This is a genomic window from Nocardia sp. NPDC050713 (assembly GCF_040654315.1).
GTDB lineage: Bacteria > Actinomycetota > Actinomycetes > Mycobacteriales > Mycobacteriaceae > Nocardia.
In genome coordinates this window covers 56,538-171,880 of record NZ_JBFAHS010000016.1, presented here as the reverse complement: position 1 = coordinate 171,880, position 115,343 = coordinate 56,538, and the positions used below count along the sequence as shown (strand labels likewise).

The 115,343-nt window shown below is 68.6% G+C and carries 93 protein-coding genes (2 of these 93 cut by a window edge); 42 read left to right on the top strand and 51 right to left on the bottom strand.

All coding sequences use genetic code 11. The features are described from left to right. Together AB0H49_RS26995 and AB0H49_RS26990 are read right to left on the bottom strand one after the other, a co-directional pair. Positions 1 to 300, bottom strand: partial view of an alpha/beta hydrolase family protein gene (locus tag AB0H49_RS26995; RefSeq protein ID WP_357255457.1) — the 5' end (the start) only. 603 nt of this gene lie to the left of the window's left edge; the window shows 300 of its 903 coding nt (coding positions 1-300); its start codon is at positions 298 to 300; the stop codon falls past the left edge of the window. Positions 301 to 448: 148 nt separating this feature from the next. Next, positions 449 to 1,420, bottom strand: coding sequence for a YihY/virulence factor BrkB family protein (locus tag AB0H49_RS26990; protein WP_357255455.1), 972 nt, complete (start codon positions 1,418 to 1,420; stop codon positions 449 to 451). A 233-nt stretch (positions 1,421 to 1,653) separates the two neighbouring features. Here AB0H49_RS26990 and AB0H49_RS26985 point away from each other — a divergent pair, with 233 nt between their 5' ends. Continuing rightward, on the top strand, positions 1,654 to 3,204 hold the full coding sequence (locus AB0H49_RS26985; protein WP_357255453.1) for a phosphatase PAP2 family protein: 1,551 nt from the start codon (positions 1,654 to 1,656) through the stop codon (positions 3,202 to 3,204). A gap of 318 nt (positions 3,205 to 3,522) precedes the next feature. Here the strand turns inward: AB0H49_RS26985 and AB0H49_RS26980 are convergent, their stop codons facing one another. Further along, entirely contained in the window at positions 3,523 to 3,750 is a 228-nt protein-coding gene (locus AB0H49_RS26980) for a hypothetical protein (protein WP_357255451.1), read from the bottom strand. An 803-nt stretch (positions 3,751 to 4,553) separates the two neighbouring features. Between AB0H49_RS26980 and AB0H49_RS26975 the strand changes: the two genes are divergently transcribed. Continuing rightward, the gene (locus AB0H49_RS26975) at positions 4,554 to 5,135 is read left to right on the top strand and encodes a recombinase family protein (protein ID WP_357255449.1); all 582 of its coding nucleotides are present in this window, start codon (positions 4,554 to 4,556) and stop codon (positions 5,133 to 5,135) included. A 198-nt stretch (positions 5,136 to 5,333) separates the two neighbouring features. On the opposite strand, the gene AB0H49_RS26970 is transcribed toward AB0H49_RS26975, so the two are convergent. The 5 genes from AB0H49_RS26970 to AB0H49_RS26950 all read right to left on the bottom strand — a co-directional run bounded on the left by AB0H49_RS26970 (position 5,334) and on the right by AB0H49_RS26950 (position 9,230). Then, on the bottom strand, positions 5,334 to 5,711 hold the full coding sequence (locus tag AB0H49_RS26970; protein WP_357255446.1) for a hypothetical protein: 378 nt from the start codon (positions 5,709 to 5,711) through the stop codon (positions 5,334 to 5,336). Positions 5,712 to 5,747: 36 nt separating this feature from the next. Beyond that, positions 5,748 to 6,668 (bottom strand): hypothetical protein, encoded by a 921-nt coding sequence (locus AB0H49_RS26965; protein WP_357255443.1) that lies wholly within the window; start codon positions 6,666 to 6,668, stop codon positions 5,748 to 5,750. Next, the gene (locus tag AB0H49_RS26960) at positions 6,658 to 6,975 is read right to left on the bottom strand and encodes a hypothetical protein (protein ID WP_357255440.1); all 318 of its coding nucleotides are present in this window, start codon (positions 6,973 to 6,975) and stop codon (positions 6,658 to 6,660) included. The genes AB0H49_RS26965 and AB0H49_RS26960 overlap by 11 nt, the downstream gene beginning before the upstream one ends. A 301-nt stretch (positions 6,976 to 7,276) precedes the next feature. After that, complete coding sequence (locus tag AB0H49_RS26955) at positions 7,277 to 8,566, bottom strand: pentapeptide repeat-containing protein (protein ID WP_357255437.1); 1,290 nt, start codon at positions 8,564 to 8,566, stop codon at positions 7,277 to 7,279. Positions 8,567 to 8,741: 175 nt separating this feature from the next. Next, on the bottom strand, positions 8,742 to 9,230 hold the full coding sequence (locus AB0H49_RS26950; RefSeq protein WP_357255434.1) for a pentapeptide repeat-containing protein: 489 nt from the start codon (positions 9,228 to 9,230) through the stop codon (positions 8,742 to 8,744). Between the two features lie 787 nt (positions 9,231 to 10,017). Between AB0H49_RS26950 and AB0H49_RS26945 the strand changes: the two genes are divergently transcribed. Then, positions 10,018 to 10,419, top strand: a complete 402-nt coding sequence (locus tag AB0H49_RS26945; protein ID WP_357255432.1) for a hypothetical protein — start codon at positions 10,018 to 10,020, stop codon at positions 10,417 to 10,419. Positions 10,420 to 10,430: 11 nt separating this feature from the next. Here the strand turns inward: AB0H49_RS26945 and AB0H49_RS26940 are convergent, their stop codons facing one another. The 7 genes from AB0H49_RS26940 to AB0H49_RS26910 form a co-directional block, all read right to left on the bottom strand. Beyond that, on the bottom strand, positions 10,431 to 11,561 hold the full coding sequence (locus AB0H49_RS26940) for an amidohydrolase family protein (protein ID WP_357255429.1): 1,131 nt from the start codon (positions 11,559 to 11,561) through the stop codon (positions 10,431 to 10,433). A gap of 82 nt (positions 11,562 to 11,643) precedes the next feature. Then, positions 11,644 to 12,651 (bottom strand): 4-hydroxy-2-oxovalerate aldolase, encoded by a 1,008-nt coding sequence (gene dmpG / locus AB0H49_RS26935; protein WP_357255426.1) that lies wholly within the window; start codon positions 12,649 to 12,651, stop codon positions 11,644 to 11,646. Then, positions 12,648 to 13,592: an acetaldehyde dehydrogenase (acetylating) gene (locus tag AB0H49_RS26930; protein ID WP_357255423.1), complete on the bottom strand. Its 945-nt coding sequence runs from the start codon at positions 13,590 to 13,592 to the stop codon at positions 12,648 to 12,650. The genes dmpG and AB0H49_RS26930 overlap by 4 nt, the downstream gene beginning before the upstream one ends. After that, entirely contained in the window at positions 13,589 to 14,404 is an 816-nt protein-coding gene (locus tag AB0H49_RS26925) for a fumarylacetoacetate hydrolase family protein (RefSeq protein ID WP_357255420.1), read from the bottom strand. Before AB0H49_RS26925 ends, AB0H49_RS26930 begins: the two co-directional genes overlap by 4 nt. After that, complete coding sequence (locus tag AB0H49_RS26920) at positions 14,401 to 16,146, bottom strand: bifunctional 3-(3-hydroxy-phenyl)propionate/3-hydroxycinnamic acid hydroxylase (RefSeq protein ID WP_357255417.1); 1,746 nt, start codon at positions 16,144 to 16,146, stop codon at positions 14,401 to 14,403. The genes AB0H49_RS26925 and AB0H49_RS26920 overlap by 4 nt, the downstream gene beginning before the upstream one ends. Further along, entirely contained in the window at positions 16,143 to 17,171 is a 1,029-nt protein-coding gene (locus AB0H49_RS26915; RefSeq protein ID WP_357255414.1) for a VOC family protein, read from the bottom strand. Before AB0H49_RS26915 ends, AB0H49_RS26920 begins: the two co-directional genes overlap by 4 nt. Continuing rightward, a complete protein-coding gene (locus AB0H49_RS26910) occupies positions 17,168 to 18,028 on the bottom strand; it encodes an alpha/beta fold hydrolase (RefSeq protein ID WP_357255412.1) in 861 nt (286 codons plus the stop codon). Before AB0H49_RS26910 ends, AB0H49_RS26915 begins: the two co-directional genes overlap by 4 nt. 204 nt (positions 18,029 to 18,232) lie before the next feature. Between AB0H49_RS26910 and AB0H49_RS26905 the strand changes: the two genes are divergently transcribed. Further along, positions 18,233 to 18,871: a helix-turn-helix domain-containing protein gene (locus AB0H49_RS26905; RefSeq protein WP_355003156.1), complete on the top strand. Its 639-nt coding sequence runs from the start codon at positions 18,233 to 18,235 to the stop codon at positions 18,869 to 18,871. Between the two features lie 3 nt (positions 18,872 to 18,874). Here AB0H49_RS26905 and AB0H49_RS26900 read toward each other — a convergent pair whose 3' ends face one another. After that, positions 18,875 to 19,474: a TetR/AcrR family transcriptional regulator gene (locus tag AB0H49_RS26900; RefSeq protein WP_357255409.1), complete on the bottom strand. Its 600-nt coding sequence runs from the start codon at positions 19,472 to 19,474 to the stop codon at positions 18,875 to 18,877. A 116-nt stretch (positions 19,475 to 19,590) separates the two neighbouring features. On the opposite strand from AB0H49_RS26900, the gene AB0H49_RS26895 reads away from it, so the two are divergent. Continuing rightward, positions 19,591 to 20,412 (top strand): SDR family NAD(P)-dependent oxidoreductase, encoded by an 822-nt coding sequence (locus AB0H49_RS26895; protein ID WP_357255406.1) that lies wholly within the window; start codon positions 19,591 to 19,593, stop codon positions 20,410 to 20,412. Here AB0H49_RS26895 and AB0H49_RS26890 read toward each other — a convergent pair. The 3 genes from AB0H49_RS26890 to AB0H49_RS26880 all read right to left on the bottom strand — a co-directional run bounded on the left by AB0H49_RS26890 (position 20,390) and on the right by AB0H49_RS26880 (position 23,059). Continuing rightward, positions 20,390 to 21,133 (bottom strand): TetR/AcrR family transcriptional regulator, encoded by a 744-nt coding sequence (locus tag AB0H49_RS26890; protein WP_357255403.1) that lies wholly within the window; start codon positions 21,131 to 21,133, stop codon positions 20,390 to 20,392. The two genes, AB0H49_RS26895 and AB0H49_RS26890, sit on opposite strands and share 23 nt — an antisense overlap. Next, positions 21,130 to 22,356, bottom strand: coding sequence for a cytochrome P450 (locus AB0H49_RS26885; RefSeq protein WP_357255401.1), 1,227 nt, complete (start codon positions 22,354 to 22,356; stop codon positions 21,130 to 21,132). Before AB0H49_RS26885 ends, AB0H49_RS26890 begins: the two co-directional genes overlap by 4 nt. A gap of 94 nt (positions 22,357 to 22,450) precedes the next feature. Then, on the bottom strand, positions 22,451 to 23,059 hold the full coding sequence (locus AB0H49_RS26880) for a TetR/AcrR family transcriptional regulator (RefSeq protein WP_355003460.1): 609 nt from the start codon (positions 23,057 to 23,059) through the stop codon (positions 22,451 to 22,453). A gap of 134 nt (positions 23,060 to 23,193) precedes the next feature. Between AB0H49_RS26880 and AB0H49_RS26875 the strand changes: the two genes are divergently transcribed. Next, the gene (locus AB0H49_RS26875) at positions 23,194 to 24,744 is read left to right on the top strand and encodes a succinic semialdehyde dehydrogenase (RefSeq protein WP_357255399.1); all 1,551 of its coding nucleotides are present in this window, start codon (positions 23,194 to 23,196) and stop codon (positions 24,742 to 24,744) included. Between the two features lie 42 nt (positions 24,745 to 24,786). On the opposite strand, the gene fadD8 is transcribed toward AB0H49_RS26875, so the two are convergent. From fadD8 to AB0H49_RS26840, 7 genes are all read right to left on the bottom strand, one after another. Then, positions 24,787 to 26,391, bottom strand: coding sequence for a fatty-acid--CoA ligase FadD8 (gene fadD8 / locus AB0H49_RS26870; protein WP_357255396.1), 1,605 nt, complete (start codon positions 26,389 to 26,391; stop codon positions 24,787 to 24,789). Positions 26,392 to 26,592: 201 nt separating this feature from the next. Further along, complete coding sequence (locus tag AB0H49_RS26865) at positions 26,593 to 27,783, bottom strand: beta-ketoacyl synthase N-terminal-like domain-containing protein (protein ID WP_357255394.1); 1,191 nt, start codon at positions 27,781 to 27,783, stop codon at positions 26,593 to 26,595. Between the two features lie 106 nt (positions 27,784 to 27,889). Then, the gene (locus tag AB0H49_RS26860) at positions 27,890 to 29,050 is read right to left on the bottom strand and encodes a thiolase domain-containing protein (RefSeq protein WP_357255391.1); all 1,161 of its coding nucleotides are present in this window, start codon (positions 29,048 to 29,050) and stop codon (positions 27,890 to 27,892) included. After that, positions 29,047 to 30,123, bottom strand: coding sequence for a lipid-transfer protein (locus tag AB0H49_RS26855; RefSeq protein WP_357255388.1), 1,077 nt, complete (start codon positions 30,121 to 30,123; stop codon positions 29,047 to 29,049). The genes AB0H49_RS26860 and AB0H49_RS26855 overlap by 4 nt, the downstream gene beginning before the upstream one ends. Then, positions 30,116 to 30,598, bottom strand: a complete 483-nt coding sequence (locus AB0H49_RS26850; RefSeq protein ID WP_357255385.1) for a Zn-ribbon domain-containing OB-fold protein — start codon at positions 30,596 to 30,598, stop codon at positions 30,116 to 30,118. The genes AB0H49_RS26855 and AB0H49_RS26850 overlap by 8 nt, the downstream gene beginning before the upstream one ends. Then, positions 30,591 to 31,049 (bottom strand): OB-fold domain-containing protein, encoded by a 459-nt coding sequence (locus AB0H49_RS26845; protein ID WP_357255382.1) that lies wholly within the window; start codon positions 31,047 to 31,049, stop codon positions 30,591 to 30,593. The genes AB0H49_RS26850 and AB0H49_RS26845 overlap by 8 nt, the downstream gene beginning before the upstream one ends. A gap of 84 nt (positions 31,050 to 31,133) precedes the next feature. After that, positions 31,134 to 32,060, bottom strand: a complete 927-nt coding sequence (locus tag AB0H49_RS26840; RefSeq protein ID WP_357255379.1) for a nitronate monooxygenase — start codon at positions 32,058 to 32,060, stop codon at positions 31,134 to 31,136. Positions 32,061 to 32,208: 148 nt separating this feature from the next. On the opposite strand from AB0H49_RS26840, the gene AB0H49_RS26835 reads away from it, so the two are divergent. After that, positions 32,209 to 32,367: a hypothetical protein gene (locus tag AB0H49_RS26835; protein WP_357255376.1), complete on the top strand. Its 159-nt coding sequence runs from the start codon at positions 32,209 to 32,211 to the stop codon at positions 32,365 to 32,367. 12 nt (positions 32,368 to 32,379) lie between these two features. On the opposite strand, the gene AB0H49_RS26830 is transcribed toward AB0H49_RS26835, so the two are convergent. After that, the gene (locus tag AB0H49_RS26830) at positions 32,380 to 33,108 is read right to left on the bottom strand and encodes a TetR family transcriptional regulator (RefSeq protein ID WP_357255373.1); all 729 of its coding nucleotides are present in this window, start codon (positions 33,106 to 33,108) and stop codon (positions 32,380 to 32,382) included. A 60-nt stretch (positions 33,109 to 33,168) separates the two neighbouring features. Here AB0H49_RS26830 and AB0H49_RS26825 point away from each other — a divergent pair, with 60 nt between their 5' ends. Beyond that, positions 33,169 to 34,941, top strand: a complete 1,773-nt coding sequence (locus AB0H49_RS26825; RefSeq protein WP_357255371.1) for an ABC transporter ATP-binding protein — start codon at positions 33,169 to 33,171, stop codon at positions 34,939 to 34,941. Beyond that, on the top strand, positions 34,938 to 36,659 hold the full coding sequence (locus AB0H49_RS26820) for an ABC transporter ATP-binding protein (RefSeq protein ID WP_357255367.1): 1,722 nt from the start codon (positions 34,938 to 34,940) through the stop codon (positions 36,657 to 36,659). Before AB0H49_RS26825 ends, AB0H49_RS26820 begins: the two co-directional genes overlap by 4 nt. 15 nt (positions 36,660 to 36,674) lie before the next feature. Here AB0H49_RS26820 and AB0H49_RS26815 read toward each other — a convergent pair whose 3' ends face one another. Continuing rightward, positions 36,675 to 37,445, bottom strand: coding sequence for a hypothetical protein (locus AB0H49_RS26815; protein WP_357255364.1), 771 nt, complete (start codon positions 37,443 to 37,445; stop codon positions 36,675 to 36,677). A 660-nt stretch (positions 37,446 to 38,105) separates the two neighbouring features. Between AB0H49_RS26815 and AB0H49_RS26810 the strand changes: the two genes are divergently transcribed. Further along, entirely contained in the window at positions 38,106 to 38,441 is a 336-nt protein-coding gene (locus AB0H49_RS26810) for a hypothetical protein (RefSeq protein ID WP_355003173.1), read from the top strand. Between the two features lie 149 nt (positions 38,442 to 38,590). Beyond that, entirely contained in the window at positions 38,591 to 38,797 is a 207-nt protein-coding gene (locus tag AB0H49_RS26805; protein ID WP_355003174.1) for an EF-hand domain-containing protein, read from the top strand. A 153-nt stretch (positions 38,798 to 38,950) separates the two neighbouring features. Here the strand turns inward: AB0H49_RS26805 and AB0H49_RS26800 are convergent, their stop codons facing one another. Beyond that, positions 38,951 to 39,520 carry a TetR family transcriptional regulator C-terminal domain-containing protein gene (locus AB0H49_RS26800; protein WP_357255361.1) on the bottom strand — a complete coding sequence of 190 codons (570 nt, stop codon included), beginning with the start codon at positions 39,518 to 39,520 and terminating at the stop codon, positions 38,951 to 38,953. Positions 39,521 to 39,583: 63 nt separating this feature from the next. On the opposite strand from AB0H49_RS26800, the gene AB0H49_RS26795 reads away from it, so the two are divergent. The 3 genes from AB0H49_RS26795 to AB0H49_RS26785 all read left to right on the top strand — a co-directional run bounded on the left by AB0H49_RS26795 (position 39,584) and on the right by AB0H49_RS26785 (position 42,371). Then, the gene (locus AB0H49_RS26795) at positions 39,584 to 40,906 is read left to right on the top strand and encodes an FAD-dependent oxidoreductase (RefSeq protein ID WP_357255358.1); all 1,323 of its coding nucleotides are present in this window, start codon (positions 39,584 to 39,586) and stop codon (positions 40,904 to 40,906) included. A 42-nt stretch (positions 40,907 to 40,948) separates the two neighbouring features. Next, positions 40,949 to 41,824, top strand: coding sequence for an LLM class F420-dependent oxidoreductase (locus tag AB0H49_RS26790; protein WP_357255356.1), 876 nt, complete (start codon positions 40,949 to 40,951; stop codon positions 41,822 to 41,824). Between the two features lie 157 nt (positions 41,825 to 41,981). Then, the gene (locus AB0H49_RS26785; protein ID WP_357255353.1) at positions 41,982 to 42,371 is read left to right on the top strand and encodes a hypothetical protein; all 390 of its coding nucleotides are present in this window, start codon (positions 41,982 to 41,984) and stop codon (positions 42,369 to 42,371) included. 176 nt (positions 42,372 to 42,547) lie between these two features. Here the strand turns inward: AB0H49_RS26785 and AB0H49_RS26780 are convergent, their stop codons facing one another. The 6 genes from AB0H49_RS26780 to AB0H49_RS26755 all read right to left on the bottom strand — a co-directional run bounded on the left by AB0H49_RS26780 (position 42,548) and on the right by AB0H49_RS26755 (position 47,545). Beyond that, positions 42,548 to 42,928: a VOC family protein gene (locus AB0H49_RS26780; RefSeq protein ID WP_355003179.1), complete on the bottom strand. Its 381-nt coding sequence runs from the start codon at positions 42,926 to 42,928 to the stop codon at positions 42,548 to 42,550. Positions 42,929 to 43,020: 92 nt separating this feature from the next. Then, positions 43,021 to 43,722 carry a YafY family protein gene (locus AB0H49_RS26775; protein ID WP_355003180.1) on the bottom strand — a complete coding sequence of 234 codons (702 nt, stop codon included), beginning with the start codon at positions 43,720 to 43,722 and terminating at the stop codon, positions 43,021 to 43,023. Between the two features lie 76 nt (positions 43,723 to 43,798). Continuing rightward, positions 43,799 to 44,608, bottom strand: a complete 810-nt coding sequence (locus tag AB0H49_RS26770) for a MerR family transcriptional regulator (RefSeq protein ID WP_357255349.1) — start codon at positions 44,606 to 44,608, stop codon at positions 43,799 to 43,801. 28 nt (positions 44,609 to 44,636) lie between these two features. Further along, positions 44,637 to 45,143, bottom strand: coding sequence for a VOC family protein (locus AB0H49_RS26765; protein ID WP_355003182.1), 507 nt, complete (start codon positions 45,141 to 45,143; stop codon positions 44,637 to 44,639). An 87-nt stretch (positions 45,144 to 45,230) separates the two neighbouring features. Then, positions 45,231 to 46,856, bottom strand: coding sequence for an ABC transporter substrate-binding protein (locus AB0H49_RS26760; RefSeq protein ID WP_357255346.1), 1,626 nt, complete (start codon positions 46,854 to 46,856; stop codon positions 45,231 to 45,233). A 140-nt stretch (positions 46,857 to 46,996) separates the two neighbouring features. Beyond that, positions 46,997 to 47,545, bottom strand: coding sequence for a hypothetical protein (locus tag AB0H49_RS26755; RefSeq protein WP_357255343.1), 549 nt, complete (start codon positions 47,543 to 47,545; stop codon positions 46,997 to 46,999). Positions 47,546 to 47,788: 243 nt separating this feature from the next. Here AB0H49_RS26755 and AB0H49_RS26750 point away from each other — a divergent pair, with 243 nt between their 5' ends. The 3 genes from AB0H49_RS26750 to AB0H49_RS26740 are packed head-to-tail and all read left to right on the top strand — an operon-like array spanning position 47,789 to position 51,389. After that, entirely contained in the window at positions 47,789 to 48,310 is a 522-nt protein-coding gene (locus AB0H49_RS26750; RefSeq protein WP_355003185.1) for a 2Fe-2S iron-sulfur cluster-binding protein, read from the top strand. Next, positions 48,307 to 49,299 carry a xanthine dehydrogenase family protein subunit M gene (locus tag AB0H49_RS26745; protein ID WP_357255340.1) on the top strand — a complete coding sequence of 331 codons (993 nt, stop codon included), beginning with the start codon at positions 48,307 to 48,309 and terminating at the stop codon, positions 49,297 to 49,299. The genes AB0H49_RS26750 and AB0H49_RS26745 overlap by 4 nt, the downstream gene beginning before the upstream one ends. Further along, a complete protein-coding gene (locus AB0H49_RS26740; RefSeq protein ID WP_357255337.1) occupies positions 49,296 to 51,389 on the top strand; it encodes a xanthine dehydrogenase family protein molybdopterin-binding subunit in 2,094 nt (697 codons plus the stop codon). The genes AB0H49_RS26745 and AB0H49_RS26740 overlap by 4 nt, the downstream gene beginning before the upstream one ends. A gap of 84 nt (positions 51,390 to 51,473) precedes the next feature. On the opposite strand, the gene AB0H49_RS26735 is transcribed toward AB0H49_RS26740, so the two are convergent. Both AB0H49_RS26735 and AB0H49_RS26730 read right to left on the bottom strand, forming a co-directional pair. After that, positions 51,474 to 52,328, bottom strand: a complete 855-nt coding sequence (locus tag AB0H49_RS26735; RefSeq protein WP_355003188.1) for a class II glutamine amidotransferase — start codon at positions 52,326 to 52,328, stop codon at positions 51,474 to 51,476. 234 nt (positions 52,329 to 52,562) lie between these two features. After that, a complete protein-coding gene (locus tag AB0H49_RS26730) occupies positions 52,563 to 53,474 on the bottom strand; it encodes a cutinase family protein (RefSeq protein ID WP_355003189.1) in 912 nt (303 codons plus the stop codon). A 320-nt stretch (positions 53,475 to 53,794) separates the two neighbouring features. Here AB0H49_RS26730 and AB0H49_RS26725 point away from each other — a divergent pair, with 320 nt between their 5' ends. The 7 genes from AB0H49_RS26725 to AB0H49_RS26695 all read left to right on the top strand — a co-directional run bounded on the left by AB0H49_RS26725 (position 53,795) and on the right by AB0H49_RS26695 (position 62,589). Beyond that, positions 53,795 to 55,669: a hypothetical protein gene (locus AB0H49_RS26725; protein WP_357255333.1), complete on the top strand. Its 1,875-nt coding sequence runs from the start codon at positions 53,795 to 53,797 to the stop codon at positions 55,667 to 55,669. Between the two features lie 435 nt (positions 55,670 to 56,104). Continuing rightward, the gene (locus AB0H49_RS26720) at positions 56,105 to 58,456 is read left to right on the top strand and encodes an arylsulfatase (RefSeq protein ID WP_357255331.1); all 2,352 of its coding nucleotides are present in this window, start codon (positions 56,105 to 56,107) and stop codon (positions 58,454 to 58,456) included. A 101-nt stretch (positions 58,457 to 58,557) separates the two neighbouring features. Next, on the top strand, positions 58,558 to 58,857 hold the full coding sequence (locus AB0H49_RS26715; protein ID WP_355003192.1) for a hypothetical protein: 300 nt from the start codon (positions 58,558 to 58,560) through the stop codon (positions 58,855 to 58,857). Positions 58,858 to 58,916: 59 nt separating this feature from the next. Continuing rightward, the gene (gene ilvD / locus AB0H49_RS26710; protein WP_355003193.1) at positions 58,917 to 60,623 is read left to right on the top strand and encodes a dihydroxy-acid dehydratase; all 1,707 of its coding nucleotides are present in this window, start codon (positions 58,917 to 58,919) and stop codon (positions 60,621 to 60,623) included. Next, positions 60,562 to 60,843 carry a DUF664 domain-containing protein gene (locus tag AB0H49_RS26705; RefSeq protein WP_357255327.1) on the top strand — a complete coding sequence of 94 codons (282 nt, stop codon included), beginning with the start codon at positions 60,562 to 60,564 and terminating at the stop codon, positions 60,841 to 60,843. Before ilvD ends, AB0H49_RS26705 begins: the two co-directional genes overlap by 62 nt. Before the next feature lie 188 nt (positions 60,844 to 61,031). Beyond that, on the top strand, positions 61,032 to 62,060 hold the full coding sequence (locus tag AB0H49_RS26700; RefSeq protein ID WP_357255325.1) for a methyltransferase: 1,029 nt from the start codon (positions 61,032 to 61,034) through the stop codon (positions 62,058 to 62,060). Between the two features lie 121 nt (positions 62,061 to 62,181). Then, entirely contained in the window at positions 62,182 to 62,589 is a 408-nt protein-coding gene (locus tag AB0H49_RS26695; protein ID WP_357255322.1) for a heme-binding protein, read from the top strand. Between the two features lie 102 nt (positions 62,590 to 62,691). On the opposite strand, the gene AB0H49_RS26690 is transcribed toward AB0H49_RS26695, so the two are convergent. Further along, positions 62,692 to 63,846, bottom strand: coding sequence for an FAD-dependent monooxygenase (locus AB0H49_RS26690; RefSeq protein ID WP_357255319.1), 1,155 nt, complete (start codon positions 63,844 to 63,846; stop codon positions 62,692 to 62,694). Positions 63,847 to 64,136: 290 nt separating this feature from the next. Then, positions 64,137 to 66,287, bottom strand: coding sequence for a type VI immunity family protein (locus AB0H49_RS26685; RefSeq protein ID WP_357255316.1), 2,151 nt, complete (start codon positions 66,285 to 66,287; stop codon positions 64,137 to 64,139). Here AB0H49_RS26685 and AB0H49_RS26680 point away from each other — a divergent pair. Next, the gene (locus tag AB0H49_RS26680; RefSeq protein WP_357255313.1) at positions 66,262 to 66,657 is read left to right on the top strand and encodes a hypothetical protein; all 396 of its coding nucleotides are present in this window, start codon (positions 66,262 to 66,264) and stop codon (positions 66,655 to 66,657) included. The genes AB0H49_RS26685 and AB0H49_RS26680 overlap by 26 nt on opposite strands. A gap of 82 nt (positions 66,658 to 66,739) precedes the next feature. Here the strand turns inward: AB0H49_RS26680 and AB0H49_RS26675 are convergent, their stop codons facing one another. Together AB0H49_RS26675 and AB0H49_RS26670 are read right to left on the bottom strand one after the other, a co-directional pair. Next, positions 66,740 to 67,474: a GTP pyrophosphokinase family protein gene (locus AB0H49_RS26675; RefSeq protein WP_355003200.1), complete on the bottom strand. Its 735-nt coding sequence runs from the start codon at positions 67,472 to 67,474 to the stop codon at positions 66,740 to 66,742. Between the two features lie 77 nt (positions 67,475 to 67,551). Beyond that, on the bottom strand, positions 67,552 to 68,205 hold the full coding sequence (locus AB0H49_RS26670; protein ID WP_357255310.1) for a TetR/AcrR family transcriptional regulator: 654 nt from the start codon (positions 68,203 to 68,205) through the stop codon (positions 67,552 to 67,554). Between the two features lie 135 nt (positions 68,206 to 68,340). Here AB0H49_RS26670 and AB0H49_RS26665 point away from each other — a divergent pair, with 135 nt between their 5' ends. The 5 genes from AB0H49_RS26665 to AB0H49_RS26645 all read left to right on the top strand — a co-directional run bounded on the left by AB0H49_RS26665 (position 68,341) and on the right by AB0H49_RS26645 (position 76,297). Then, positions 68,341 to 69,474: a VOC family protein gene (locus tag AB0H49_RS26665; protein ID WP_357255307.1), complete on the top strand. Its 1,134-nt coding sequence runs from the start codon at positions 68,341 to 68,343 to the stop codon at positions 69,472 to 69,474. Further along, positions 69,471 to 70,409 (top strand): fumarylacetoacetate hydrolase family protein, encoded by a 939-nt coding sequence (locus AB0H49_RS26660; protein WP_355003203.1) that lies wholly within the window; start codon positions 69,471 to 69,473, stop codon positions 70,407 to 70,409. The genes AB0H49_RS26665 and AB0H49_RS26660 overlap by 4 nt, the downstream gene beginning before the upstream one ends. Next, positions 70,406 to 72,319: an acyl-CoA synthetase gene (locus tag AB0H49_RS26655; protein ID WP_357255304.1), complete on the top strand. Its 1,914-nt coding sequence runs from the start codon at positions 70,406 to 70,408 to the stop codon at positions 72,317 to 72,319. The genes AB0H49_RS26660 and AB0H49_RS26655 overlap by 4 nt, the downstream gene beginning before the upstream one ends. A 91-nt stretch (positions 72,320 to 72,410) precedes the next feature. Then, positions 72,411 to 73,949, top strand: a complete 1,539-nt coding sequence (locus tag AB0H49_RS26650) for a bifunctional 3-(3-hydroxy-phenyl)propionate/3-hydroxycinnamic acid hydroxylase (protein WP_357255302.1) — start codon at positions 72,411 to 72,413, stop codon at positions 73,947 to 73,949. Positions 73,950 to 74,062: 113 nt separating this feature from the next. Next, on the top strand, positions 74,063 to 76,297 hold the full coding sequence (locus AB0H49_RS26645; protein ID WP_357255299.1) for an MMPL family transporter: 2,235 nt from the start codon (positions 74,063 to 74,065) through the stop codon (positions 76,295 to 76,297). A 17-nt stretch (positions 76,298 to 76,314) separates the two neighbouring features. Here the strand turns inward: AB0H49_RS26645 and AB0H49_RS26640 are convergent, their stop codons facing one another. Next, positions 76,315 to 76,854 (bottom strand): LLM class flavin-dependent oxidoreductase, encoded by a 540-nt coding sequence (locus AB0H49_RS26640; protein ID WP_357255296.1) that lies wholly within the window; start codon positions 76,852 to 76,854, stop codon positions 76,315 to 76,317. Positions 76,855 to 77,177: 323 nt separating this feature from the next. Between AB0H49_RS26640 and AB0H49_RS26635 the strand changes: the two genes are divergently transcribed. Next, complete coding sequence (locus tag AB0H49_RS26635) at positions 77,178 to 79,385, top strand: serine/threonine-protein kinase (protein WP_357255293.1); 2,208 nt, start codon at positions 77,178 to 77,180, stop codon at positions 79,383 to 79,385. 31 nt (positions 79,386 to 79,416) lie between these two features. Here the strand turns inward: AB0H49_RS26635 and AB0H49_RS26630 are convergent, their stop codons facing one another. Beyond that, positions 79,417 to 80,085: a hypothetical protein gene (locus AB0H49_RS26630; protein ID WP_357255290.1), complete on the bottom strand. Its 669-nt coding sequence runs from the start codon at positions 80,083 to 80,085 to the stop codon at positions 79,417 to 79,419. A 63-nt stretch (positions 80,086 to 80,148) separates the two neighbouring features. Beyond that, positions 80,149 to 81,474 carry a cytochrome P450 gene (locus AB0H49_RS26625; protein ID WP_357255287.1) on the bottom strand — a complete coding sequence of 442 codons (1,326 nt, stop codon included), beginning with the start codon at positions 81,472 to 81,474 and terminating at the stop codon, positions 80,149 to 80,151. Between the two features lie 242 nt (positions 81,475 to 81,716). Here AB0H49_RS26625 and AB0H49_RS26620 point away from each other — a divergent pair, with 242 nt between their 5' ends. The 3 genes from AB0H49_RS26620 to AB0H49_RS26610 all read left to right on the top strand — a co-directional run bounded on the left by AB0H49_RS26620 (position 81,717) and on the right by AB0H49_RS26610 (position 95,316). Then, positions 81,717 to 91,817, top strand: a complete 10,101-nt coding sequence (locus AB0H49_RS26620; RefSeq protein WP_357255284.1) for an HAD-IIIC family phosphatase — start codon at positions 81,717 to 81,719, stop codon at positions 91,815 to 91,817. 380 nt (positions 91,818 to 92,197) lie between these two features. Next, positions 92,198 to 94,246 (top strand): thioester reductase domain-containing protein, encoded by a 2,049-nt coding sequence (locus tag AB0H49_RS26615; protein ID WP_357255280.1) that lies wholly within the window; start codon positions 92,198 to 92,200, stop codon positions 94,244 to 94,246. Next, positions 94,243 to 95,316, top strand: coding sequence for an alpha/beta fold hydrolase (locus AB0H49_RS26610; protein ID WP_357255278.1), 1,074 nt, complete (start codon positions 94,243 to 94,245; stop codon positions 95,314 to 95,316). The genes AB0H49_RS26615 and AB0H49_RS26610 overlap by 4 nt, the downstream gene beginning before the upstream one ends. Here the strand turns inward: AB0H49_RS26610 and AB0H49_RS26605 are convergent. Beyond that, a complete protein-coding gene (locus AB0H49_RS26605) occupies positions 95,299 to 96,294 on the bottom strand; it encodes a Gfo/Idh/MocA family oxidoreductase (RefSeq protein WP_357255275.1) in 996 nt (331 codons plus the stop codon). The genes AB0H49_RS26610 and AB0H49_RS26605 overlap by 18 nt on opposite strands. A gap of 113 nt (positions 96,295 to 96,407) precedes the next feature. Between AB0H49_RS26605 and AB0H49_RS26600 the strand changes: the two genes are divergently transcribed. Genes AB0H49_RS26600 through AB0H49_RS26590 form a run of 3 tightly spaced genes read left to right on the top strand, consistent with a single transcriptional unit; the run spans position 96,408 to position 99,388 of the window. Further along, positions 96,408 to 97,697, top strand: a complete 1,290-nt coding sequence (locus tag AB0H49_RS26600) for a glycosyltransferase (RefSeq protein ID WP_357255273.1) — start codon at positions 96,408 to 96,410, stop codon at positions 97,695 to 97,697. A 3-nt stretch (positions 97,698 to 97,700) separates the two neighbouring features. Beyond that, on the top strand, positions 97,701 to 98,936 hold the full coding sequence (locus tag AB0H49_RS26595) for a glycosyltransferase (protein WP_357255271.1): 1,236 nt from the start codon (positions 97,701 to 97,703) through the stop codon (positions 98,934 to 98,936). A gap of 44 nt (positions 98,937 to 98,980) precedes the next feature. Further along, positions 98,981 to 99,388, top strand: a complete 408-nt coding sequence (locus AB0H49_RS26590; protein WP_357255269.1) for a transcriptional regulator — start codon at positions 98,981 to 98,983, stop codon at positions 99,386 to 99,388. Positions 99,389 to 99,420: 32 nt separating this feature from the next. Here the strand turns inward: AB0H49_RS26590 and AB0H49_RS26585 are convergent, their stop codons facing one another. Further along, positions 99,421 to 100,050 (bottom strand): TetR/AcrR family transcriptional regulator, encoded by a 630-nt coding sequence (locus AB0H49_RS26585; RefSeq protein ID WP_357255267.1) that lies wholly within the window; start codon positions 100,048 to 100,050, stop codon positions 99,421 to 99,423. A 322-nt stretch (positions 100,051 to 100,372) separates the two neighbouring features. Here AB0H49_RS26585 and AB0H49_RS26580 point away from each other — a divergent pair, with 322 nt between their 5' ends. Next, positions 100,373 to 101,623 (top strand): helix-turn-helix domain-containing protein, encoded by a 1,251-nt coding sequence (locus AB0H49_RS26580; RefSeq protein WP_357255264.1) that lies wholly within the window; start codon positions 100,373 to 100,375, stop codon positions 101,621 to 101,623. Between the two features lie 2 nt (positions 101,624 to 101,625). Here the strand turns inward: AB0H49_RS26580 and AB0H49_RS26575 are convergent, their stop codons facing one another. From AB0H49_RS26575 to AB0H49_RS26555, 5 genes are all read right to left on the bottom strand, one after another. Then, positions 101,626 to 103,011 carry an AarF/ABC1/UbiB kinase family protein gene (locus AB0H49_RS26575; protein WP_357255262.1) on the bottom strand — a complete coding sequence of 462 codons (1,386 nt, stop codon included), beginning with the start codon at positions 103,009 to 103,011 and terminating at the stop codon, positions 101,626 to 101,628. A gap of 112 nt (positions 103,012 to 103,123) precedes the next feature. Further along, complete coding sequence (locus tag AB0H49_RS26570; RefSeq protein ID WP_357255260.1) at positions 103,124 to 103,420, bottom strand: hypothetical protein; 297 nt, start codon at positions 103,418 to 103,420, stop codon at positions 103,124 to 103,126. Between the two features lie 76 nt (positions 103,421 to 103,496). Next, the gene (locus AB0H49_RS26565; protein WP_355003222.1) at positions 103,497 to 103,649 is read right to left on the bottom strand and encodes a hypothetical protein; all 153 of its coding nucleotides are present in this window, start codon (positions 103,647 to 103,649) and stop codon (positions 103,497 to 103,499) included. Positions 103,650 to 103,858: 209 nt separating this feature from the next. Next, positions 103,859 to 104,116, bottom strand: coding sequence for a DUF2798 domain-containing protein (locus AB0H49_RS26560; RefSeq protein ID WP_357255257.1), 258 nt, complete (start codon positions 104,114 to 104,116; stop codon positions 103,859 to 103,861). A 268-nt stretch (positions 104,117 to 104,384) separates the two neighbouring features. Beyond that, on the bottom strand, positions 104,385 to 105,089 hold the full coding sequence (locus AB0H49_RS26555; RefSeq protein ID WP_357255255.1) for a hypothetical protein: 705 nt from the start codon (positions 105,087 to 105,089) through the stop codon (positions 104,385 to 104,387). 343 nt (positions 105,090 to 105,432) lie between these two features. On the opposite strand from AB0H49_RS26555, the gene AB0H49_RS26550 reads away from it, so the two are divergent. The 4 genes from AB0H49_RS26550 to AB0H49_RS26535 all read left to right on the top strand — a co-directional run. Next, positions 105,433 to 106,392, top strand: coding sequence for an iron chelate uptake ABC transporter family permease subunit (locus AB0H49_RS26550; RefSeq protein ID WP_357255252.1), 960 nt, complete (start codon positions 105,433 to 105,435; stop codon positions 106,390 to 106,392). Next, a complete protein-coding gene (locus AB0H49_RS26545; protein WP_357255250.1) occupies positions 106,389 to 107,441 on the top strand; it encodes an iron chelate uptake ABC transporter family permease subunit in 1,053 nt (350 codons plus the stop codon). The genes AB0H49_RS26550 and AB0H49_RS26545 overlap by 4 nt, the downstream gene beginning before the upstream one ends. 8 nt (positions 107,442 to 107,449) lie before the next feature. After that, on the top strand, positions 107,450 to 108,286 hold the full coding sequence (locus tag AB0H49_RS26540) for an ABC transporter ATP-binding protein (protein WP_355003227.1): 837 nt from the start codon (positions 107,450 to 107,452) through the stop codon (positions 108,284 to 108,286). Between the two features lie 148 nt (positions 108,287 to 108,434). Continuing rightward, positions 108,435 to 115,343, top strand: the 5' portion of a protein-coding gene (locus tag AB0H49_RS26535; RefSeq protein WP_357255247.1) for an amino acid adenylation domain-containing protein. Its footprint extends 1,647 nt past the window's final position; 6,909 of the gene's 8,556 nt are visible here — the first part of the coding sequence; its start codon is at positions 108,435 to 108,437; its stop codon lies beyond the right edge, outside the window.

Here is a 115,343-nt window from a genome sequence, read left to right as displayed (position 1 = left end):
CGCGCCGCCGACCGGCATCACCACGTTGACGTGCTTGTCGGCGAAGAAGCGCACCACGTCGGTGTCGTCCCACCAGGAGATGCCGTCCTGTCCGCCGCCGATGCCGGTCAGCAGGTACAACGTCGGCGCGGGACCGCCGCCCGCGGCGCGGATCACGCGGTTGGTCACCATGGCGTCCATGGACGGCGAATACACGTCCATCCGCACCGCCGCCTCGCCGAGCGGCGCCTCGCCGACCACGTGCGCCGCGGGCGCCGCGGAAACCGGCCGGACCGACGCGAACGACAGGCCGACGCCCACCGCGACAACACCTACAAGCGCGAAGAGATTCTTACGAGCCATCACCCTGAAGGGCTACCCCGGCAAGATCGCTTCTACCGCAAGGAGTTTCGTCGACACCAACATTGGGGTCTTGCGCTCCCGTAGCCGGATCGAGATGCTCGGCGAGCTAGTCCTCGTCCTTCCGATCGGGTTCGTCCCGCGGCGGCAGGATGGGTTCGCTGTTGGCGGGCTGCCCCTCTTCGATGCGGCGCCCGCGCGCGAGCTCGGCGTCGAACTCCGCCCCGAGCAAGATCGCGACGTTAGACAGCCACAACCACACCAGGAAGACGATCGCCCCGGCCAACGAGCCGTACACCTTGTTGTAAGAGCCGAAATTGGTCGCGTAGAAGGCGAATCCGGCCGACGCCACGATCCACAGCACCACCGCGAGCAGGCTGCCCGGCGTGAGCCAGCGGAAGCCGAGCTGACGAGCATTGGGCGCGGCCCAGTACAGCAGGGCGAACACCAGACTGGCCAGCACCGCCAGCACCGGCCATTTCACGATGCTCCACACCGTCACCCCGGCCGACCCGAGCCCGAGCCACTGGCCGACGGTGTCGGCGATGCGGCCGCTCACCAGGACGCCGATCGCGCACAGTGCGACGAGCAGCACGGTCACGGCCGTGAGTCCGAGGCGCAGCGGCAATGTCTTCCAGAGCGGCCGCCCCTCCTCGGTGTCGTAGACCGCGTTGGCGGCGCGCACGAACGCGCCGAGATATCCGGACGCCGTCCAGAGCGCCGTCGCCACACCGATGATCGCCAGCGGCCCGGCCAGTGAACGCGACCGCTGTAGCTCCTCGACGGCCTGCACCACGACCGTGTTGCCACCACCGGGCCCGATGTCGTCGATGGTGTCGATCAGCGAACGGGTGGCATCGGGTCCGGCCAGGCTCAGCAGTGAGGAGAGCACGATGACGCCAGGAAACAGCGATATCACGCTGTAGTAGGTCAGCGCGGCGGCCCAGTCCGTCAGATTGTCCGACCGGAACTCCGTAACGGTACGACGCAACACGCCCCACCACGATCGCCACGGCAGCGCCAGTGGCCCGCCGATATGGGCGCGCGCTCGCACCCGCCGCGCCGTCGTCGCTTCCGCCATCACACCAACCTCCGTCCTTCTGGCGCGTACCCGGCGAGCAGTAGGTGAAACGGGCCGCCATCCCCCGCGGACGCCTTGCGTGGCAACAAGCTTCGCTCCCGCTGGTTCTCGGTCAGGCGGGCGGCGGTCTGGAAGGCGGCGCGCGAGGTCTTTTCGTCGAATTCTCGTGGCCTCGGCCGAGCGTGCGCACGGTGTGCTGCGCGGCGCGTTGCGGGGGCTGTACTTTCGACGGGGTGAGCGCGTGGTTGGGCCGGACGTTTCGCCGGGTGGAGCAGATGGATCGGGCGGTTACCGGTGCGGTGGCACGGATTCCGACGACGGCGGTCGATCGCGGCATGGTGCGGTTGACCCGGGCGGCGGACCATGGCGTGCTGTGGACGGTCCTCGCGGCGGTGCTGGCCACCCGCCAGGGTGCGACGCGCCGGGCGGCGCTGCGCGGCGTCGTCTCGGTGGCCGGGGCCAGCCTGACCGTCAACCTGATACTCAAATCGCTGATCGCGCGCCGCAGACCGGCCGCGCAACTGCTGCCGCCGCATCGGCGCCTCGTCCGGGTGCCGACCTCCTCGTCGTTCCCCTCCGGGCACAGCGCGAGCGCCATCGCGTTCGCCACAGCGGTGGCGCTGGAGAGCCCGCGCACCGCGGTGGTGGTGGCGCCGCTGGCCGCCACGGTCGCCTACTCCCGGGTGCACACCGGAGTGCACTGGACCTCCGACGTGGTCGTCGGCGCGGCCGTCGGGGCCGGTGTCGCGATGGCCTCGCGCCGCTGGTGGCCGGTCCGTGAATCCGACGAGGCCGCGGCGCGCGCGGTGCGCGAGGTGCCGATGCTTGTCGAGGGCAAAGGCCTTGTCCTGCTGGTGAATCCGGTGTCCGGCGCTCCCGGCTACGACCCGACCGATGACATCGCCGCCGCGCTGCCCGCGGCCACCGTGCTGCGCACCGAGCCCGGCCGCGATTGCGTCGAGCAGCTGGAGGAGGCGCTGGCGGCGCGCACCGAGCGGGCGTTCGCGGTGGGCGCGGCGGGCGGTGACGGGACGATCGGCGCGGCGGCGGCCGTGGCGTTGCGCCACGAACTGCCGCTGGTCGTCGTTCCCACCGGAACCCTGAACCATTTCGCGCGCGATCTCGGGGTCTACGACCTGCGCGAGGTGGTCGACGCCACCGGCGCGGGCGAGGCGGTCGCGGTCGACATCGCGAGCGTGGAACTCGACACCGAGGACGGCGCGCGCACCCACTATCTGATCAACACCGCCAGCTTGGGCGCGTACCCGGATCTCGTTCGGCTGCGCGACAAATGGCAGCCGAGGTGGGGCAAATGGCCCGCCTTCGCGGCCGCCCTCGTGGTCGTCCTGCGGGACGCGCAGCCGGTCCGGATCCGCCTGAACGAGACCTGGCACGACGTGTGGTTCCTGTTCATCGGCAACGGCGCGTATCACCCGCACGGCGCGGTGCCCGCGTTCCGCGCCCGGCTCGACGACGGCATGCTCGACGTCCGCTGGCTGCGCGCCGACCTACGGTTCTCCCGCACCCGCGCGGTGCTGGCCCTGCTGCTGGCCGCCATCGGCCGCAGCAAGGTCTACAACGAACTGCAAGTGCCCGAGCTGATCGTGCAGGTGCGCGAACCGGAAGCGGTGGCGGCCGACGGCGAAGTACTCGGCGAAGCGCGCCGACTCCGCTTCTCGGTGGCGGGCCAGGTCGCCGCCTACCGCCGCGACGAAGACAACCCCCGCTGGGCCGCCCGCCCCCGCCCCCACCACCGCCGACCTTTCTTCCGCCGCTGGATGTGATGCGCAGCCTGGAGCAAGCGGCGACCATCGATCCCGACCGGAGCCCGAGATCACCGCCCCCGATTGGGAACTCGGCTCGATCATCCCCGAGTCCGACCGCGCGGGTTGCGACGTGCACGACGTCCTTCTGAGTATTCGACGGCGGGGAGTTCCACGAGATTCGTTCCCCCGCCGCGTCCAACGCGATCACCGGCTTCAGCACAGAACCCAACACTCGCGAATACCCTTCCGAGTGCCGAAACGAGGATCTACAACTACCACTGAGAAGGAAGAAGCCCCGGAGCGCAATGGCTCCGGGGCGTTCCATACTCGAGTGACTCAGCCGACGTTGCCGAAGTTGGTCTGTACCCACTCGGCGCCGCAAAGCTTGTGGGCCCAGCCCACCGTCGCGTAATCCCGGAGCCCGGGGTTGTAGTCCTGGACCTCCCAGACCCAGACGTAGCGGATCTCGTAGCCCATGTTGTCGTAGTAGCGCCGGTAGTTGTACTCGTGGTGGAAGGTGTAGGCGCCGTAGTACACCCGGCCGCTGGCGTACTGTTTGTGCACTTGGACACCTTCCCGGAAGCAGGTGGGAGGTGCATCCCAGTTCCCGCCTTCGGACCGATCTCCCGCCGACGCCGTTGCTGGCGAGAGCAGAGTCATCATCGCGGCGAGGGGGACCGCAGCCGCGGCAAAAGCCTTCAATCGTCCTCGGAATCCACGTCTTCCACTGGCGGCAGTCATCGCTCCACCCTTCTCGTTCGTCAGAATCACCGATCGAAGACCGCTCACCCCGAACGAGAAGCCCTCTGCCACGATCTTATTCGGATCAGCTATTGCCTCGCACCCGAATTCGGTTTGGCCAGCGCGGGTGCGCCGCGACGACTCCGTACCGGGGGTCCGGCTTTCCACGCCAACGCCGCGTCGCCGCCTGACGGCCGATGATCAGGTCACTGAGTTGGGGGAGCGGTGCAGCCAGGACTGACCGGGGTTGTGATTCCCGGACCTGTTCCTGTTCGGCCTGGGTGCCCGTGCTGTCCCTGATCTGGACCTGGTACGTCGCGCAGTAGTGTCGTCTGACAAAAGCCGGAAGAACCCGCGTCTCCGGCACGGGGTAGTCCAGGCACGTCGAGACCTCTTCGCGTTCGGCGTTCTTCCCCGATTTCTTGTCGGTGAAGATTCCGCTGGCATCCGGCTACCTGTCAGCGCGTGCATCTGGCGAGCGTTTGGAGAACGTTCGTCTACCGAACACCCACCGCGCCACTGGCGGGCGTGACACGCAGGGGCGAATGTTCGGCAACCCGTTCGTTTTCCGGTAGAGCCGCACCCGGTTGTCGAACACGTTTACCGAACGTTCGGAGGGGGTTTGGATGGCATTGGTCGGTCTCGTTCGCGTCAGCACGAGCAAGCAGGAGACGCTGCGCCAGCACGACGACCTCGATCCGATCTGCGTGAAGGTGTTCGAGGAGAAGATCAGCGGCAAGCTCAAGGTCGCCGACCGGCCGGGACTGCAGGCCGCGCTCGACTACATGCGCCCGGGCGACATGCTCACCGTCCAGGAAGCCGACCGCCTCGGCCGCAACCTGCTCGAGGGCCTGATCGTGCTCAACGACCTGTTCCAGCAAGGGATCTCGGTGAAGATCCTGCACGGCATCGCCGCCGGCGAGCACACCGAACGCAGCCTGATCCTGGACCTGGCGCTCGCCCTGGCCGAAGACCGCCGCCGCGACATCGCCCGCAAAACCCGCGACGGCCTGCAAGCCGCGGCGCGCCGCGGCCGCAAGGGCGGGCGGCCGCGCGTTGTCGATGCCGACAAACGCCGCGCGATTTTGGCACGCCACGCCGAAGGGCAGTCCCTGCGCGAAATCTCGCGCGGCGTCGGCGTCAGCCTCGCCGTCGTGCACGGCGAAGTGAAAGCCGCCCAGCTAGGAACGGCGCCCGCAGCGGAGTGACCAGGACGGCGGCGGCCTCTCGCCGAAGTTGTCCGATAACCAGGAAACGAACCGTGCGCGCCGCACGGCGTCCGGCCAGATCGCCCAGCCGTCCCCAGGCGATGTTGCCCGATAACCGTGGTTATCAGGCAATAAGTGTTCCATGGCCAAGTCGGACGCGGCACTGCCAGCGTCCGCGCGGGTGCCGCCGCTTGGGACTTACTCGGGTGCGTACAGCTCGGGCGCGAACAGCGCCTTGGCTCCGGCGCGGGTGAAAAGCTTCCGTTGCAGCGAACGCAGGATGGTGACTGCTTCTGCGTCACGCATCGGGCTGACCAGCTGGAACTCCACACCCGCGCCGAACAGGTCGCTGCCGAAAGCCAGTTCGCTGAGAAAAAGCACTCTCGCGGTCTCGACCTCGGTCAGCGTCGCGCGCTCGCGGACCGCACGCCGAAGCCTTTCGGCCTCATCGTCGAACCGGTCACGGTTGGGAAAACCCAATGCCCGCACTGGGATCGGTGCGTTGGTCGATACTCCGGTCCAGCTGGCCAGTGCGGCGTCCACGAAGTCGTGTTCCCTGGGCGTCAGCGTCGACATATCAAATTCCAACGGTGCCTTCTCCTGATGTCGTAGTCATCGACTACCACCAGGTTTCCCTGGTGGGGTTCCCCCGGTCCCGCCAGTACCCCGGGGAGGACCCAGTGAGGGATCAGTGGTCTGGCCGGTGAGGCGGATGAACTCACCCAGTGGGTCCTTCGGTCGGTAGACGGTGCCATGATCGTCGGTGCTGGGATCGATGATGACGATGAACCCGTCGTAGCTCATCATGACCGGATCACCTTTGTAGTCCTTGCCCAGCCGCTCCATATCCGGGCCTTGGATGATCCGATAGACCTTGTCTGCAAGTTGGTCCTGGGTCATCCCCTTGAAGTCGTCGTAGTGCTTTTCCCAGGCGTGACCGTAGGCGATTTCCTGGGCCATTCTCTTGACGGGGTCGTCGCTCCATCCGTCAGGTGGTTGAGGCAGACCCTTGTTGGGAGCTTGGAAGAGGATGTCGCTCGACTCGGGCAGCTGAAGCTGTTCGTTGGCCTCGGCGATCTTCGCGCCCCACTGGGCGTCGGCTGTCGCGAGCGTCGAGACGAGCCCGGCCAGGCGCGAGAGCTGTGTGCCTGCTTCGGAATTCCAGTTTTCGACCCCGGTGATGCTCCAATCGTCGGCGACGGTGACCGGGGCTGCGACGTAGTGCTGGAAGATCGTCTTGATCTCGGTCAGCGGGTATTCCATGTCGCGGGCGGCGCCCGCGCAGGCCGTACCGAGGTCGTAGAACGCGGTGGCGATGGTGCGCATCTGGGTTTGCTCGCGGTCGGCCTTGTCCCCGGCCGCCTGACGCGCTTCACCCTGCCATGCGAGATCGTCGTGGATCACCGAATGCATCGAGTTCGACGCCTTCACGATCGCATCCGCGATCTGGGTGGACCTCTCGCCGATGCCCGCCAGCGCAGAGATATCCCAGCCCAGCACCTCACCCGGGGTGGGCGTCGCTCTAGTGACCATCCGCGCCACCCGCCGGGAGCAAGTCGGTGACCGCCGCGAGCTGTGAGGCGACCGCCATGTCGTTGTCGTCGAAGGTATTCGCCGCATGGGCGAGTAGCTGCGAGAAGTGACTGAACCTCGCCTTCACTGCGTCCCGGGCCTGCGTCGCCAACGGGGTCGTTTGCCCGAGACTGTGCCCGATCGCGGAGCCCTTCAGCTTTCCCTCGACTTGGTCTGCGCCCAGCGAAGGAGAACCATCGATATCGGCCGGCAGACGAGCCAGCGCATCCGCGGCTGCCCGCAAGCTCTCCGGATTGACCTCGAACACCGCTCGCCCCCTCATTCCGGCCTCAAGCCTTCGTTGGGCCAGCCTAGATCAGCCGCGCCAACCACTCATCGCGAACCTCCGGTGTTGAAAGACACACTCTCGGCACGCATTTCGGGGTTACGACGGGCAGCGTGCTTGCCTGAATCAGTCCTGAGAACGTGACTGGACCGCTACGTCGCGGCTGTCCTACCCAAGTTCTCGACACGTTTGGCGACACGCGGTCGCTGGGGGCGACCTCGGCCAACCGACACGTGCCCCGGGTGTCCAAGAAGCGAACGATTCTCAACACCCCGCAGTATGACTACGAGGCCGCCGCTACAACGGGTGGCCAATGCTGCGGTTCGACATTGGCAGGCTTCTGGCTGACGTCCCGGTCCCAGTCGAATACCGGTGCTGGAGGACCCCACTGGTTCGGGCCGACGAAAGAGATGGTTTCAGTACCGAAATTCACCTCCACGAACCGGGTGTCGCTGGTGAAGGTCGCGCGGTCGAACCGGGCGGTGCCGGAGAAGCTCGCGCGGTCGAACCGGGCGGTGCCGGAGAAGCGCGCGTCGTCGAACCGGGCGTAGAGGGAGAAGGTCGCGCGGTCGAACCGGGCGTCGCCGGAGAAGGTTGCGCGGTCGAACCGGGGGGTCTCGGGGAAGTGCGCGTCGTCGAACCGGGCGTAGAGGGAGAAGGTCGCGCCCTCGAACCAGGCGTGGCTGGAGAAGTGCGCGACGTCGAACCGGGCGTCGCCGGAGAAGGTCGCGCCCTCGAACCGGGCGTCGCCGGAGAAGCGCGTGAGGTAGAACCGGGCGTCGCCGGAGAAGGTCGCGCCGTCGAACCAGGCGGCGCCGGAGAACTCTACATCGCTGAGGTCGACGTCCTCGAGATGAGCTGTGCGAAAGTCGAAGTGGCTTGCTGTCCAGCTGTATTCGGCCGGGGGCCGCAAGTGCTCGGCGATAACCCGGACGATGGTGGCACGGACTTCGCGGTCGTTCTGCCGGTACTCGAAGTGTTGTTCGCTCTCCGGACCAGCGAGATCAACTGCCCGGTGCTTGCGGATGTCCTTGGTCTGATGGTTGCCGCCGAGTTCGGGACTGTAGGGCAGCCGCAGGTAGCCGCACAGCACATCGATGCACTGCTGGCGGCGTAGCCCGTCGGATTCGTCGGCGACACCAGCCATGGCGTAGACCCCGGCGATGCGGACCGCGACATCGGTCGCGCCGAGCTGGGCGGCCGCGGCACCGAAGCGTTCGACGAACCGACTCTGTTCGAGGTCGCGTTGTCGCCGGTAGGCGATCACCAGTGCGACGACGCCGCCCACGCCAGCGACGACGGTCAATGCGATGCGAGTGACGTCAATCTCGGCGGCCTTCTTACTCGCGTCGACCGGGGTGATCCAGTGCAGGAACCCGTACGCGGCGAACGCAACCCCCAGCCCGGCCAGCAGCGCGACCGCGACCGCGGGGAACAGTCGGATACGTCCGGCGAAGCGGCTGATTGCCTTGTTGCGCTTAGCCACCCACTCGAGCACCGCTCGATTCTGCGCGATATCCGGCCCCACCACCCAGTAGTCGGTACGAAAGATGCCCAGTCGTACCACGATCACTGTCGAAAAATCGATCGTTTCTCCGACACCTCGATGTGTGGGTTACGAGGCTGGCGCTGGAGCAGGTGGCCAATCCTGTGGCTCGACATTGGCGGGCTTCTGGCTGACATCCTGGTCCCAGTCGAACACCGGTACTGGCGGACCCCACTGCTTCGGGTTGACGAACGAGATGGTCTCAGTACCGAAATTCACCTTCACGAACGAAGCGCCGCCGGAGAAGGTCGCCGCGTCGAACCGGGCGTCGCCGGAGAAGGTCGCCCCGCCGAACCAACCGGGCGTTGCCGGAGAAGATCGCCCCCCCGAACACGGCGTAGCCGGAGAAGATCGCCCCGCCGAACCGGGCGTTGCCGAAGAAGGTCGCCCTGCTGAACAAGACGTTGCCGGAGAAGATCGTCCCGCCGAACCCGGCGTCGCCGGAGAAGGTCGCCTCATCGAACCGGGCGTCGCCGGAGAAGGTCGCCTCATCGAACCGGGCTGAACCCGAGAACGTCGCTTTGCTGAGGTTGACGTCTTCGAGATGTGCTGTGCGGAAGTCGAAGTCGCTTGTCGACCAGCTGTACTCTGCTGAGGGGCGCAGATGGTCAGCGATGACACGGACGATGGTGGCGCGGACTTCCCGGTCGTTTTGCCGGTACTCGATGTGTTCTTCGGTCTCTCCACGCACCCGCCCGCGTTCAACGCGGGGGCTTTGACCACGAGCTTGGTCCGTCCGCTAGCACCATGCTCGGCGTCGTAGGGCAGGCGGAGGTACCCGCACAACACGTCGATGCACTGCTGGCGGCGCAGACCCTCGGATTCGTCGGCGACACCGGCCATCGCGTAGACCCCGGCGATGCGGACCGCGACATCGGTCGCGCCGAGTTGGGCGGCCGCGGCGCCGAAACGTTCGACGAACCGGGACTGCTCCAGATCGCGTTGGCGGCGGTAGGCGATCACCAAGGCGACGACACCACCGACTCCGGCGACGACGGTCAACGCGACTCGGGTGATGTCGATCTCGGCGGCAGCCTTGCTCGCGTCGACCGGAGTGATCCACCGCAGGAACCCATAGGCGACGAACGCCACGCCGAGCCCGGCGGCGAGAGCGAGCAGGACCGCGGGAAGCAACCGGATCCGGCCCGCACGGCGCCCGATCGCCGCGCGGGAATCCTTGCTCAGTCGCGCGCAGAGCGGCTGATTTCGTACGTGCCTGTGCGCGAACCGCGCTCACCCTCCCGGCCATCGCACGATTCTGCGCGATACGGGTGCCTACCACCCAGTAGTTCGCCCGATCGCCGTGCGGCCATAATATCGACTGTCGAAGAATCGATCGTTTCCGACGCGTGGCTGTCGAGATGGCAGCCGGTTTCCTTACCTGGAGCACTCAGCCTCCGGCGCTGCGAATGCCATACGTCGGACCGCAGGGTTCGCGGACACGATGGCCGCGCTGGTCGGCGTGCAGGCGGGGCTCCGTGGTGGACGATGCGCCTACGCCGGAAGAATTGGCCGATTTCGAAGGCGCAGTAGCAGCACTGCTCCAAGAGAGCCAGTCCGCGCTCTCGCTCTACATCGGCGAAACCCTCACGGAAACGTTCCGCGTTCGCAGCGGCGGTTGGTTCGAACCCAGCCTTCGGCGATCGGCGCTCCAGTTGCTATGCGACCAATACCCGGACGTGGCAAACCGGCTCAGCGAAGACAACCGGGAAGATCTTGCCGAGATCGACCAGACGCTTCGCGAGGTTGCCCCGGATATCGAACCTATGACGGAAGAAGACATTCCAACCGGACTGCCCGGAGGCCACTGGCGGTGGTGGCTTCCCAGTGGAAAGCCCGCCGACACCGAAGAATGGGAAATGTGGGATGAACTCGAATAGCACTTCCCGAGTTACGTGTTCACCGCTTCGGCGAGGCGGGGAAGTTGGCGGAGGGGATTGTGGCGTTCGACTTCCATGCGTTGGTCGGCGTCGAAGATTTCGCTGAGAGCGGGGGCGGGATCGTGGTCGCCGGTTTGGGGGAGGGTGGCGGCGCTGAAGGGCCAGTCGGAGCCGAAGACGATGTGGTCGCGGTTGGTCACGGCGAGCACGCTGGCCATGGCCGCGGGGAAGCCGCTCAGCGCGGTGTCGAAGTAGAAGCGCGAGATCAAGTTCTGGATGTCGAGGATGGAGGGCTTGGGCAGGTCCTGCGGCCACAGGTCCCCGAGTACCGTCTGCGACGCCACGCCGATGCGGTGCGACAGGAACGGCAGGGTGCCGCCCGCGTGCGAGAGCTGGAACCGGATGTCCGGGTAGCGCTGGGTCATGCCGGTGACCATCATCATGGTCGCGGCGCGCGTGGTGTCGAAGGTGAACTCCTCCATGAAATCAGGAAGGGGGAGTTCGGGTTTCGCGTCGGCGGGGATGGCCGCGGGATGCACGAAGACGAACGCGCGGCGCTGGTTCAACGCGATCATCAGCGGTTCGTAGCGCGGGTCGCCGAGGTAGACGCCGTCATAGGCCGAGAGCAGCACCACACCGTCGAGGCGCAGGGTCTCCAGCGCGTAGATCGCCTCCTCGATGGACGCGGCGATATCCGGCATCGGCAGTACCGCGAACGCGCCGAAGCGGGTGCGGTGGGTCTTGATCAACTGGGCGGCGTAATCGTTGCAGTAGCGGGCCAGATCGTTGGCCTCCTTGCCGTGCAGGAACGACACACCGGGATCGGAGACCGAAAGTGCCTGCGCCTGAATGCCGTAGTAGTCCATGAAGGCGAGGGCGTCCTCCGGTGACCATGTGGGCGTCGGGTAGCCGCCGATGGTGAAGTGGCCGTGCGCGAGCAGCGCCGCGCGGTAGTCCGGCGGCAGGAAATGCGCGTGCAGGTCGATGCGGTAGGTGCCGCTCGGGGCGGGCTGCCTGCGGATGGGTGCGGCTTGCGCACGCGCGGTGGAGAATTCCGGCGCGGCCCCGAGCGCGGCGACACCAAGGGTGCCCGCGGCGACGCCACCGAGCATGCGCCGACGAGACAGGGTGGACTCGGTCATGAGACTCGCTTTCTGGAGGATTGGTCAGGCGGGCGCTCGGTCATGGCGGCGCTCGAGGCCCACGGTGCGATGAAGCAGGCCGCTAGCCGCGGCCGGTGAGATCGAGGGCGATATCGATGATCATGTCTTCCTGCCCCCCGACCAGTCCGCGCCGTCCCGCCTCGGTGAGCAGGGTGCGAACGTCGATTCCATAAGCGGCGGACGCCGTTTCGGCGTGCCGCAGGAAGCTGGAGTACACCCCGGCGTAGCCGAGGGCCAGCGTTTCCCTATCGACCTGCACGGGCCGGTCCATGAGCGGACGGACGAGATCGTCGGCGGCATCGGTGAGGGCGTCGAGATCGGCGCCGTGGTTCCATCCGGTCAGGTCGGCGACCGCGACGAACGCCTCCAACGGCGTGTTGCCCGCGCCGGCGCCGAGTCCGGCCAGCGAGGCGTCGACCCGGGTGACGCCTTCCTCTACGGCGATGACGCTGTTGGCGACGGCCAGCGACAGATTCTGGTGCGCGTGGATGCCGATCTCGGTGCTCGGATCGAGCACGGCGCGGTAGGCCCGCACCCGTTGGCGCACACCGCTCATGGTGAGTCGCCCGCCGGAATCGGTGACATACACGCAGTGCGCGCCGTAGGACTCCATCAGCCGCGCCTGCTCGGCCAGCCCCGCCGGGCTGTTCATGTGGCTCATCATCAGGAATCCGGAGACGTCCATGCCGAGCTCGCGGGCGTAGCCGATGTGCTGCGCGGCGATGTCGGCCTCGGTGCAGTGGGTCGCCACCCGCACCGAGCGCACGCCGAGCTCGTAGGCGCGGCGCAGGTCTTTTATGGTGCCGATGCCGGGCAGCAGCAGCGTGGTCAGCCGAGCGGTGGTCAGCACTTCGGCCGTCGCGGCGAGCCATTCCCAGTCGGTGTTGCTGCCCGGCCCGTAGGTGAGGCTGCCGCCGGACAGGCCGTCGCCGTGCGCGACCTCGATCGCGTCGACGCCCGCCGCGTCGAGAGCGGCGGCGATGTCGGCGACGATCTGCGGGGTGATGCGGTGGCGCAGCGCGTGCATGCCGTCCCGCAAAGTGACGTCCTGGAGGAAAACCTCGGTCATCGCACTGCCTCCCTGGCTCCTCGGGCGATCTGTTCGGCGACGCGCAGCGCCGCGGAGGTCATGATGTCGAGATTCCCGGTATATGCCGGCAGATAGTGCGCGGCGCCTTCGACTTCCAGGAACACCGACACCTGATGCGTCACTGGTCGGTCGCCGACGAGCGTGCGCACCGGGGCGTCCCGCGGCACCGGCGTGATCTGGATGTCCTGCTTGAGCCGATAGCCGGGAACGTACGCCGCGACGGATTCGATCATGGCCCGGATGGATTCGCGCACCGCATCCCCGGCGCGCCGCGCCGGATCGTCGATGAGCGCGAGCACCGTGTCGCGCATGATCAGCGGTGGTTCGGCGGGGTTGAGCACGATGATGGCACGACCCCGCTCGGCGCCGCCGACGGCGGTGATCGCCGCGCCGGTGGTCTCGGTGAACTCGTCGATGTTGGCGCGGGTGCCGGGACCCGCCGATTTCGAGGCGATCGACGCGACGATCTCGGCGTACGGAACCGGCGTGACGCGCGAGATGGCCGCGACGATCGGAATGGTGGCCTGCCCGCCGCAGGTGACCATGTTGACGTTGTCCGCGTCCAGATGCGCGTCGAGGTTGACGGCGGGGACCACGAACGGACCGATCGCGGCCGGTGTCAGGTCGACGAGCCGCTTCCCGTGCGGGGCAAGGGCTTCGGCATTGGCCAGGTGCGCGCGGGCCGAGGTGGCGTCGAACACGATATCGATCTCGGCGAAATCGGGCATGGCGATGAGGCCCCGCACGCCGTCGGCGGTGGTGGGCACCCCGAGCCGCGCCGCCCGCGCCAAGCCGTCGGAAGCGGGATCGATGCCGACCATCGCGGCCATTTCCAGGGTGTCCGAGAGGCGGAGCACCTTGATCATCAAGTCGGTGCCGATATTGCCCGAGCCGATCACAGCGACCTTGGTGCGGGTCATGCGGTTTCCTCCATGCTGAAGCCGACGGTTGCGAGCGTCGCTACGCCGTAACGGATTTCGGAGTGCACGCGCGCGCCGGGCCGCAGCGGCGCCATCGGGCCGAGCGCGCCGGAGAGCACGATCTCGCCCGCACGCAGCGGGTCGCCGAGGTCGCGGGCGGTGCGCGCGAGCCAAGCCAGCGCGTTGAGCGGATCGCCGAGGCAGGCGGAACCGGTTCCGGTGGAGACGATCTCGCCGTCCAGCCGCATACTCATGCTGACTTCGCGCGGCTCGAAATCCGCCAGCGACAGCCGCTGCTCCCCGAGCGCGAACCACCCGCTGGATGCGTTGTCGGCGACGGTATCGCCGAAAGTGATGTCCCAGTCCGCGATTCGGCTGTCGACGATCTCCAGCGCCGCGACGGCGTAGTCCACCGCGTGCCGCACGCTGCGGGCGTCGATCTCTTCGGTGTCGAGATCGGCGGACAGCACGAAGGCCAGTTCCGCCTCGATCTTCGGTTGCAGCAGTCGTGGCCGGTCGGCCAGTGGGATGCGAATGTCCATGTCGGCGAACAGGACTCCGAAGTCCGGCTGGTCGACGCCCAGCTGCTGCTGCACGGCGGGCGAGGTGAGGCCGATCTTGCGGCCGACCACCCGCGCGCCGGATTCGACGCGCGCGCGGACACCGAGCCGCTGCACAGCGTAGGCGACGGCGACGTCGTCGCTGCCGATGAGGTCGCGCACGGGCGCGGCGGGCACGCCGGTGTCCGCGGCCTCGGCGAGCCGTTGCGCGGCGGCCAGGACCGCCGGGCTCTCGGTGACGGTCGAGGTCATCGGGACTCCTCGTAGTCGGAGGTGATCAGGTGCTCGGTGATGCGCTCGGGGAGCGGCGCGTGGCCGGTGGGCAGGCGAAGCTGCCGCGTCAATTCCGCGACGAGCGGCGCGGTTTCGCCGCGCGGCGCGACGCCGAACACGAACCGGTCGGGACGCAGCACCACCACTCCGCCGCGGCGGACTCCGGCCTTGCCGAACCAGCGCACCAGCGCGCCGGTGTGGTCTTCGATGTCGGCCACCGCGTCGCCGCCGCCCCGACCGTCGCCGGGCTTGCCCTGGGGGCGGCTGCCGAGGGGATAGACCGTGACGAAGTGACTGCCGAGCCCGTCCAGCACGGCCAGATCCTCGGCGGAGCACGCCGTGCGCGGGTCGACGCCGTAGCCGAGCACGGCGAAGCCGAGGCCGAGCACGTCGTCGAGGCGGCGATGCCTGCCGTCGTAGGTGCGCACCTCCGGTTGCGGAGCGAGGGTGCCCTCGACCCCGCGCAGCCCGCGCCGGGGCAGACCCAGGTAGGCGTCGCGGCGGAACCGGGGCTCCGGCTTCATTTTCGCCCCGCGGATCCAGCCGCCGAGCCCCGGCACCCGCAGCGCGGTGGTCAGCGCGACGTCACGGAATCGTGCAGCCACCGGGTTGTCCACCGAGACAAGGTTCTTCATCCACACCGACATGGTGATGATGGCTTTGGCGTGCGGGCGGCGCTCGGACTCGTAGCTGTCCAAGATCGCCGGGTCGGCGCCGTGGCGCAGGATCGCGGTCAGCTTCCAGGACAGGTTGTCGGCGTCGCGCACACCGGAGTTCATGCCCTGGCCGATGAACTGGGGCGTCATGTGCGCGGCGTCGCCCGCCAGCAGGATGCGCCCATCGCGCCAGCTGTCCGCGACGACGGCGTTGAAGGTGTAGACGAGCTTGCGCAGCACCTCGACCTCGTCCGGGTCGACGAACCGGGAGATGTGGGCGCGGACGTTGTCGGGGTCCTCCATCTCCTCCTTGGTCTGAGACTCGCGCAGCATGAACTCGAAACGGTGATGTCCGCCCGGCTGCGGACAGGACACGATCGGCAGCTCGGGCTCGCAGACGAAGTTGAAGTACGGCAGGTGCCGGAACGCGTCCACGCCGTCTTTGGCCTTCAGGTCCACCACGAGCCAGCGCTCCGGGAAGCTGGTGCCGGTCATGTCGATGCCCAGCTGGGTGCGCACCACGCTGCGGCCGCCGTCGCAGCCGACCAGGAACTGCGCTCGCACCCGTTCGGAGGTCCGGAGATCGGTCTCGGGTTCCCGTTTGCCGTAGCCGGTGCCCACGCAGGCGGCGTGCTCGACCCCGACACTCGTGGCGTCCTGATCGAAGCCGACGACCTCGCGGCCGCGCCGCACGGTGACGTGCGGGTAGCTGTCCAGCGCCCGCTCGAGGGAGTTCTCCAGATACGGCTGGTAGAGGAAGTTGACCACCGGCCAGCCGAGGGGACGCTCGATCTGGTTGAACTGCGCGAGCAGCGACCCGTCGGCGCGGACCCACTGGACGGTGGAGTCGATGTTCATGTCCGCGGCCAATTCGTCTGCCGCACCGGCTGTTTGGAAGATCCGCATGCCTTCGTCGTCGGTGTAGACGGCGCGGGCCAGACCGTAGTACTCCGGTTCGCGCTCCAGCACGAGCACCCGCACGCCGCGGCGGCCGAGCAGGTTGGCCAGGGTGAGCCCGGTCGGTCCGAGCCCGACGACCACGACGTCGTAGTCGAATTCGCTCATCGAGAAAGTCCTCCCGACAGTTCCGGCACCGTGATCTCCGGCGTGCGTACGGTTTCCAGGGCGCGGCGGAATTGGGCGAATTTGTCCAGCACCGTCTGCCCGACGGTGGTGTGGCCCCAGATGCTGATGCCCTGATAGGTGCTCGGTTCCCAGGTCGCCTCGCGTTCCGGCGTGATGACGATCGGGTTCCAGCCGACCTCGAGTTCGAAGCCGGACGGTGTCACGCAGTAGTAGGACAGCTCACGGTCGTTGGTGTGCTGGCCGACCGACCACGCCATCCGGAACCCGAGGTCGGTGACGCGCTGGAACGACGCGAGCATGTCGTCCAACGTCGCGGACTGAATGTTGATGTGCTGCACCCGGGTTCGGATCGGGTCGATCTTCACCCCGCGCACGTTGGCGATCGCGATCGAGTGGTGGCGCTCGTTGACCCGCAGGAAGCGGATCTTCATCATCAGCCCGGAGACGTTCTCGTCGATGTAATCCGACAGGCGGGAATCGAATACGGTGTGGTAGTAGCCGCGCAGCGACTCCGGCTCCCTGGACACGATCGCGACGTGGCCCATGCCCGCCTCGCCGGTGACCCAGCCCGAGCTGAGCATTCGCAACGGTTCGGGTGTGGTCACCGCGGCCGTGAAGATCTCGGTGGCAACACCTTTGGGCCCGGGGAAACGCCAGAGCCGCTCCACGCCGCGCAGGGCGGCTTCGTCGGCTGTGCCCTCCTCGATCGGAACCCCACGATCGGCGACCCTGGCGATGATCCGGTCGAACGTCTCGTGATCGTCGATCTGCCAGCCGAGGGCGGTCACGTCCTCGGCCGGGCCGCGCTCGATCAGGAATCGGCACGACCGGTCGTCGAGCCGGAAACGCAGGGCGTTGGCGTCGAGCCGGTCGACGTGCATGCCGATCGCCAAGGCGCCGAAGCGATCCCAGTCGGTCAGTCGCTGGGACTGCACCGCGATGTAGCCCAGATGTACCGCTCCGAACACCGAACCGTCGGTGTTCGGGCGCAGGAAATAGTTCACGACTTCGCCTCCAGAAACGCGGTCGCGAGTGCGTTGAACAGGTCCGCGCGCTCCCACTGCACCCAGTGGCCGGTCTTGGCGGCCAGGAACAGGTCGCAGTTGGGCATGCGGTCGGCCAGCATGCGGCCGCCCTCGGGCCGGTTGACCCCATCTTCGGCGCCCCAGATCACCAGCGTGCGATGGTTCACCTTGCCGAGCCGGGGGTCACGGGTGAAGTCCATCCGCCACACCGTCCGCAGCCCAGACGGCCTGCGCAGCGGCGGATTCGCGACCACGTCGGGATCCAGGCTGGCCCGATACCGTTCGTCGATCAGCTCCTCGGTGATCGCGCTCGCGTCGTAGACCAGGTGGTCGCGCACGAACGTGGCGAGTTTCTCCCGGCTCGGGCCGTCGCCGCCGTAGTACGCGAGCAGGGACTGCAAGCCTTTCGTCGGCAGCGCACGGGTGGTGCCGACGCCGCCCGGACCCATCAGGATCAGCCTGCCGACCTTCTCGGGGCGGTCCATCGCCAACCGCAGCGCCGCGGCGCCGCCGTAGGAGTTGCCGACCAGGTGCGCGCTCGGCAGGTCCAGCGCGTCGAGCAGTCCGCCGACCGAAGCGGCGAGATCGCCGAACGGGTCGGACTGATCGATCCGCTTGGTCGAGCGGCCGTAGCCGGGCATGTCCGGGACGATGACCCGGAAGCGCCGCGCCAGCGCCTCGATGTTGCGCGAGTAGTTCGAGAGCCCGGACGCGCCGGGGCCACCGCCGTGCAACAGCACCACCGCCGGGCCCGAGCCGAACTCGGTCAAGAAGATGTCGCGGTCGCCGACTCGAACCGTCCGCCCGGCGTCGACCCCCTTGTCGATGCTTGTCACAAGCCACCTCCACAGTTCAGATGATGAAATCATCAGTTACGAGGAAACTCTTTGTCAAGAGAAAATGATGAGAACATCAGAAAAGATGGTCGAATCAACGGGATGGCTCGATGTCGCGCGCACGGCTGCGCGGCGGGCTGAGAATCGTCTCTGATCGTTTCCTCAGTTACGATTCTCGGGACGATTCCGAGTGGGAGAGGGCCGATGACCACCGAACCCGTAGTGCGCAACCGCGTCGATCGGCGACGTGAGCGCACCCGCAACGCACTGCTCGGCGCGGCGCGCAAGTTCCTCTCGGAGGGGCGTTCGGCCGTCAGCATCCAGGAGATCACCGACGCCGCCGACGTCGGATTCGGTTCCTTCTACAACCATTTCGAATCCAAGGAGCAGCTGTTCGACGAGGCGGTGCGCTCGGCGCTGCAGGTCTACAGCGAGATGCGCGACGCGATCGTGGCGCTCTACGACGACCCGGCCGAGGTGTTCGCGGTCAGCTTCCGCCTGACCGGTCGGTTGCAACGGCAGATTCCCGAGATGGTGAAGGTCGTGCTGAACTCGGGTATGTCGATCATGCTGCGGGACGAGGGTCTTGCGCCGCGCGCCCGTCGCGACATCATCGCCGCACAGGAGGCGGGCCGCTTCGAACCGATGGACCCCGACCTGGCCGTGATGGCCGCGGGCGGTTCGCTGCTCGGCCTGCTGCAACTGCTCGACGCAAAGCCGGACGCCGACGCCGACGCGCTGTCGGACGAGATGGCCTTCCAAATGCTGCGCATGTTCGGCATGAACAAGCGCGCCGCGCAGAAACTCACCTCCACCGAGCTGCCGCCGCTGCCGCAGCTCTGATCGTCAGGGCCGGAAGGCGCGCAGGGCGAGGTCGACGAGCGAGTCGGCGTATTCGGGAGTGAGCGGGCCCGAGCGGTGCAGCCATCGCTGGAACAGCGGGCCGTAGAGCACCTCCAGCACCAGGTCGAGGTCGGCGTCCGCGGCTAGCTGACCGGCTTGCTGCGCGCTGCGCAGGCGGGCCTTCTTGGCGTCGTCCATCGGGCCCGCCAGCTTCTCGCGGTATTGGGCGGCGAGCTCGGGATCGTTGGCGATCTCGGTGTTCAGGGCGCGGATCGGCCGCTCGAAGTCCGGATCGGCGAACTCGGCGACTGTTGCCCGCATGACCAGCTTCAGATCTGCCTCCAGGTCGCCGGTGTCGGGAAGATTCAAGCCCTGCCCGTCCGCGTCCTCGCTGAGCGCGAGGAAGGAGTCGAAGATGACGGCGCCCTTCGACGGCCACCACCGGTAGATCGTCTGCTTGCCGACGCCCGCCCGCGCCGCGATGGCCTCGATCGAGACCTTCCCGTACCCGACCTCGGAGATCAGCTCGCGGGTCGCCGCGAGGATCGCCTGGCGTGAGCGTTCGCTGCGCCGGGAACGGTCCGGCTGGGGGGCATTCGACATGCGTCGAGACTAGCAGGCCAACGAGACGGAACGGTTCGTGTTGACAGAAGGGACCCGAGCGTGCAGGCTATGAGCGAACCGAGACGTATCGTCTCGACAAGAGGAGGTGGCTTTCCATGACGACCGCCAAAGTGTGGTTCATCACCGGCGCTTCGCGTGGCCTCGGCCGGGCGTTCACCGAGGCGGCGCTCGCGGCGGGGGATCGCGTGGTGGCCGCCGCGCGTAATGTCGCGCCGCTCGACGATCTGGTCGCCGAATATCCGGACCACTTGGCTCCGCTCGTGCTGGACGTCTCCGATCGCCGAGCCGTGTTCGACGGCGTCGAGCGTGCGGTGGCGGCGTTCGGCAGGCTCGACGTGGTGGTCAACAACGCGGGCGGACTGCTGTACGGCATGGTCGAGGAGGCCACCGAGGAGCAGATCCGCGCGCACCTCGACGTGAACTTCTTCGGCGCGGTGTGGGTGGTTCAGGCTGTGCTTCCGCACCTGCGCGCGCAGGGATCCGGGCGGATCTTGCAGATCACCTCGATGGGCAGCAGCGGCGGCATGGCGTCCGTCGGCTTCTACGGCGCGGGCAAGGTGGCGCTGGACTCGCTCAGCGAGGCGCTGGCGATGGAGGTCGAGCGGTTCGGCATCCAGGTCGTCATCGTGGAGATGGGCGGCTACTCGACCGGGCTCTTCACCGCGGGGACCACGGCGACCGAACCCCTCCCGCACTACCAGACGTTGCGCGCCGAACTCGCCGAGATGTGGGGCGACGAATCCGGACCCGACCCGAGCAACGCCGCCCCGGTGATCATGGAACTGGCCGCCCTGTCGAATCCGCCCCGGCGACTCATCGTCGGCAGCCAGTCCTACGACCAGGTTCTGGAACTCGACCGCGCCCGCGCCGAGTTGTACCGGGAATGGGAACAGCTCAGCCGGAAGGCCGCGGGGTGAGCCCGGCGAGCCCGATACTGCCCGCGAGGTCGGCGAGGGTGGCGTCGAACAGCGCGTCGGGGTCGCTGACGGGCATCGGGTAGTTGCCGAACACCTCGAGGGTGACGTGTCCGTACAGCCGCGCCCAGAGCGTCATCATCAGATAGGCCACGCCCAAGTCGAGCTTCTCGGCGGGGAACTTCTGACTCGATTCGGCGAGCATCGCGAGCAATTCGGTCTGGAAACCGATCAGATCCTCGCGCAACGCGTCGGGAATCGTGTCGGTCGGCGGGGTCACCAGGTCGTAGGTGGTGAGCAACCGGCCCGCCGCGCCCAGGAAGACGCGGCCGAACGGTTCGTCGAATTGCCTTATCCCGCCGGGGTTCTCGCCATTCGGCGAGGCGAACACGAGGGTGAACTCGTGCGGGTGGGCGAGGGCCCAGCGCCGAAAGCCCTTGCAGATGGCGAACAGTTGCACGACGCCGTCGTCGGGCAACTCGGCGACCTGCCCCGCGAGCTCGTCCGCCAGGTCCACGCAGATGTCGCGGCGCAGCGCGGCGACCAAGTCCTCGCGCGAGGCGTAATGGCGATACAGCGCGGGCGCGGTGATGCCGAGATCGCGCGCGATGGCGCGCAGGGTCAGCGCCTCGGGCCCCTGGTCGGCCAGCACCGTCCTGGCCACCCGCCGGATGTCCGCGTCGTGTATCGCGGGCATCCGGCCCCGTCGTGCGGGTTGTGTCATTCGTATGCGACCTGCCAGCTCTTGATGCCGTTCAACCAGCCCGAGCGTAGCCGGACCGGCTCGGAGACCTCACGCAGGTTCGGCATCACATCCGCGATGGCGTTGAAGATCAGGTCGAGTTGCAGCCGCGCCAGGTTCGCGCCGACGCAGAAGTGCGTGCCGGTGCCGCCGAAACCCACGTGCGGGTTGGGGTTGCGGGTGACATCGAATTCGAAGGGCTTCTCGAAGCGCTCCTCGTCGAAGTTGGCCGAGGCGTAGAACAGTCCGACGCGCTGGCCCTTGCTGATGGCCTGGCCGCCGATCTCGGTGTCCTGCAACGCCGTACGCTGGAAGGCGATCACCGGCGTCGCCCACCGGACGATCTCGTCGGGCGCGGTGCGCGGCCGCTCCGCCTTGTACAGCTCCCACTGCTCGGGGAAGTCGATGAACGCCTTCATACCGTGCGTGGTGGCGTTGCGGGTGGTCTCGTTGCCCGCGACCGCCAAAAGGATGACGAACCAGGCGAATTCGTCCGATCCGAGCGCCTCGCCGTCGAGGTCGGCGGTGACGAGCTGGCTGACGATGTCGTCGGCCGGGCACTTGCGGCGCTCCTCGGCGAGGTTCCACGAGTAGCCCATGATCTCGGCGGTGGCCAGCTTGTGGTTGCCGTCGAAGTCCGGATCGTCGTAGCCCATCATCTGATTCGACCAGTCGAACAGCTTGCCGCGGTCGGACTGCGGCACGCCGAGCAGCTCGGCGATGGCCTGCAACGGCAGCTCGCACGCCACCTGCTGGACGAAGTCGCCGCCGCCGGTCTTCTTGGCCTCGTGGACGATTCGCTCGGCGCGTTCGTGCAGCGCGTCGCGCAGGCTTTGCACGGCGCGCGGGGTGAAGCCGCGGGAGATGATCCGCCGCAGCTTGTCGTGGATGGGCGGATCGGTGTTGACCAGCATGGCGCGCTGGATGTCGATCTCGTCGCGGGTGATGTCGCCGTTGAAGCGGATCACCGCGGTGTTGGCGTTGGTGGAGAACACCTCGGAGTTCTTGGAGATCTCCTTGATGTGGTCGAGCTTGCTGACCACCCAGTACCCGCCGTCGTCGAAGCCGCTGACGCCGTTGGGCTGGGCGACCCACCAGACCGGGGCGGTCCGGCGCAGCTCGGCCCACTCCTCGACGGGCAGACGGCTGGCGAGCAGGTCGGGATCGGTGAAATCGAAATCGTGCGAGATGGATGGCGCGGACACGGTACCTCCTTTGGAACACGTTCCACAGGAGTGAACCACACCACACTCTATTTGTGAACACCATTTAGTAAATCGGGTTCACTTGATCTTCGGATCAGTCCGACGGTGGTCCGGCGAGGATGGCGGTGACGACGTCGACGAGTTCGCTCATCACCTGCTCGGGGCTGAGCTGGACGCCGGAGATGGCGAGCAGGTCTTGGGTCTGATGGACGTCGCCGAGGACTTGGAAGGTCAAGGTCATGGCCTGCGCCAAGCGGAACCGGATGGTGTGGCGGGGGAGGTCGGGGAAGGCGCGGCTCAGCAGGGTCATGAAACGGCGAGCTTGGTCGGCGAATCCCTCGGCGACGGTCGACAGCGCGGGATGGCCGCTGCCGAGAACGCTCGCGATGAACTTGACCCAGGAGCCGCCCTCGCCGGTCGCCATCTCCCACACCGGCAGCACGAACGCCTCCGCCAAGCCGCGGGCGCCGACGACGCCCGACTGCTCCACCTCGTCGAGCAGGGCGGCCCGCCGGGTCGCGACCGCGTCGCTGCGCTGCCGGATCAGCGCCTCGATCAAGGCTTCCTTGGACCCGAAGTGGTAGTGCACCGCGGCGACATTCGCGCCCGCGGCCGACATCACGGCGCGCAGCGACACCGCGTCGATACCGCGTTCGGCGAACAGTCGCTCGGCCGCGAGAATCAGGCGCCGGTCGGTCGGCATGGCTAGTTCTTCTTCGCTGATTCGAAGCTCGGCACGGTCCGCTGCGCTGGTCACCTGCTGCATTGTAGTGACCGTTCGCCCAGCGCAGACGTTATCTCTATCAACTGATGCAATCACTTGATAGAGTGCCGTTCGTGAGTACGATCACCGTTCCTGCCCACGACTTCTCGGGACTGACCGCTCTGGTGGCGGGCGATCCGTCCGACACCGTTCCGGTCGTGGAGGTCTACACCGGAACGGTCGTCGCGCGACTGCCGCAGTCCTCGCCCGCCGATGTCGCCGCGGCGTTCGACCGCGCCCGCGCCGCCCAGGCCGAATGGGCGCGCTGGCCGGTGCGCCGCAGGCTGGCCGTCTTCGAGCGCTTCCACCGCCTGGTCCTGGAGAACCACCGGACGATCACCGATCTGATCCAGATCGAGACGGGCAAGGCGCGCCGCATGGCCTTCGAGGAGCTGTGCGACATCCCGATGGTCATCGGCCACTATCTGAAGCGCGCGCCGCGACTGTTGCGTCCCGTTCGGCATCCCGGCGCGATACCACTGGTCAGCACCTCCACCGAGATCCGCAAGCCGCGCGGGGTCGTCGGCGTGATCGCTCCGTGGAACTTCCCGTTCGCGATCGGCTACTGCGACGCGATCCCCGCGCTGATGGCCGGAAACGGAATCGTGCTCAAGCCGGACAACCGGACTCCGCTCAGTCCGGCGTTCGGTTTGCGGCTGCTGCTCGAGGCTGGGCTTCCGGAGGGACTCGTTCAGATCGTCTGCGGCGACGGGCCGGTGGTGGGCCCCGCGGTCGTGGACGGCGCGGACTTCGTGATGTTCACCGGATCGGAGGCGACCGGTCGGCTGGTGGCCAAGCAGGCGGGGGAGCGCCTCGTCGAATCGTGCCTGGAATTGGGCGGCAAGAACCCGATGATCGTCTTGGCCGACGCGGATCTACCCGCGGCGGTGCACAGCGCGATCTCCGGGGTCTTCGACAACACCGGTCAGCTGTGTTTGCACATCGAGCGGATCTACGTGCACGAATCGGTGTATGCGGCTTTCCGCGACGAGTTCACCGCGCGCGTCGCGGCGCTGCGGGTCGGGCCCGGCTACGACTTCGACATCGAGATGGGCGCTTTGGTCTCGGCCGATCAGTGCGCCCGCGTGGCGGAGCAGGTCGAGCAGGCGAAAGCCGGTGGCGCGCGGGCGCTCACCGGCGGTCACGTCATGCCGGAGCTCGGGCCGACGTTCTACGCGCCCACGGTGCTCGAGGGCGTCACCGCGGAGATGGACGTCTTCGGGGCGGAGACCTTCGGTCCTGTCGTCGCGCTGTACCCGTTCTCGACCGTCGACGAGGCGGTCGAGCTCGCGAACGACACACGGTACGGGTTGAGCGCGAGCGTCTGGGGGCGCGATCTGTCGGCGGCGCGCGCGGTCGGTGCGCGGCTGGCGGCCGGACACGTGAATGTCAACGACTCCGCCGCGCTCGCCTACGCCGGAAAGAGCGCGCCCTCAGGCGGATTCAAGGCGTCGGGGATGGGAGTCCGCAACGGCGACGCCGGTCTGCTGAAATTCACCGAGTCGACGAACGTGGCGACGCTGAAGCGGCAGGTGCTCGGCCCGCGACCGGATCAGTCGTACGACGCCTACCTCGACCGCACCCTCACGACGCTGTCGCTGCTGCGCCGCTACCGCATCCGCTGACAGGCGAAACCGGCTGTCCACCAGCCGGTTTCGCCTTGTTCGTCAGCGGTCGAGCCGCTCCGCGGCCAGGGCGCGCACGGCCTTCTTGTCGGGCTTGCCGAGACCGGTGAGCGGCAGCTCGTCGATGACGAGGACGTGCTTGGGCACCTGGACCGAACCCTTGCGCTGCCGGACGGTCTCCTGAATCTCCGCGATCATCGTCTCCACGGCGGTCGCGTCGTTCGGTGCGGCGGGATCGAGCACGACGACCGCGGTGACCGCCTCACCCCAGCGCGGATCGGGCACCCCGACGACCGCGACGTGCGAGACCGACGGATGCTCGGCGACGACGTCTTCGACCTCGCGAGGAAAGACGTTGAAACCGCCGGTGACCACCATGTCCTTGCTGCGGCCGACGATGTGCAGGAACCCGTCCTCGTCCTGGCGGGCCAGATCGCCGGTGCGCAGCCAGCCGTCGCGGAAGGTCTCCGCGGTGGCCTCCGGCTTGTTCAGGTAACCCGCCGCGACCAGCGGTCCGGAGACGCAGATCTCGCCGACCTCGCCGGGCGCGGCGACCTTGTCGTCGGTATCCAGCAGCGCGACGCGCAGCGCCGCCGAGGGACGACCGCACGAGGTGAGCCGCGCCGAATCGTGTTCGCGCTTACCGAGATAGCTGATGGCCATCGGCGCCTCCGACTGCCCGAAGTACTGCGCGAAGATCGGCCCGAAACGCTCGATCGCCTGGGTCAACCGGGTCGGGTCGATGGCCGAGGCGCCGTAGTACACCGTCTCCAGCGACGACACGTCGCGGATCGCGAGATCCGGGTGGTCGAGCAGGGCGTAGAGCATCGACGGCACCAGCATGGTCGCGGTGATCTTGTGCTCCTCGATGGCGCGCAGCACCTCGCCCGGTTCGAAGCGGGGCAGCACCACGCACTGACCGCCGAGCAGGACGACCGGGAGGAAGAAGGCCGCGCCCGCGTGCGAGAGCGGCGTGCAGATCAGGAATCTCGGCCGCTGCGGCCATTCCCATTCCGACAGCTGGATCTGGGTCATCGTCGCCATGGTGCTCGCGGTTCCGATGACGCCCTTGGGTTTTCCCGTGGTGCCGCCGGTGTAGCTGATCGAGATGACGGCGTCGGGCGGCAGGTCGGTGGCCTCGATCGGCTCCGCGTCGAACGCCGCAGCGGCGGCCGTCAGATCGACGCCGACATCGGCCAGTTCCGGCGGAACGGCGCCGAGCACGAGGACCCGCTTCAGCTCCGGCACCCGGTCGACCAGTTCGCGGGCTCGCTGCACGAAGGCGGGCACCGGGTCGAGCACCAGGGTGGTGATGCCCGCGTCGGCGAGCACGTAGGCGTGATCGTCCAGCCCGCCCATCGGGTGCAGCGCGGTGCGCCGATGACCGCGCACCTGCCCGGCGCCGATGGTGAACAGCACCTCGGGCCGGTTGAGCGCGAGGACGCCGACCGGCGTGCCGGTGTCGACTCCGTTGGCCGCGAACGCGGCGACGTAGCGGCTGATCGCCTCCAGCACATCGGCGCCGGTGAGGACCGTGTCACCGAGGGTGAGCACCGGATCGTGGCGGTGCCTGCGTAGCCCGGCGAGCAGGCTGTGACCGTTGTGCACCGGCAGGCGCAGGTGGGCGTCGAGATCGATTGTCGTCATAGGTGTTTCAGCTCCGAGCACTCGTCGTTGACCGTCGTTGGGCACGTGGGTGCCTGCGCCTCGCTGACGCTCGGCTTCGGCATGCGCGAAGCGCGCCGCAACACGATTCGCTCACTCCGTTCGCTCATGCCTGCGCCTCGCTGACGCTCGGCTCCGGCATGCGCGAAGCGCGCCGCAACATGATTCGCTCACTCCGTTCGCTCATGACGGCCCCGCGTACAGTGTGACGACGCAAGCGCCGCCGAGGCCGAGATTGTGCGCCAAAGCGATTCGCGCGTCCGGCACTTGCCGATCCGCGGCGAGCCCGCGCAGCTGCCAGCAGAGTTCGGCCGTCTGCGCGAGTCCGGTGGCGCCGAGCGGGTGACCCTTCGAGATCAGTCCGCCGGATGGGTTGACCACCCAGGCGCCGCCGTAGGTGGTGGCGCCGGACTCCACCAGCGCACCCGATTCGCCCTCCCCGCACAGGCCGAGCGCCTCGTAGGTGATGAGTTCGTTGATCGAGAAGCAGTCGTGCAGTTCGATCACGTCGACCTGGTCGATGGTGATCCCCGCGGCCTCGAGGGCGCGACCGGACGCGGCGCGGGTCATCGGCGCTCCGACGACATCGATCATCGACCCCGTGGCGAACGCGGACTCGCCGTCGGTGACCAGCTCCTGGGCCAGGATCTCCACGGCCTGCCCCTCCAGACCGAGTTCGCGCACCACGTCCTCGCTCACCAGCACGGCGGCCGCGGCGCCGTCCGACATGGGCGAGCACTGCGAGCGGGTCAGCGGACCGTGCACCGGCACATCGGCGAGCACCTGCTCCAGCGTGTAGGCATTCTGGAACTGCGCCAAGGGATTACGCGTCGAGTTTTCGTGGTTCTTCACCGCGACGGCGGCCAGTTGTTCGGGCGTCGTGCCATAGCGCTTGCCGTGCTCGAGCGCGGCGTTGCCGAAGAACTGGGTGGTCATCGGCGCGGCGCCGAAGTCGTAGTGCGCGGACATGACTCGCAGGTGCCCGTCGACGGTGGTCGTCTTCGGCGGTGTCGCGGGGCCTGCCATGGCTTGCTTGGTCATCTGCTCGAACCCGACCGCCAGCGCCACGTCCGCGAGACCGGCGCCGATCCACTCGCGCGCCAGCACGAGCGCGGTGGAGCCGGTGGCGCAGTTGTTGTTGACGTTGACCACCGGAATGCCGGTCATGCCGACGTCGTACAGCGCGCGTTGCCCGGCCGCCGAGGGCTGGAAGACATAGCCGACCGCGGCACGCTGGACCCGGTCGTAGCCGATCCCCGCGTCGCCCAGCGCGCCGCGCACCGCCTCGCCGACCATCTCCGGGTAGGTCCACGGCTTGGACCCGATCTTGACGAACGGCGTCATCCCGACACCGACGACGTAAACCCGCCGCATCTTCGAACTCCTGTCTCGGTTCATCCCCGCCCTCGCATCGGCTCCGCGCGCCTCGCAGTGGTGGTGTCCCGTGCGAGGCGGGCGGAAGATCCGCGTGGAGCTGGCCTCACGTGTTCGGCCGTTCGTCGCCGACGACCCAGAGGGCGTGGAATTGGGATGCGCCGCCCATGGCGTGGCCGATGGCTCGGCGCGCGCCGGGGACTTGGTGCTCGCCCGCCATGCCGCGGACCTGTAGGGCGGCCTCGAGGAAGCGGACCAGGCCGGTCGCTCCGGTCGGGTTGCCGGACAGCACGCCGCCGGACGGGTTGATCGGCAGCGACCCGCCGAATCGCGTCGTCCCGTCGTCGACCAGTTTCCAGCCTTGGTGCAGCGGAGCGAGGCCGATGTTCTCCAACCACATCGGTTCGTACCAGCTGTACGGGATGTACAGCTCCGCCACGTCGACTTCCCTTGCCGGATCGACGATTCCGGCCTGCCGGTAGGCATCGGCGGCGCACTCCGCGCCCGCGCGCGGGTTGACCTCGTCGCGTCCGGCGAAGTGGCCGGTCTCGGTGCGGAACGACATGCCGTGGATCCAGGCGGGCGGGCGCGCTGTCTTCCCGACCTGCGCGGCCGCCGACAACACGATCGCGGCGGCGCCGTCGGAGGACGGGCACGATTCGAGGTAGCGGATCGGGTCCCACAGCATGCGGGACTCCTTGACCTTCTCGACGGTGATGTCGGGCATGTGCACGTGCGCGTACGGATTGCGCAGCGCGTTGAGCCGGTGATTGACCGCCACCTGCCAGCCGATGTGTTCCGGTGCGCCGGAGCGGCGGATGTACTCGCGGATGACCGGCGCGAAATGGCCGCCCGCGCCCGCGCCGAGTTTGGCGCTGAAGGGCAGTCCGCGGGAGAGCGCCCAGGTGAAATTGCCCTCGGACTCTTTGGAATACGCCGCGACGAGCACGCGCCGCGCCAACCCCGCCACGATGAGGTGCGCGCCGTAGATGGCCGCGTGCCCGCCGACGCTGCCGCCGGTGAAGACCCGCGTCACCGGAAGCCCGCGGGCGCCGAGCGCGTCGGCGAGGTAGAGCTCCGGGTTCATCACCCCGTCGAACAGGTCCGGGGTCTTCGACAGCACGATCGCGTCGACCTCGCCCAGCTCCAGCTCGGCGTCGGCCATCGCGGCCGCGACCGCTTCGCGCACCATCGCGCCGATGGTCGTCTCGCGGCGCTTGGCCTGCTTGCCCTGACCGATGCCGATGACGGCGACGGGTTCAGTCATGCCGGGTCTCCTTCCAGCAGGCAGACCAGATTCTGTTGCAGCGCTTGGCCGTTGGTGGCGTGCGCGAGCGCTCGGCGGGCTCGGCCCGACCGAATGCCCTTGGCCGCCTCGGCGATACGGATCAGACCGGTCGCGGTGGTCGGCCTACCCGCCAGCGGTCCGCCCGAGGGATTGATCGCCGTCGCCGCGCCGAGCCCGAGTTCGCGAACCAGAAGCGGTTCCTGCGCGGAGTATTCGACGTGCAGTTCGGCGATGTCGACCTCGCTCGCGGCGAAGCCCGCGGTCGCGGACGCCCGTGCGGCGGCGAGGTTCGCGGAGGGCGCCCTGGTCAGATCGCGCGACCCCGGGTAGTGCCCGTCCATCCGGTGGTCGATGCCGCGGACCCAGGCGGGACGTTCGCACAGCGATCTGGCCACGTCACCGGCCGCGAGCACGACGACGCTCGCGGCATCGCCGACCGGCGACACGTCGTGGCCACGCAAGGGCGCGGCCACATAGGGCGCGGCGAGCAGTTCGTCGACCTCGTATTCGCCCGCCACCTGCGCGTGCGGGTTGGCCTTGGCGTCCGCCAGGCTGCGCGCGACGATCCGCGCCATCTCGCGCTCCGTGGTCACCTCGGACTGGAGCAGCGCGCAGGCCTGGACGCCCGCGATCGCGTCGCGATGCGGGCGCAGCGGCGTGAGGTAGTAGGGGTCCAGCTGGGTGGGCACGACCTGGTCGAGGTCACGCGGCAGCGAACCGCGGCCGATCCCGTACACCAGCGCGATGTCGCCGTGCCCCAATTGCAGCCACGACCAGGCCTCGTAGAACGCCCAGGCGGCGTCCATCTCCACGTGCGACTCCGCGATCGGCGGCCAGGCGCCGACGGCGTCGAGCGAGTCGATGTAGGCGAAGGTGCGTCCCTCGTGGAAGTCGTGACTGCCCGAACACACGAAATCGACTCGGTCGCGGTCGAGTTGGATGCTGGAGAGCGCTTCCCGGATCACCGGGAGCAGGATGCCCGCCATGTCGTCGCGGCGGTTCGCGGCGAGGCAGGCGGACTGTGCGGAGCCGACGACGGCGATCTCACGCATGCCGAACCTCCTCGGTCGCGACGGGGCGGTAGTGGCGGATGCTCATCCACGACGGCTCGAGCTCGGCGCCCTCCTGCCAGACCGGCTCGACCTCCATGCCGATGTGCACCTCGGCGATGTCGACCTCGCGGATCAGGTGCATCAGCCGGGTGTCCGCGCCGTGCGGCTGGATGTAGGCCACCACGTACGGCGGCTCGATCTCCTGACCGGGGAACGGGAAGCTGACGACGCAGAAGGTGGAAACGATTCCGCGCCCGTCGAGTTCGGTGGGCTCGTCGAGTTCGACGAGGCAGCGTGCGCAGAACTCCGGTGCGGGCAGATACACGTGGCGGCACGACGGGCAGGTGCTCGCCAGCAGGCGGCGCTCGGACAGGCCGCGCAGGAATCGCGAGCGACCGACACCGGCGACGAACGTGAACTCCATCCGCAGCGGCGTCGGCATCAGCGAAACCGGTTCCGGCAGTGGCTTATTCATCGTCGCCCTCCGGCTCGAAACAGCGGAGGTCGGACATCTCGCCGCGGCGTTCTTCCGCCCAGCGCGCCCGCACCCGCAGGCCTCGCCGAATCCGCGCCGGGTCGCCGCCGACGTCGAGGGCGTGGAAGAAGGTGCCCTCCGTACCGTCGACGGCGATGAGCGCCCACGCGAAATCGCCGTCGACCGGATCGCCCGGGCGGTGCCGAACCCAGGTCCAGGACTCGACGGCGCCGACCGGCTTCAGCTCGACGAGCTCGCTCAGCTCCTTGCCGGTCACCGGATCGAACTCGGGCGGCGGGCACACCACGGTGCCGCGCTCGGTCCGCGCGCCGAACAGCCGCTTCTCGCGCAGCCCGGCGAGGAACGTCCCGACGACCGGTCCCACCGTGCGCTCGAACGGGAACTCGATCTCATAGGGGGCCTGTAGGCCCTCGTCGACATCAGCGGACATCGGCAGCTCCTTTCACGGTCGGAGTCTGCCTCAATCACTTGATTGAATCAAGTGCTTGAGCCCGCGTGCGCGGGTCTCGTGCTGTCAGCGTCCGCGCGCGAGCAGCTCCGCCGCGTCGGAGCAGAGCTCGTCGATCACCTGCGCCACCGGGGTGACCGCGGTGATCATGCCGACCCCTTGCCCCGCGTCCACCGGCGCGGTTCGCGGATCGTCGGCGGCGATCGCGGCGGTCAACGCGGCCTGCGCCGCCTCGTCCGTGCGCAGCGCGTCCTCGTGACCCGTCCACCGGGCCGCGAAGTCGTTGCGCAGCACCCGCGCGGGAAACCTTGTCGGCCAAGGCAATCGCATCGCCACGTCGAACGCCGTGGTGGCGATGGTTTCGGTGCCGTCGGCCGCGATCATCGCGCGGCGGCTCGCCTCCGACAGCGAGGACTCCGCGCAGGCGGCGAGGTGCGTGCCGAGCCACGCCCCGCTGGCGCCCGCGGCGAGAACGGCCGCGAGACTCGCGGGTGACCCAATGCCGCCCGCGGCGAGCACCGGCACCGTCACGGCGTCGAGCACCGCGTCCAGCAGCGGCAGCGTCCCCATCTCCACCGCGCCGTGGCCGCCGCCCTCCGCGCCCCGCGCGACCAGGAGATCGATACCGGCGTCCTCGGCCCGGCGCGCCTCGGTCGCGTTGTATACCTGTGTGGCCGTGCGTATTCCGTTGGATCGGACGCGCTCGATCCAGGACGGATCCGTCCCGAAGCTCACCGCGATCAGCGTCGGCGCCGCGGCGATGGCCACGTCGAGCAGTTCCGGTTCGGCGGCGACGACCCAGTCCACGACACCGATGCCGAACCGCCCGCCGAGGGACGTCGTGTGCGGAAGTTCCCGGCGCAGCGCGGCCGCGGATCCGGCGCTGCCCATGCCGATCATCCCCAGCCCACCCGCCGCGGTGACCGCCGCGGCCATCCGCCCGCCCGCGACGCCACCCATCGGCGCGTTCACCACCGGCACGCGCAGGCCCATCGCCCGCGACCACTCCGTGGTCAGGAGCGGTCGATCTTCCGAAGAATGCGGTTCCCGTTGCGACACAGCCATCCCTCCATGCCAGCACAGCGGCGGGATTGAAGCGCGGCGGGGTGGGTAGACCGAAGCGACGACGAAGGAGGCCCCCATGCCACGCGCGAAAGACACCGACGACGAGAACAACGACAAGTCCAAGAGCGACAAGCCACCAGGCCCGACCGACCAAGGCCGCGACGCCGGAATGGCGACCAGGGAGGTCGCCCCGGAAATGGCCGCCACCGAGAACGCCCAGGAACCGCCGGACTGATCCCTCAGCGGATCACCGCGCCGGGAGCTGACCCGCAGCGCCGGTCAGCTCCCGCAACCTGACTTCCAATCCGTCGAGGACACGCTCGAGCGCGTAGCGGCAGTACTCCCGATGCGCGGTCTCGCGCGCCGCGTCGTCATCGATCGCGGCGGCGGAGGCAAGATCGCGCATCTGGTCCAGTCCGTCCGACGGTCGCGATTCGAGCATCCGCGCCAAGCCCGCCATGCCGGATTCCGCTGCGGCACCCTGTCTTTCATCGCCGATGGCAGGCTTCTGGTCCCCGAGGGCGATCAGGCCGAGGCAGGTGTTGAACGCGACCGAATAGGCGTGCGCGGCTTCGTCCCCGAAGCCCGCGTCGACCATCCGGCGCATTCCCGCCTCCATGGTCGGCAGCAGTCGCTCGGTCTGCGGGCCGTTGCGCAACAGCCAGGCCGCGACGCCGGGATAGCGCACCAGATGGTCGATCATCGCGGACAAGATGTCGTACAGCCAACGCCGCCAATCGCTTTCGTCGAGCGACAACGACATCTCGGCGAAGATCTCGTCGATCACCGCGGCGTGCACACGGCCGCGATCGCCGACGTGGTGGTAGATCACCGACAGCGAGGTGTCGAGCCGCGCGGTGAGTTCGCGCATGCTCCACCCGTCGAGCCCACGCTCGGCGGTCAGTGCGACGGCCGCCTCGGTGATCGCCTGCCGTGAGAGCCCGGTGTGATACTCCCGCCTCGAACCTCTGGACACCGTGCCGACCCTACCGGTAGCCTCCGAAATTAGAACACTGATCTAAAATTGGGGTTGGTTATGACGGCATCCGTTCTGGACCCTGTGCTTCCCGAGGTCGCGCCGCCGGTTCCGAAGAAATCGGGATTGGGTGTCTTGCTGTCGCCCGTGCGCGGTCGGCTGGTGGCAGCGGGCGCGCTCCAGCTGCTCGGGGCGCTGGCCGCGCTCGCCCCGTATGTCGCCGTGGTCGAGATCGGCCGCGAACTCCTCGGCGGCGGCCCGGCCGACCGTGGCGCGGTCTGGCTGTGGGTCGCGCTCTGCGGCGTCGGATTCGCCTCGCGCACAGCGTGTTCGGCGGCCGCGTACACGCTGAGCCACATCGCGGACGCCGATGTCGGCCTGTTGATTCGGCGCCGGATGGCAGACCGGTTGGGGCGGGTGCCACTGGGTTGGTTCACCGAGCGCAGCTCCGGACGGGTGAAGCGGGTGCTGTCCGACGACGTCGCGGCGGTCCATCACGCGGTCGCGCACGCGATCAACGATCTGGTGGCGGCGGTCGTCGTGCCCGTGGTGGCGCTGGGCTATCTGTTCGTCCTCGACTGGCGGCTGACGCTGATCTGTCTGGCGCCGATCGTCCTGTGGTTCGCCGCGGTGGCATGGATGATGCGCGACGGGTCCGCACGGATGACGCAGTGGAGCGCCGAACTGGACCGTGTCAACGCTGCCGTCGTCGAATTCGTCGACGGCATCGCGGTCGTGAAGGCTTTCGGGCAGGCGGGGCGCGCACGGGATCGCTACCGCCGCGCGGCCGACGATCTGGCGCGGTTCCTGAGCGAGTGGGCGGGTCCGATGCGGCGCATGGAAGCGCTGTCCACCGCCCTCGTCTCGCCGCCGGTCCTGCTGCTCGTGGCGCTCGGTGGTGGCGTCCTGCTCGCTGTGGAACCCGCCGAGCTCATCGCGTTCGCGATGCTGGCGGTCGGGCTCGGCGCGCCGATTCTGGCGCTCGGTTTCGGCGCGCAGGCGATGCAGGTGGCGACCGAGGCGGCGGGCCGCATCGCCGATCTGCTCGCCACTTCCGAGCTGGGCCGCGCCGCCGACCCGGTGGCGCCTGTCGACGGGCGGGTCGAATTCGACAGTGTGCGTTTCTCTTACGACGGGCAGACGACCGTGCTCGACGGCGTGGACATCGTGATGGCGCCGGGCACGGTCACCGCCCTGGTCGGCGCCTCCGGTTCCGGCAAGTCCACGCTGGCGCGGCTGCTCCCGCGCTTCTGGGACGTCGAGGGCGGCGCCGTGCGGATCGGCGGCGTCGACGTCCGCCGCATGTCCGAGCGCGAGCTGTACCGCCGTGTCGGCTTCGTCTTCCAAGAAACGGCGTTGCTGCGCACCAGCATTCGCGACAACATCGCCCTCGGCCGCCCCGACGCAAACGCGGCGGAGGTGGCTGCCGCGGCGCGGGCCGCCCAGATCCACGAACGCGTCGAGGCGCTGCCGCGCGGCTACGACAGCGTCGTCGGCGCGGACGCGCACCTGTCCGGTGGTGAGGCGCAGCGTATTTCGATCGCCCGCGCACTGCTGAGCGATACGCCCGTCCTAGTGCTCGATGAGGCGACGGCGTTCGCCGATCCCGAATCCGAGGCGGCGGTGCAGGACGCGTTGTCGCGGTTGGTGGCGGGGCGGACGCTGCTGGTGATCGCCCACCGCCTGCACACCATCCGGCACGCCGACCGCATCGTGGTCCTCTCTCGCGGCCGGGTCGTCGAGGCGGGCAAGCACGAGGAACTGGTCGCCGCCGACGGCGAGTACGCGCGAATGTGGCGGTCGCAGGTTGTCGTTCGGAAGGAAGCACGATGATACGCAAGCTTTTGCGCATCGTGGACCCGGCGCATCGGACCAGGTTCACGCGGTGGATCGGGTTGATCGTCGCCTTCTCGGTGCTACAGGGCATCTGTGTGCTGCTGGTGGTTCCCGTGCTGCGCCCGCTGCTGGACGGCGATCGGGACGCCGCGATGCCCTGGCTCGCCGCACTCGCGATCGTCACGGCCGCGACTTCGGTGGTCTACTACGCGCAGGCGATGCACGGTCAGCAGATCGCCGACGACCTGTTGCTCGGCATGCACCATCGAGTCGGGGACCATCTTGCCCGGGTGCCGCTCGGCTGGTTCGGCGCCGATCGCACCGGCAGGCTGACGCATTCGATGTCGCAGGGCACGACGAACATCGTCAGCGTGCCCGCGCACCTGATGCAGCCGGTGATCAGTGGCGCGGTGACGCCCGCCGTCGTGGCCGCGGGCATGTTCTTGTTCGATCCGCGGCTCGGGGCGGCGCTGTTGATCGCGGGAGCGATGCTCCTCGCGACGCACCGCTGGGCTCAGGACGCCATCGCGCGCAGCTTCGGCGCGATCGATCGCGCCGCCGTCGAATCGGCGAGCCGGGTGGTGGAATTCGCGCAGCGCCAGCAGGTGCTGCGCGCGTTCGGCCGCATCGGCGAAGGCAACCGGCTGCTCGACGACGCCCTCGTGAGGCAGCGGCGCGCCTACGGCGAGATGAACCGGAACGCCGTTGCTGCGCTGGTCGCGTTCTCGGCCGCCGTGCAGGCCACGTTCGTCGCGCTGATCGCGATCGGTGTCGCGCTGGCGCTCGGCGGTTCACTCGACGCCGCCGAGTTGATCGCGCTGCTGGTGCTGGTCACGCGCTTCGCGGGACCGCTGATCGAGCTGGTGGACCACGCGGCCGGGTTGCGCATGGCCGCCGAGGACATCGACCGGATCGACGAGGTTCTCGCCGTTCGTCCGCTTCCCGAGGGCGACAAGCCCGTCACCTCGCCGGGCGCGGTGTCTTTCGAGAAGGTCGCCTTCGGCTACGGCGGAGCGCCGATCCTGCGGGACATCGGGTTCGACGCCCGGCCCGGCACCCTCACCGCGATCGTCGGACCGTCCGGGTCCGGGAAGACGACGCTGCTGCGCCTGATCGCGCGGTTCTGGGACGTGGATGCGGGCGCGGTGCGAGTCGGCGGCGTCGACGTGCGCGACCAGTCCACCGACACATTGATGAGCCAGGTGGCCATGGTGTTCCAGGACGTGTACCTGTTCGATGACACCATCGAAGCCAACATCCGGCTCGGCCGCCCCGACGCCACCGCCGAAGAGGTCCGTGCGGCTGCCCGATCGGCGCGCGTCGACGAGATCGTCGACCGGTTGCCCGACGGCTGGTACACGCGGGTAGGCGAAGGGGGAGTGAGCCTGTCCGGTGGTGAGCGCCAACGGGTCTCGATCGCGCGGGCGTTGCTGAAGCAGGCGCCGATCGTGCTCTTGGACGAAGCGACAGCCGCACTCGACCCGGACAACGAATCGGCGATCGCCGCGGCGCTGCGGGCGCTCGCGCGGCAGCGGACGGTGATCGTCGTCGCTCATCGGCTGCACACCGTCGCGTCCGCCGACCAGATTCTGGTGCTCGACGGCGGGCGCATCGCGCAGCGCGGCACGCACGAGGAACTGATCGACCAGCCGGGGAGATACCAGGACTTCTGGCGGGAGCGTGAGCGGGCGCGGGGCTGGCGGTTGACGGTCTGAGTTCAGCGGAGATGTCTACAGGTCGAGGTCCAAGGCGGGGTCGAGGTCGAGGGCGTGGCGGGTGCGCCAGGGTGGGGGAGTGAGCATGGCGGTGAGTTGGGGGCGGGTGAGTTGGGTGCGGAGGGCGGGGTTGGTGCGCAGGTGAGTCATGGTGGAGTACAGGGAGTTCGGGCGGACTCCCCACATGATCGGGGCGATTTTCCACGGGCCGTCCGGGCTGTCGGCGGGTGGGCGCAGGTGGGTTGGGGTCTTCCTCGGGGTCCGGCGGGTGGTCACCGCGTGGCGGGGACATCGGATCTCGATCGTCTCGGCGCCCTTGGGGTCGAAGCCCGCCGCGAAGTGCGCCGCGTCCCAGGGGAATTCCCAGTCGAAGTTGCGCGTGGTGATCCGGATGGCGTCCGGGGAGAAGGAAAGTCGTGCGATGCGTCGGTAGGAGAGGGTCAAACCCGCCAAGAGGAGGAGCGCGACGAGGAGCGCGATCCCGCACAGCGTCGGCTCGAGCTCGCCTGTGACGATGCCGAGCCACAGCGCCGCCACCGCCACCGCGGTGAGCCCGGCGAGCACGGGAGCCAGGCGAACCGGAAGATAGCGCAGCACGAAGGTGTTCTCCGCATCGCCCGCGCGCACCTTGGGGCGATCCTCGATGCCCATGACGAAATAGGTGATCGCGGCGATCCCGCCGAGCAATAGCAGAAGCCCGCCGATCCCCACGACAGACCGGTCGCCGAACACCATTCCCACGACCGAACCCGCCGCCCCGCCGACCAGCGCGGCCAAGGACGCCACCGACCACCCGATGGCCCGAGACTCGGGCCACACGCACCGCCACGTATACCCGGGCGGCGCGCCGGGATGGCCGGGAACTGTAGGTATGCTCATCGCTTTCCGTTCAGGGATCGTCGTCGCACCGAACCCCGTCGTCCGGCACCGCCCTGAAAGTAGCCGGAGTCGCCGACCAACCCGAACACCAACACGGCCCGCGTCGGTCCGACATCGGTCGCGCCGGACATGAGCCCGGTCAGCGGCCACGCGTCGGCGCCGGAAGTTGTGCGCCGCTGTCGCAACAGCTCTCGGTGATGGAAGTCGCGGGTATATCCACCGGCAATACATCCGGGCCATCGATCTTGAATTCGAGCGGGTTATATCGCTGGTGCGGCGCGTCCGCGGTGCATTACAGTTCCCCGAGGTCGGCAATCCGGATGAGCGGGCCGGAGTCGATCGGTTCTCGCCGCAGCGGGTACGCAGATTCGTTTCTGCCGCAGGTTCGAATCCTGCCGAGAATTTCTTCTCGTGGTCGAGCGGCCGAAGACGCCCGTAACAGCGCCGGTCGGCACTTCACGACCGCTCACCCGGATGCCGGCCCGCCGTAAGCGTTTTCTCGGCATTCTGAAAACACGCGCGCGAAGCTACAGGTAGACCGGTCGGTATCTGGCAAAGTGCCTGTGTATGAGTGATCAGGACACCGAACTGATCTACCTCGTAGAGATATCGCGACCCGGCCGGACGGAGGAGCTGTGGTGGCGGGTCGGCAACGTGGGCACACCGGCGCAGACGTCGGCGGCGCTCGCCGAACTCGCCAGGCGCGTCTGCCGGGATCTGCTCTCGCCCGAGCCGCGGCGATGCGATCGTGCGCGCCGCTGCTGGTATCACTGCCGAGTTTCCTGGCCGGACGGGGTGGTTCTGGATGAAGTCGAGGGACGCGTGCAGGCATTCTTGCTCGCCGTCGAGTTGTGGCGAGCCTCGGCGATAGCGGGATCCGCGATCAAAGACGTGGACACCTAGATTCCGAGCGTCCGATACGACTTTTCGATTTTCGCGCACGCGCTACCGCGCACCCCTATCCTTGATGGGTCAGTTTCTCCAACACGGCTCGAAACCTGTCCTGTCGGAGCGGCAGCCGCCGCCCCGCCTAGAAGCTGGGAGAGAACCGAATGGATATTCAGGACATTCACGAGAAGTTCGACATGCTGGACATCGACGGCGACGGCTACATCGACCGCGAGGAATTCATCCAGCACTACGAGCGCCGGGGCCAGGACATCGACATCCTGATGACCCGCTTCGACGAAGTCGACATCGACGGCGACGGCCGGATCAGCAGGGAAGAATTCCTGTCCGCCGCTCGCGCGCCGCTCTGAATCGGCCTCGCTGGAGCGTCTTCGCTCCGAGCCGAAGAAGAGCGTTGCCGATCCATCGTTCCACCGGAACGAGCGAGGGCCCCTCCGCCGAGGGGCCCTCGTGTTCCCTTCCACCGCCGCCGGTTTCGTAGCGGCGGCGCATTCGCCGAGCGTTCACTCGGCGACTCCGAGGGCGCGCCATGTCGCGGCAAGAACCTGCCGACGGCGGGCGGGCGGCCACGGCGCGCCCTCGTCGAACCCGCCGACGACGAGGCCGTCCACGACGACGTTCAGCAGATCCGCGGCGCGCTCCAGCTCCGTGATTCCCGCCTGCGCCAACAGGTTTTCGAGCGCGGCGTCCCACCATTCGTTGAACGCGTCGAGCTCCGCGCGCAGGACCGGCTCGGTGGGCGCGCCGAGTACCAGCGCGAGCCAGAACCGGTGGGTCGCTTCGTCGGCGGTCAGCACGGCCCATTCGATCAGCGCGCGCAACCCGACCGCGCCACGGCGGCTTGCCATGGCGTCCTCGGCTTGCGCGCGCCGCGCGTCGACCTCGCGTCGAACCGCCATGCGCAGCATCTCGTCTCGGCTGCCGACGTAGTGCGTCACCACCGAGGTCGACGCGCCGACGCGTTCGGCTACCGAACGGATGGTCACGGCGGCGAAACCGGTCTCCGTGGCGAGGCCGACGACGGCGTCGCTGACGGCCGTGAGGCGGGCGGTGCGATCGACGGTGCGCGGCATGGCCACAGCCTAGCATTTATGCAACACTTGTTTTACAACAAGCGTTGCATAAAGGAGCTGGCGATGGAACGAACGACGGTCGCGGTCATCGGCGCGGGATTCGCGGGACTCACCGCGGCCCGTGCCCTACGCGCGCACGGCATCGACGTACTCGTCCTGGAAGCGGCCGACCGCGTCGGCGGCCGCACCAGGACCGAGCGCTCGGCCGCGGACACCCCGGTGGATCTCGGCGGCCAGTGGATCGGCCACGACCACGCCCGGATGACCGCGCTCGCAGGCGAATTCGGCATGACCCTGTTCCCGACGCCCAGCGTGGGCAAAGGCCTCGTGCTCGACGGCGGGCGACGCGTGTGGATCGGCCCGCTCACCGCCGCGGCAGCCGGATCGGCGCTGCTGCGGCTGGAGTTGCTGGCGCGCATGGGTGCGCGCCGCCGGTGGGACGAGGTGACGGTGTCGAACTGGGTCGGCCGGATCCCCGGGTCGCGAGCACGCCGGTTGGTCGAGGTGGTCCTGTCGGAAGCGCTGGCTTGCGATCTCGACGGTGTCTCCGTCGCGGCGCTCGCCGTGGGCATTCGCTCGGCGGGCGGTCTGCGCGTCATGCTCGGCACCGCGGGCGGTGCGCAGGAATCGCTGCTCTCGGGCGGAGCCGGTGCGCTGGCCGAAGCGCTCGCCGCCGAACTGGGCGACGCGGTGCATCTCACGCGGCCGGTCACCGCGATCACGCGATCGGCCGAGGGTGTCACCCTCACCACCCCCGCCGGTTCGGTGCACGCCGCGCGCGTGATCGTCACCGTCCCCGCGCCCGTCGCGGCGGAGATCCGGCACGATCCGCGCCTGCCCGCCGAACGCCGACGCCTCCAGGACAACCTCCGCATGGGCACGATCTACAAGGCGATCGCCGTCTACGACAGGCCGTTCTGGCGTGAGCGCGGACTCAGCGGCGAGATCGTCGCCTTGGACGGTCCGGTGCCCGCCTCGTTCGACATCTCACCGCCGACCGGCCCCGGCCACCTCTGTGTGCTCGTCCCGGGACGGGATGCCAGGGAACTGGATCGGCTCACCCCCGCCGACCGTCGGGACACCGTGCTGTCCGCCTTGGCCGATCATCTCGGTCCGGCCGTGCGGAACCCGCTCAGCTGGCACGAGAAGTCCTGGCACCACGATCCGTTCGTCGGCGGCGGGTACTCCGGGGTCCCGCTTCCCGGCACGCTCGATGTCTTCACCGACGCCGCGAAGCCGACCGGCCCGATCCACTGGGCGGGTACGGAGACCGCGCCGCGCTGGACCGGTTACCTCGAAGGCGCGGTCGTCTCCGGTGAGCGCGCCGCCGATGAGGTCGTGGCGTCGTTGCGCTCGACTTGCCTTGGAGCGCACTCCAAGTCGTAGCGTTGTGGTCACGGGCTTGCCGATACACGAGGAGACCACACCATGGAACTCGGCTTTCACATTCCGATCTTCGACATCGACGGTGGACCCACCGCCATCGCGGGCGAACTGGCCAGGGTCGGCGCCGCGGCCGAAGCATCGGGTGCGACCTGGTTGTCCTTCATGGATCACTACTTCCAGATCGAGCCGACCGGCCTTCCCGCGGAAGCCAACATGCTGGAGGGCTACACCACGCTCGGCTTCCTCGCCGCGCACACCTCGACGATCGAGCTCGGCTTGCTCGTCACCGGCGTGACGTACCGGCATCCGGGCCTGCTCGCGAAGATCGTCACCACGCTCGACATCCTGTCGGGCGGGCGGGCCGCGCTCGGCATCGGCGCCGCGTGGTTCGAGCGCGAGCACCGGGGGCTCGGCGTGGAGTACCCCTCGGTCGCCGAACGCTTCGAGCGACTCGAAGAGGCCTTGCGAATCTGCGAGCAGATGTGGGACCCGCAGAACAACGGACCGTTCGAGGGAAAGCACTACCAGTTGGCCGAGACGCTGTGTTCACCGCAGCCGATCCACCGCCCCAAGGTGCTGATCGGTGGCGGCGGGGAACGCAAGACGCTGCGGTTGGTCGCGCAGTACGGCGACGCGTGCAACCTGTTCGGCACCTCGCCGCAGGACGTCGAACACAAGCTCGACGTCCTGCGCAGGCACTGCGACGATCTCGGCCGCGACTACGACCGGATTCGCAAGACGATCATGGCGAACAACCCGCGCCCGACGCCGGACACCCGCGACGAATTCGTCCGTGAGATGGCCGATTACGCGAAGCTCGGCGTGCACACCGTCATCGTCGTGCCGACCACCGGTTCGCCTGCCGCGTGGATCGACGGGCTCGCACCGGCCGTCCCGCAGCTCGCCGACCTCGGTTGACGACCGCCCCCGTTCTGATGGGGCGGGTCGAGGGCGGCTGCGTCGTTGACAACCCCACATCCCACTGTGGAATATGGTGGAACCAATCGGCGGTCCGCCGCCACCCCTCTGATCGAAAGAGCGGTCTATGCCCACGCTTCCGTGGACGACAGTCGGCATGTCAACCAAGCCCGAGGTCCAATGTATGGCCTCGCGCCTCGAGGTCGAGTCGCTGCGCAGCGCACCCGGCTTCCTGATCGCCTCGCTGGCGCTGTGGTGGCAGGCCCGCCGCTCGCCGGGAGTGCTGGGCGTGGCTTTGAAGGCAGAGATGCTGAAGGGCACATTCTGGACCTATTCGGCTTGGGAGGACAAGGCAGCCATCTACGCCTACGCGGGCTCCGAGCCGCACAAGTCGACTGTCGAGCGCAAGCGAAAGGTCATGCGAGACGCCACCTTCGTGTTCTTCAGCGCACCGGTGGACGAGTTGCCTTTGTCGTGGGGCGAGATCCGCCGCCGGATCGCCGAGCAACGCGACTCGACGCAATCAGGCCACCGGGCCGCCCAGTGACCGATTTCGACGTACCTCAGCTCGATCGGCGGAGGCGACGCCGGCGCTGAGCGGTGCGTCTGGAATCCGAACACCCGTCCCCGCCAATCCGATCGGAGGCCGATGGGCTCCGATCATGGCGCCTCGCGCTTCCGGCGCATCCAACACCGATGCGCCGGAAGCTGCTCACCGTGGCATCACGACGTCGGCGCGGGGCTGAACACGCAGAAGAAGTTGCCGGAGGTGTCGAGCAGGTCGGCCGACACCAGTCCGTCGTTGCTGGTGACCGGCGGCGTCACCACCTTGGCTCCCAATGCTTCGGCCGCCGCCAGCGTGGCCGCGACGTCCTCGACGACCACCAGGAAGGTGGCGTGGTTCGCCGAGGCCTCCGCGGTGTGCGCGATCCCGCCGCTCGGGCCCTCGCTGCCGGGGTAGTGGATCAGTTCGTAGCCCTGGTCACCGCTCGGGTACGGGCTGAAGGTCCAGCCGAACAGCTCGCCGTAGAACTTCTTCACCAGTTCGGGCTTGTCGCTGCCGACCTGGAACCAGGCGACGGTGTTGTAGGCGGGAGTGGTCATTCGATTTCGCTCCGGAATCTCGGGGTCGTTGACTTGCCGGATCACGATCTCCCGCCGTGGCGACAACCCCCTGTCGGTGTTTTCGAATCCGTTCAGAGCGCGACGATTCGGAGCCGATCGTCGGGGATGTCGAACGCGGGACCGTCGAACGCGCGGTGCGGCGCGGGCTGTTCGGTCGCGGCCGCCGAGGCGATCCGATCCAACCGGAAGCAGCGCGGATTGCCGCGTAGCCTGCACCATGCCGCCAGGTACCAGCCGTTCGTCCCGCTCACCAACGCGAACGGTTCGACGTAGCGTTCGGTACGCGCGCCGAACCGGTCGAGATAGCCGATCCGCAACACCCGCCCGACCTCGATGGCCCGTTCGATCACCGCGGGAATCTCGTTGATCTGTTGCGCGTCGAGCGGATCCATCACACGGATGCGCCCGGCGAGCTCGCGCGCGGCGGCCGCGTTGCGTTCCGGCAGCACCGCCAAGATCTTGCGCAGCGCGCTGTGACCCGCCTGCTCGAACGGGCCGCCGCGATGGCGGGCCAGCGCGACCGCCAGCGCGACGGTCTCCGCGGGCGTGAAGTTCAACGGCGGCAGGGACATGCTCTTCTCCAGCGCGTACCCCCCGCGCCTGCCCACGTCGGCGTAGATCGGGATACCGGCCTGCTGCAGCGCGGCGATGTCGCGTTCGATGGTCCGGACGCTCACCTCGTACCGCTGCGCCAACTCCCGCGCGGTGCGCAGCCGCGGGGAGATCGCCCGCAACTCCTCGACTATCGCGTACAGCCGATCCGTCCGGTTCACGCCGCCACCGTAGCGCCGCCCACCGACAATTCTCCGGGACGGAATCCCGAGCCATCGGCGCGAATTCGACAGGCGGTCAGACCCAGGTCGCCGTGGCGGGATCGATGCCATTGGCGCGCGCGTTGGCGTCGATGATGTCGCGAATCCAGGCGCTCAGGCCGGTCTCGATGCCGTCGTAGAAGGCGGCGAATCCCGGGTCGGTGGCGTACTTGCGACCCAGGCAGACGTGCATCGAATGGGTGCAGTCGAAATACGCGCCGAGCGAGGCGCGGTGCCGCTCGGCCAGCGCGTTGGCCCGATCGCTTCCTGGAAGCACCGCGTCGCGATGGGCCGCGGCCAGTTCCGCGTTGAGCGCCTCGACGCTCTCGGCGATCTGTCGCCAGTGCTCGGCGGTCCGGCCCGCGGCGCGCTCGGCGTACTGCGCCCACTGGGCGGTGTCGCCCCAGCGATCGCGTGCTTCCTCGGCCCAGGACGGCTGCCAGTGCTGGCCGAAGATCGCCACCTGTTCCTCGGCGGACAGCAGAATGCCGGATTCTCTCGCCTCGATCATGCGGTCGAGCGCGTCGCCCATCCGGCGCAGGTGGGCGACGCGCTCGCGCAACTGGTCCCGCTGTTCGCGCAGCGACGCGAGCGCGTCGGCCGCCCGGGCGTCCAGCAGCGCCGCGATGTCGCCGAGCGGCACGCCGAGTTCGCGGTAGACCAGCACCCGGTGAATACGGGCCAGATCCGCCGCGGTGTAGCGCCGATAGCCCGCGTCGGTGCGCTCGGACGGGTGGACGAGCCCGATCGAATCCCAGTGGTGCAGCGTCCGGATCGTGACGCCCACCAGCGACGCGACGGCGCCGACGGTGCGACCGCCGTCTTCGTCCAAGGCTTGATTCGTCACGCCGACCAGTCTGGCAGTCGCGTCTCCGTCACCCTCGGGGCGGTTCGATCCCGATGGCGCGGAGCTGCTCGGCCTCCGGGCTGTCCGGATCGTACGGTCGGGCGGCGGTCATGATCACCCGGGTGTTCTCCGGTGTGCGAATCTCGAGTTCCACCGAATTCCACGGCATCTGTCGCGGCCCTGTCGTGCAGCCGGGCAGCAATTCGGTGCACTTGGCCTCGATCTGGTCGAGCTGGCTGAGCACGCAAGCGAAGCTCACGGTCAGCGGCGGTGCGTCGGCGGGCCGCTCGCCTTGCACGAGCAGGACGTCCTGGAACGCCCAGCGGCGCAGGTGGGTGAGCTGGCCGGGGATCGAGAACAGGTCGAAGAACCCGAGGCCACGGCTCCAGAAGTCGACCGACGCGGCCAGATCCGGCGTCGGCGCCGTGACGAACATCGGCATGCCGTACAGGCCGCGGAAGAGCTCCGGGGGTGTGGCGTCCAAGGCGGGAATGGGAACGGGGCTGATGTCGAAGGCGGGGTATGTCTCGGTCATGACGTCATCGTCGAGCCTCACGCGACGTGAGGGTCAAGTCGTGCGCCGTCGTGCCTCGGCGACCACCGAGGCACGACGGGGCGTTCGCTAGGCGATCGTGACGGTCTCCAGGTCGAGGTCGCGGAAGGGCGTGACGGTCACGTTCCGCAGCCGTTCCGACCAGCCCGTCTGCACGCCGGGGACCACCAGCGGCACCGCGGGCATGTCTTGGATGACCAGCCGTTCGGCCTGCTGGTAGAGGCTCCAGGACTCCTGTTCGTTCGCCGTGGCGTCGGCGCGCGCGAGCAGCGCGTCGACCTGCGGGTTGCTGTAGCGGCCGGTGTTGGACGAACCGCCGGTGCGGTAGAGCGGGTTCAGGAAGTTCTCGATCGACGGGTAATCGGCGACCCAGCCGGTGCGGTAGATCGTCCGCATCTGGTGAGCGTTGATCTGGCGACGGAACTCGCCGAGCGTCGAGACGGGCTGGAACCGGCATTCGCGGCCGAGCGCGGCGGTGATCGACGAGCACACCGCGGTCAGCCACTTCTCGTTGGCCGAATCGACGTTGGACGCGATCTCGATCGGACCCTGGAATCCCGTGCTGTCGAACAGTTCTCGCGCCTGCTGCGGTCGATGTTCGCACAGTGCCCCGCACTGGCCCTCGGTGGCGCCGCGCACGGTGGACGGCACGAGTCCCGGGGCCGGGATGCGATCACCGGTGAACACCGTATCGATGACGTGCTGTCGATCGATCGACATCGAAATCGCCTGGCGCACCCGGTGATCGGCGAAGCGTGGGTCGTAGAGCGGGAACGTGATCGACTGCAAACCCGTTCCGGCGCGGGTGAAGTGGCGGCCCGCGAGATCCTGCTTGTAGCGTCCGCCGACGAGCGCGTCGCCGGGCAGCACCTCGAGGAAGTCGAGGCGGTTGGCGACGACGTCGGCGTAGGCCGCCTCCAGCGTTTTGTTGAAGCGGAACTCCGCGCGTTCGATGGCGGGCTTCTGCTGGCCGGAGTAGTCGTCGTTGCGCTGGATGGTCAAGCTGGAACCCGCTGCGTGCGAGACGAACTCGAAGGGGCCGTTGCCGACCGGGTGCGCCAGATAGCCCGCCCGGTCGGTGAAGAACTGCTTCGGCAGCGGCGCGTAGGCGAGGTAGCCGAGGCGGTTGACGAAGCTCGGCAGCGGCGCGGCGAGCGTGATGGTGAACCGGTGCTCGTCGACGACACGCAGTCCGCTCATCGTGCGCGCCGCGGGGCTGCCGGAACTCGCCGCGGGTGTGCCGCTCGGGTCGGGCGCGTTCACCGCGTCGAAACCCTCGATCACGGAAAGGAATCCGGCGCCCTGCTGCTGGTTGGGCGCATACGCGGTGTAGTTCCACGCGTCGACGAAGCTGTGCGCGGTCACCGGTGTGCCGTCGTGGAAGGTCCAGCCGCGCTTCAGTGTGACGGTGAAAATTCGGGAGTCGGAGGTCTCGATGGATTCGGCGACGGCGTTGCGCGGCGCGGCCGTCTTCGGGTCGTAGTCGACCAGACCCTTGAACAGGGTACGAAGGATTTTCGAGCCACCGGCGTCGGTGGTGTCGCCGGGCACCAGGGGGTTCTCCGGCTCGGTCGTGTTGAGGGTGAGGAGGTTCGCCGCTTGGGCGGGAGGGTTCGTGTCCGCGCCGCAGCCGACCGCACCGAGGGCCGTGATACAGGCGGTGAGAACGCTGAGCGCTAGTCGAGATTTTCGCATCGGGTGCTGCCTTTCCTGCGTGATGCCGGGCGCGTCCGACCACGACGAGGATGTGGCCGGATGCCCCCGGACCAGTGCAGCAGTGCCGTGCGTTGACCGTAATACGTTGAACGCCAGGACAATCAAAACCGGTCAATTGATCAGGACTGCGTCGCGGTGAAGCCGATCCACATCGCCGCCCACCAACAACTCTGGGAGACGAGAGCCGTCACGACGCCACGCAACACGAGCGGAAAGCCGAGGTGGGTCCCCGCCGCGGCCATCCGCCGTTCGAGCGCCATCGCCTGGACTCCGTTGACCATCAGAATCGCGACCAGCGCCAACTTCACGCGCGTGGCGAGGACCTCGAATTCGGGTTCGAGCAGCATCCCGCTGCCCACCAACCCCGCGAGGCCGACCCAGATCGGCAGGTGCAACCGGCCGATGTCGTGCAGTAGCTGTGCCGTCGTCACCCGCCTCGTCAGCCAGAGCAGCGCCGCGTAGTCGCCGACCAACACCGCGCCGAGGCCGACCACCAGCGCCGCGAGATGAACGAACAGCGCGACGCGGTGCAGTTCCTCGCTCACGTCCAGGCGGCTCGACACCCAGATCGCGATCGCGAGAAACCCGCCCGCCGAAAGCGCCGCGAGCGCGGGCACGACTGTGCCGCCACGAGTTGCCGGTGTCACCTTCGCGACGTCGATGGACATGACGCCTCGTCCTCTCCCTCGGGCAGATCCCATGCGTCTGCCAGTGGACCAGGCGCGCGCGTTGACCTCCGCTTGTTCGGTCAACCGTCCATCAATCGACCCGGCGCCAGCCCTGCACTTCCGCACCTGCGGAGGAGACCGCGGCGGACTTCCGGACCTCGCCGAGGTCCATCGGTAGCTCTCGGTTCGCCACGGATTCGGCGCCGGAGGATTCGCCCGCTCGGTGCGGGGTACGCGGCGAAGATGGATGCCTCGAACACCCGGACCGGCATCACCCTCCGCGTCGATGGTGAACAGCGGTCCCTTCGGGTCGACAACCGCACCACGCTGCTCGACGCGCTGCGCGAGCAGCTCGGCGTGACGTCGCCGAAGAAAGGTTGCGATCACGGACAGTGCGGGTCGTGCACCGTGCTGCTGGACGGTCGCCGAGCCACCACCTGCCTCACCTTCGCCGTCGCCCAGGACGGCGCCGATATCGTCACCGCGGCTGGGCTGGGCGAGGGCGACGAGCTGCACCCGATGCAGGAAGCGTTCCTGGATCGCGACGGGTTCCAGTGCGGCTACTGCACGCCGGGGCAGGTGTGTTCCGCCGTCGGGATGCTCGACGAAGCGAAGGCCGGTCACCCCAGCCACGTCACCGCCGATCTCACCGCGGAGCCGGAACTGACCGACGACGAGATCAGGGAACGGATGAGCGGCAACCTCTGCCGCTGCGCCGCCTACCCCAACATCCTCGCCGCGATCCGAGCGGCGGCGGCGCCGTGATCCCGTTCGAGTACCGCCGCGCCGCCACCGCCGAGGATGCCGTGGCGACGGTGTCGGCTCGCCCGGATGCCGCGTACCTGGGCGGCGGGACGAACCTCGTCGATCACATGAAGCTGGGCGTGCGCGAGCCGCGCCTGCTGGTGGACGTCAGCAGGCTTCCGCTCGCCGAGGTCGAGGAGACCGCCGACGGCGGTCTGCGGATCGGCGCGGCCGTGCGCAACAGCGATCTCGCCGCGCACCCGCTCGTGCGCACCCGCTATCCCGCGCTGTCCAGGGCGCTGCTCGCCGGCGCGTCCGGGCAGTTGCGCAACTTGGCGACCACGGCGGGAAATCTGTTGCAGCGCACCCGTTGTCCGTACTTCCAGGACGTCACGACGCCGTGCAACAAACGTGAACCGGGCACCGGATGTCCGGCGATCGGCGGATACGTCCGCTACCACGCCATTCTCGGCGCCTCACAGCAGTGCGTGGCGACGCACCCGTCGGATATGGCGGTAGCCATGACCATGCTCGACGCCCGCGTGGTGGTGCAGGACGTCGACGGAACGAAACGGATCCCGGTCGCGGATTTCTATCGCCTGCCGGGCGATCGGCCCGATCTGGACACCGTGCTGAGTCACGGGCAACTGATCACCGCTGTCGAGCTGCCCGCACCGCCTTCCGGTGCGCGCTCGACCTACCGCAAGGTGCGCGATCGCACCTCCTACGCCTTCGCGCTCGTTTCGATCGCCGCCGAGATCGTCCTCGAATCCGGCGGGATCGCTTCCGCGCGAATAGCTCTCGGTGGCGTCGCGCACAAGCCGTGGCGGGCCAGGCAGGCGGAAGCGGCGCTGGAAGGCGCCGAGGCGGACGTCGAGTCGTTCGGCCGCGCGGCACAGGCCGAACTGGCGCAGGCACGGCCGCTCGACGGCAACGAGTTCAAAGTCGAACTGGCCCAACGAACTCTGGTCGCGACCTTGCGCACCCTCACCGAAGAGGCGCGGCGATGACACTGATTCCAGCGAAATCGATGGGTGCGCCGCTCACTCGGCTCGACGGTCCCGCGAAGGTGACCGGCACGGCGCCTTACGCATTCGAGCACCGAGTGGAGCGACCCACCTATCTACATCCCATTCAGGCGACCATCGCGCACGGGCGGGTCGTCGCGATGGACACCTCCGCCGCCGAGACGCTGGACGGTGTGGTCACCGTGTTGACCGTCTTCGACGCTCCGAAGCTCGCGGATACCTCGGACGGCGAACTGAGCATCCTGCAAGACGATCGGGTGCACTTCCGCGGACAGCTGATCGGCGCTGTCGTCGCGGAGTCGGCCGAAATCGCCCGGCAGGCAGCCGATTCGGTGCGCGTCGACTATCGAACCGAGCCGCACGACACCGAGCTGCGCTTAGACCACCCCGAGCTGTACGCGCCGGAGAAGCTGCTCGAGACCGAGCCCGCCGATACCGACGATGGCGACGTCGACGCCGCGCTGGCCGCCGCCGCGGTGACGGTCGACCAGACCTACACCACCCCGATCGAACACAACAATCCGATGGAACCGCACGCGTCCATCGCGCTGTGGGACGAGACCTCGGGGCGCACCCGGGTGACGCTCTACGACTCGACACAGGGCGTGCACCCGGTGCGCAAGACGCTCGCGCCGTTGTTCGGCCTCGAGACCGAACAATTGCGGGTCATCGCTCCGCACGTCGGCGGCGGGTTCGGTTCGAAGGGCGCCCCGCACGCTCACAATGTGCTCGCCGTCATGGCCGCGCAGCGCAGCGGTGGCCGCCCGGTGAAGTTCGCCGTCACCCGTCAGCAGATGTTCGCCCTCGTCGGCTACCGCACCCCGACGATCCAGCGGATCAGGCTCGGCGCCGACCGCGACGGCACAGTGACGGCGCTGTCGCACGAAGTCGTCGAATTGACTTCGAAGGTCAAGGAATTCGCGGAGCAGACCGCGCTGGTGTCGCGAATGATGTACGCCGCGCCGAACCGCCGGACCTCGCATCGCCTCGCGCCGCTGGACGTTCCGGTGCCGTTCTGGATGCGCGCGCCCGGCGAGTGTCCCGGGATGTTCGCCGCGGAGGTCGCGATGGACGAACTCGCGGCCGCCTGCGGCATCGACCCGATCGAATTGCGCGTGCGCAACGAACCCGATTCCGAACCCGCGTCGGGCAATCCATGGTCGGGGCGGCATCTGATCGAATGTCTGCGCACCGGCGCAGAACGGTTCGGCTGGGCCGAACGCGATCCGGCGCCTCGAAGCCGTCGGCAGGGCGAGTGGTTACTCGGTACCGGCGTCGCCGCCGCGACCTACCCCGCCTCGTCCATGCCGGGCAACGTCGCCCGCATCGTCTACTGCTCCGACGGCCGGTATACGGTCCAGATCGGCGCGGCCGACCTCGGCACCGGCACCTGGACCGCGCTGACCCAGATCGCCGCCGACGCGCTCGGCTGCGATACCGCGACGGTCGATCTCCAGATCGGCGACACCGACCTGCCCGCTGCCTCGGTCGCCGGTGGGTCGTCGGGCATCAGCTCATGGGGCACGGCGATCGTCGCCGCGGCGCGCGCCTTTCGCGAGGAACACGGCGAAAAGCCTTCCGCCGGAGCGCAAACCACTACGGAAATGCCGGAGAATCCCGACGCCGACAAGTTCGCCATGCATTCCTTCGGCGCCCACTTCGTCGAAGTCGCCGTCGATCGGGACACCGGCGAAATCCGCGTCCCCCGAATGCTCGGCGTCTTCTCGATCGGCCGCGCCATCAACGCCCGCACCCTGCGCTCCCAGCTGATCGGCGGAATGACCATGGGCTTGTCGATGGCGCTGCACGAGGAAAGCGTGCGCGACCACCGCTTCGGCCACGTCGTCACCCAAGACCTCGCCACCTATCACATCAGCGCCCACGCCGACGTCCGTGACATCGATGCGATCTGGCTCGACGAAGTCGACGAACACGCCAACCCCATGGGGTCCAGGGGCGCCGGTGAGATCGGAATAGTCGGCGCCGCGGCCGCCGTCGCCAACGCCGTCTACCACGCCACCGGCGTGCGGGTCCGCGACCTCCCGATCACCCCCGACAAGCTCTTGGGCTGACCATCATCGAAAGCCCAACTCGGACAACCCAGGCCCTGGGCGCTTGTGCATGCGGCTGTTGGAAGAGATCGAGTGGTGTCGGGGTCAGCGGTGTTGTTGGGAGGCGGCGGCGTCGGCGCTGAGGTCGGAGAGAGACAAGGGGTGGGAGGGGGGACGGTCGAGGATGAGGGTGCGGTGGATCTGGAGGTTGTGGTCGATGTGGAGGAGTTCGCCGGAGGGGAGGAGGTTCCAGTCGGGGTCGTCGTCCATCTCCTCGCTGGCCACGACGACGGTGGGGACGCGGGCCGGGTCGGTCGATCGGACTCGGACGGTGCCCGCGGTGCCGCTGTGTTCGAGGTGTTCGCCGGGTTCGCGGTCCAACACGTAGAGGTCGTGGGTGGCGGGGTAACGGAGCGCCCACAGCTCGGTGGCGGTGGTGAGCAGCATGTTGATCGCGAAGATCGGCAACCGGTCGGCGATCCAGTGCGTCGCCGCGGTGATGCCCGCGGTGACGTCCCCGTTGTGGGCGTCGATGTGTTTGGTGATCAGGGCGAAGAAACGTTCCGAATCGGTGTCGCCCTCGACCAGTTCGCGGTATCGGCCGAGTTCCTCGTCGAGGCGGGGAAGTTCCTCGATGACGCCGTTGTGCGCGAAGATTCGCCCGTCCTGGGTGAAGGGGTGGGTGTTCTTCGTGCTGAGGTCGCCGGTAGAGGCGTGCCGGATGTGGGCGAGGAATGTGGCCGACTCGCGGTGCTTGGCTTCCACGGCGAACTGCCGGTCCTCGTAGGCGGCAAGCGGCTGTTTCTCGACCAGCGGCCGCCCCGCGGTGTCGAAGGTGCCGAGCCCGGTTCCGTCGGGATTCGCCTCGCTCTGGCGGTCCAGGCTGTCGGCCGCGTCCAGTAGCCAGAAGCTTGCTTTGACTCGTCGCGGAGCGGCGGTCAGTCCGAAGAGTCGACACATAGTGGCATCACCCCTGCGCCGGTCGCACCGAATGATCTTGCCCGGTCCGAGCCTATCGCGCGTTCACTCCGCGGACCGGTGACTCGGCAAAGGTCCGCGGAAACGCCGACGCGCGCCGGAATCCTATCGATTCCGGCGCGCGTCGCCGCTATACCGGTCCGCCGAAAATCGGCGGGACGCCTCCCCGAATCTGGCGATTCAGCACTCGAGCCCGACGGTTACCGCGAGCGCCGATCAACGCTGAGCGAGTCCGACCAGTCGTTGACGCAACCAGGTGAGCGGGGTCGCGCCCCCGGCGATCCGGTAGGACGGGTAGCTCTGGTGGGCGCCGGAGGCCAGGAAGTCATCGATCTGCTTCTTGCGCTCCTCGTAGGCGGAATTGTTGAGCTGGTCGTGCAGGAGTCCGAAGCCTCCCGCGGCCATGGCGTCGTTGATGAGTTCGCCCGCCTGCTGCTGATACTTGTCGAACAGGGCGGGGTCCGGGTTGGAGACCTGCGCGAAGAATCCGGCGATCCGGGCGGCGTAGTCACCGTCCGGGGTAGCGCAGTACAGGTCGCCGGGGACGCAGAACGTGAAGGTGTGCGGGCTCAGCCAGCCGAATCCACCCAGGCGCGGGCCGCCCGCTCCCGCGCCCGGCACCGGCGGGCCGATCAGGGTGTCGGTGGGGGAGCGGCGCGGGTCGGCGATCAGACCGACCAGTCCGACCCGGTCGGGCGAGACCACGCCCAGCCCGGTGCCGATCTCGGCGGCGAGATCGCCCGCGGCGTCCGCGCCTTGGCTGTAGCCGAGCAACGCGAATCGCGTCGTCGCGCAGCGCTGGGCCGTGTCCGCGATGAGCGCGCGGGCGGTGTCGATGGCTTCGCGCTTGGACCGGCCGTACACCTCGCCTTCCCAAGGGAACGCGGTCGCGGTGTAGGCGACGTAGTCGGTCCAGACGTCGCCGGGCAGGTCGTCGGCGACGGCGGCCAACATCCCCTTGCCCGGTTCGGTTTTCGAGGTCTCCCAGGTCCCCGGAACCGCCACGACGTGGACGTCGGGGCAGTGCGGTGGACTGGCGTGTGCGGGGGTGGAAGCGGCGGCGGGTGACAGGACTGCGGCGAGGGTCGCCACCGCGCAGGCGGCTGTGTTCGTCCATCGAGTAAACATCGCGTACTCCGTGTGTTCGCTGTGGGCGAGGACGACGGCTCTCGGGCGAGCGCCGGTGTCGATGTCTTTCAGGTAGGCACGAGTGCGTCGGAAATCGTCCGGGGGGACAGACAATATTGTGGCGGAAAGTTTCGTTTGTGCACGGTGATGCTCGAGGATTGCTCCACCCGTGTCGGTTCGAGCGCCTGAGCGGCGGTGCCCACCGGCGGTCGGCGGTGCTCCGGCACGGTGAGGTTTCGGGCAGACTGGGCGCGGGGATCCACCACAGCGATCCTCGGACCACGCCCGGCAGAACACGATCGCGAACAGGAGTGCCCGCGATGACCGACGTGCGTATCGGCGAGCGTCCGGCGCCGGTCGTCTCCGCGCGCGGCTTGCCGCCGGTCGGCGGGTGGTCGCGGCGGGCACGCGCGGTGCTGACCTCGTCCACTCCGCGCGCCGTTGTCCTCTTGGCCTGCTGTCTCGTCGTTGCGCAGGTGGCGCTGCGCGGTTGGATCGCCGGTCGCGGCTATTTCTATTGGGACGACCTCGTTCTGGTCGGGCGCGCCGGTCGCTACGAGTTGTTGTCCACGGACCTGCTGCTCTACGACCACGACGGTCATTTCATGCCGCTGGCCTTCGGCGCGGCGTGGCTCGTGACCAGGGCGGCACCGCTGGACTGGGCGGGTCCGGTGATCTCGCTGGTCCTGCTGCAACTCGCGGCCTCGCTCGCGGTGCTGCGCATGCTGATCGTCGTGCTGGGCAGCCGCCGGGCGATGCTGGTGCCGCTCGTGCTCTACCTGGTGTGTCCGCTGACGCTGCCCGCGTTCGCGTGGTGGGCGGCGGCGTTGAACGCGCTGCCGTTGCAGTTCGCCCTCGCCTGGGTGATCGGTGACGCGGTGTTGCTGGTGCGGACCGGGCGGCGCCGGTACGCGGTGTCCGGGATCGTCGTCTTGGTCCTGGCGCTGCTGTCCTTCGAGAAGTCGGTGGTCGTTCCGTTCGTGGCGTTCGCGGCCGCCGCCTCGACGCACCACGTGGACGGTCACACCGGTGTCATCCGGACGGTCGCCCGTCGCGGGGCGATGCTGTGGGTGGGTTGCGGTGTGGCTCTGGTGGCGTGGCTCGGCGTCTATCTCAGCGTCGTCGACGTCGCCGCCGTGCACGGCAACGGGCACGATGTCGGGGAGCTGCTGCGCACCGCCACGTCGCTGGGTGTCGTGCCCGCGTTGTCGGGCGGGCCGTGGGTGTGGGAACGGTGGTTGCCCGCCACGCCGTGGGCAGCGCCGCCGGACTGGGCGGTCGCTTTCGCTTGGGTGGTGCTCGGTCTGCTCGCTGTGGCCGCCGTCTTCCTGCGTCGGCGGGTGACGGCGGTCTTGGTGACGGTCGCGGTCTACGTCGTGGTGGCGCAGCTGCCGCTCGCGCTGATTCGCAGTGGACCGCACACCGCCACCGAGATCATGCAATCCCTCCGGTACCTGGCCGACGTCGCGGTGCTGATGGCGCTCGCCGGTGCGCTGGTGCTTCGGGCACGTCCCCGCGAATCCGAGCTGTGGGCGCGGCTGGGCAGGCGGCGGTTCGTCGCGCCCGCCCTGGTGGGGCTCACGGCGGCGTTCGTGGTGAGCAGCCTGTGGTCCTCGTGGACCTTCGCGCGCGCGTGGGCGATCGGCCCGACCCGCACCTACCTCACCAACGTCACGGCCGCGCTCGGCGAACAGGACGCGCCGCTGCTGGAACAGGAAGTGCCGTGGGCGGTCCTGGCACCCTACGCCTATCCGCAAAACCTCGCCGAGAACGTGCTCGCACCGGTCGCGCCGCCCAGCGCGTTCGCCGACTCGACGCCACGGTTGCGCATGATCACCGACACGGGCGAGATCGTGGACGCCGTCGTCTGGTGGAACCGGCACATCCGCCCGGGTCCCGATCCCGGCTGCGACCACCGGATCGCGGGCCCGACACCGGTCGCGGTTCCGCTGGACGGGCCGATGCTCGACAACAACTGGACCGCCCAGCTGAACTACGTCGCCGATCGGGACGGGCAGCTCACGGTCGGCCTCGAGCGCGGGCGGCCGGTCGTCGTCCCGGTCCGCTCCGGGACGCACACGGTGTACGTGCGGGTGGTCGGTGGCGGATCTTTCCTTCGAATCGGTTCCTACACAACGGGTCTCACGTTGTGTGTCGGTGTGGGTCCGGTCGGCGTCGCCTCCTACGACCGCTGAGTACTCGGGTGGTGACTCGCACGAAGTTGCTTGAACTTTTAGCTTGCTTCGGCCATTCGACAGGAAGAATCCGCTGCGAATCTCCGAAGTTCTGTCGATCGCGCCGATGGCCAGCGGTAAACTGAGCGGGACGCTTGCCGCGGCGCCGAAGGGGTCTGTCCTCGTTCGTCCGCGCGCGCGTTCGGACCCGTTCGAAAAGCCGTGCCGCGGACGGAAGTCGACGCCTGATGATCTCGCACCGGTCAGTTGCCGTTCCGGCACGGTGATTCGCCGCGTGGTCGTAGTGGCCAAGGGTCGCAGCGCCGTGGCCCCCCGGGATTCCGCAGATTTGTGAAAACGCGTGGCGGGCAACCACATAAGGGCTCGTGTGTCCCCGGATCGGTCACCGGCCACGGGCGGACGGGCCATTCAACAGCTCTGTCGTGGAGGTGGCCGATGGCCGAAAAGTTCGAGGGACGCGTCGAATTCGATATCCGCGATTCGGTGCCCGACTGGGGACCGTACGCGGAGCCGACGGCCCCGAAAAACGCGCCGAACGTGCTGTACTTGGTGTGGGACGACATCGGCATCGGGACCTGGGACTGCTACGGCGGTCTGGTCGAGATGCCGACCATGTCCCGCATCGCCGAGCGCGGCGTGCGGCTGACGCAGTTCCACACCACCGCCCTGTGCTCACCCACCCGCGCCGCGCTGTTGACCGGACGGAACGCGACCTCGGTCGGCATGGCGACCATCGAGGAGATCAGCGACGGCTTCCCCAATATGTGCGGACGGATACCCGCCGACACCGCCCTGCTGTCGGAGGCGCTGTCCGAGCGCGGGTGGAATACGTACGCGGTCGGCAAGTGGCATATGACGCCGCTGGAGGAAGAGAATTTGGCCGCGTCGAAACGGCATTGGCCGCTGGGACGTGGGTTCGAGCGGTTCTACGGATTCCTCGGCGGGGAGGCGGATCAGTGGTATCCGAATCTGGTGTACGACAATCACCAAGTCGCGCCGCCGTATTCACCCGAGGACGGGTATCACCTGTCGAAAGACCTGGCGGACAAGTCGATCGAGTTCATCCGGGACGCGAAAGTGATCGCCCCCGACAAGCCGTGGTTCCTTTATCTGTGTCCCGGCTGCGGGCATGCGCCGCATCACGTGCCGCGGGAGTGGGCCGACAGATACCGCGGACGTTTCGACATGGGCTACGAGAAGTACCGCGAGGTCGTGCTGGAAAATCAGAAGCGCATGGGTCTGCTGCCGGAAGGCACCGAGCTCTCGCCCGTCAATCCCTACGCGCACGCCACCAGCGCGGACGGCAAGCCGTGGCCCATGCTGGACACGGTACGGCCGTGGGATTCGTTGTCGGAGGACGAGAAGCGGCTGTTCCGTCGGCAGGCGGAGGTGTTCGCCGGATTCCTGTCCTACACCGACGCGCAAATCGGCAGGCTGCTGGACTATCTCGAGGAGAGCGGCCAATTGGACAACACGATCATCGTCGCGTTCTCGGACAACGGCGCCAGCGGCGAAGGCGGTCCGAACGGCACGTCCAACGAGATGAAATTCTTCAACGGCTACCTCGACGCGATCGAGGAGAACTTGGCCAAGCTCGACGAGCTCGGTTCGCCGAGCACCTACAACCACTACAGCATCGGTTGGGCGATGGCGTTCAACACCCCGTACAAGCTGTACAAGCGGTATGCCTCGCACGAAGGCGGCATCGCCGATCCGTGCGTGGTGTCGTGGCCCGCCGGGATGTCGGCCCGTGGTGACTTGCGCCACCAGTACGTCAACGTCTGTGACGTCACCCCGACCATCTACGACCTGATCGGCATCGCGCCGCCGGACATCGTGAAGCATGTGCCGCAGCGACCGTTGGAGGGCAGCACTTTTCGCGCACTGCTCGACGACGCGAACGCGGATACCGGCAAACACACGCAGTTCTATTCGATGTTGGGGACGCGCGGGATCTGGCATCGCGGGTGGTTCGCCGACGCCATCCACGCGGCATGCCCCTCCGGCTGGGGACATTTCGACCAGGACCGCTGGGAACTGTTCGATCTCGATCACGACCGCAGCCAGGTGCACGATCTCGCCGACAGTTATCCCGAGAAGCTGGAAGAGCTGAAGGCGCTGTGGTTCTCGGAGGCGGAGAAGTACCAGGGATTGCCGCTCAACGACCTCGACATCGTCTCGGCCATGACCCGATACCGCCCGACGTACGCCGCCATGCGCGACAGGTCGGTCTACTATCCCGGCGGCGCCGAAGTGGGACCCGGTGCGGCACTGGAGATTCGGGGCCGATCCTTCGCCCTGCTCGCCGAGACGACGATCGAAAGGCCGGACGCGAAGGGCGTGTTGTTCGCCCACGGTGGACGGCTCGGCGGGCACACCCTGTTCATCGAAGACGAGCACCTGTACTACATCTACAACTTCCTCGGCGAGGAGGAACAGATGATCGTCTCCGATCGTCCGGTACCACTCGGCGACCACATCCTCGGAATCCGCTACGAACGCCACGGAACCCGCCCCGACAACTTCACCCCCACCGGCGAGGCCGTGCTGTACATCGACGAGACCCCGGTCGGCTCCCTCGGCGACATGCGCACCCAGCCGGTGACGTTCTCCGGTGTGGGCGAAGGAGTTTGCGTCGGTCGCGACAACGGCCAATCCGTCTCCACCCGCTACCCCGCACCGTTCCCCCTCACCGGCGGAACCGCACACCAGGTGGTCGCCGACGTGAGCGGAAAGCCATACCAGGATTTGGCAATCGCCGCGGCAGCGGCGTTCTCACGGGATTGAGGGGCCGAGTTGCGTTGGCATCTGGGGCTCGGTGAACTACCGGAATCGGGCTTCGGATCGAGAGCGGTAGCCGCTGGCTGATCGAGAACGAGTAGGGTCATTTGGTCGAGCTGGATCCGCAACCGCTGCTCGAGCAGCGCGGGCCAGGGTGTGAAACCGGCGGAATGCTGACCGCGAGCCTCGAGCGAACGCCGACCGGTTGGCGTCTCGAGGCACGGCAGGAAGTGCATCCTGAAATGTTTCCGGAGATCGGCGAGCTGATGCGCTGGCTGTACCGGCGGGTGGACTTCGGCATGGTCCGACTCGATGGTTCCGTCGAGCTCGGTCGGCTGCGCGGGTATGAGGACGAGAACTCGGAACCGCTCGTCGTGCGAGATGATCACGTCTTCTGGCCGAGGTAGGCGAAGCATTCGGCGTGGTCGGCGGCGTAATCGGGGTGGAGCGAGGATGATGGGGAATCGTGTCCGAGAATCAGAAGGTCTCCGATCTCAAGCCGCGTAGCCGCGACGTCACCGATGGACTGGAGAGGGCCGCCGCGCGCGGGATGTTGCGTGCGGTCGGCATGGGGGATGCGGACTGGGAGAAGCCGCAGATCGGCGTGGCCTCGTCGTGGAACGAGATCACGCCGTGCAATCTGTCGCTGGACCGGCTCGCCCAGGGGTGCAAAGACGGTGTCTTCTCCGGTGGCGGTTACCCGATGCAGTTCGGCACCATCTCGGTGTCCGACGGCATTTCCATGGGACACGAGGGAATGCATTTCTCCCTGGTCTCCCGGGAGGTGATCGCCGACAGCGTCGAGACGGTGATGCAAGCCGAGCGGCTCGACGGCTCGGTGCTGCTCGCGGGCTGCGACAAGTCGCTGCCGGGGATGCTGATGGCGGCGGCCAGGCTGAATCTGTCCAGCGTGTTCCTGTACGCCGGTTCGATCCTGCCCGGCATCGCGAAACTCTCCGACGGCAGCGAGCGCGAGGTGACGATCATCGACGCGTTCGAAGCGGTCGGCGCCTGCGCGCGCGGGCTGATGAGCCGCGAGGACGTCGACGCCATCGAGCGGGCCATCTGTCCGGGTGAAGGCGCCTGCGGCGGTATGTACACCGCCAACACCATGGCCAGCGCGGCCGAGGCGCTCGGCATGTCGCTGCCGGGGAGTGCCGCGCCGCCCGCGACAGACCGCCGCCGCGACGGTTACGCCCGGCGCAGCGGCGAGGCGGTCGTGGAGTTGATCCGCCAAGGCATCACCGCCTCCGACATCCTGACCAAACCCGCGTTCGAGAACGCGATCGCGGTCGTCATGGCTTTCGGCGGTTCGACCAACGCCGTGCTGCACCTGCTCGCCATCGCGCACGAGGCGAACGTCGACCTGTCGCTGGACGATTTCGCGCGCATCGGTCGCCGGGTGCCGCACCTGGCCGACGTCAAACCCTTCGGCAAGCACGTGATGACCGACGTGGACCGCATCGGTGGCGTGCCGGTGATGATGAAGGCGCTGCTCGACGCCGGTTTGCTGAACGGCGACTGCCTGACCGTGACGGGCCGGACGGTGGCCGAGAACCTGGCCGAGATCACCCCACCCGACCCCGACGGCAAGGTGATCCGCGCGATGGCCTCGCCGATCCATCCCACCGGCGGTATCACCATCCTCACCGGGACCCTCGCGCCGGAGGGCGCCGTGGTCAAGTCGGCGGGCTTCGACTCCGATGTATTCACCGGCACGGCAAGGGTTTTCGACCGCGAGCGCGCCGCGATGGACGCACTCGAGGACGGCACGATCACCGCGGGCGACGTGGTCGTCATCCGGTACGAGGGCCCGAAGGGCGGTCCGGGGATGCGCGAGATGCTGGCCATCACCGCGGCCATCAAGGGCGCGGGCCTGGGCAAGGACGTGCTGCTGCTCACCGACGGACGGTTCTCCGGCGGCACCACCGGATTGTGCGTCGGGCACGTCGCCCCGGAAGCCGTCGACGGCGGCCCGATCGCGTTCGTGCGCGACGGCGACCGCATCCGCCTCGACGTCGCCGCGGGCAAGCTCGATGTGATGGTCGACGAAAGCGAACTCGTGCAACGCCGCGAGGGCTGGAAACCCTTGCCGCCCCGCTACACCCGCGGTGTGCTTGCCAAGTACACGAAGCTGGTCGGCTCGGCGTCCGGCGGCGCTGTCTGCGATTGACAACGCGCGCTACGAACGAGTCGCCGTCCGTAGCGCGGAGATCATCGCCTCCGTGCCCGACCTGTCGGCGACGCACCCCCTGCCCGAGGCGCCGTGGCACGAGCCGGGCGCCACGCGGAGCGTGCGCCGGGTGCTTCTGCACGTCATCGTCGAGACCGCCCAGCATGCCGGGCACGCGGACATCTTGCGCGAAACGCTGGACGGGCAGAAGTCGAGCTAGAAGAAAACGGGCGGTCGCGGGTCAGCCCGCGGCCGCCTCCCGGCGACATACCACGCTCGGCTCGTCCACCCGGCGAACAGTTCGGACCGCCAAGGCGCCGGTGCGTGAGTCCGTCACCTGGCGCAGCGAACGAGTCCACGCCGAATTCGTTGGCCCCGGCCCACTTCGGCATGCCACAGTGCCTCCTCATGGGACACAACGATGCCGATGCGCTCCGTCGCATGGCGAGTCTGGCGACGCCGATGGCTCTGCGGGTCGCGGTGACCCTGGGGCTGCCGGACCGGCTCGTCGGCAACGGCGCCGACGCCGCTGAACTCGCGGTCGAACTCGACGTCGCACCGGTCGCGCTCGATCTGCTGCTGGGCCACCTCACCACACTCGGGGTCGTGGAACGGACAGCCACCGGCTACCGCACCACCGAGTTCGGAGCGAACCTGTGCGCCGACGCGGGCAACGGCTTCACCAACATCCTGCTGCGCTTGGATTCCGCTGCCGGTCGCGCCGAACTGGCCATCGTCGAACTCGCCCACAGCATCACCACCGGCCAAGCGGCCTACCCGCGCCGCTACGGACAGGACTTCTGGGCCGACCTAGCCGAAAACCACTCTCTCCGTGCGTCGTTCGATCGGCAGATGACCCTGCGCTTCCGAGAGCAGATCCCGCGACTCGTCGCCGGTTTCGATTGGTCCCGATTCACCACGATCGTCGATGTCGGTGGCGGCCGGGGAACCCTGCTCGCCGCGATCCTGAAAGCCCATTCCCGGATGCACGGCCATCTCGTCGATCTCACACCCACCGCGACCGAGGCCCGCCAAACCTTCCGCGCTCACGACCTCGATGATCGAACCGAAGTGACCGCGGGCAGCTTCTTCGACACTCTTCCGGCAGCGGCGGACGCGTACTTGCTGTCCGACATCCTCCACGACTGGGACGACGAGCACGCCCACCGCATTCTCGCCCGTTGCGTCGAAGCTGCCCACCCGACCGGCCGCATCCTCGTCATAGAACCAGTAGGAGGACGGCGAGCCAGCACCGAGATGGACCTGTCCATGCTCGCGATCTACGGCGGTCGCGAACGGCGCATCGACGAGTTCCGCACGCTCGCCGCCCCGCACGGACTGGTCCTCGACACCGTGACCGACCTGACCGACCAACGCTGCCTTCTCGAATTCCGGTTCGGGCCCGAGCTATTCGTACCGTCGCATCAGTTTCCATAAGCCACGCTCGTCTGCAGCGCCACCTTTTCGCCTGCCCGGCTACGACAATGTGATGGCGTCACTCGAAGGCACGCTGCCAGCGGTAAGCCTATCGATGCTGTGGGTGCGGGAGGATGGGCTCATGGGTATTTCGCTGCATCAGGCCGGGGCGGTGATCTCGGCCGCTCGTAAGGTGGCAGCCGAGTTGGGGGAGGTCGTCTCGCTTGCGGTCGTGGAGGCCGGGGGCGAACTGGTGGCCTTCACGCGTATGGACGGTGCGGCCTCGTATACGGCCGAACTCGCAAAACGCAAGGCAGATATTGCCGTTGCTCTGGGATTCGACACCGTGCACATGACCACTGCCGCGTCTCAGGGACAGCCGATCGTTGGCGGACCGCGGCAATCGGGTGCACACTCGCTGGTACCCAATGGTGGTGGCGTGATCATCCGGGTCGGCGGCGCGATCATCGGCGCGCTGGGTGTATCCGGTGCGGCCTCCTCGATCACAGACCACAAGATCGGCACAGCTGCCGCCGCCCAGGTGGATTGACCGTTCACTGACACACCACGTCGAGCGGTGTTGCCGTCCCATCTGTGCGGCAACGCCATAACCGACCTACCGGACCGGTCTCGGGGGTGGTCGTTGTCGGGGCTATTGGCGACGGGGCGCTGACGGCGATTCGACGGTCGGGCGGGTGGCCTCCGAGGTAGTGGCGGTATCGGTGGAGACCGAAGCCGGTGCGCGCCAGCGGAACAGCCGGGATACGGGGGCCAGGACCAAAGCATCGGGTACCGCGCGGGCACTGACGTCGCGCACGGCTGCGCGCCACCGGGAGTTGGGCATGTTGTTGCCGGTGGCTTGGCGCGACATCCACGACACTGTCCGCACCCGTCGCCGCCGCGCCTTCGAATACGCGCGCAGATCGGGCGCGTGGGCCGCGAGCGTCACCGCGTCCTCGAGGGCCATGGCGGCGCCCAGTCCGAGTTCCGGACGCATCGCGTGCGCCGAGTCACCCACCAACGCGACCTTTCCGAGGGCGAGTGTCGCGGGCACCGGCACCTCGAGGAACTCTCCCCGCAGAATCCGTGCCGGATCGGCCGCCGCGAGGATTTCGGGCACCGGAGACGCCCACTCGGCGAAATGGTCGAGACTGTCGAAGCCGGGTTGGGCGGCCGCGAAGAAGTAAGTGCGTCCACCCGGCATCGGTAGCACGCCGAATTCCGCGTGCACGCCCAATATGCCACCGGCGAAAGGTGCGGGGGTGTCGAGCACGCCTCGCCAGGCGGTGATCCCGGTGTGGCGCACGGCGGTGTCGCCCGGCCACAGGCCCTGTCGGATCGCGCTGTGCACTCCGTCGGCGCCGACGATCAGATCGTGGCGCACCGTCTCGCCGCCGACACGCAGGGTGCCGTCGAGTGCGACGTCCTCGACCGTGCTGCCCGGCCGCAGGCAGTCGCTCGGCACTGCTTGGACGAGAAGCGCGATCAGGTCCGCGCGGTGCAGCACCGTGAATCCGCCTGGCAGCGGTTTCGCCCAGCGGGTGAACAGAACCCGCCCCGCGGCATTACGAATTTCACCGGGCCCCTCGCCGATCCCCGTGGCCCGGATGGCGGCGCCCAGACCGAGCGCATCCAATGCGGTGATCGCATTGGGGAACAACGAGATTCCCGCGCCTACTTCGGTGAACTCCGGCGCCTGCTCGTAGACGGTGACCTGCCATCCGGCGCTACGCAGCGCGATCGCGGCGGCGAGCCCGCCGATCCCGCCACCCACGATTCCCGCGCTGCGTGCCTGCGAATGTGGCATGCTCTGCCCCCCTTGGCATCTCGATCGGACGATCCGAACCCGTTGTTACTGGACAGTAACAACGGTTCGGTAAGGTTGTCCAGAGTCGATATCGGGCACCGGATTCGGCGTGCGAACCCGACCGGTGCCGCTGTGTCCGGCCTGCTACGCCGAGTGAGACACGTTGCCGCACAACCCATCGAGGCGGAATTGATGTCACACTCGACCCGCCGGAGCAGAGCTGGTTGCACGAGCCGGTCGTCTCTGTGCTCGCATCCCCGACGGGCGTTCCCTGCTGCCTGCACGCCCTGCTATTCCTCTCCGGAGTCGGAGTCGGAGTCGGAGCCGGAGCCGGAGCCGGAGCCGGAGCCGGAGCCGGAGCCGGAGCCGGAGCCGGTCGTGAAGAGTTCGACGAAGGCGGGGTCGTCGTGCAGACCACGCAGGTCCCCGTCCTCGCGGATCGACGCGAAATCGACGTACCCGTGCTGCTTCGCGGCGCGTACGAATTCCAAGGCGCGCTTGTGGTCGCCGGTGCGGGCCGCGACGCAGGCGGCGTTGTGGAAGATGTGCGGGGCGCGCGGGGCGTGTTCGAGGGCGGTCGGCAGCAGAGCCTCGGCGCGGTCGAGGTGGTCGTGCCGCAGGTAGGCGTAGATCAGCCGGTTGTACGCCTCGGCGGGCGCGTCGCCCGGGAAGCCGGTGACGAACTCCAGGGCGGTGACACTCTCCGAACTCGCCGCGGGATGGGCGGCGTTGGTGAGCAGACCGAGCAGCCACGCGAAGTCGTCGGGATCGGCGCGCCACTGGTCGGCCCAGTCGCCGCCGTGTCGGCGGCTGAGCTGATCGAGAAGTTCCTCGGCCTGCTCGCGGGCGGTGGGGCCGAGGAAGCGTTGCGGGTCAACGAGACGGGTCAGCCAGGCCGATGTGGCGCGGTGGTCGGTGAAACCGCCGGGAAGCTCGTCGTAGGTCAGCTGCCAGACCTGGCCGGGTGTGGGCCACCAGGTCGACGTGTGATGCCAGCCGCCGGTCTCGAGCGGCAGCAGGTACCGGCCGATCTCGGCCAGGGCAGAAGGAAACTCACCGCGGTGCACATCGCCGAGGGAAGGGCGCTCGCCCGCCCGGATGACGACCCCGCCACCTTGCGCGCGGGTCACGGTGATGCCGGGGGTGGTGAAGGTCGGCAGTGCGGTACCTGCGAGGTGCGTGACGAATGCGGGGCCGAGGACGGTCAGCCAGCCGGCGCCCACCACGCGTTCGGTCGCCGCTTCGAGCCAGCCGTCGACCTGTCCGACGTCGAGGGCGAAAAAGCGACGGCACCAGGAGAACACGCGCTGGTACGGGTCCTCGGCGGAGTCGCGGTCCCAGACGTACGCGCTGTATCCGCCGTGGCCCGACCGTACCGGCAGCAGCTCGGTCAACTCGGTCGCCAGCCGTGCGAGCCGCTCCGGGTCCTCGTCGACAGGGACGATGACCTCGCAGAACGAGGCGCGCGGGCGGCCGTCGTCGGTGGGCGGGATGCCGCGGACGTTGAGGGTGTAGGAGCGCTCGGCGGTGGCCCCGGCCCGCACCGAGATGCGGATGCCGAAGTGACCGCCGACATCGACGCGCATCTGCCCGGCCCACGACTCGTCATCGGGGTGTTCGGCGTCCTCGGGAAAGCCGCCGAACGCGTTCGGCACGGCCCAGACCATGGCGCCGTCGACGGGGAAATGGCGACGGAAGGCCCGGAAGCAGCCGATCACCTCATCCGGTGCGGGATAGGAGCCGAGGTACAGCACCAGCGCGAGCATCACCGACGCCTTGGGATTCTTCTTGCCTACCCTCAGCTCGCCGGGCTCGACGGCAGCAGGCATCGGGTCGTGCGCCGGTGGCACCGCGGCAGCCGGGACCGCCGCGCGAGGTGAGGTCGCGGCACGGCGCAGTTCCTCGACGAGCCGCGCTTCCTTGGCGGCGCGATGTGCCGGGGTCCAGTCGGCGCGCGCGGCCTCCTCGCACTGCGACAGCTGCTCCAGATAGGACTCCACCGCGGCGAGCCTGTCGGCCAGGAAAGCCGCGAAGCCGGGATACCGGGCTCGCTCCTCGTACAGAAAGTCGACCACCTCGCCGGTGCCGAGCAGCAGGACCAGGGAAGGATCGTTGCCGGAGGCGCCCACGATCGCGGCGTCCATCAGTTCCTCCGGCGCCTCGCAGTCCTCCAGCGTCTCCTCGTAGTACGGGTAGGTCTCGTCATCGGTCAGCTCGCTCGTGCCGAAGAGTGTGATGCCCCAAGGGAATTCCGGCCAGCCGTCGTGCAGATGAAGGAAGTTCAGATACTCCGGCGAGAAATTTCCGCCCCGCGCCCGGCGGGCCTCGGCGACGGCGGGCGCCGACGCGGGCGGGCGCGGTCCCGGATCCGGCTCGTCCCCCTCGCGCTCGGCGATCTCGGACAGCACGGTCAGGATGCGAGAGATCGTTGCCTCGAGCATCAGCCGCGACCCCGGCCGAACCGCAGACAGCCGTGCTCCCGCAGCTCGTCTGGCCCGTTCGCGGTATCGGAAAGCTGCACGTCGTTCTCCAGGTCGTTGTCGACACGGCCCCAATGGATTCGGGTGTCAACGGCATCGTAGAGGCGGCCTCCGACTGAAGAAGCGCGCCGGGCGTCGCGATGCCTGCGGGACGATCACGGTGAAGCCGGGCCAGCGGCTCAGCTATCAGCGGCATCAGCGCAGGGCCGAGCGCTGGTTCATCGTGGCCGGCGAGGGCATCGTCACCCTCGACGGCATCGAGCACAAGGTTCAGGCCGTTGGTGAGGACGACATCGAGCGTCTCGCCGACGACTACGGACGCGCCGGCTGAGGCGACATGACGTCACCGGGCGGGGACTCAGGCTCGGCAGAAGGGGATAGCTGGATGACCGAAGGTTTGCGAGGGCCGCTCGCTAGCGGGACATGCGGTGTTCCCGGGCGAGGGACTCGAGCAGTTCGACCGGGGCGGGCAGCGGGATCGCGCCCTCTTCGCCGGGGGCGGTGAGCCGGGATTGCGCGACTCGCTCGTGCAGGTGCTCCATGCGCATGTCGAGGCGGTTCGCGGCGTCCGCGGCGTCGGTCAGTTCGGCGAGCAACTCGTCCGGGATCTCGCCGCCGTACTTGTAGTAGATCTTGTGTTCCAGGCTCGCCCAGAAGTCCATGGCGATGGTGCGGATCTGCAGTTCGGCGGGCACGTGCTCGACGCGGTCGCTCATGAAGACCGGCAGCTCGAGCAGAATGTGCAGGCTCTTGTAGCCGTTGGGCTTGGGGTTGGCGATGTAGTCGCGCACCTCGTTGACGGTGACGTCGGACTGGCTGGTCAGCATGTCCGCGATCCGGTAGGTGTCCTGGATGAAGCTGCAGGTGATGCGCACACCCGCGATGTCGACGATGTTCTTCCTGATGTCGGGCAGTGTGACCGGGATGTTCTTGCGCCGCAGCTTGTGCAGAATGCTTTCCGGCGACTTCAGGCGGGATCGGACGTGCTCGATCGGGCTGTACTTGTGGATGTAGGTGAACTCGTCCTTCAGGATGTTGATCTTGGTCATCAACTCCGAGGTGACGAACTGGTACGACATCATGAATCGGGCGAATTCGGTGCGAAAGTGTGCCAGGTCGTCGTCGCGCACGGTGTTCGGTGAATCCATCAATCTCGCTATCCCGCCAATCCGGATCTGCCGTGTCCAGCCAGTCTGCCACCGCGGGCTGAGACGTTGCTGAGGCGTCAGGCCGCGGTGCTGTCCTGGGGCGCCGCGTCGAGCGACGGCAGCGGTCGGCGGCAGATCTCGGTGGCCTCGTCGGCGGGCAGACCGAACATGCGCAGCAGGTCCTCGGCCACCTGATCGGCGGCCTCGGCGTCGTCGCGCTCGGGGTGGTCGTGCAGGAGTCTGCCGAGGCACAACGCGGCGCCCGCGACGATGGTCATCGCCAGTTCCGAGTCGCGGACCTGGAACCGTCCCGCGCGGGCCGCCGCTTCGATATCGCGACGGGCGCGGGGTGCGAGTCCTCGCTCGGAGCTCACGAGACCGAGGCCGTCGGCGAGCAGGACCTTGCTGAGCGTGGGGCTGCGGCGGTGCAGGCGGCCGGTGAGGCGGAAGCTCTGGGCGAACACCTGGGCGGGGTCGTCCAGGTCCTCGCACAGCAAATCTAGGACCGCGCCGTGTCGGTCGAGCGCTTCTTCGACCGCGGCTTGGAACAGTTCCTCCCGGCTCTGGAAGTGGTTGTAGAACGAGCCCATGCCGACGTCCGCGGCCTGGGTGATCTCCAGGATCGGCACGTTGAGCCTGCCCTCGGCCAGCAGCGACTGGGCCGCGCCCACCAGTGCGGCGCGCGTGCGCGCCTTGCGGCGCTCCAAGCGGTTGGGTTCCGAACCGGTCATCGCAGTCCACCTCTCCTGACGTCTTCGCACGTCATAGTAGCGCGCGGGTCAGTAGTGACGAATTTGTCAGAAACACTTGACTGAATACTTGGTCGTGAGTGACGATATCGTCAGTACTTGGAAAGGGAGTGGTCGATGAGCGGCCAGCACGATGTGCACAGCGGTCTGCACAGCGAGCGCGGCGCGTTGGCGGGTGAACATCCGGGCCGAGCGCGCAATCCGGTGGTGAAGGTGCTCGATCTGGCGTGGCTGGAGTTCGAGAAGCCGGATCTCGAGCGTGCCGAGACCTTCGCGCATGCTTTCGGGTTCACGACGGCGCACCGCACGGCCGACGAGGTGCGGTTGCGCGGAACCGACGTGGGCTCGCCGTGCGTGCTGATCCGCCGCGGCGCGCGGTCGCGCTTCGTCGGTCCGGCGTTCCAGGCCACCGACGCCGCCGATCTACTGAGATTGGCGTCCGCGACGGACTCGAAGGTGGTGCCGCTGCCGGAATCGCTCGGCGGGTCGACCGTCGATCTGGTCGATCCGAGCGGACTGCGCGTCCGGGTCGTCGCCGAGACGCACCGGCTTCCCGCCCTGCCCGTGCAGCAGCCGCATGTGCTGAATCTCGGACATGACGTGGTGCGCGTGAACGCTACGCAGCGGCCGCCTCGGGTGCCCGCGCGGGTGCAGCGGCTCGGGCACGTCGTGGTCCAGTCGACCAGGTATCGGGAGACGCTGGATTGGTACCTGAGCAATCTCGGCATGATCGTCAGCGACTTCCTGTACTACCCGGGCCAGCGCGAGCGCGGGCCGGTGATGAGCTTCATCCGTTGCGATCTGGGTTCGACTCCGGCCGATCACCACACGCTCGCGCTGACCTTGGGGCCGTCCAACCGGTATGTGCACTCGGCGTATCAGGTCGCCGATCTGGACGCGCTGGCCGCAGGTGGTGAGTATCTGCGCGAGCGCGGTTACCACCGGTCGTGGGGGATCGGCCGCCATATCCAAGGCAGCCAGATCTTCGACTACTGGCGTGATCCGGACGGTTTCATGGTCGAGCATTTCAGCGACGGCGACGTGTTCGACTGCAGTTTGGAGCCGGGCTGGGCGCCGATGAGCGCGTCGGGTCTGGCGCAGTGGGGTCCGCCCGCCACCAAGGATTTCCTCGGCATCTCGCCGGGCGCTGAGTCGCTGCGGGAGTTGCGCGCGGTCGTCGACGCGCTGCGTGAGGACAACGAATTCGATCTCCGCCGTTTGGGCGGCCTGTTGAAAGTAGCCAAGTCATGAGTGTTTCCGTTCTCCGTACCGCCGACGCTTGGTGGGTGCGCACGCCCGCCGGTGCGGCCCGTATCGATACCGCCGCGACGACGACGCGGGAACTGCTGGCCGACCGTGCGGCGATCGCCGCGGCCGCTGTCAGCGCGGATGTGGTTGCGGTGGAGAGCCTTTCGCTTGTCTCGCCGGTAACCGCGCCGTGCCGGGTGGTGGCGCAGATGACGAACTTCGCCTCGCACGTGAAGGACTCGGGCATGGATCCGGAGACCGTGCCGCTGACGTTCTTCCGCAAGGCTTCCGGCTCGATCAGCGGCCCGCACGACGATGTCGTCCGGCCCGCCCACGTGAATCTGCTCGATTACGAAGTGGAGATCGGTCTGGTCTTCGGCCGCGAGATGCCGGTCGGTTCGGAGATCGACGCGGAGAACCTGGCCGACTACATCGCGGGTCTCGTCGTCACCAACGACATCTCCGCACGAGATGTGCAGTTGCCGAAAACGCAGTTCTACGAGGCGAAGTCGTATCCGACGTTCACCCCGGTCGGTCCGGCGCTGGTGCTGCTGGAGGCCGACGAGTTGAAGCGGTTCACCGATCTGCGGTTGCGGTTGTGGGTCAACGGCGAGGTGCGCCAGGACATGACGGTGGCGGACATGATCTACCGGCCGGTGCAGGCGCTGCGTGAGTTGACCCGGTTCCAGCGGATGGACGCCGGTGATCTGCTGCTCACCGGGACACCGGTGGGTACCGCGATCAGCGCCCCGCCCAAGCCGGTGGAGATCATCGGGTCGCTGTTGCCGCCGAAGGTCAAGTGGAAGATGTTCTTCAAGGGCCAGGCCAAGAATCCGAAGTACCTGAAAGACGGCGACGTGGTCGAGGCGGCGATCGGCACCGATGACGGCGTCCTGGACCTGGGTCGCCAGCGCACGGTCGTGAGGTACGCCCGGTGACCGAGACGACGCTCGCGGCCTCCGCCGAAGATCTGCTCTGGCCTCGCTACGCCGAGCCGGAGGATTTGGCCGCCATCGAATCTGTGCCCCTGGCGGCGCGCGGTCTGCCCGAATCCACCTACGCGCTGCTCGTTCGTGCCGCGGCGCGGTGGCCGCGACGCGAGGCGATCACCGTGCTGCCCGAGGCCGCGCGCTGGCGAGAACCGTTGCGCCGCAGCTACGCCGAACTGCTCGCCGATGTGCACCGGTACGCGAATCTGCTGCACGAACTCGGGGTTCGCCGCGGCGACGCGGTCGCGCTCATCGCACCCAATTGCGCCGAGTTGATCCCCGCCACCCTCGCGGCCCAGCTCGCCGGGATCGCCGCACCGATCAACGGCGGTCTCTCGCGTGATCACATCGCCAAGCTGCTGGGCCGATCCGGGGCTCGAATCCTGATCGTCGCCGGGCCCGAATTCGGCGCCGAGAGTTTGGCGTGCGCAGGTGAGCTGGCCGCGCGGGGTCTCGTGGACGCCCTGCTCGTGCTGCGCCCCACCGCCGCGGTGGAGCAAGCGCCCGAGCTGCCCGCGATCGACGGTGTGCACGTCGGCTATCTCGATGACCTTGCGGCCGCGCAGGATTCGTCGCGCTTCGTCGGAGTGCCGCCCGCGGCCTCGGATCTGGCGGCCCTGTTCCACACCGGCGGCACCACCGGTGTGCCGAAGCTGGCCGCGCACCGGCATTCCGGTGAAGTGGCCAACGCGTGGATGATCGCCGCCAACTCCCTGCTCGACGAGGACGCGGTCGTCTTCGCCGCGCTGCCGCTGTTCCACGTCAACGCGCTCGTCGTCACCCTGCTCGCGCCGTTGTTCCGCGGCCAATCGGTGGTGTGGGCCGGACCGCTGGGCTACCGCGACTTCACCCTGTACGCGGAGTTCTGGAACATCGTGGCGCACTACGAGATCGCCGCGATGAGCGCGGTGCCGACCGTGTACGCCGTGCTCGCGCAAAGCCCGATCAACGCCGACATCTCCAGCCTGCGCTACGCGATGGTCGGCGCGTCACCGCTGCCGCCCGCCGTGCGCGAGAACTTCCAGACACATACCGGCGTGACCCTGGTGGAGGGCTACGGCCTCACCGAAGCGACCTGCGCGACGGCGCGCAGCTTCCCGGATCGGCCTCGACCGGGTGCGGTCGGGCAGCGCATGCCCTACCAGCGCGTCGCGGTCGTCCGCCTCGCCGGAGACGGTACGTGGGAGAGGTTGCCGGTGGGCGAGACCGGCGTCCTGATCATCAGCGGCCCAACGGTTTTCGCGGGATATGTGACCGGCCGCGAGGGCCGCGGTCACCTCGTCGACGGTCTCGGCACACTGGTCGACGGCTGGCTGAACACCGGCGACCTGGCCCACATCGACGACGACGGCTTCATCCACCTGCACGGCCGAGCCAAGGACCTGATCATCCGCGGCGGCCACAACATCGACCCGGCCACCATCGAAGACGCCCTGCTGGAGCACCCACGGGTCAGTGCGGCGGGCGCGGTCGGTCGCCCGGACGCGCACTCCGGCGAGGTGCCCGTGGCCTATGTCGCTTTGACCGCGGGCGCGGACATCTCCGAGGACGAGCTGGTCGCCTGGGCCGCCGAGCGGGTGCAGGAGCGCGCCGCTGCCCCGAAGACGGTCACCGTGCTCGACGCGCTGCCGGTCACCGACGTCGGCAAGCCGTACAAGCTGGGACTGCGCGCCGACGCGACCCGCCGCGAATTGCTAGAGGCCCTTGGCGGCAATGCCGGAGTGTGCGCCATCACGGTGGTGGTCGAAGACGGTGCGGTCGTCGCGACGGTCGAACTCGATCCCGCCACCGACGAGCGGGAAGTCGAGGCGATCCTCGGCCGCTACGCGATCGCCTGGAAAGTCGTGGTGGCGCAATGACAATCGTCTCGACTGTGCTCGGCGGCGTGCTGGCGGCCGTGACCGGCCTCGCCACCGCCGCGTACGTGCTCACACTGGGCGGAGCCTTCCCGTGACCACGCGCACGATCCCGGTCGTGCTCGTCGGAGCGGGCCCGGCCGGACTCACCGCGGCGACCTTGCTGGCGCAATACGGTATCGAATGCCTCGTACTGGAACGGTGGGACAGCGTCTATCCGCAGCCGCGAGCCGTCCACCTGGACGGCGAAATTCGCCGCATCCTCGGGCATCTCGGCGTCGGTGACGAGTTCGACGCCATCTCTCGCCCGGTGCTCGGTCTGCGCTTGCTCGATCCCGGCCTGCGGGTGCTCGCGCAATTCGATCGCGACCCGGTAGGCACGCGCAGCGGGCATCCGGAGGCGAACCTGTTCGACCAGCCGGAGCTGGAAGCGATCCTGCGCGCGAACCTCGCGCGACATCCCGCCGCGACCCTGCGCGGCAACGCCGAAGTCACGGCCGTGACCGAGGAGAGCGGTTGCGTCCGTGTCGATTTCACCGACCGGACGACAGGCCGCGCGGAATGCGTCCGCGCGCGATATGTCCTCGGCTGCGACGGCGCCAACAGCCTCGTCCGCAGTGCGGTGGGCGCGCGCATGCGCGAGCTACGGTTCGAGCAGCGCTGGCTGGTCGTGGACATCGCCACGACCGCCGACCTCGGACACTGGGACGGGGTGCACCAGGTCTGCGATCCGGCCCGGGCCGCGACCTACATGCGCATCGGAAAGACGCGGTACCGCTGGGAGTTCCGGCTTCGCTCCGGCGAGACCGCCGACGACTACCCGGATATCGCTATGCTGCGTCCACTGATCGCCCCGTGGACGGCGGACCTCCCCGACGAAGACCTCGAACTCGTGCGGGTCGCCGCGTACACCTTCCGCGCCCAGCTCGCCGACCGCTGGCGCGTCGGCCGGATCTTCCTGCTCGGGGACGCCGCTCACCTCACACCGCCGTTCATCGGTCAGGGCATGGGCGCGGGGTTGCGCGACGCCGCCAACCTCTCCTGGAAATTGGCCGGTGTGTTGCGCGGCGAGCTGCCCGAGCGTGTGCTCGACACTTACGAGACCGAGCGAAAGCCGCACGCGCAAGCCATGATTCGACTGGCCAAGCTCACCGGCGTGATGATGACCCAGGGTGGCGAGCTGGGCAATCGCCTGCGCGGCCTTGTCGCACCGCGGCTCCATCGCCTCCCCGGCTTCACCCGCATGCTCACCAGTGGTGAATCCCCGCCCCTGCGCCGCTCCGGTCTGGTCGACGCTTCGCTGTTTCGACGCGGTCCGGTCGGTCGGCTGACGCCGAACGATCGCCTCCCTGATGGGCGAGCGATCGACGAGATCGTCGGCGGACGGTTCGCGATCGTCACCACGGTAGACCTGGCGCCCGAGGACCGGGCGCGGGTCGAAGAACGCGGTGGTGTCGTGCTCGCCGCGGCGCCGGGAACGGACCTGCACCGCTGGCTGCGCCGCGGTCGCGTGGCCGCCGCCCTCGTCCGACCGGACGGCGCCGTGCGACGCTGCGGAAGAAACCCGTCGGCCCTCTGCGCGGCGCTGCCACGGTTCGCGGCCAGCGCCCGGCCCTCCCGCGTCGCCGAATGATTGCTGACCATTGGTGCGTTTATGAGGAAATCATCACTTGGCGTGCTATCGTACGGGCATTTCGCGTTGCGTGTCGTCGCTGTGTGCTCTGGTGACTCCGTGAGAGGACCCGCATGTCTCGGTATCTGTTTGCCCTAGGCCAGGTCGTAGCCCGTCGCCGCTGGTGGGTCCTGGCGATCTGGATCGTGTTGCTCGGCGCCGCGATCGCGTTCGCCGCGGGAACCGGTGGGAAGACGAACGACAACTTCACGGTCCCCGGCACCGAATCGCAGGATGCCGTGTCATTGCTGCAACAGCGGATGCCCGCGTTCAGCGGCGCGCAGATGCAGGTCGTCTTCGCGACGCCCGGCATGGCCGAGGTGACCGATCCGCAGGTGACCGGTGAGATCGAGCAGGTGATGGCCGGGTTGAAAGGGCTGCCGCAGGTCGCCGCGGTCGTCGACCCGTTCCAAGCCAAGGCGGTGTCGCCGGATCAGCGCGTCGCACTCGGCAGCGTGCAGTTCTCGGTGTCGGCGGGGGAGGTCGAGGAGCACACCCTCGACGAGGTGAACCGCGTCGCCGACCCGGCGCGGGATGCGGGCCTCGATGTGGAGTTCTCCGGCGCGGTGTATCCGGGTTTCACGGCCGAGATTTCGCACACCCCTGAGCTTCTCGGCGTCGTCGTGGCATTGATCATCCTGTTGATCACCTTCGGCGCGGCGGTCGCCGCGGGCCTGCCCATCGTCACGGCATTGGTCGGTATCGGTATCGGTATCACCGGAATCCTCGGTGTCGCAGCGTTCGTCGATGTGCCGTCGGCGGCGACGTCACTGGCATTGATGCTCGGACTGTCCTGCGGCATCGACTACGCGCTGTTCGTCCTGTCCCGGCATCGGCACAACATCGTGCTGGGAATGACGGCGGCGGAATCGATTCCGCTCGCGGTCGGGACCGCGGGCAGTTCGGTGGTGTTCGCGGCGGTCACCGTGATCATCGCGTTGTGCGGCTTGGCGGTGGCGGGCATTCCGTTCCTCACCGTCATGGGTCTGACCGCGGCGGGCGCGGTGCTGGTCGCCATGCTCGTCGCGCTGACCTTGCTGCCCGCGCTGCTGGGGTTCGCCGGTGATCTGGTCGCCAAGTTCATCTCGCCGCCGCTGCACCCCGGACGCCCGCAGGAGGTGGCGCGCATCGCCGCCTACGAGCCCGAACGCACCTTCGGGCACGCGTGGGGACGCTTCGTCACCCGGTTCCGGATTCCGCTGCTGATCCTCGGTATCGCGATCCTCGCGGTGCTGGCGATTCCGGCCACGCGTATGGAGCTCGGACTGCCCAGCGGGGCGACGCAGCCGGATTCGAGCACCGCCCACAAGGCCTACGACCTGGTGGAGGAGTCGTTCGGTCCCGGTTTCAACGGGCCGCTGCTCGTCGTGACCGACCTGTCCGGTGCCACCGGCCCGGACGTGGCGCAGACGGTGATGGGTCGGCTGCAACAGGAACCGGACGTCGTCGCCGTGCAGCCCGCGGGCACGGGAAACGGACTGCTGCTGATTCAGGTCGTGCCCAAGACCGGACCCGACGATCCCGCGACCGCCGACCTCGTCAACCGACTGCGGGACGACCGTGAGCGCATCGTGAACGGCACCGGCGCAACGTATCTGGTCGGCGGCACCACCGCGGCCAATATCGACACCTCGCGGCGGCTCGCCGAGGCGCTGCCGATCTTCCTCGCGGTCGTCGTCGGGTTGGCGCTGGTGCTGCTGACCATCGCCTTCCGCACCATCCTGGTCCCGCTGTCGTCGATCGTCGGATTCATCCTGTCGGTCTTCGCCGCGCTCGGGGCGCAGGTCGCGGTGTTCCAATGGGGTTGGGGCGCCGAGCTTTTCGACGTCACGAAGGCCCAGACGCTGAGCTTCCTTCCGATCATCACCTTGGCCATCATCTTCGGCCTATCCAGTGACTACCAGATCTTCGTCGTCTCCCGGATCAAGGAGGAGCACACCCGCACCGCCGACGCGACGGTCTCGGTGCAGAACGGTGTCGGCCACTCCGCGCGCGTCGTCACCGCCGCCGCGCTGATCATGTTCGGTGTCTTCGTCGCCTTCACCACCGTCGACAATCCGATCGTCAAACCCTTGGCGTTCACCCTCGCCGTCGGTGTCCTGCTCGACGCGTTCATCGTCCGCTTGACCTTGGTGCCCGCCGTCATGGCTCTCGTCGGCAACCGCATGTGGTACCACCCGCGCTGGTTCGCCCGCTACGTCCCCGACCTCGACATCGAGGGCGCCGAACTCGAACGCCGAGTCATCCACGAGACCGAAAAAGAGGTGTCACCGGGCACCGCTCGGCCTCGAGTCGAACACGAAATCTGATGCTGGACAACGGCGTATCACCGCCAGTCCGCGAAGGCGGTCAAGGTTCGTTCGCCGCCCGGGTCGCCGTCGGTCGCGGGGACCAGCACCACCTCGTCGAGACCTGCTGCGGTGTAGGCCTTCAGCTTCTCGCGCACGAGTGCGGCGTCGCCGACCAAGCCGACCTGGTCCTCGGCGAACAGCGCACGCACCGCCGCCGCGCTCTCGGCCATCGCGCTCACGGGCCTGCTGCGCGAACGCCCGTGCACCCCTTCGACCATTCGCACGCTCGAGGTGCCCAGTGCCACCCCGACCGGTCTGCCGACCAGCGCCGCCGTCGACGCGGCCGCGCGTGCGATCGAGGCGGGGTCGCGCACCGAAACGGGAATCGGTCCCACAGTCAGCGCGGCCCGGGTGGTTCGCAGGCCGATCGCCGTGGCAAGGGCGAACGCGTCCCAGATCCACCCTTCCCCGACCCAGATGTCGCGATACCCGAGCCGGTCGGCCGCGATGCCGGTCGCCACGTCCTGCTCGGGCGAGACATTGGGGCGCGAAGCGACGACGACGCTGAGTTCCATACCTGTCCTCTCCGGGGTGGCGGGCCGAATGTCGCGGTCAACGCCTCCAATCGCGCGTGGATTCCTCGGCGGATGTCGGACGCGGAGTGGCTATCGAATTAGCCATGCGATAGCGACTTCGCTGCTCAGAGAAACAAGCCTGAGCAGTGCGGCCGCCTGTGCTCGCCTTCCACGACCGATCCGCTGTTGCCGCCCGTGCGCTGGTCTGCGGGCGATACCCTGGATCGGGGAGGTTTCGCGGAAAGGAGTCACCGTGGGGCAACTACCGCAAGGCCGCATCGCGCACATTCGCGCGATCGCCCGAGGCTGATTTCGGACCACCGATGCACGAGCCGCTCGACGTGGTCGACTCCGCCGAACGAACCCGCACGGCACTGGCCACGGCCGTCGCGTTGTTCTCCGAGGCTTGGGAGTCCGGTTCACCACCCGACCTGGCGACGTACCTACCGAGCGAACCCGCCGCGCGGCGCATGGTGCTGATCGAACTGATCAAGATCGATCTCGAATACCGGTTCCTGCGCCATCGCATCCCGAAACGACTGACCGAATACCGCGCGGAGTTCCCCGAGCTGCGCGACGGACCGATGCCCGACGAGCTCGTCTACGAGGAATTCCACGCCCTGCGCCGCAGCGCGCTCGCGGCCGGTGCGACTCCACGCACGGTCGCCGCCGACACGGCGGTCACCCCCGAGACCGCCCAGGCGAGCGACTACCACAGCACGATGGTCGCCCGCCCGAACGCGCAAGTGCGGCTCGACGCCTTCGACGTCGGCGACCACGTCGACGACTTCGACCTGCTGATGCGGATCGGCGCGGGCGCGTTCGCCCAGGTGTATCTGGCGCGGCAGCAATCGATGCAGCGCCTGGTCGCGGTCAAGATCTCGCACAACCACGGCAGCGAGCCGCAGACCCTGGCCCAGTTGGACCACGAGTACATCGTGCGGATCTTCGACCAGCGACTCATCGCCGACGGCGAGCTGAAGCTGCTCTACATGCAGTACCTCCCCGGCGGAACGCTGCTCGACGTGCTGCGCTTGCGGCGCTCGACGCCCGAGGGACAGCACAGCGGGCAACTCCTGCTCGACGCGGTCGACACCGTGCTCGCCGAGAAGGGCGAGGTGCGGCCCGCCGAATCGGCGATCCGAGAACGGACCGCCGCGCTGACCTGGCCGGAGACGGTCGCCTGGCTGGGCCGCCGACTCGCGGACGCACTGCAGCACGCGTCCGAACGCGGGGTGTTGCACCGCGACATCAAACCGGCGAACGTGCTGCTCAGTGCGGAGGGAATTCCGAAGCTGGCCGATTTCAACGTCAGCTTCAGCAAGCGCGTGAAGGGCACGAGTCCGCTGGCGTACTTCGGCGGATCGCTGTCGTACATGTCGCCCGAACAGCTCGCGGCCTGTCATCCCGAGCTGCCCGCGACCGCCGCCGACCTGGACACGCGCAGCGACATCTTCGCGCTGGCCGTCATGCTGTGGGAACTGCTGACCGGGCGGCGTCCCTTCGAGGACGAGTCCTTCGCGGGCGAGTCGGAGACGTCGCTGGCCCGCATGCTCGAACTGCGCCGCCGACCCGTCGACTCGAAGTTCCTGTCCGATCTACCGCCGGACTGCCCGCCCGCCCTGTGCCGGGTCCTGCTGAAGTGCCTGTCGCCCGACCCCGCGGACCGCTACTCGAACGGTTCGGAATTGGCGCAGCAGCTCGATCTGTGCCTCGAGGCTCGGGCCCGCGACCTCGTCTATCCGCCGCCGAACAGCTGGCGGGCGCGTCTTTCGCGGTGGCCGACCCCGATCCTCTGGTTGTCGTCGCTGTTCGGCATCGGCCTTGCGACGGCCTACCTGGCTGTACACGCCCAGAAACTGATCAGGGAGCGCGTGCCCGACGCCGTCAACGCGCAGATGGACCGGGGCGTGATCGCTTGCGTCCTCGGTGTCTTGCCGTTGGCAGTCGCCATCTACGTCTACATCTCGCGCGAGATGCTCGCGGTCCTGCGCGGCTTGCGCGAGGGCAGGCGCTACGACGAGGCCACGCTCGCGCGAGTACGGTCGCGAACGCTGCTGTGGGGCGACCTGTGCGCGCTGAACACTTTGCTCGGCGCGCTGATCGCCACGGTGACGGGCGTGCTGATGGTGCGCTGGATGACCGACCTGCCGTTGCGGTTGCAGATCCATGCCGCGATGACGGTGCTGGTGGCGGGCACCATCTCCGTCGCCTACACGTTCTTTCTCTCCACTTTCTACATCGTCCGCTGCGTCTATCCGCTCCACCTGCGCCACGGCCGGAGCACCGCGCGCGACTCCGCCGGTCTGCACTCGTTGCGCCGCAGGACCACGGTCTACCTCGCGATAACGGCGTCGGTCCCGGTGCTCGGCGTCCTGGCCGGATTCAGCGCCCTCGAATCCGACGAGCTCTACCTCGTCCGCGACTCGGTCCTCGGCTTGTGCGCGGGCGGCGGCCTCGCGTTCGTCGCCGCCTATTGGCTCTACCGAAAACTGGACGCCGACCTCCGCGCGCTGGACCGGGTGATCTGACGAGGCCCGTACGTCCGGATGTTCGTGCGGCTCAGTGCAATATGTATCGGCTGGTGGGGACGACGTCGATGTCGCGGTCGGCGCCGAAGGTGGCCACGCTGGCCATCATGCGATGGATGCGCCGGTTGAGTTCGGCGGGGTCGCCGCCGCTGCCGTAGAAGGCGTGCGGGTCGCGCAGGGCGGCCGGGGGGAACAGTTCCTCGACGACCGCGGCGATGTCCGGCGCCGTGTCGGTGACCGGCTCGAGGACGCGGTTCTGCACGTAACCGAAGGTGGCCTGGGTGGTGATGGCGACCTCGGTGTGGTGGGTGCGCCACCGGTCGAGCCATTCGTCGTACGGCAGGTCCGGCGGCCTGCGCAGGAATGCGACGTTGGCCAGGGCGGGGGTGCGCTCGCCGATCGCGACCGGTGGCGGCGTGAGCGGCGTCCTGACCTCGACTCGCCAGCCCTCGTGGCGCCCGGAAACGTGGCCGAGTGCGTCGAGCACGGCGCCGAGGTCGCAGCCGGACGGGGACGAGAGGGCGAGCACGGCTTCGATTGGTGTGTCGAAGGTCGTCAACCGCAGCATCGCGTCGGCCACGTCGGCGTCGGAGACGTTCAGCCGCACGCTTTCGGCGCCCGCCGCGACCATCCGCTGGGCCAGTCGCGAGTCGTGCAGGTCGCCGACTCCCCAGAGCGCGAAGATCAGCTCGTCCGCCACACCGCCTCCTAGAACAGGTTCTAATACGGCGAGTCTAACCAGGGAACCGGCTGTGCGGAGGGGTCAGCGGCGCCGAAGGGTGATTCGGGCGTTGTCCGCCGGGCTGAGCCCGGTGTGGTACCGGCGCGGCGGTTCGACGGGTCCGGGGACGACGTCGATGCGGCGCTGTTCGAGGACGGTGCGGAACAGGATGCGGGCCTCGACCAAAGCGAACTGGGCGCCGAGGCAGCGGTGCGCACCCGCGCCGAAGGTCAGCCAGGTGTGGCTGTTCGGTCGCTCGTCGAGGAAGCGTTCAGGGCGGAAGACCATCGGATCCGGGTAGTGCCGCGGTGATTCGTGGATGAGCAGGATCGGGACGATGACGATGGCCCCCTTCGGAATTCGGACTCCGTTGACCACGGTGTCGCGGATCGCGAGCCGCCCGGTGAACGGGGACACCGGGCGCAGCCGCATCGTCTCGGCGACCACGGCGTCCAGGTAGGCGTCGAGCCGGGCGCCGTCGCCCGCGTCGGCGGCGGCATCCAGTTCGGCCATGGCCTCCGGGTGGGCCACCAGCATGGCGGCGATCCAGCCGAGCGTGATCGCGGTGGTCTCGTACGCGCCCAACAGGACCCCGCGCATGTTGCGGGCGAGCGCCGCGTCGTCGTGCTGATCGAGGTCGGTGTCCACGTACCGGGACAGCACGTCTTTCCGCTGGCCTTCGCCCGGCGCGGCGCGGCGCGCGGCGATTTCCTCGCGGATGACGGCGTCGACCTCGGCCTGGCGGCGGGTGAGCGGCGGATAGGGCAGCGTGAGCCCGCCGACCAGCGGCGTGAGCAGCGTGACGGCGAGGAAACCGCGACTCTCGATCTCACCGAACCACGCGCTGATCGCCTGCTTCAGCCGTCCCCGCCGCGGCTCCGCCACATCACCGAAGACGACGCCGAGCAGCACGCCGATCGCCAAATCGTAACCGGCCTTCAGGAATTCGAACGGTTCACCGACCGGCCAGGTGGGCAGTTCGCGCTGCACCACCTCCACCATGAGCTCCTCGTAGGAACGCAGCGCCTTGCTCTGGAAGGGCGGAGCGAACAGCTTGCGCTCGCGACGGTGCTCCTCGCCGTCGAGGAAGATCAACGTCTGCTTGCCGAACATCACGTCGTGGCTGGAGAACCGGCTCAGCACCTGGCCGATCGAGAAGTCGTCGTGATTGGCGAAAAGCGCCCGCACGTCGTCCATCTCGTGGGTGACCAGCATGGTCGGAAAGCCCGGCGGCGACACGACGAATCGTTCCCCGAGTCCCAGCAGGGGCGAACGATGGGTGCCGGGGCGCATCAGTCCACCGATCTGCCCGAGGTGGCGGTTGCGGAGCCGGGGGAGTTCGCGCAGTGATATCGGGGCTTGTGACACGTGGCAATCCTCACCGCTGTCTCGACGACTCGCAAGCACGAAATGGCTGCGGCAGCAGCGTACTTCGCACGACGGCTGCCCCTATTTTTCGGGGCGCGGGACGGTTGCTCGCGTCCCGGCGAGAGGCGCGGTGGCGGCTATATTGTGGAGCGCTGTCAGTCACAACGCACGGCCTGCCACTCCTCGTGCCGCGGGGGAACCAGACCGGCTGAATCTCGGTTACCGGCAAGAGGAAGTAGTTCGTGCTCAAGTCTTTCGTCGACACACTGTTCGCTCAGGTCGAGAACCGACCCGCCGAGTTGGTGTATCGATTCTTGGCCAGTGGTGACGTCGACGGCGTCGTCCGCGAAATGTCCTACGCGGACCTGGGCGTTCGCGCCAGGGCGATCGCTGCGGCCTTGCAAGACGCGACGCCGGAACGGGCACTGTTGCTGTACCCGGCGGGACCCGAGTTCGCCGAGGCGTTCTTCGGTTGTCTGGCCGCGGGCGTGGTCGCCGTCCCGGCGCCACTGCCAGAATGGGAGAACCGGTCGCTGCGCAGGCTGCGGCGGATGGTGGCGCACGCGGAAGTCGGTGTGGTGCTGGCTCCGAGCCGGGTCGTCGCGGAGTCCGCCGCCCTGTGCGCCGAGATCCCGGAGCTGGCGGGTGTGCGCTGGCTGGCGACCGACGAGATGCCCGGCGATCTCGCCTCGTCGTGGCGGGAGCCGGATCTCGGACCGGATTCGGTCGCGTTCATCCAGTACACCTCCGGTTCGACGAGCGCGCCGCGAGGCGTGCTGCTCACGCACGGGAATCTGCTGCACAACCAGGACGCCATCGCCGCGGGCCTCGGTCACGACCGCGCGCTGGTCGAGTCGTGGGACGGCGCGCTGTTCGCCAGTTGGCTGCCGATGTACCACGACATGGGACTAATCGCGCCGCTGCTGCACACGGTCTACCTCGGCGCGCATTCGGTGCTGATGTCGCCGCTGCATTTCCTGCAGCGGCCCGAGCGCTGGCTGCAAGCGATCTCGACCTATCGCGCCCACACCAGCGGCGGCCCCAATTTCGCGTACGAGCTCTGTACCCGCCGTATCGCGCCGGAGCAGATCGATCGGTTCGATCTGAGCCACTGGCGGGTGGCGTTCAACGGCTCCGAACCGGTGCGGGCCGCGACGGTACGGCGGTTCACCGAGACCTTCGGCCGGGCCGGGTTTCGCGCCGAATCCCACCACCCGGTCTACGGTTTGGCCGAAGCGACCCTGATCGTGACCGCACCACCCGTCGCCGCGCCGCCGACCCTTCTGGACGTGCCGGGACGAGACGCCGTCGGAAACCGCGCTCGCGGCGCGGAGTTGGTCGGTGTCGGCGGTGCGGCCGAAGGAATGTCGATCGCGGTCGTCGATCCCGAGACCGGCGTCGAACGCGGCGACGGGGACGAAGGTGAAATCTGGATCGCCGGAAACAGCGTGGCCGCAGGCTATTTCCGAGACGAGCGGGCTACCGCCGAGATCTTCGGTGCGGCATTGCCCGACGACGATCGCCGTTTCCTTCGTACCGGTGACCTCGGATTCGTCGCCGACGGGGAGCTTTTCGTCACCGGCAGGCGCAAGGATCTGTTGATCGTCGACGGACGCAATCACTATCCACAGGACATCGAGCAGACCGTCGAGGCCGCGCACGACGGGATCCGGCCCGGATGTGTCGCGGCGTTCTCCGTGGACGTCGGGGCGGATGGCGAGCAGCCGGTCGTGGTGGCCGAGGTGCGCGGCGAGGAGCCCGGCGAGCTGGCCGAGATCGAGGGCGCGGTGCGCGCCGCGGTGGCGACCGACCACGGCCTCACGCTCGCGGCGGTGCTGCTGATCCGGCCCGGCGCCATCTTCAAGACCAGCAGCGGGAAGATCCAGCGTTCGGCCTGCCGGGCGGCGTATCTGTCCGGCGAGCTGCTCGCCCTGTCGGCGGGGCCGGTTCGCTCGCCCGAAGACGAGCTGGACGACTACGAAACCGACTCGGAGAGCGCCGAATCCGCGGAGCATACCGGCGCGGAGCCGTCCGCCGCCGCGATCCGATCCTGGCTGGTGACGGCGATCGCACGGCAGGCGGCGCTGGATCCGGAACGCATCGACGTGCACCGGCCGATGGTCGAATTCGGTTTGGGCTCCGCGGATCTGGTCGAGATGGTGATCGACCTGTCGGATTTCGTCGGCCGTTTCCTCGACACCAATCTGCTGTTCGACCATCCCACGATCGACGGGGTGGCCACCGCGCTGGCCCCGACCGAAGCCGACGAGCCGGCGGTGTCCGGTGCCGAGGTTCTGGACTCGGCTCAGGACGACGAGGCCGACGACGACGCGATCGCCATCCTTTCGATGTCCTGCCGATTCCCCGGTGCGGTGGATTCACCCGAGGCGCTGTGGCGCCTCCTGGACAGCAACCGCGACGCCCTGACCGAGGTGCCCGCGGGCCGCTGGGATATCGAGGGCCTGTACGACCCCGATACCTCCGCGACCGGCAAGGCGTACACCTTCCGCGGCGGCTACGTCGACGGCATCGACCGTTTCGACGCCGCGTTCTTCGGCATCGGCCCGCGCGAGGCCGCGGTGATGGACCCGCAGCAGCGAATGATGTTGCAGCTCAGCTGGGAAGCGATCGAACGGTCGGGTCGCGATCCGCGCGCCCTGCACGGCAGCGCGACCGGTGTCTATCTCGGCGTCTACAGCACCGGCTATCTGGCCGATCCCGCGCCGGAGCAGTTGAACGGCCAGGTCGGCACCGGGTTGTCGCCGAGCGTCGCGTCCGGCCGGGTCGCCTACACGCTCGGATTGCACGGTCCGGCAGTCACTGTGGACACGGCGTGCTCCTCGTCGATCGTCGCGGTGCATCTGGCTACGCAGGCGCTGCGCGCGGGGGAGTGCGACCTCGCCTTGGCGGGCGGCGCGACGCTGCTGATGTCGCCGACCGCCCATATCGAGCTGTGCCGGTTGGGCGTGCTGTCGCCGACGGGCCGGTGCGCGCCGTTCTCGGCCGACGCCGACGGGACCGTGTGGGCCGAGGGCGCCGGTCTGCTGCTGCTGAAGCGACTCGGGGACGCGCGCCGCGATGGCGACAAGGTCCTCGCCGTCATTCGTGGTTCGGCCGTCAACCAGGACGGCCGCAGTCAGGGACTGAGTGCGCCGAACGGAGCGGCCCAGGAGCAGGTGCTGCGGTCGGCGCTGCGCGTCTCGGGTCTGGCGCCGCACGATATCGACTACGTCGAGGCGCACGGCACCGGCACGGCGCTCGGCGATCCGATCGAGGCACGCGCGCTGGGCCGGGTGTTCGGGCCCGACCGTGATCCGCGCCGGCCGCTCGGCATCGGATCGTTGAAATCCAACGTGGGCCACACCCAGGCCGCGGCGGGCGTGGGCAGCATCGTCAAGCTGGTGCTCGCGCTGCAACACGAGCGAATCCCCGCCACCCTCGGCACGAGTGAGCCGTCACCGCAGATCGACTGGGAGCGAAGCGGTTTGGTCGTGCGCTCCGAGCCGATGCCGTGGCCGAAGGGCGATCGGCCGCGCCGCGCGGGTGTGAGCGCCTTCGGTCTCAGCGGCACGAACGCGCACCTTGTCCTCGAGGAGGCCCCGGCCGAACCGACGGTGGCGCCGGACCCGACGGTCGAGGACCCGAGCGTGGCGCTGCTGCCGATCTCGGCCCGCAGCCGGGAATCGCTGCACGGTCAGGCTCGACGGCTGCTGGACTTGGTGGTCGCCGATCCGCGATTGCGGCCCGGCCCGGTCTCGCGCGCGCTGGCATTGCAGCGCACCCAGTTCGAGCGTCGCGCGGTCGTGGTAGCGAGCGATCGAGACGAGATGATCGGCGCCCTGCGCGATCTGGTGGACGGACGGTCCTCGGCGAACGCCGTCGTCGGCGCCGGCCCGGTGCTCACCAACGCCAAGACCGCGTTCGTCTTCCCGGGGCAGGGCATGCAGTGGGTCGGCATGGCCCGCGACATGCTCGCCTCCTCGGCCGAGTTCCGGGCCGAATTCGCGCAGTGCGACAAGGCTTTCGGCGCGCACATCGAATGGTCGCTGGTGGACAGGCTGGCGACCATGACCGACGCCGATCTCGCCGACTTCCCGGTCGTGCAGCCGCTGCTTTTCGCGACCATGGCCGCGCTCGCGGCCACCTGGCGGGCGGCGGGCGTCACCCCGGACGCGGTCATCGGCCACAGTCAGGGCGAGATCGCCGCCGCCTACTGCGCCGGTGTCATCGAATTGGGTGACGCCGCACGGATCGTCCTCACGCGTAGCCGCCTGATGCAGGGCATCACCGAACCCGGGTCGATGGCCATGATCGGCCTGCCCGAGGCCGAGGTGAGCCAGCGGCTGGCGAAGTTCGAGGACCGGGTGTCGATCGCGGCGGTCAATGTGCGCCGCTCGACGATCGTGGCGGGCGAGCAGGCCGCGGTGGCGGAACTGCTCGCCGAGATGGAGCGAGCGGGAATCTACACGCGGCTCGGCGCCACCGGTCCGGGCTTCGCCGGGCACTGCCGGTTGATCGAATCCATCCGCGATCCGCTGCTGGCCGAATTGGCGGACATGGCGGCGGATTCGCCGGTGACACAGTGGTATTCGACCGTCTCGGGCGAGCCGATGACCGACGAAACGATCGAGCCCGACTACTGGTGCCGGAACGCACGCGAGACCGTGCGATTCGCCGCCACGATCGAACGCATGATCGCCGACGGGTTCCGGTACTTCGTCGAACTCGGCGTGCACCCGTCGCTGACCGCGGCCGTCAAGACGGTGTCGGAGGAACTCGCGCGCGAGGTCGTGGCCGTCGGATCGCTGGTCAGGGACCAGGACGGACCGACCTGCTTGGCCAGGGCGCAGGCCGAACTGTACGTCTCGGGGCACGAACTCGACTGGACCAGGCTGGTTCCCGAATACGGCCGGGTGGATCTGCCCACCTACGCCTTCGACGAGCGGCGGTTCTGGACCGACTCCGCGAGCCGGAACACCGCCTCGCTCGGACTGACGGATGTCGCGCACCCCATCCTGGGCACCGCTGTGTCGCAGCCGGATTCGGGCGGCGTGACACTGACCGGCCGGCTGTCGCGCGGGCAACAGCCGTGGGTGACCGATCACGCGGGACCGAACGCGGTGCTGTTGCCCGGTGCGGCGCTGGTCGACCTGGCGATTCGGGCCGGTGACGAGGTGGACGCTCCGGTGCTGCGCGAGCTCGTGCTGCGCGCTCCGCTGCTCGTCCCCGAGCGCGGATCCGCGCAGATCCAGACGGTGGTCGGCGGCCCGGACGCCGAGGACCGCCGGACGGTGCGCGTCTACGCTCGCGACGAACACGATCCGGATGCCCAGTGGACACTGCACGCCGAGGGTGTACTGGCCGAGGAGCCCGAACCGGCTCCCCCGCAATCGGATTCGACGGCGTGGCCGCCCGCCGGAGTGGTGCGCGTCGACGTCGACGACCTGTACGCGAAGCTGTTCGCCCGCGGGCACCACTACGGTCCGCTGTTCCGGGCGATGCGGGCGGCATGGCGACGTGAGGACGAGATCTTCGCCGAGGTCGAGCTCCCCGAAGCCGCTCACGGTGACGCCGCGCGGTTCGGTATCCACCCGGCCTTGCTGGACGCCGCGTTGCACGCCACCGCGCTGTTCGCCGCCGACGGTGGGAACGCCCTGCTGCCCTTCGTGTGGACGGATGTCGCGCTGTGGGCCTCCGGCGCGACCGCGTTGCGCGTCCGGCTCACCAGGTCGGGCTCCGATGCCGTCACCATGTCCGCGACCGATCGGACCGGGCAGCCGGTGGTGTCCGTGGGTTCGGTCCTGTCGCGCCCGGTAGCCGCCGCGCAGTGGGACGCCGCCTCGCTCGCGCCCGCGTACCGTCGGCTGTTCCGGATGGAGTGGTCGCGGATATCGCTGTCCGTGCCGAACCGGACGATCACAGTGAGCGAGTGGAATCTCGGTGAGCCGGAGGTCGCCGACGCGATCGTTCTGCCGGTGCCCGAGGGTGATTCGCCGAGTGAGGTACACGACACGGCCCAGCGGACGCTCGCCGCGCTACAAAAACTGTTGGCGGACAACCGCTTCGAGCAAGCCACGCTAGTGGTGCGTACCCGTGGGGCGGTGGCGCTTCCCGGTGTGGACAGCCCGAATCCGGCGGGCGCGGTCGTGTGGGGACTGGTCCGTTCGGCACAGTCGGAGAATCCGGGCCGGATTGTGCTGCTCGATACGGCCGACTCCGAAGTGGATGTCGCCGCGCTCCTGGCCGCGGGCGAACAACAGCTCGCGGTGCGCGACGGCGTGGCGTTCGTGCCGCGGCTGGTTCGGCTGCCGGAGACGGCAGGGCGCGCGCCGGAGGGCCGGGTGCCGCTGGGGGACGGAACGGTGTTGATCACCGGGGCCCCTGGTCGGCTGGGTTCGGCGCTGGCCCGTCATCTGGCCGACGCCTACGGCGCCCGAGACCTGGTGCTGGTCAGCCGTCGCGGTATCGACGGACCCGGCGGCGCGGAGTTGCGCGACGACCTGGAAAGCCGTGGCGTGCGTGTGCGTTTCGCGCGTTGCGATATCACCGACCGATCCGCTCTGGCGCGATTGCTCGACGGTATGCCGCTCGCCGGCGTGGTCCACGCGGCGACGGTGCTCGAAGACAGCACACTTGGCGCGTTGACGCCCGACCGGCTCGCCGCCGCGCTGCGCCCGAAAGTCGATGCGGCACATCACCTGCACGAGCTGACGGCGGACCGGAACCTGTCGATGTTCGTGCTGTTCTCCGCGGCGGGCGGCCTGTTCGGCACACCGGGCCAAGCCAACTACGCGGCGGCCAACGCCTACCTCGATGCCCTGGCGCTGCATCGCCGGTCGCTCGGTCTGCCCGCGCAGTCGCTGGCCTGGGGCGCGTGGGAGGTCGACATGCACGACCACATGGCGCAGGCCGACATCCGGCGTATCACGCGAGCGGGCATCCGCGCGTTCTCGGTGTCCGAGGGCATGGCCTGTTTCGACGCCGCGCTGCGGCTGCGGCTCGGCGATCCGATGCTGGTTCCCCTGCTGCTCGACACCGACGTGCTGCGCCGCGCGTCGGCCGTCCCGCCGCTGCTGCGCGGGCTCGTGCGCCGCGCGCCCCGGCGAGCCGCAGCCGACCGCGCACCCGTCCACGCGGCGGCGGGATCACGCTTCGCCGAACAACTTCGGGCGCTGCCGCGCGCGGAGGCGACCACCCTGGCGACGGCCGCGGTCACCGAGTGGACCGGGCAGGTGCTCGGCCACAGCGCCGCCGAAACGGTCGCGCCCGAGCAGACGTTCCAAAGCCTGGGCCTCGACTCCTTGATGGCGGTGGAACTGCGCAACAAGGTGCGCGAGCACACCGGAATCGCCGTGCCGCTCGGCACCATTCTCGCCGAGCGGAGCCTCGCCGACCTCGCCGACTATCTCGTCGAAGAAATGCTGAGCCAAGCCGATTCCGCCGGAACGGACGCGACCGCCGAGGTGCCCGAGGTCGAAGTGCTACCGGTGACCAGGGACATGATGCGGCTGCTGCGGACCGAGCAACTCGGTATCCCGAGCGCCGCGCAGACCGGCGGCGTCGCCGTGCGACTGGCCACGCCGGTCACCCGGCAGGAGCTGGAGGAAGCGCTGGCGCGGCTGGCCCGCCGGCATGCCGCGCTGCGCACCACCATCCGGCCCAGCGCCGAGCACGGGCGCCAGCTCGAGGTTCATCGCGAGCCAGGGGAGCTGGCGGCGTGGCGCGATCTCGATCGACTCGACGACGCCGTACTGGAGCGGTGTTTTCGAGAACTGATGGCGCGGCCGTTCGACCTGGAGACGGGTCCGCTGTGGCGCTTCGAACTGCTGAACGCTGAAAATAGCGGCCAGGCAGTGCTTTTCGGCGCCCATCACAGCATGAGCGATGTGCAGTCGATGCTGCTGGTCGCCGGTGAGCTCGCCGCGGAACTATCCGGCGTCGACCTCGGCGGCGCCGTGACGAACCGCGACATGCACCAGCTGCTGGCCGCACAGACGAGCGGACGCGCCGACGCGGACCCCGCGATCGCTCGGTGGCGCGACGCGTTCTCCGGATCTCGCAGGCTCGAACTGACTTTCGCGCATCCGCGTTCGGCCCGGCGCAGCTACGGCGCGGAGTCGGTCGCGCTCGACATACCCGCCGGACTGCACGACCGGGTCGCGGACCGGGCCCGAGACCTCGGCATCACCCCGGCCGCGGTCTTCCTCGGCGCGCTGACCATTCTGCTGGCACGTCGGCAGCAGGTGGATCGATTCGCGTTGGCGGTGCCGGTGGACACTCGCATGCACGCCGACGCGACCGATGCCGTCGGATATTTCGGTGTGCCCGTGCCCTTCCCGGCCTCCGCACCAGCGGGTGACCTCGTCACCGATGTGCTGCGGCGCACCGGCGAGCGGCTGCGGAACCTGCTCGCGCCCGGCGCGGGCTTCGCCGAAGTGCTCGCCGCGCTGGCCGCCGAGGGGCTGCACCGCGACAACGCGCCGATGATCGAGGTGTACTTCAACTACCTGCGCGCCAACTCGGCTGTCGCCCCCGCCGCGATCGTTCCGGTGAGCACGGGATACTCCGATCTCGATCTCATGGTCGCGGTGCTGCCCGACACCGGCCAGGTGTGGTTCACCTACAACAGCGACATCATCGACGCGCGGACCTGCGCCGAATTCGGCACGGACTATCTGGCGACGGTCGCGGCGGTCGTCACCGACCCCGGTGCGGCGGCTCGGCCGGAAATCGCTGGACAGCAGTCTGTTTCCGGCGTCCGTGCGGCGCTGGGCGCGACCTTCGCGCTCGGCAGGTTGCCCGAGCTGGTTCCCGCGGCCTCCGATGCCACGGCGATCACCGTCGTGGAGGCGCCGTATCACCATGTGCTGTCCTGCCTGCGGGACCCCTCCGGCGTTTTCGCGCAGCCGTCGACGGACTTGGGCATCGTGCTGCTACGCGCGGCCGACCTGGAACGTTTCGGCGAGATCTCCGACGACCTGCTGGCCGAACTGGCCGCCGAATACCCGGCGGCAGTCCTCGAGGTAGTCGAACGCACGCGTCGGCCGATCATCGTCGGCATCCTGCCTTCCGCCGGTTCGGCGGAGCGGTTGCTCGAATGGGAGCGGTCGGTCGCCGAACGCCTGCGCGATCGTCCCGGTGTCGCGGTGCTGGAAGCGGGCGAGTGGACGCGCCGCCACCCGGTGGACAACCCCTTCGACGGCCGGACCGAGATCCTGGCACACCTGCCGTTCACGCCCGAATTCCAGGCGGCGGTCGCGCTCACCCTGGTCGCCACCGCGACCGCCGTGACGGAGCCCGTGCCGAAGGTCATAGCCGTGGACGGTGACGACACCCTGTGGAGCGGTACGGCTGGCGAGATAGGCTCCGACGCAGTCGTTTTCGATGAACCGCGCCAAGCGCTGGCGCAGCGGTTGCTGCAATGGCGCGCCGCGGGAACACTGCTGGCGCTGGTGTCCAACAACGACGAGGACGTCGTCCGCGCGATCCTGGACCGGCCCGACAGCCCGCTGCGCCGCGAGCATTTCGCCGCCGTGTCCGCGGGCTGGGACGGCAAGCCAGAGCGGCTGGAGCGGATCGCACGCACACTGCGGCTCGGGCTCGACAGCTTCTGCTACCTCGACGACAACCCGGTCGAGGTGGCGCGGATGCGCGCGTCGCTGCCCGAGGTGCTGTCGGTGACGTGCCCGCCCGCCGCGGAACTGGAGTCGTTCCTGTCGCGACTGTGGCCGATGGTTCCGGTCGCGGCGACGGCCGAGGATCGGGCACGGGCCGACTTCTATCGGCAAGAGAACGAACGCGACAGCGCTCGCGCCGCAACGGAATTCGCGGAATTCCTCGCGGGGTTGACCCTCGAGGTCGATATCGAGCCGCTGAGCGACGCCACCCTGGCGCGTGCTCGGCAACTCGTCCTGCGGACCAATCAGTTCACCCTCGCCGAGGTGACCACCGACGATCTCGACACATGGCGCGCCGAGGGCGAGGTGTGGACGGCGTCGGCGCGTGACCGCTTCGGCGACTACGGCCTGATCTCGGTGCTCGCACTGCGGGCGGACACGGACGAGCTGCGGATTCGCGGCTGGCAGCTCAGCTGCCGCGCCCTCGGTCGCGGCGTCGAGGAGCGGCTGCTGGCTTGGGTGGCGGATCGGGCCGACGCCCTCGGCCGCTCGACGGTACGGATGTCCGTCGAGCACACCGCCCGGAACGAACCCGCTCGGCGGTTGGCCGCACGGCTGGTCGGAGGATCCGCCGACCAGCGGCTGGATGTGTCGGTGACTTCCCAGCGCCTGCGGGCGTTCCGGTCCTGGGAGACCGAGGCGCAAGGAGAGGACGTGGCCCGGTGACCGATTCCGACGAGCCGACGACGGTCCGCAATCCAGCTGTCGATCGTCGCGTGCGCGGCGAAGCACTCGAACGGGGCGCTGGCGGGCTCGATGTCGCCGCTTTGCTAGCGCGTACCGGTGCTGCATCGGTTGCCGAAACATCGAGCAACGCAGCATCTTCGATAGTCCGAAAGTCAGGCAGCAGTCGCACCACCGAAGCTCTCGGCCACTCGGTCGGAGGGATCGGTGACGTACCGACGGTCGACTCCGGATCCACCGCCGCGGCTCTCGGCGACTCGGCCCAGCGGATCGGTGGTGCGCCACCGGTCGAACCTGGACCCGCCACGCCGCCCACCGACTCCGCCGCGCCGCCGGCTCGTGCCGACGCGGTGATCGCGGCGGTGACCGCCCTGGCGAACCGGTTCACCGCGACAACCATGGACGCCGACACCGACTTCTTCGACGCGGGCGGCACCTCCATCGCGGCGGTGGAATTCGTCGCCGCGCTGGCACGTGAGCTGGACATCCACCTCGACCTCGACACGGTGTTCTTCGACGCGCGCCCGCGCAGGCTGACCAACCGCTGGCTGGCCGACCACCCGGAAACCGCTGTACCGCAGCGGGATACCGAAGACGAGGCCGATACCGACGATCTGGCCCAGCTCTTCGCCGATCTCGCGGGCGCCGACCGACTGCCGCTGGTGGCGCCACCGGAGCGGGTCGCGCCGCGCCACATCCTGCTGACCGGCGCGACCGGCTTCCTCGGCAGTCACTTGCTGCTGGATCTGTTGCGGCACAGCGAGGCCCACGTGGTGTGTTTGGTTCGCGCCGCCGACGATCAGGCCGCCGCCGAACGGCTGGAGCACGCCTTGCGGCGCTTCATGCTGCCGTGGTCGCGGGAAGTGCTACGCCGCGTGACACCACTCGCCGGGGATTTGCGCGAACCACGGCTCGGTCTCTCCGACGAGCGCTGGGCAACTCTCGCCGCCGAGGTGGATTCGATCGTCAACGCCGGGGCCGCGGTGGACTTCCTGCGCGGCTACCCGTCGCTGCGCCGGACCAACGTCCTCGGCCCGCTGACCCTCGCCGAACTGGCCTGCACCGGCAAGCCCAAACCGGTGCATCACATCTCCTCGCTGGCGGTGTTCAACGGAACCGACGCCACCGCGTTGGGCGAGGACGATCCGACCGCCAACGTCGCCGCGTTGCCCATCGGCTACGACCGGTCGAAATGGGCCGCCGAGGCCGTGCTGCGCCGGGCGGGCGAACACGGACTCGTGGTGACCGTCCTCCGGCCGGGCGGCATCGGTAGCCACCCCGAGACCGGTGCGCACAACCCGCGCGATCTCAATGCCGGAATCACCGCGGCGCTGATGCGTTTCCGCACCGCACCCGGATTCCGGTACCTCAACGCCGCACCGGTGGATTGGGTCAGCCGGGTGGCCGCCGAGATCGTCGGTACGCCGAGCGCCTGGGGGCACAACTATCATCTCACGGGCGCCCCCACCTCACTCGATCGGATCGTCGCCGAAACGACGTTGGGCGGCATCGGCATTCGTGTGCAGCACTGGGAGCAGTGGTGCGACGACGTGGTCCGCCGGATCAGGGAGGAACCGGTGCCGGAGCTGGAATCGCTCGCGCAGGTGTTGCAGAGTCCGGTCGCCCGTCGGCAGCTGGCGGCTATGGTCACCGCGCCGCCCGCATCGGCCACACGCACCGAGGCCTTCGTCTCCGCGAACGGCTTGCCCGCACCCGCCACACCCGGTCCGGCGGCGCGCGGCCGGATGCTCGCGGCCATGACCGGCCTCGGGCCGCAGGCGAGCGAACAGCCCTACCTGCGGTTCAACGAGACACTCGCCGGGATGGTCGGCCCGATCGGCGAGCCCGCCGAAATGCCCTGCGACCTACGCCTGACCCTGTCCGTCGCGAGTGGCGCGCAGGTGTTCACCGCGCGAACACTCGACGTCACCGGCGAACTCACCTGCACCGGTCTGCACGACGAGCCGCTCACCGTCGAGGGCGTCGCGACGGTGCGTCCGCACGACGGACTGCCGCTGCGCCACGAAGTGCGGCACCCGATCATGCATTACCGCCTCACGCTGCGCGACGCCTCCGGCGGCGAGTGGTGGCTGGAGGGATACAAGTTCGCCGCGGCGCGCAGACGCCTCGTGCGGCAGCTCGGAACACAGGTGATCGAGCTCGGCCGCGCCGGAGAGCCCGCGTCCTACACCGGCGAGGTCGCCGTGCCGATGCACACCTACCTACCCGACCAGATCGACGGCATCCAGATCGATCCCCGGCTGCCCGAACGGCAACGGCGCCTGGCGAAAATGCTGTGGCTCAGCTGGTTCGGCGGTCAGCTCGGCAAGAGCCTGGTGGAACCGATTCTGCGGGTCGGAACCGATCTGCTCGATCTGCGCCGAGCCATGCGGAAGGAACATCGCCGATGACAGACCTACGCGCGACACCGGAACTACCTGCCGTAGAGATGTTTTCCTTTCGTACGGCAGACGGCGTCGATCTGACGTTGCGCCGCGTGGGACCGGCCGACGCGCCCGCGGTGCTGCTGGTGCACGGGCACGGAGTGTCCTCGGAGATGTTCGCGCTGCCCGAGATTCGCGATATCACCGATGTGCTGGCCGATGCGGGCTACCAGTCGTGGCTGCTCGACTGGCGTGGCAGTTGCCGCCTGCCCTACAACGAATCCGGTCCCGCCTACACCTTCGACGACGTCGCGCTCTACGACATCCCGGAGGCGGTCGCGCGGATCAGGGAGCGGATCGGGGACCGTCCGCTGTACGTCGTCGCGCACTGCATCGGCGCCTTGGCGCTCTCGCTGAGTATGACGGCGGGACTGCTACCGGGACTGGCGGGCGTCGTCGCGCAGGGTGTCTTTCTGACGCCGAAGGTCAGCACGTCCGCGCGGGTGCGTGTGTTGCTCGGCAGTGAATTGCTCGGTTCACGCGTCGGCCACATCGAATCCGACTTCCGCAAGGTCGGGCTCTGGTCCAAGCGCACCCTGCTGTACGCGGCATTGTCGCGCAAAGGCGACTGCCCCGACCCCACCTGCCGCATGGTGCACCACGGGTGGGGGATGGGCGCCAAACTGTTCGAGCACGACCACCTGGACCCGCGCACCCACGACAGACTGGCCGAATTGTTCGGTGCGATACCGCTTTCGGTCCTGCCGCACCTGCGGCAGATGGAGTTGGCGCACGCCGCGGTCCGATGGAACGTCGACGACGACCGTTACGGCGCGCTGCCGGAGAACGCCCTCGACCACGCCGACCGCATCGACTGTCCGGTGCTGTTGCTGTCCGGCAGCCGCAACGAGGCGTGGCTCGATTCGAACAAGTTGTGCTACGAGGTGCTGTCGGCACGGAATCCGGGAATCGATGTCCGCTACACCGAGATTCCCTCCTACGGGCACCTGGACACGTTCATCGGCCGCGGCGCCGCGCTGGACGTGTTCGGGCACATCGTCGACTTTCTCGACGAGACCTCAGCTCGGCTGGCGTAGCGGCAGACCTGCGGAGCGGTAGATGGCATCGATGACGGTCATGGTCTGCACGGCGTCGTCCGGTGCTGTCGGCACCGGCTCGCCGCGCAGCACGGCGGACGCGAAGGCGTCGAGTTGATAGTCGTAGGAAGTCCGATTGCCGAAGCGCCGCATCCGCCTGCCGCTTTCCGAGCGGACCGTGAGCAGATGCCCGAGGTGCGGCAGCACCGGATTGACGAGCCGCATCCGGCCGCGTTCGCCGATGACGGTGGCGCCGACGCGCAGCACGTCGGCCGACCATATCGAGCACCGGATGCGGCCGGTGTGTCCGGACGGGAAGCGCAGTTCGGCGGCAATGGCCCGATCGATGTAATCGTCGCGCCGCTTCGCCTGCGCCGCTACGACTTCCGGGTTCTCGCCGCCGAGGACGCGGGCCATGTGCACGGCGTAGCAGCCAGCGTCCATCAGCGCGCCGCCCGCGAGGGCGTAGTCGTAGCGGAAGTCGGAGAACTTCGGCAGGGGAAAGCAGAACGCGGCCTCCACGCGCAGCGGCGTTCCCAATTCGCCGGAGGCGATGATCTTCTCGGCTGCCGCGATCAGCGGGTGGTAGCGGTAGTGAAACGCTTCCATGACGACACGATCGGAAGCGCTTGCCAGATCGGCGATCTCGCGTGCTTCGGCGGCGTTGGCCGTGAACGGTTTCTCGCACAGCACATGCTTTCCGGCTTGGACGGCGGCGCGGGTCCAGCGGCCGTGCAAGCCGTTGGGCAGCGGGATGTAGACCGCGTCGAGATCGGGGTCGTCGATCAGCGCCTGGTAGCTGTCGTAGCTCCTCGGTATGCCGTGCTTGCGGGCGAACAGCTCCGCTCGCGACCCATCCCGGGCGGCCACCGCCGTGACGACGACCTCCGGATTGCGCCCGGCCGGTTGGATCACGGCCGCGGGCGCGATGCGGGCAGCCCCGAGAATCCCGATCCGGAGCCGCGTGTCTTCGGTCATCAGCAGACACTAACATCGGCACCGCGCCGCGGCCGGGCCGCTTCGAGGGCCGGACGAACACTCAGCGCGGGCGTATCTCGCCTGTGGACGAACAAGGAACGGAAGTCGAGAGTATGCGAATCGCGTTGCTGACGGCGGGAACCCGGGGCGATCATCAGCCGTATCTCGCACTGGCCGACGAATTCGGTTCGCGCGGCCACCATGTCGAGATGACCGCCACCGAGAACTACGCCGACGTGGTGCGGCGCGCGGGGCTCGACCCGCACGTCATCCCGTTCAACTCCGCGGAACTGCTGGAATCGCCCGCGGCCAAGCGCGCGCTCTCCTCGGGGAAGACGCTGCCGTTCGTCCGGATCATGCTCGACACGGTCAAGATCATGGCGGGCGAGCGCGGCGATCGGATGCACGAAGTGCTGAGCGGCGCTTGCGAATCGGCCGACGTGATCGTCTCGTGCGCGTCGACGCTGCCCTGGGCGATGGAGCGCGCGGAGAAGACGGGTCAGACCGTCGTGGGCTGTCTGCCGTATCCGCTGGAGCGTACCGGCGAATTCCCGTCGTCGTTCATGGTCAAGCGGATGATCTCCGCGCGGCGACTACGGCTGGCCAGCTACTCGGCCTTCGAAATGGCGTACGGCCTGGCGTATCACCGGGTGGACCGGCGGGTGCGCGAGCTGATGGAGTTGCCGGGGAAGCCGCGAAACCCGTTCCGGCGCATACGTGAGGACGGTATCCCGCTGGTGCACATGGTGAGTCCGGTGCTGCTGCCGAAACCGGCCGACTGGCCCGACCGCTCGACTGTCGTCGGCGCGCCGATCATGCCCGCGCGGATGCGCGAGGCATGGGGCGAGGCGGTGGTCGATCCGGCGCTGACCGAATGGCTCGACGAGGGCGAGCCGCCGATCTACTTCTGCATGACCGGAATGCCGATCCTCGATCCCGCCGGTTGCTGCGAACTCATCGCCGCCGTCTGCCGCAGGCTGGGCGCTCGCGCCCTGGTGACCGTGCGCGGCGACGGGTTCCCCCGTGGGGTCGGGTACGACCGAAAGCTGTTCGTCCTGGATTCGTTCGATTACGACCGGGTCCTGCCGCGGTGTCGCGCGGTCGTCCATCACGGCGGCAGCGGCAACACCCACGACGTGCTGCGCGCCGGTCTGCCCGCGGTGGTCATCGGCGTGCACAGCGACCAGTTCTTCTACGGCTGGCGGATATCGGAGCTGGGCATCGGGGCCGACTTCCCGTATCCGTCGCTGACCGAGGACCGGCTGCACGACGCCTTGGTTCGGACGCTGACACCCGAGGCGAGCAGGCGGGCGGAGGAACTCGGCCGCGCCGTCTCCGCCGAGAACGGCGTCCGTGCCACGGCCGACGCGGTGGAGCGTCTCGTCGTCTCGGCGTCGGCCTGAGCCGTGGTCGATTCCGTGCACGTCGCGATCTTCACCGACTTCCACCCGGACACCCTGGGCGGCGTCCAGACCGCGATGCGGTCGCTGTGTGACGGCCTGCGGCGGCTCGGCCATCGGGTGACCGTATTCTGCGCTCCCGCACCGGGAGACACGACGCCCGACGCCGATACGGTGATTCTGCGCGCGGTGCCGGTCTCGATGTCCAACGGGCTGCCCGTCGTGCTGCCGACCCGCGCCAACCGGCGCCTGATCGACGCCGCGTTCGCCGAGCGCGGCCCGATCGACATCGTGCACGCGCTGACCACCTACGGCTGCGGGATCTCCGGCGCGCGCGCCGCTCGCAGGCACGGCATCCCCGTGGTCCAAACCATGCAGAGCCGCGACGACACCGTCATCGAAAAGTACTCGCCAGCACCGTATCTGTCCGCGTTGACCATGCGGCTGATGCACGGCTGGTTCGTACCGTTGTGCGGACGCCCAGCGCACGACGGCGACAGCCGTATCGCCCGGCTGGCCTGGCGGCCGCTGATCGCTCAGGCCCAGGCGGCCGACCGGGTGATAGTCCCGACCCAGCACTTCGCCCGCCGCCTTGCCCAACACGGCGTGGCTCGTCCGATTCACGCGGTGTCCAACGGAATCGATGACGAACTGCTCGACCGCGTCCGAGTCGCGGAGAGCACGACGGCGGATCCGGACGCGCCGTTGCGGGCGCTGTGGTGTGGTCGCCTGTCGGCGGAGAAACGTCCGCTCGAGGCGATCGAGGTGGCGCGCCGCGTCGAAGACTGCACCCTGACCGTCTACGGCAGTGGACCGCTCGCCGATCAGGCCCGCTCGGCGGTCGCCGAGGCGAACCTCGGCCACCGAGTGCACCTGCACGGCGAGGTCGACCAGACAGACTGCCTGCGCGCGATGCGCACCCACGACCTGCTGCTGCTCACTTCCGACTGCGACACCCAGGGCATGGTGCTCCTGGAAGCGATGGCGATGGGCCTCCCGGTGCTGTACTGCGATCCCGAACTCTCCGAAACCGTCCCGGACGGGGGCGGCATCCGCACCCCGGACCCATCGGTGGAATCGCTTGCCGCAGTGTTGAACTCCCTCACCCGAGACCGCGCCCGACTGCACGACATGCGCCGCGCGCTCGCGGCACACACCGACGTACCACGCCAATCGAGGCACACCAGCGGAATCCTGTCGGTCTACGCCGACGCCCTGGCTGCCTCGGTCGTGCGCGAATAGCACCGCCGCCCGAGGTCTACGGAGCGTGTAGTAGACACTGGGGTGTGACTACGAGGTTCATTTCCAAGCGTGCGGTCCTGCTGCTCGTCCTCACCGCGGTGGTGTGTGCCGTTCTGGGGGCGTGGCACTGGTCTCGGACGGAATCGGCGCTGGGCATCGATCAGAACATCGGCTACGTTCTGCTGTGGCCGCTGTTCGCGGGTTTCCTGATCTTCGCGGCGGTCCGGGCCCGGCGACTGGAACGGGAATCGATGCTCGCGCGCGACGAGAACCGCTGGGCCGCAGCGACTGTGCATCAGCCGCCGCTGCCATGGTCACGGCCGCCGAGCGCCGACGACATCGAGCTGGCCGCCTACAACCGGTACTTGGCTGACCTGAACGCCCGGGAACTGCGGCACAAGCTGCGTGCCGCGGGACTCGACATCAGCACCGATGTCGACCGCGCACCCTAGCCTCGTCGAGGGATCGATGAAGACGCCTCCGGTCAGCGGCGGACGTAGGTCGGTTGCGCTTCGATCCAGGCGGCCATCATTCGGGCGGTCATGTCGATCGCTTCCCTGCGTTGACGGCTGTCGAGTTCGATGGTCGATGCGCGCAGCACCGCAGCGAAACCGGTGTTGATCACCACGAAGGTCATGACGTCGTATTCGTGGTCGTTCCCGGGGCCCAGCAGCTGGATGATCATGACCTTGACCAGCAGCCGCAGCCGCGGTTCGAACTCGGGAATTCCGCTGCTGTAGAACTGCACACCCGCCACCAGTGCGCGCACCAGATCGGCTCGAGTGACCAGCTCGTCGGTGATCACCCCCAACACACCGCTCACCAACTGCTCCGCCGACGTCTGACTGACATCGAAAACCTGCTGGGTGAAGCGACGTTCGATGCTCACCAGCAACCGCTCGAGCAGCTCTTCCACGATTTCGGTGCGGTCGGAGAAGTACCGATACAAGGTGCCGATACTCAGCCCTGCCTCGGCAGCGATCCGATTCGTCGAGGTGTCGGCGATTCCCCGGTCCCCGAACAACCGCGCCGCGGTGTCGAGAATGTGCTCCCTGGTCGCCTTCGCCCGCTCCTGCGTCGGACGGCGCCGCTGGCCGACAACTCTCGACGGCATCACGCACTCCTGCCTTGCGAGTCTCGAAAATGAGCTTTGCTCACCTTAACCCGGCCGACGCGTGCGGGTACCCGGTCTTCGACGAGTGGGCACACCGGGGCGACCACGGGCGGTGCGTTCGGAAGCGGGCGCGTCCAAGAAATGAGCACCCGAGCATATTCGGCAGCGGAAAGGCTCCGCCGACCGACGGAGCGGGCAGTCGTTTCCGCAGGCAGACGCACCGAACCGGCTCGTGTCTCGCCGAGCGCGAAGCGAAGTAGAAGGTGAGCACGAACTCGGCTTACCGTGCAGTGGCGGCTCTTCTACGACAGGGAGGTCACCAGTGACAAGCGAAACAATCGGCCGCCCCGAAGTGGTTTCCGGTGAGCGGCCTTCGCCGAACGAGGTGGCCAGGATGGCCCGAGACCTCATCGCCTACCTGCTGGACTCGGTCATGCCGTGCAAGACGTCGGGCGCGACGGCAGGCAGCGAGCTCACTTTCGTGGTGCGCACCTGCATGGAGTGGGTGATCGACCGGCTGAACGGACACCCTTCGCCCGAAGGCGTCGAGCGTATCCGGGTGGCCGCGGCGGGGTGGGCCCACGAGGGAATCCCGATCGACACCGTCTTGCACATCGTCCACGAGGGCTTCAAAGCCGGTATCGAAATGCTGCTTTCGAGGTCGCTCCCGCGGACGAACAGTGACGCCGTCGCGGCAGCCTTCACCGCTTTGGAGTTGTTGCGGTCGGTGACGGCCACCATCGGCAAAGCCTATGTGCGCGAATGCAAATCCGTCGCGGCACAACACCACAGTGCGATCCACACCCTGACCTCGGCGCTTCTGGGCGGTCACGCCACCTCCGCGATGGCGCGCGAATGCGGGATACGGATCGCGGAGGAGTACTTCGTGCTCGCGGTGTCGGTGCCCGCCCATCCCGATGAGAGCCGGCCTGCCGTCGACGGGCGGGTCGTCGCGCGACGCAAACTCCGTCGGCTGCAGGCAGCCCTCGCGCACCTGTTCGGTGACCAGGCACTGGCGCTGCTGTCGGTGGATGGCGGCACCGTTCTCGTCGCCACCACGCTGTGCCGCGACGACGAGCTCCTCGGCGTCGTGGAAACCTTGTCCGAAGCCGCGCGGGTACCGATCACCGCGGCCGTTGTCGTCGCCGGGCCCGACGAGGTGTCCGCGGCGGCCGATCGAGCACACGAATTGCTCGACACCGCAGCACATCTCGGCCTCGAACCCGGGCTCTATCGGTTCACCGACCTCGCTCTGCAACACCAGCTGAATCGCCCCGGCCTCGGCCGCGATGTCCTCGCCGACAAGCTCGCCGTCTTGGACGAACACCCGGATCTGCTGGAGACCTTGGAAATCTTCATCGCCAACGATCTCAGCCGCCAGAAGGCGGCTCGACGACTGCGAGTGCATGCCAACACCGTCGACTATCGGCTACGGCGTATCGGGCAGCTCACCGGATTCGATCCCGGCGATGCCCGCGGGTTGTGGCAATTGCGCTCGGCGTTGGTCGCCCGCGCCGACGGGGTTCGGCCGCCGCGCACGGCGGCTTCGGTCGGCATTCGCACACCGGCCTGATTTCAATTCCGCTGGCGCGTCCTGTTTCGCCACCGCGCCGTCTCCCGGCCGATGTCCGTGCTCGCTGGTTCGTCGTAGAGCCATTCCCGTGCGATCCGATGCCAATTGTTGGTCGCGTCGAGCTGGCCGATGGCGGCGAAGGTGAACAGGTCCGCACGCCGCGAGAAAACGTGCTCCGGCGGCAGGGATTGGCGTCGCATACCCCGAAACTCGGCGGCGCGGGGATCCATGGCGAGTACCACTGCTCCGGTCGCGAGCTCGGGGGTGATCGTGAGCTCCTCGTCGACCAAGTGCCAGCCCGCGGCTGCCCAGACGTAGTCGAGGCATTCCCGCGCGGTGACGCCCGCGTCCGGGTCGATGATGCCGCGACCTACCCACGCCTGGTAGAGGTCGTCGGCTCGGTGCTCGCCCGCGGCGCGGAGGCAGTCGCGCTCGAAGGCGACATGCGCCGGGTCCATGGTGTGGTACAGGCCGAAATCGACGAACGCGACGCGGCCGTCGGTGGTGAGCAGGATGTTGCCGGGGTGCGGATCGCCGCAGAATTCGTGATCGGAGAACAGGGAATTGATGTAGAAGCGGTAGACGAGTTCGCCGATCCGATCGCGCTCGCTGTCCGGCAGCGTTCGCAATCGCCGAAACGCCAGCCCGTCGACGAACTCCGTCACCAGCACGTGGTGTCCACAGTATTCGGCGATGCTGTCGGGGACCGCGATGAAGGGATGGTCGCGGAAGCGCAGGGCGACTCGGTGCTGGGTTCGCGCTTCCCGCAGGTAGTCGAGCTCACCGGCGATATTGCGCGCGATCTCGTCGAGCACCGCCTCGTCGGCGGCGCTGGGCAGCATCGATTTCCACAGCCTGCTCAGCATCGCGAGATTACGCATATCGGATTCGACGGCGTCGTCCACGCCGGGGTACTTCACTTTGACCGCGACCGCACGCCCATCGTGTAGCCGCGCGCGATACACCTGGCCGATCGACGCGGCGGCAACCGGAGTCTCGTCGAAATCGCCGAAGATCCGCGCCAACGGTCCCAGGTCGTTCTCGATCACCTTCCGCATGTCGGAGAATTCGACCGCGGGCGCCTTGTCGCGCAATTCGGCAAGCTTGACTCGGAACATTTCCCGATGCGGTTCGGGAACGAGATCCACGTCGAGGACGGACAACATCTGCCCGAGTTTCATCGCCGCGCCCTTCATACCGCCCAGCACCGTGACGATCTGCTGCGCGGTTTGCAGCGTGGACCGTTCGGCCAGAATTCGCCGGGCTTCCTCGGTCCTGCCCACCATCGACAGCCGGGTTCCCACTCCACGCACGGCTTGCTCGGCCGCCAACCGGCCCAGCCGGCTCCCTCGCGCGAAGCGACCCTGCGGTACCCGACCGGCCACCATGTACCTCCCTCGGCACGTCACAGCGAGTGCCGCAGGCCACATTACCGTCGCGATCGCCTCGGCAGTCGGCTCCGCGGTGCCGCACTGCAGGTTTCGCGCCGACGCCGAAGGGCTACAACAGTTCCGCGTACATACCCCCGTCCAAGACGCCGAATTCGATCTGGCGCGGGAACATTGGCGTCTCCCCGGCGGAGAGGCAGGCGTGGTGCTGGGCGATCACGTCGATCGCCCAGTCGTGCAATGCCGTCGGGAGCAGGAAGACGCGCGCGTCGGTGCACTGTATATAGGGGCGTATGGGTTCCTCGCCGATTGCCAGCGGGTTGACCAGTCCGACGGCAGCTACGTCGAGAACGAGTCCGGTTCGATTCGGTGCAGCCACAACCGGCGGATCCAGCTCCACGTTGTCCATGCCTGGGTACGGTAGCTCGGAATGTGCCGTGGCGTGACCGAGATCGCGAACTCCGCTCGAAGATCGCTGACAGCGGTCAGCTCGTGGCCGCGGTGGTGGCCGATGCGCGGGGCCGCACCGTCGATCCGGACATGACGTCGGCCCACCAGGAGCTGAGGGGGCTGGGGTCGGGCCAGACGACCGGATCGAAGTCCTGGTCGTCGCCGCTTCGCACAGTGGGATTGTCCATCACGATGTCGTTCCTCCGCGATACAACGGCCATGCGAAGGGGCGCTCGCGGCGTGTGCTTATCGCCGAACATGCGTGTGCCCCTTCGCGGTTGGTCTCAGGTCCGACCGCGCTGTCGGTCCGATACGCCGGGCGGGTACCACCGCGCGGGCGAATCAAACGCGGTGGCGGAAGCACTGATCGGGCTCCCGCCGAGCAGCGGCCCGCCGCCTATGACGGCGTGCGCACCATGACCGCGGTGAGCCTGCGGACCAGCGGGAGCATCAGCAGGAGGGTGGGGAAGGCGATCGGCCAGGACACCGCCCACGCGCGCAGCCATTGGCCGACCGCGAGGCCGTCGCTGATCACTGTGCTGATGAGCGAGACCACGCAGGTCATCAGAATCGACAGCAGCATGGGCAGCAGCACCGCGGCGTAGCGTGCGGGGAGCTTGCGGACTGGGCGAGGGGCGGTTGTCGTCTCGGACATGGGACGCTCCGTAAGGTCGTCAAGGGCAACGATCCACCGGTCGGCGAGATCGGTGCGTTGATTGACGTGAACGCTTACGGCGACGAGTCGCGGCGTCGAGCATAGAGACGACGGTATCCGCGGCGCAAGCCCGGCCATCCAACTCGGCCGCGCTCGAAGAGGTCGGACGAGTCAGGCCCGACGATAGCGCCGGGCCTGACTCTCGATACGAAAGTCTGCCCATTCCGGTGCGGAGCTTCCGATCGAATTGCTTTGTCGTGCCGGGAAATTACTTCGCGGGAGCGGCCTGGTTCGGCATCGGGGAGTTGATGGTGCTGAAGTACTGGACGGCGGCCAGGATGGCGACCGGCGCGGTGATGAAGATCTGGCCAGCCAGGGTGCCGAGGAAGCCGACGGCGGCGGCGCCCGCGATGCAGCCCGCGATCGGGCCCGCGCCGAAGAGCGTCAGCAGCGCACCGGTCAGTGCGGCGCCGGCGACGGCGCCCGCGGCGCAGCCGAGCGCCGCGCCACCGATGCCGCCCGCCAGGGTGGCGATGGAGGCGCCGAGGGAGATGGTGCTGGTCATGCGGCTCCAGGCCGCGACCTCACGGTCGTACTCGGACTTCCACGGCGCCTTGTCCTCGTACGGCAGGCCGACCGGCTTGTAGGTGGCGTGCGCGATGTCGAACAGCGGGGTCAGGACGGCCTTGCGGTCGGAGATCTCCGCGGCGATCGGGAACTCGAATTCGTCTACGCGGAACTTCAATTCGGCGCCCGCGACGGTGGCGCCGTTGTCGGCCTTGATCTTGAAGACGCCGTCCTCGACAACCATGGCGCCCGCGTCGGTCTCGATGGCCAGGTTCTTGTCGGTGCGGTCGGCGGTGTAGTTGATCGCGGCCGGTTCGGCTTGCGGTTCGGCATGACTCGCGCCCGCGGTGACGCCCAGTGCGGTGCTGAGTCCGGCGGCCAACAGAGCGACCTTGGTGAGTTTCACGGGTGGTGACCTTTCTCTGTTCCCTCATACGGCATGCGCCGTCCACCCCGCCACGTCGCTGATGAATAGCTGTGCGGGGCAACTGGATACGGCTCTCGTCCGGGTGGCATCCAAGGGATGCCGATGTCCTCGCCGCAGCTGAGTGCTAGCTGAGAAACCGGACAGCACGACACGCTAGGCTAGGCAAACCTAAGTTTCAAGACCTACGCATAGCTAAGCTTCTCGGACCCCGGCGAGCGTGCCCGTCGGACGAGCCGAAACGGCGCGAGACACCGTGGAGGAAACGAATCTGATGGATAGCAAGCCCAAGCGGCTAAAACCCTGGTCGGGGTGGTTATCGATAGTGGTACTGCTGGCCGTGGCCGGCCTGCTCAGCCTGATTGTCGGCACCAAATCGATTCCGGTCGCCGAGGTCTGGTCCGCGTTGTGGAACAGTGACGGTTCGCCCGACGATATGGTCGTCACCGAGTACCGGGTGCCTCGAACTTTGCTGGGCCTGCTCGCGGGTATCGCGCTCGGCGTGGCGGGTTGCCTCATGCAGGGACTCACCCGCAACCCGCTGGCAGATCCCGGCCTGCTCGGAATCAACGCCGGAGCGGCCTTCGCCATCACCTTGGCGGTCGCCTTCCTCGGTGCGACCGAGATCACTTCGTATGTGTGGTTCGGCTTCGCGGGCGCAGCCGTGGTCTCCCTCGTGGTCTATCGACTGGGTACCGCGGGCAGGCAAGGCGCCGACCCGATTCGGCTGACCTTGGCCGGTGTCGCGGTGACCGCCGTGCTGACCGGCGCCACCAAAGGCCTGATCCTGTTGCACGCCAGCGCCTTCGACGCCATGCGCCAGTGGGACTCGGGTTCGCTGACCGGTCGCGGCTACGACATAATCGGCGGGGCAGCGCCTTTCATCGCCGTGGGGCTGGTCGCCGCCGTGATCGCCGCGCGCTCGTTGAACGCCGTCGCACTCGGCGACGACATGGCGCATGCGCTCGGGGTGAATGTCGGCCGCACCCGGCTGCTCACCGCGGGGGCGCTCACCTTGCTGTGCGGCACCGCGACCGCGGCGGTCGGCCCGATCACTTTCGTCGGCCTCGCGGTGCCGCATATCGCCAAATGGATCGTCGGCCCGGACCAGCGCTGGATCGTCGCCTATTCGATGGTGCTCGCGCCCGCTCTAGTGCTGAGCTCGGATGTGCTCGGCCGCGTGATACTGCCCGGCGACGAGGTTCCGGCCGGTCTGGTGACCGCCTTCCTCGGCGCGCCGGTGCTGATCTGGCTGGCCCGCCGCGCGAAGGCGAGTGCCGCGTGACCGCCGGGATCGACTTCGGCCGCCGCACGCTGGTCGTGCGCCATCGCGTTCTCACCGCGCGGATCGGCCTCCGCGCGGCCGTGGTGTGCGCGGTGCTGCTGACGCTGGCCCTCGCGGTGGCCGTCTTGGCGCTCGGCACCGGCGATTACGCGATTCCGCCGGATCGGGTGGTGCGTGCGCTGTTCGTCGGCGATCAGCGATTCGACCGACTCGTGGTGTGGGAGTGGCGTTTCCCGCGCGTGGTGCTGGCACTGGCACTCGGCGCGGCGCTCGGGGTGAGCGGCGCGATCTTGCAGTCGGTGACGCGAAACCCGCTGGGCAGTCCGGATATCGTCGGCTTCAACACCGGCGCCTACACTGGCGCGCTGATCGTCATCCTGACCCTCGGCGGCGGTGGCCACTTCCCGACCGCGGCGGGCGCGCTGGTCGGCGGTCTCGCCACGGCGCTGGCCATCCAGCTGCTGGCGTTCCGTCACCAGGTCAGCGGATACCGGCTGATCATCGTCGGTATCGGCGTGAGCGCGATGCTGGCCTCGGTCAACACCTGGCTGGTCCTGCGTGCCGATCTGCACGCGGCCATGTCGGCCGCCGCGTGGGGCGCGGGTTCGCTCAACGGTCTGTCCTGGCCGCAGGTCGCACCCGCGCTCGTCGTGCTGGCGATCCTGGGCATCCTGGTGATCCCGTTCGCGCTCGAGCTGCACATCCTGGAACTGGGCGACGATCTGGCGCACGCCTTCGGCCTTCGCGTCGGCCGCAGCCGGACGGTGCTCATCGTGCTGAGCGTGGCCCTCACGGCGGCGGCCACCGCGGTCGCCGGACCGATCGCCTTCATCGCGCTCGCCGCACCACAATTGGGCCGTCGACTGGCTCGCAGCCCGTCCATCGCCCTGGTGCCCGCCGCGGCCATGGGCGCGCTACTGCTGGTGTCCTGCGACTGGATCGCCCAGCGCGCATTCGCCCCGACCACCCTCCCGGTCGGCGTGGTCACCGTTTCGATCGGCGGGCTGTACCTGGCCTATCTGCTGGTCGTCGAGGCCCGAAGGAGCTAGAGGAAGCGATGAACGACAACGACGCGCCCGTCCCGGTGACGGCGAAAAGCGCACGGCTGCGCGCGGATTCGGTACGCCTCGGCTACCGCGGCCGAACCATCAGTGAACAGCTGTCGGTGGATGTGCCCGACGGGGCCTTCACGGTGATCATCGGCCCGAACGCCTGCGGCAAATCCACCCTGCTGCGCGCGCTGGCCCGCCTGCTGACCCCCGAGTCCGGTGCGGTGCTGCTGGACGGCAAGGCGATCGGCTCGTATCCGGCCAAGGAGGCGGCACGCCGAATCGGGTTGCTGCCACAGACTTCCACCGCCCCGGACGGTATCCGGGTCGCGGATCTGGTGGCACGCGGCCGTTTTCCGCACCAGTCGCTGCTGCGGCAGTGGTCGCGGGCCGACGCCGACGCGGTGGCTGCCGCCATGGCCGCCACCGGCGTCGCGGAACTGTCGGCCCGCTTGGTGGACGAGCTCTCTGGCGGCCAGCGCCAGCGAGTGTGGATCGCCATGGTGCTCGCCCAGGACACCCCGGTGATTCTGCTCGATGAGCCGACCACCTATCTCGATATCGCCCACCAGATCCAGTTGCTGGATCTCTGCCGATCCTTGCAGCGAGACTCGGGCCGCACCGTGGTCGCGGTACTGCACGACCTGAATCACGCGTTCCGCTACGCCGATCACCTCATCGCCATGCGGGACGGCCGGGTGGTAGCGGCGGGTTCGCCGAAGGCGATCGTCACCGCCGAACTCGTGCGCGAGGTCTTCTCGCTCGGCGCGCGGATCATCGACGACCCGGAAACCGGGGCGCCGATGGTCGTTCCGCTGGCCGAACAGACCGTGCCGGCGCACTGAAAGCGCAGGTAGCGGCGGGTGGCGAAGGTAGCTCCCCACAAATCAGCGCGCTTAGGCTAGCCTACCCTTGCTGCTCTTTCGCGGGAGTCTCGCGGAGTCCTCAGGGGCGGAAGAGGGGCCGAATGTCGTTGCGGTGAGAGGAGTTGCGGTGGTTTCGGTGGAGCGGGACAAGCCTAGGACCGACAATTCCGAGCTACCTCTCACCGGAGCGCAACTCGGTATCTGGAACGCCCAGCGGCTCGATCCCGAATCGCTGAGCTACCTGGTCGGCGAGGTGCTGGAGATCTCGGGGCCGGAGCCCATCGATGTGGCGCTGCTGGACAACGCGATTCGGCGCACCATCGCCGAAACCGACACCATGCGACTGCGTTTCATCGAAACGCCGGACGGCCCGCGCCAGCGGATGACCGACGCAGCCCCGGAAGTGCGCCCGCTGGTCGACCTGCGGAACGAAGCCGACCCGGTCGCCGCCGCGCATCGGCTGGTCACCGCGGAACGCGAACGGGCGGCGCGCTTTTGCCGGGGCATGGTGGACCGGCAGCTGTTCACCTACACGCTGCTGCGACTATCCGATCGCGATGTGTGGTGCGTCCAGCTCTACCACCACCTGATCATCGACGGCTACAGCGCCGCGTTGGTGTCGCGCCGGGTCGCCGCGCACTACACAGCACTGCGCACCGGCGGCGCGGTTCCTCCGCTGCGGTGGGGGTCGGTGGCGACGCTGGTCACCGAGGACATCGAGTACCGCGCGAGCGAGGCGTACACCCGCGACCGGGACTACTGGCGCGACCTGCTCACACCGCTGCCGCCGCTGGACGGGCGCGGTCGCGCGCACGAGGGACCGGCGGCGCACACCCATGAAGCGCGCGCTGTCCTCGACGCCGACCTGGTGGTGCGGATCAAAGCGGCGGCGGAAGCGGCGGGCACCACCTGGGCGGACGTAATCGTCGGCTGCTACGCGGGATTCGTGCACCGGCTGCTCGGTGAGACCGATGTGGTCATCGCGTTGCCGGTGATGGCGCGCGTCGGCAAGACCGCCCTCACCACGCCCTCCATGGCGGTCAACGTGCTGCCGCTGCGGATCTCGGTGTGCAGTCACGACCGGCTCGGTGAGCTGAGCAAGCGGGTCGCCGACGCGCTGCGGGATGTCCGCGCCCACCAGCGCTTTCGCGGTGAGGAGCTGGCGCGCGCCTTCGGTGGCGCGCAGACCGGAGCGCTGCTGCACGGTATCGGCATCAACCTCAAGGCATTCGACTTCGCACTCGATTTCGCCGGTGCGACAGGGACTTTGCGCAATGTCGCCGGTGGACCACCGGAAGACCTCGGCCTGACCGTCACTCCGCTGGCGCAGGACCGGATCCAGCTCGGTTTCGAGGTCGATACGCGTTCGCTCGACGCCGAGACGGTGCGGCGGCGGCTGGACGCACTGGTCCGGATGATCACCGAACTGGTCGACGGAGAGGACCGGTCTATCGGCCGAGTCGCGCCTTATCCGCCGGAAATCGGTGCGCGTATCACCGCGGAGCGGGCGAGCGCGGCCCTTCCTGGTCATCCCGAGGACCCGACGGCGGTATTCGACCGTCTCGTCGCGACACAGCCGGACGCCGTGCTGCTCGTCAGCGGCGCGGACCGCCTCACCGCTGCCGAGCTGGGGGCGCGGGTCCACCGCTTGGCCAGGTATCTGCGCGGCAAGGGCGTCGGACCCGAAGACATCGTCGGCATCGCGCTGCCGCGCACCGCGGACATCGTGATCGCGATCCTCGCCGTCCAGCACGCGGGCGCGGCCTACCTGGTGCTCGATACCGAGCACCCCGCACAGCGACTGAACGACATCGTCGACGACGCGGCGCCGGTGGCGATCCTGACATCCGGCGTGGCGGGGGACGAGCTCTTCGCCGACCGCACGGACAAGCTGATCCGATTGTCCTCCAGAGCTATTCGTGAGGCGATCGACGGGCTCGCGAGCGGACCGTTGGACGCGACCGAACTCGCCGCGCCGCGTTCGCCCGGCCAGCTCGCCTATGTGGTGTACACCTCGGGCTCCACCGGACGGCCGAAGGGCGTGCAGGTGTCCTGCGGTGCGGCGGCGCAACTGCTGCACCACCACCGGTCGACCATCTACGCCGAGGCCGCCGAGCGCGCGGGCCACCGGCAACTGCACACCGCGCACACCGCGTCGTTCGCCTTCGACGCCGCGCTGGACCAGCTGCTGTGGCTGCTGTGCGGCCACCGGGTGCACCTCTACGACACCGACGTGCAGAAGGACGCCGCGGCACAGGTCGCCGCGTTCGTTGCCGACGGCATCGACGTCGTCGACACCACCCCGTCGATGGCCGCGGCGCTGATCGACAACGGCCTGCTCGGCGCGCGGCACCGGCCCGAACTGCTGCTCATCGGCGGCGAGGCCACCCCGCCCGCGCTGTGGTCGGCGATCGTCGGCTCCGGTGTGCCCGCCCGGAACATGTACGGCCCGACCGAAGCGACCGTCGACGCGCTGAGCGCGCCGGTGACGGGCGCGGTCCCGCACGTGGGCGGTCCGCTGGCCGGTACCCGCGCCTATCTGCTCGACAGCGCGCTGCAACCGGTCCCCGACGGCGAGATCGGGGAGTTGTATTTGGCCGGACCGCAATTGGCGCGCGGCTACCTGGGCCGCGTGGCGGTGACGGCCGAGCGATTCGTCGCCGATCCGTTCGGCGCGGGGGAGCGGATGTACCGCACCGGCGACCGCGCCCGCTGGCTGCCCGGTCACGGCTACGAATTCCTCGGTCGCGGCGACCAGCAGATCAAGGTGCGTGGTTACCGCGTGGAACTCGGCGAGGTCGAGGCCGTGCTCGGCGCCCTGCCCGGTGTCGCCGCGGCGGCCGCGGTGATCAGGAAGGTCGCCGACAGCACCCAGTTGGTGGGCTATCTGGTGCCCGCGGCGGGCGTCGCGCTCGCCTCCGCCGACGAGCTGCGGCACCGGCTCGCGAAAACCGTTCCGGACCACCTGGTTCCGTCGGCGATCGTGGTGCTGGACGCGTTGCCCACCACGGTGAACGGCAAACTCGATCGCGCGGCACTGCCCGCGCCCCAGCTCGTTTCGACCGGACGACCGCCGCGCACCGAGCCGGAGCGGGCGCTGTGCGCCGTGGTCGCCGAGGTGCTCGGCGTGTCGCGAGTGAGCGCGACGGACGACTTCTTCGGACTCGGCGGCGACAGCATCACCGCGATCAGCGTCACCAGCAGGCTGCGCGCACACGGTCTGCTCGTCCAGCCGAAAGCGCTACTGGGACAGCGCGATCTGGCCACCATCGCGGCTGCTGCCGAGCGGGTGGACGACGCGGCGGGCAGCGTGGCGCCGGACGAGGCGACCGGTGTCGTTCCCATCCCGCCGCTCGTCGCCGCGCTGCTCGAAGCGAATCCGAGCCCGACGGCGATCGCCGGGTACGCCCAGTGGACCGCGCTCGAACTGCACGAGGATCTCGCCCTCGACCACCTGGTCGCGGGCATGCAGACGCTGCTCGACCGACACGACGCACTGCGGCTGGTACTCGACGGTGCGGACGCCGAGCCCCGGCTCGTGGTGGCCGAAGCGGGCGCGGTGCGCGCGGGCGAGTTGGTCGTCGAGACGGTACTGCCGACAGCGAACAATAGTGATCAGCAAGCGGATTCCGTGGTGGCGTCGGTTCCGATCGGGTTGGAGGTCGAACGGACAGCGGCCGCGCTGGCTGCCGAGTTGGACCCCGCCCGAGGCGTCGAGATCCGCGGCGCGCTGGTCCGTACCGCGCCGGGTACGGCCGATCGTTTGGTCCTGGTCGCCAACCACCTTGTCGTGGACGGTGTTTCGTGGCGCATCCTGGTTCCCGAGCTCTACGAGGCGTGTGCGGCGGCGCGCGACGAACGCCCGGCTCGGTTGCCCGCGAAGGGCAGCTCGTGGCGTCGGTACGCCACCATGCTCGCCGATGCCGGCGCAGCGGGCGGCTATCGATCGGAACTGGAGTCCTGGCAGCGCGCACTCGGCGACGGCACCGTGGCTCCGGTGGGGGAGCGGCCGCTCGACCGTGCTCGTGATGTCGTCGAAACCGGCTCCCGCAGTCGGACTCTCGCTGGCCCCGAGGTTTCCGAGGCGGTTCTGTCCACCCTGCCCGCCGCCTACCGCGCGCGCACCGACGAGGTGTTGCTCGCGGCCCTGATGCTCGCGGTCAACGGGTGGCGGCACGACCGCGGCGAGGCGCTGGAGTCGGGACGTCCGGTGACTGTCGAGGGACACGGGCGCGACCCGCTGTCGCCGGATACCGACTTCGCGGGCACCATCGGCTGGTTCACCAGCGAGTACCCGGTCTGGACGCCCGCGACAGGTATCGACCACATCGATGGTCTGGCCGATGCGCTGGCGGGCGGAGCCGCCGCCGGACGGCTGCTGCGCGCGGTCAAGGAGGCCAAGCGCGCGGTCCCCGGCAACGGCGTCGGATACGGCGTGCTCCGCAGGCTCGATCCCGACATCGCACCGGTGCTCGCGGCACAGCGTTCGCCGGAGTTGCTGATCAACTACCTCGGCCGCTTCAACGGTGGGACCGATATCGGCTGGCGGTTGCCGGAACAGGACGCGTTCTCGGTGTTGGAGCCGCCGGAAAAGGCGCTGACGGAGGTACTTTCGCTCAACGTCTTCGTCCACGAAGCCAGCCCCGCGGCTGGTCCGCGTATCGCGGTGGAGTGGACGGCGGCGAGCCGGATCCTCGGCGCGGCCACCGTCGCGCAACTACAGCGGCACTGGGAACTCGCGCTGGAGGCTTTCGCGGCGCACGGGGTGCTGTTCCCCGGCGGCCTCACCCCGTCGGACTGCCAGGGCGTGTCCGTACCCCAGGATGCGATCGACGCGCTCGAGGCCGCGCACGGTCCGCTCGCCGAACTGCTGCCGCTCTCGCCATTGCAGGAGGGGTTGCTGTTCCACGCGATTCGCGACGGCGCCGCGGACGTGTACACCTTGACCGCCCGTGTCGATCTGACCGGACCGCTCGACGAGCGGCGGTTGTCGGCGGCCTTCGACACGGTGGTCGCCCGGCATCCCAATATGTGTGCCGCCTTCCACTACGAGGGGCTGGATCAGCCACTGCAAGCGGTGCCGCGCTCGGTCCGGATGCCGTGGCGACAGGTCGACCTCTCCGGCTTGCCTGTGCGCGCCGCGGTCACCGCCGCCGACCGGCTGGAAGCCGAAGCGGCCGAGCACCGCTTCTCGGTGGATGAGTCGCCGATGTTGCGCGCCACGCTGATTCGAATGCCGGGCCAGCAGTACCGGCTCGTGCTCAACGCACACCATCTGATCATCGACGGCTGGTCGACGCCGATCGTCCTGCGGGAACTCCTCGTGACCTATCACGGCGACGAACTGCCGACACCCGCCCGGTACAGCGACTACCTGACCTGGATCGCGGCTCGCGATCACGACACCGTCCGCGCGGCGTGGGCGCGGCGGTTGGCGGGGGTCACCGCGCCGACACTGCTCCGTGCGGATACCGGGCGCGAACGCGAGTTCCTGCGGCGGCAGGTGCCGCTGACCGATTCGCTCGCAGCGGCGCTCACCGAACTCGGCCGCCGCCGCGGCCTGACGATGAACACCCTGGTACAGGGCGCGTGGGCGACGGTGCTCGCCGCACTCACCGGACGCCGGGATGTGGTGTTCGGCGCGACCGTCTCCGGCAGGCCTGCCGAACTGCCCGGCGTCGAGGGGATGGTCGGCCTGTTCACCAATACCGTTCCGGTGCGCTGCCTCCTCGACCCCGACCGCGCACTGCTCGATCAGCTGGCCGAACTGCAAGAGGACCAGTTCGCCATGCAGGAATTCGACCACGCCGGGCTGGCCGAGATCGAGCGGATCGCCGGTATCGGGCAGCTGTTCGACACCCTGGTCGTCTTCGAGAACTTCCCGAATTCCGCTGCTCGGCAACCGGACTCGCACGAACTCCGCGTCGGCGCCTTCCACAATCACGGAGCGACGCACTATCCGCTGACTCTGGTCGCGCCGCCGGGCGACCGGCTGGAACTGCTGATCGGCTACGACCGCAGCGCCGTCGCCGACACCACACTCGACTGGATCGCCGACCGGCTCCGCGCCATCCTGTCCGCGGTCACCGGCACCGAGGATGTGCACGCCGCCGCGCTGCTGAATCCTCCCGGACCGCTGACGGAGCCGGTAACGAGCACACGCTCCATCGAACGCACCGCGAACAGCGCACAGCCGATCGACGTGCCGGACCTGTACGGTGAAACTCTCGCCGACTGGGGAACAACGGTCGACCCCGACTCACCCGCCATCACGGCCGACGGGCTGACGATTACCTACCGAGAGTTCGATGCGCGCGCGAACAGACTTGCCCGCTGGTTGATTACGCAGGGCATCGGTCCCGAGACGGTGGTGGCGGTCGGCATGCCCCGCACCATCGACTCGGTGATCACCGCGCACGCGATCAGCCGCAGCGGCGGTGTCTACCTGCCGGTGGATCTCGACCAGCCCGCCCAGCGGATCGAGCGCATCTTCGAAATAGCCGCTCCGGCACTGGTTCTGCGCACCCTCGACGACGTGGATACCGGCGGCTTCGCCGACACCGAGATCACCGACGCCGAACGGCTAGCGCCGCTGCGGCCAGGCAATTCCGCCTATCTGCTGTTCACCTCCGGCTCCACCGGTGTGCCGAAGGGCGTGACGGTCTCGCACGCGGCGATCGTGAACACCTTCGAAACCCTCTGGCGGATGCAGCGATTCGGCCCGGACGACACGGTGCTGTACCGCACGCCACCCGTCTTCGACGCCTCGTTGCTCGAGCTCTACCTGCCGCTGCATGTCGGCGCGCGCATCGTGCTGACCAGGGCGAACGGGCATCGCGACCCCTACTACCAGGCTCAGCTCATGCGCGAGGAGCGGGTGACCACCATCCAGATGACGACCTCCATGCTCACCGTGCTCGCCGAGGAGGCCGATCTGTCCGGGTGCACGAATCTGCGTTGCGTCATCACCGGCGGTGAAGCGCTGCCACCGGCGACCGCGCATCGGGTGCGCGCACTCACCGGAGCGAAGGTGAAC

Excerpts from the sequence above, each read along its gene's own strand:
- AB0H49_RS26720 (WP_357255331.1), top strand. The coding sequence starts at position 56,105 with ATGGCCGAAAAGTTCGAGGGACGCGTCGAATTCGATATCCGCGATTCG.
- AB0H49_RS26605 (WP_357255275.1), bottom strand. The coding sequence starts at position 96,294 with ATGACCGAAGACACGCGGCTCCGGATCGGGATTCTCGGGGCTGCCCGC.
- AB0H49_RS26860 (WP_357255391.1), bottom strand. The coding sequence starts at position 29,050 with ATGACTGAACCCGTCGCCGTCATCGGCATCGGTCAGGGCAAGCAGGCC.
- AB0H49_RS26640 (WP_357255296.1), bottom strand. The coding sequence starts at position 76,854 with ATGGAACTCAGCGTCGTCGTCGCTTCGCGCCCCAATGTCTCGCCCGAG.
- AB0H49_RS26565 (WP_355003222.1), bottom strand. The coding sequence starts at position 103,649 with ATGGACAATCCCACTGTGCGAAGCGGCGACGACCAGGACTTCGATCCG.
- AB0H49_RS26700 (WP_357255325.1), top strand. The coding sequence starts at position 61,032 with ATGGGACACAACGATGCCGATGCGCTCCGTCGCATGGCGAGTCTGGCG.
- AB0H49_RS26560 (WP_357255257.1), bottom strand. The coding sequence starts at position 104,116 with ATGTCCGAGACGACAACCGCCCCTCGCCCAGTCCGCAAGCTCCCCGCA.
- AB0H49_RS26540 (WP_355003227.1), top strand. The coding sequence starts at position 107,450 with ATGAACGACAACGACGCGCCCGTCCCGGTGACGGCGAAAAGCGCACGG.
- AB0H49_RS26810 (WP_355003173.1), top strand. The coding sequence starts at position 38,106 with ATGAGTGATCAGGACACCGAACTGATCTACCTCGTAGAGATATCGCGA.
- AB0H49_RS26660 (WP_355003203.1), top strand. The coding sequence starts at position 69,471 with ATGAGTGTTTCCGTTCTCCGTACCGCCGACGCTTGGTGGGTGCGCACG.
- AB0H49_RS26900 (WP_357255409.1), bottom strand. The coding sequence starts at position 19,474 with ATGTCGAATGCCCCCCAGCCGGACCGTTCCCGGCGCAGCGAACGCTCA.
- AB0H49_RS26610 (WP_357255278.1), top strand. The coding sequence starts at position 94,243 with ATGACAGACCTACGCGCGACACCGGAACTACCTGCCGTAGAGATGTTT.
- AB0H49_RS26600 (WP_357255273.1), top strand. The coding sequence starts at position 96,408 with ATGCGAATCGCGTTGCTGACGGCGGGAACCCGGGGCGATCATCAGCCG.
- AB0H49_RS26905 (WP_355003156.1), top strand. The coding sequence starts at position 18,233 with ATGACCACCGAACCCGTAGTGCGCAACCGCGTCGATCGGCGACGTGAG.
- AB0H49_RS26675 (WP_355003200.1), bottom strand. The coding sequence starts at position 67,474 with ATGGATTCACCGAACACCGTGCGCGACGACGACCTGGCACACTTTCGC.
- AB0H49_RS26585 (WP_357255267.1), bottom strand. The coding sequence starts at position 100,050 with ATGCCGTCGAGAGTTGTCGGCCAGCGGCGCCGTCCGACGCAGGAGCGG.
- AB0H49_RS26725 (WP_357255333.1), top strand. The coding sequence starts at position 53,795 with ATGACCGACGTGCGTATCGGCGAGCGTCCGGCGCCGGTCGTCTCCGCG.
- AB0H49_RS26750 (WP_355003185.1), top strand. The coding sequence starts at position 47,789 with ATGGATGCCTCGAACACCCGGACCGGCATCACCCTCCGCGTCGATGGT.
- AB0H49_RS26740 (WP_357255337.1), top strand. The coding sequence starts at position 49,296 with ATGACACTGATTCCAGCGAAATCGATGGGTGCGCCGCTCACTCGGCTC.
- AB0H49_RS26835 (WP_357255376.1), top strand. The coding sequence starts at position 32,209 with ATGCCACGCGCGAAAGACACCGACGACGAGAACAACGACAAGTCCAAG.
- AB0H49_RS26690 (WP_357255319.1), bottom strand. The coding sequence starts at position 63,846 with ATGCCACATTCGCAGGCACGCAGCGCGGGAATCGTGGGTGGCGGGATC.
- AB0H49_RS26685 (WP_357255316.1), bottom strand. The coding sequence starts at position 66,287 with ATGCTCGAGGCAACGATCTCTCGCATCCTGACCGTGCTGTCCGAGATC.
- AB0H49_RS26760 (WP_357255346.1), bottom strand. The coding sequence starts at position 46,856 with ATGCGAAAATCTCGACTAGCGCTCAGCGTTCTCACCGCCTGTATCACG.
- AB0H49_RS26795 (WP_357255358.1), top strand. The coding sequence starts at position 39,584 with ATGGAACGAACGACGGTCGCGGTCATCGGCGCGGGATTCGCGGGACTC.
- AB0H49_RS26865 (WP_357255394.1), bottom strand. The coding sequence starts at position 27,783 with ATGCGGCGGGTTTACGTCGTCGGTGTCGGGATGACGCCGTTCGTCAAG.
- AB0H49_RS26925 (WP_357255420.1), bottom strand. The coding sequence starts at position 14,404 with ATGACCTCGACCGTCACCGAGAGCCCGGCGGTCCTGGCCGCCGCGCAA.
- AB0H49_RS26850 (WP_357255385.1), bottom strand. The coding sequence starts at position 30,598 with ATGAATAAGCCACTGCCGGAACCGGTTTCGCTGATGCCGACGCCGCTG.
- AB0H49_RS26645 (WP_357255299.1), top strand. The coding sequence starts at position 74,063 with ATGTCTCGGTATCTGTTTGCCCTAGGCCAGGTCGTAGCCCGTCGCCGC.
- AB0H49_RS26805 (WP_355003174.1), top strand. The coding sequence starts at position 38,591 with ATGGATATTCAGGACATTCACGAGAAGTTCGACATGCTGGACATCGAC.
- AB0H49_RS26855 (WP_357255388.1), bottom strand. The coding sequence starts at position 30,123 with ATGCGTGAGATCGCCGTCGTCGGCTCCGCACAGTCCGCCTGCCTCGCC.
- AB0H49_RS26680 (WP_357255313.1), top strand. The coding sequence starts at position 66,262 with ATGCGAGAGATCGTTGCCTCGAGCATCAGCCGCGACCCCGGCCGAACC.
- AB0H49_RS26970 (WP_357255446.1), bottom strand. The coding sequence starts at position 5,711 with ATGTCGACGCTGACGCCCAGGGAACACGACTTCGTGGACGCCGCACTG.
- AB0H49_RS26665 (WP_357255307.1), top strand. The coding sequence starts at position 68,341 with ATGAGCGGCCAGCACGATGTGCACAGCGGTCTGCACAGCGAGCGCGGC.
- AB0H49_RS26820 (WP_357255367.1), top strand. The coding sequence starts at position 34,938 with ATGATACGCAAGCTTTTGCGCATCGTGGACCCGGCGCATCGGACCAGG.
- AB0H49_RS26825 (WP_357255371.1), top strand. The coding sequence starts at position 33,169 with ATGACGGCATCCGTTCTGGACCCTGTGCTTCCCGAGGTCGCGCCGCCG.
- AB0H49_RS26845 (WP_357255382.1), bottom strand. The coding sequence starts at position 31,049 with ATGTCCGCTGATGTCGACGAGGGCCTACAGGCCCCCTATGAGATCGAG.
- AB0H49_RS26990 (WP_357255455.1), bottom strand. The coding sequence starts at position 1,420 with ATGGCGGAAGCGACGACGGCGCGGCGGGTGCGAGCGCGCGCCCATATC.
- AB0H49_RS26730 (WP_355003189.1), bottom strand. The coding sequence starts at position 53,474 with ATGTTTACTCGATGGACGAACACAGCCGCCTGCGCGGTGGCGACCCTC.
- AB0H49_RS26965 (WP_357255443.1), bottom strand. The coding sequence starts at position 6,668 with ATGGTCACTAGAGCGACGCCCACCCCGGGTGAGGTGCTGGGCTGGGAT.
- AB0H49_RS26755 (WP_357255343.1), bottom strand. The coding sequence starts at position 47,545 with ATGTCCATCGACGTCGCGAAGGTGACACCGGCAACTCGTGGCGGCACA.
- AB0H49_RS26735 (WP_355003188.1), bottom strand. The coding sequence starts at position 52,328 with ATGTGTCGACTCTTCGGACTGACCGCCGCTCCGCGACGAGTCAAAGCA.
- AB0H49_RS26880 (WP_355003460.1), bottom strand. The coding sequence starts at position 23,059 with ATGCCGACCGACCGGCGCCTGATTCTCGCGGCCGAGCGACTGTTCGCC.
- dmpG (WP_357255426.1), bottom strand. The coding sequence starts at position 12,651 with ATGACCGAGGTTTTCCTCCAGGACGTCACTTTGCGGGACGGCATGCAC.
- AB0H49_RS26695 (WP_357255322.1), top strand. The coding sequence starts at position 62,182 with ATGGGTATTTCGCTGCATCAGGCCGGGGCGGTGATCTCGGCCGCTCGT.
- AB0H49_RS26765 (WP_355003182.1), bottom strand. The coding sequence starts at position 45,143 with ATGACCGAGACATACCCCGCCTTCGACATCAGCCCCGTTCCCATTCCC.
- AB0H49_RS26785 (WP_357255353.1), top strand. The coding sequence starts at position 41,982 with ATGTCAACCAAGCCCGAGGTCCAATGTATGGCCTCGCGCCTCGAGGTC.
- AB0H49_RS26670 (WP_357255310.1), bottom strand. The coding sequence starts at position 68,205 with ATGACCGGTTCGGAACCCAACCGCTTGGAGCGCCGCAAGGCGCGCACG.
- AB0H49_RS26635 (WP_357255293.1), top strand. The coding sequence starts at position 77,178 with ATGCACGAGCCGCTCGACGTGGTCGACTCCGCCGAACGAACCCGCACG.
- AB0H49_RS26800 (WP_357255361.1), bottom strand. The coding sequence starts at position 39,520 with ATGCCGCGCACCGTCGATCGCACCGCCCGCCTCACGGCCGTCAGCGAC.
- AB0H49_RS26930 (WP_357255423.1), bottom strand. The coding sequence starts at position 13,592 with ATGACCCGCACCAAGGTCGCTGTGATCGGCTCGGGCAATATCGGCACC.
- AB0H49_RS26920 (WP_357255417.1), bottom strand. The coding sequence starts at position 16,146 with ATGAGCGAATTCGACTACGACGTCGTGGTCGTCGGGCTCGGACCGACC.
- AB0H49_RS26895 (WP_357255406.1), top strand. The coding sequence starts at position 19,591 with ATGACGACCGCCAAAGTGTGGTTCATCACCGGCGCTTCGCGTGGCCTC.
- AB0H49_RS26840 (WP_357255379.1), bottom strand. The coding sequence starts at position 32,060 with ATGGGCCTGCGCGTGCCGGTGGTGAACGCGCCGATGGGTGGCGTCGCG.
- AB0H49_RS26940 (WP_357255429.1), bottom strand. The coding sequence starts at position 11,561 with ATGACCGAGTCCACCCTGTCTCGTCGGCGCATGCTCGGTGGCGTCGCC.
- AB0H49_RS26790 (WP_357255356.1), top strand. The coding sequence starts at position 40,949 with ATGGAACTCGGCTTTCACATTCCGATCTTCGACATCGACGGTGGACCC.
- AB0H49_RS26890 (WP_357255403.1), bottom strand. The coding sequence starts at position 21,133 with ATGACACAACCCGCACGACGGGGCCGGATGCCCGCGATACACGACGCG.
- AB0H49_RS26570 (WP_357255260.1), bottom strand. The coding sequence starts at position 103,420 with ATGGACAACGTGGAGCTGGATCCGCCGGTTGTGGCTGCACCGAATCGA.
- AB0H49_RS26575 (WP_357255262.1), bottom strand. The coding sequence starts at position 103,011 with ATGGTGGCCGGTCGGGTACCGCAGGGTCGCTTCGCGCGAGGGAGCCGG.
- AB0H49_RS26975 (WP_357255449.1), top strand. The coding sequence starts at position 4,554 with ATGGCATTGGTCGGTCTCGTTCGCGTCAGCACGAGCAAGCAGGAGACG.
- AB0H49_RS26780 (WP_355003179.1), bottom strand. The coding sequence starts at position 42,928 with ATGACCACTCCCGCCTACAACACCGTCGCCTGGTTCCAGGTCGGCAGC.
- fadD8 (WP_357255396.1), bottom strand. The coding sequence starts at position 26,391 with ATGACGACAATCGATCTCGACGCCCACCTGCGCCTGCCGGTGCACAAC.